This window comes from Chitiniphilus eburneus (assembly GCF_005048205.1).
Taxonomy (GTDB): domain Bacteria; phylum Pseudomonadota; class Gammaproteobacteria; order Burkholderiales; family Chitinibacteraceae; genus Chitiniphilus; species Chitiniphilus eburneus.
Genome location: NZ_SUMF01000002.1, coordinates 57672 through 170902, shown reverse-complemented (window position 1 = coordinate 170902; position 113231 = coordinate 57672). Strand labels below are relative to the sequence as shown.

108 protein-coding genes, 1 tRNA gene, 2 pseudogenes and 1 riboswitch (2 of these 112 cut by a window edge) are annotated in these 113231 nt (G+C 62.2%); of the genes and pseudogenes, 74 read left to right on the top strand and 37 right to left on the bottom strand.

Going from position 1 to position 113231, the window contains the following annotated elements; genetic code table 11:
- Both FAZ21_RS03380 and rlmH read right to left on the bottom strand, forming a co-directional pair.
- Positions 1–516: the 5' portion of a Maf family protein gene (locus FAZ21_RS03380; protein WP_136771869.1), read on the bottom strand. It extends 69 nt beyond the left edge of the window; the window shows 516 of its 585 coding nt (coding positions 1–516); it begins with the start codon at positions 514–516; the stop codon falls past the left edge of the window.
- Between the two features lie 239 nt (positions 517–755).
- The gene (gene rlmH, locus FAZ21_RS03375) at positions 756–1226 is read right to left on the bottom strand and encodes a 23S rRNA (pseudouridine(1915)-N(3))-methyltransferase RlmH (protein WP_136771868.1); all 471 of its coding nucleotides are present in this window, start codon (positions 1224–1226) and stop codon (positions 756–758) included.
- A gap of 36 nt (positions 1227–1262) precedes the next feature.
- Between rlmH and FAZ21_RS03370 the strand changes: the two genes are divergently transcribed.
- On the top strand, positions 1263–2000 hold the full coding sequence (locus FAZ21_RS03370) for a pseudouridine synthase (RefSeq protein ID WP_246038465.1): 738 nt from the start codon (positions 1263–1265) through the stop codon (positions 1998–2000).
- Between the two features lie 501 nt (positions 2001–2501).
- Entirely contained in the window at positions 2502–4490 is a 1989-nt protein-coding gene (locus FAZ21_RS03365; protein WP_373279521.1) for a glycoside hydrolase family 19 protein, read from the top strand.
- 99 nt (positions 4491–4589) lie between these two features.
- On the opposite strand, the gene FAZ21_RS03360 is transcribed toward FAZ21_RS03365, so the two are convergent.
- The gene (locus tag FAZ21_RS03360) at positions 4590–5729 is read right to left on the bottom strand and encodes an MFS transporter (protein ID WP_246038464.1); all 1140 of its coding nucleotides are present in this window, start codon (positions 5727–5729) and stop codon (positions 4590–4592) included.
- 143 nt (positions 5730–5872) lie between these two features.
- On the opposite strand from FAZ21_RS03360, the gene FAZ21_RS03355 reads away from it, so the two are divergent.
- Complete coding sequence (locus tag FAZ21_RS03355; protein WP_136771865.1) at positions 5873–6745, top strand: LysR family transcriptional regulator; 873 nt, start codon at positions 5873–5875, stop codon at positions 6743–6745.
- A 101-nt stretch (positions 6746–6846) separates the two neighbouring features.
- Positions 6847–7602: a copper homeostasis protein CutC gene (locus FAZ21_RS03350; RefSeq protein WP_136771864.1), complete on the top strand. Its 756-nt coding sequence runs from the start codon at positions 6847–6849 to the stop codon at positions 7600–7602.
- Between the two features lie 62 nt (positions 7603–7664).
- On the opposite strand, the gene ilvA is transcribed toward FAZ21_RS03350, so the two are convergent.
- The 3 genes from ilvA to yedA all read right to left on the bottom strand — a co-directional run bounded on the left by ilvA (position 7665) and on the right by yedA (position 12035).
- A complete protein-coding gene (ilvA, locus tag FAZ21_RS03345) occupies positions 7665–9185 on the bottom strand; it encodes a threonine ammonia-lyase, biosynthetic (protein WP_136771863.1) in 1521 nt (506 codons plus the stop codon).
- Between the two features lie 153 nt (positions 9186–9338).
- Positions 9339–10922, bottom strand: a complete 1584-nt coding sequence (locus FAZ21_RS03340) for a response regulator (protein WP_169307228.1) — start codon at positions 10920–10922, stop codon at positions 9339–9341.
- A gap of 240 nt (positions 10923–11162) precedes the next feature.
- A complete protein-coding gene (yedA, locus tag FAZ21_RS03335; RefSeq protein ID WP_136771861.1) occupies positions 11163–12035 on the bottom strand; it encodes a drug/metabolite exporter YedA in 873 nt (290 codons plus the stop codon).
- 111 nt (positions 12036–12146) lie between these two features.
- On the opposite strand from yedA, the gene hslU reads away from it, so the two are divergent.
- Together hslU and FAZ21_RS03325 are read left to right on the top strand one after the other, a co-directional pair.
- A complete protein-coding gene (gene hslU / locus FAZ21_RS03330) occupies positions 12147–13475 on the top strand; it encodes an ATP-dependent protease ATPase subunit HslU (protein ID WP_136771860.1) in 1329 nt (442 codons plus the stop codon).
- Positions 13472–13831: a hypothetical protein gene (locus FAZ21_RS03325; protein WP_211243352.1), complete on the top strand. Its 360-nt coding sequence runs from the start codon at positions 13472–13474 to the stop codon at positions 13829–13831. The genes hslU and FAZ21_RS03325 overlap by 4 nt, the downstream gene beginning before the upstream one ends.
- A 30-nt stretch (positions 13832–13861) precedes the next feature.
- Here the strand turns inward: FAZ21_RS03325 and egtB are convergent, their stop codons facing one another.
- On the bottom strand, positions 13862–15139 hold the full coding sequence (egtB, locus tag FAZ21_RS03320; protein ID WP_136771859.1) for an ergothioneine biosynthesis protein EgtB: 1278 nt from the start codon (positions 15137–15139) through the stop codon (positions 13862–13864).
- Positions 15136–16173, bottom strand: coding sequence for an L-histidine N(alpha)-methyltransferase (egtD, locus tag FAZ21_RS03315; RefSeq protein ID WP_211243351.1), 1038 nt, complete (start codon positions 16171–16173; stop codon positions 15136–15138). Before egtD ends, egtB begins: the two co-directional genes overlap by 4 nt.
- A 242-nt stretch (positions 16174–16415) precedes the next feature.
- Here egtD and FAZ21_RS03310 point away from each other — a divergent pair, with 242 nt between their 5' ends.
- Positions 16416–17201, top strand: coding sequence for an SDR family oxidoreductase (locus tag FAZ21_RS03310; protein ID WP_136771858.1), 786 nt, complete (start codon positions 16416–16418; stop codon positions 17199–17201).
- 71 nt (positions 17202–17272) lie between these two features.
- Here FAZ21_RS03310 and FAZ21_RS03305 read toward each other — a convergent pair whose 3' ends face one another.
- A complete protein-coding gene (locus FAZ21_RS03305; protein WP_136771857.1) occupies positions 17273–17905 on the bottom strand; it encodes a TetR/AcrR family transcriptional regulator in 633 nt (210 codons plus the stop codon).
- Positions 17906–17988: 83 nt separating this feature from the next.
- Between FAZ21_RS03305 and FAZ21_RS03300 the strand changes: the two genes are divergently transcribed.
- Together FAZ21_RS03300 and FAZ21_RS03295 are read left to right on the top strand one after the other, a co-directional pair.
- On the top strand, positions 17989–18660 hold the full coding sequence (locus FAZ21_RS03300; protein WP_136771856.1) for an O-methyltransferase: 672 nt from the start codon (positions 17989–17991) through the stop codon (positions 18658–18660).
- Positions 18661–18803: 143 nt separating this feature from the next.
- On the top strand, positions 18804–19982 hold the full coding sequence (locus FAZ21_RS03295) for an MFS transporter (protein WP_136771855.1): 1179 nt from the start codon (positions 18804–18806) through the stop codon (positions 19980–19982).
- 237 nt (positions 19983–20219) lie between these two features.
- Here the strand turns inward: FAZ21_RS03295 and FAZ21_RS03290 are convergent, their stop codons facing one another.
- Positions 20220–20768, bottom strand: a complete 549-nt coding sequence (locus tag FAZ21_RS03290; RefSeq protein ID WP_136771854.1) for a hypothetical protein — start codon at positions 20766–20768, stop codon at positions 20220–20222.
- Between the two features lie 260 nt (positions 20769–21028).
- Between FAZ21_RS03290 and FAZ21_RS03285 the strand changes: the two genes are divergently transcribed.
- Positions 21029–21568 (top strand): NADPH-dependent FMN reductase, encoded by a 540-nt coding sequence (locus tag FAZ21_RS03285; RefSeq protein ID WP_211243350.1) that lies wholly within the window; start codon positions 21029–21031, stop codon positions 21566–21568.
- Positions 21569–21793: 225 nt separating this feature from the next.
- On the opposite strand, the gene FAZ21_RS03280 is transcribed toward FAZ21_RS03285, so the two are convergent.
- The 3 genes from FAZ21_RS03280 to FAZ21_RS03270 all read right to left on the bottom strand — a co-directional run bounded on the left by FAZ21_RS03280 (position 21794) and on the right by FAZ21_RS03270 (position 25672).
- Positions 21794–21869: transfer RNA gene (locus FAZ21_RS03280), tRNA-Ala, on the bottom strand.
- Positions 21870–21920: 51 nt separating this feature from the next.
- Positions 21921–24662 carry a preprotein translocase subunit SecA gene (secA, locus tag FAZ21_RS03275; RefSeq protein WP_136771852.1) on the bottom strand — a complete coding sequence of 914 codons (2742 nt, stop codon included), beginning with the start codon at positions 24660–24662 and terminating at the stop codon, positions 21921–21923.
- Between the two features lie 122 nt (positions 24663–24784).
- Positions 24785–25672, bottom strand: a complete 888-nt coding sequence (locus tag FAZ21_RS03270) for a M23 family metallopeptidase (protein ID WP_136771851.1) — start codon at positions 25670–25672, stop codon at positions 24785–24787.
- Positions 25673–25770: 98 nt separating this feature from the next.
- Here FAZ21_RS03270 and FAZ21_RS03265 point away from each other — a divergent pair, with 98 nt between their 5' ends.
- Positions 25771–26139, top strand: coding sequence for a DciA family protein (locus FAZ21_RS03265; RefSeq protein WP_169307227.1), 369 nt, complete (start codon positions 25771–25773; stop codon positions 26137–26139).
- A 347-nt stretch (positions 26140–26486) separates the two neighbouring features.
- Complete coding sequence (locus FAZ21_RS03260; protein WP_136771849.1) at positions 26487–27311, top strand: undecaprenyl-diphosphate phosphatase; 825 nt, start codon at positions 26487–26489, stop codon at positions 27309–27311.
- 57 nt (positions 27312–27368) lie between these two features.
- On the opposite strand, the gene FAZ21_RS03255 is transcribed toward FAZ21_RS03260, so the two are convergent.
- Entirely contained in the window at positions 27369–28802 is a 1434-nt protein-coding gene (locus tag FAZ21_RS03255; RefSeq protein ID WP_136771848.1) for an NAD-dependent succinate-semialdehyde dehydrogenase, read from the bottom strand.
- Between the two features lie 226 nt (positions 28803–29028).
- On the opposite strand from FAZ21_RS03255, the gene FAZ21_RS03250 reads away from it, so the two are divergent.
- Positions 29029–29412, top strand: coding sequence for a YidB family protein (locus tag FAZ21_RS03250; protein WP_136771847.1), 384 nt, complete (start codon positions 29029–29031; stop codon positions 29410–29412).
- 57 nt (positions 29413–29469) lie between these two features.
- On the opposite strand, the gene FAZ21_RS03245 is transcribed toward FAZ21_RS03250, so the two are convergent.
- The 8 genes from FAZ21_RS03245 to FAZ21_RS03210 form a co-directional block, all read right to left on the bottom strand.
- Positions 29470–30723, bottom strand: coding sequence for a hypothetical protein (locus tag FAZ21_RS03245; protein ID WP_136771846.1), 1254 nt, complete (start codon positions 30721–30723; stop codon positions 29470–29472).
- Positions 30724–30802: 79 nt separating this feature from the next.
- Positions 30803–31864: a glycosyltransferase family 2 protein gene (locus FAZ21_RS03240; protein ID WP_136771845.1), complete on the bottom strand. Its 1062-nt coding sequence runs from the start codon at positions 31862–31864 to the stop codon at positions 30803–30805.
- 35 nt (positions 31865–31899) lie between these two features.
- Positions 31900–32298 (bottom strand): GtrA family protein, encoded by a 399-nt coding sequence (locus FAZ21_RS03235; protein ID WP_136771844.1) that lies wholly within the window; start codon positions 32296–32298, stop codon positions 31900–31902.
- Between the two features lies 1 nt (position 32299).
- On the bottom strand, positions 32300–33619 hold the full coding sequence (locus tag FAZ21_RS03230) for an NAD(P)/FAD-dependent oxidoreductase (RefSeq protein WP_136771843.1): 1320 nt from the start codon (positions 33617–33619) through the stop codon (positions 32300–32302).
- Positions 33616–34599 (bottom strand): lysylphosphatidylglycerol synthase transmembrane domain-containing protein, encoded by a 984-nt coding sequence (locus FAZ21_RS03225; RefSeq protein WP_136771842.1) that lies wholly within the window; start codon positions 34597–34599, stop codon positions 33616–33618. Before FAZ21_RS03225 ends, FAZ21_RS03230 begins: the two co-directional genes overlap by 4 nt.
- Positions 34596–35576 (bottom strand): glycosyltransferase family 2 protein, encoded by a 981-nt coding sequence (locus FAZ21_RS03220; RefSeq protein WP_136771841.1) that lies wholly within the window; start codon positions 35574–35576, stop codon positions 34596–34598. The genes FAZ21_RS03225 and FAZ21_RS03220 overlap by 4 nt, the downstream gene beginning before the upstream one ends.
- Positions 35573–37600 (bottom strand): DUF2298 domain-containing protein, encoded by a 2028-nt coding sequence (locus tag FAZ21_RS03215; RefSeq protein ID WP_136771840.1) that lies wholly within the window; start codon positions 37598–37600, stop codon positions 35573–35575. Before FAZ21_RS03215 ends, FAZ21_RS03220 begins: the two co-directional genes overlap by 4 nt.
- 21 nt (positions 37601–37621) lie before the next feature.
- Positions 37622–39652: a DUF2298 domain-containing protein gene (locus tag FAZ21_RS03210; RefSeq protein ID WP_136771839.1), complete on the bottom strand. Its 2031-nt coding sequence runs from the start codon at positions 39650–39652 to the stop codon at positions 37622–37624.
- A gap of 334 nt (positions 39653–39986) precedes the next feature.
- On the opposite strand from FAZ21_RS03210, the gene FAZ21_RS03205 reads away from it, so the two are divergent.
- From FAZ21_RS03205 to FAZ21_RS03145, 13 genes are all read left to right on the top strand, one after another.
- Positions 39987–40238 carry a YkgJ family cysteine cluster protein gene (locus FAZ21_RS03205; RefSeq protein WP_136771838.1) on the top strand — a complete coding sequence of 84 codons (252 nt, stop codon included), beginning with the start codon at positions 39987–39989 and terminating at the stop codon, positions 40236–40238.
- A gap of 100 nt (positions 40239–40338) precedes the next feature.
- Positions 40339–41502, top strand: coding sequence for an imelysin family protein (locus FAZ21_RS03200; RefSeq protein WP_136771837.1), 1164 nt, complete (start codon positions 40339–40341; stop codon positions 41500–41502).
- A gap of 96 nt (positions 41503–41598) precedes the next feature.
- Complete coding sequence (locus FAZ21_RS03195; protein ID WP_136771836.1) at positions 41599–43002, top strand: di-heme oxidoreductase family protein; 1404 nt, start codon at positions 41599–41601, stop codon at positions 43000–43002.
- Between the two features lie 190 nt (positions 43003–43192).
- Positions 43193–44197 (top strand): imelysin family protein, encoded by a 1005-nt coding sequence (locus FAZ21_RS03190; RefSeq protein ID WP_169307226.1) that lies wholly within the window; start codon positions 43193–43195, stop codon positions 44195–44197.
- Positions 44198–44224: 27 nt separating this feature from the next.
- Positions 44225–45358, top strand: coding sequence for a DUF1513 domain-containing protein (locus FAZ21_RS03185; protein ID WP_136771834.1), 1134 nt, complete (start codon positions 44225–44227; stop codon positions 45356–45358).
- Complete coding sequence (locus tag FAZ21_RS03180) at positions 45355–46266, top strand: alpha/beta hydrolase (RefSeq protein WP_136771833.1); 912 nt, start codon at positions 45355–45357, stop codon at positions 46264–46266. Before FAZ21_RS03185 ends, FAZ21_RS03180 begins: the two co-directional genes overlap by 4 nt.
- Positions 46267–46278: 12 nt before the next feature.
- Positions 46279–47106, top strand: coding sequence for a ChaN family lipoprotein (locus FAZ21_RS03175; protein ID WP_136771832.1), 828 nt, complete (start codon positions 46279–46281; stop codon positions 47104–47106).
- 231 nt (positions 47107–47337) lie between these two features.
- The gene (locus FAZ21_RS03170; protein ID WP_136771831.1) at positions 47338–48063 is read left to right on the top strand and encodes a MotA/TolQ/ExbB proton channel family protein; all 726 of its coding nucleotides are present in this window, start codon (positions 47338–47340) and stop codon (positions 48061–48063) included.
- Positions 48064–48480, top strand: a complete 417-nt coding sequence (locus FAZ21_RS03165; RefSeq protein WP_136771830.1) for an ExbD/TolR family protein — start codon at positions 48064–48066, stop codon at positions 48478–48480. It begins immediately after the preceding gene.
- A gap of 141 nt (positions 48481–48621) precedes the next feature.
- Positions 48622–49476 (top strand): fructosamine kinase family protein, encoded by an 855-nt coding sequence (locus FAZ21_RS03160; protein WP_136771829.1) that lies wholly within the window; start codon positions 48622–48624, stop codon positions 49474–49476.
- A 115-nt stretch (positions 49477–49591) separates the two neighbouring features.
- Entirely contained in the window at positions 49592–51667 is a 2076-nt protein-coding gene (locus FAZ21_RS03155; protein ID WP_136771828.1) for a site-specific recombinase, read from the top strand.
- A complete protein-coding gene (locus FAZ21_RS03150) occupies positions 51642–52235 on the top strand; it encodes a 2OG-Fe(II) oxygenase (protein ID WP_211243349.1) in 594 nt (197 codons plus the stop codon). The genes FAZ21_RS03155 and FAZ21_RS03150 overlap by 26 nt, the downstream gene beginning before the upstream one ends.
- Positions 52236–52302: 67 nt before the next feature.
- Positions 52303–52818 carry an outer membrane lipoprotein gene (locus FAZ21_RS03145; protein WP_246038463.1) on the top strand — a complete coding sequence of 172 codons (516 nt, stop codon included), beginning with the start codon at positions 52303–52305 and terminating at the stop codon, positions 52816–52818.
- Between the two features lie 73 nt (positions 52819–52891).
- Here the strand turns inward: FAZ21_RS03145 and FAZ21_RS03140 are convergent, their stop codons facing one another.
- Both FAZ21_RS03140 and FAZ21_RS03135 read right to left on the bottom strand, forming a co-directional pair.
- The gene (locus tag FAZ21_RS03140; protein WP_169307225.1) at positions 52892–53554 is read right to left on the bottom strand and encodes a thiol:disulfide interchange protein DsbA/DsbL; all 663 of its coding nucleotides are present in this window, start codon (positions 53552–53554) and stop codon (positions 52892–52894) included.
- An 87-nt stretch (positions 53555–53641) separates the two neighbouring features.
- A complete protein-coding gene (locus tag FAZ21_RS03135) occupies positions 53642–54259 on the bottom strand; it encodes an SPOR domain-containing protein (RefSeq protein WP_246038462.1) in 618 nt (205 codons plus the stop codon).
- A gap of 430 nt (positions 54260–54689) precedes the next feature.
- On the opposite strand from FAZ21_RS03135, the gene argH reads away from it, so the two are divergent.
- The 8 genes from argH to FAZ21_RS03095 all read left to right on the top strand — a co-directional run bounded on the left by argH (position 54690) and on the right by FAZ21_RS03095 (position 63172).
- Positions 54690–56078, top strand: coding sequence for an argininosuccinate lyase (gene argH / locus FAZ21_RS03130; protein WP_136771825.1), 1389 nt, complete (start codon positions 54690–54692; stop codon positions 56076–56078).
- A gap of 104 nt (positions 56079–56182) precedes the next feature.
- A complete protein-coding gene (locus FAZ21_RS03125; protein ID WP_136771824.1) occupies positions 56183–56647 on the top strand; it encodes a GNAT family N-acetyltransferase in 465 nt (154 codons plus the stop codon).
- A 201-nt stretch (positions 56648–56848) separates the two neighbouring features.
- Positions 56849–57307 (top strand): GNAT family N-acetyltransferase, encoded by a 459-nt coding sequence (locus tag FAZ21_RS03120; RefSeq protein ID WP_136771823.1) that lies wholly within the window; start codon positions 56849–56851, stop codon positions 57305–57307.
- Positions 57308–57585: 278 nt separating this feature from the next.
- A complete protein-coding gene (locus FAZ21_RS03115; protein WP_136771822.1) occupies positions 57586–59172 on the top strand; it encodes an ABC transporter substrate-binding protein in 1587 nt (528 codons plus the stop codon).
- A gap of 51 nt (positions 59173–59223) precedes the next feature.
- Complete coding sequence (locus tag FAZ21_RS03110) at positions 59224–60234, top strand: ABC transporter permease subunit (protein ID WP_136771821.1); 1011 nt, start codon at positions 59224–59226, stop codon at positions 60232–60234.
- A gap of 16 nt (positions 60235–60250) precedes the next feature.
- Positions 60251–61156, top strand: coding sequence for an ABC transporter permease subunit (locus FAZ21_RS03105; RefSeq protein ID WP_136771820.1), 906 nt, complete (start codon positions 60251–60253; stop codon positions 61154–61156).
- Positions 61149–62144, top strand: coding sequence for an ABC transporter ATP-binding protein (locus FAZ21_RS03100; protein ID WP_136771819.1), 996 nt, complete (start codon positions 61149–61151; stop codon positions 62142–62144). Before FAZ21_RS03105 ends, FAZ21_RS03100 begins: the two co-directional genes overlap by 8 nt.
- Complete coding sequence (locus FAZ21_RS03095) at positions 62141–63172, top strand: peptide ABC transporter ATP-binding protein (protein ID WP_136771818.1); 1032 nt, start codon at positions 62141–62143, stop codon at positions 63170–63172. Before FAZ21_RS03100 ends, FAZ21_RS03095 begins: the two co-directional genes overlap by 4 nt.
- A 1343-nt stretch (positions 63173–64515) precedes the next feature.
- Here FAZ21_RS03095 and FAZ21_RS20150 read toward each other — a convergent pair.
- Positions 64516–64671: a hypothetical protein gene (locus FAZ21_RS20150; RefSeq protein ID WP_169307224.1), complete on the bottom strand. Its 156-nt coding sequence runs from the start codon at positions 64669–64671 to the stop codon at positions 64516–64518.
- Positions 64672–65072: 401 nt separating this feature from the next.
- Between FAZ21_RS20150 and FAZ21_RS03090 the strand changes: the two genes are divergently transcribed.
- The 8 genes and pseudogenes from FAZ21_RS03090 (at position 65073) to FAZ21_RS03060 (ending at position 70728) form a co-directional block, all read left to right on the top strand.
- Positions 65073–66128, top strand: coding sequence for a hypothetical protein (locus FAZ21_RS03090; protein WP_136771817.1), 1056 nt, complete (start codon positions 65073–65075; stop codon positions 66126–66128).
- A 618-nt stretch (positions 66129–66746) separates the two neighbouring features.
- Complete coding sequence (locus FAZ21_RS03085) at positions 66747–67634, top strand: hypothetical protein (protein ID WP_136771816.1); 888 nt, start codon at positions 66747–66749, stop codon at positions 67632–67634.
- A gap of 124 nt (positions 67635–67758) precedes the next feature.
- Entirely contained in the window at positions 67759–68172 is a 414-nt protein-coding gene (locus FAZ21_RS03080) for a hypothetical protein (RefSeq protein WP_136771815.1), read from the top strand.
- 493 nt (positions 68173–68665) lie between these two features.
- Positions 68666–69016 (top strand): hypothetical protein, encoded by a 351-nt coding sequence (locus FAZ21_RS03075; RefSeq protein WP_136771814.1) that lies wholly within the window; start codon positions 68666–68668, stop codon positions 69014–69016.
- A 124-nt stretch (positions 69017–69140) separates the two neighbouring features.
- A complete protein-coding gene (locus tag FAZ21_RS03070; RefSeq protein WP_136771813.1) occupies positions 69141–69440 on the top strand; it encodes a hypothetical protein in 300 nt (99 codons plus the stop codon).
- 113 nt (positions 69441–69553) lie between these two features.
- The gene (locus FAZ21_RS21005) at positions 69554–69688 is read left to right on the top strand and encodes a hypothetical protein (RefSeq protein WP_281279728.1); all 135 of its coding nucleotides are present in this window, start codon (positions 69554–69556) and stop codon (positions 69686–69688) included.
- Positions 69689–69707: 19 nt separating this feature from the next.
- Positions 69708–69758 (top strand): annotated as a pseudogene (locus tag FAZ21_RS21200) (hypothetical protein); the annotation flags it as partial.
- 82 nt (positions 69759–69840) lie between these two features.
- Positions 69841–70728, top strand: a complete 888-nt coding sequence (locus tag FAZ21_RS03060; protein ID WP_246038461.1) for a hypothetical protein — start codon at positions 69841–69843, stop codon at positions 70726–70728.
- Between the two features lie 111 nt (positions 70729–70839).
- On the opposite strand, the gene FAZ21_RS03055 is transcribed toward FAZ21_RS03060, so the two are convergent.
- Positions 70840–71817, bottom strand: coding sequence for a D-2-hydroxyacid dehydrogenase (locus FAZ21_RS03055; RefSeq protein ID WP_169307222.1), 978 nt, complete (start codon positions 71815–71817; stop codon positions 70840–70842).
- A gap of 502 nt (positions 71818–72319) precedes the next feature.
- Here FAZ21_RS03055 and FAZ21_RS03050 point away from each other — a divergent pair.
- The 23 genes from FAZ21_RS03050 (at position 72320) to FAZ21_RS02940 (ending at position 93817) form a co-directional block, all read left to right on the top strand.
- Positions 72320–73750, top strand: a complete 1431-nt coding sequence (locus FAZ21_RS03050) for a DUF3138 domain-containing protein (protein ID WP_136771810.1) — start codon at positions 72320–72322, stop codon at positions 73748–73750.
- Positions 73751–74293: 543 nt separating this feature from the next.
- Entirely contained in the window at positions 74294–75361 is a 1068-nt protein-coding gene (locus FAZ21_RS03045; RefSeq protein WP_246038460.1) for an ABC transporter substrate-binding protein, read from the top strand.
- A gap of 10 nt (positions 75362–75371) precedes the next feature.
- On the top strand, positions 75372–76580 hold the full coding sequence (locus tag FAZ21_RS03040) for an MFS transporter (RefSeq protein ID WP_136771809.1): 1209 nt from the start codon (positions 75372–75374) through the stop codon (positions 76578–76580).
- A gap of 4 nt (positions 76581–76584) precedes the next feature.
- Positions 76585–77424: an ABC transporter permease gene (locus FAZ21_RS03035; protein ID WP_246038459.1), complete on the top strand. Its 840-nt coding sequence runs from the start codon at positions 76585–76587 to the stop codon at positions 77422–77424.
- Positions 77425–77434: 10 nt separating this feature from the next.
- Entirely contained in the window at positions 77435–78217 is a 783-nt protein-coding gene (locus FAZ21_RS03030; protein WP_136771808.1) for an ABC transporter permease, read from the top strand.
- Positions 78218–78227: 10 nt separating this feature from the next.
- A complete protein-coding gene (locus FAZ21_RS03025; protein WP_136771807.1) occupies positions 78228–79364 on the top strand; it encodes an ABC transporter substrate-binding protein in 1137 nt (378 codons plus the stop codon).
- A 25-nt stretch (positions 79365–79389) separates the two neighbouring features.
- The gene (locus FAZ21_RS03020; protein ID WP_136771806.1) at positions 79390–80487 is read left to right on the top strand and encodes an ABC transporter substrate-binding protein; all 1098 of its coding nucleotides are present in this window, start codon (positions 79390–79392) and stop codon (positions 80485–80487) included.
- 18 nt (positions 80488–80505) lie between these two features.
- The gene (locus FAZ21_RS03015; protein ID WP_136771805.1) at positions 80506–81354 is read left to right on the top strand and encodes an ABC transporter permease; all 849 of its coding nucleotides are present in this window, start codon (positions 80506–80508) and stop codon (positions 81352–81354) included.
- Positions 81355–81481: 127 nt separating this feature from the next.
- A complete protein-coding gene (locus tag FAZ21_RS03010) occupies positions 81482–82312 on the top strand; it encodes an ABC transporter permease (protein WP_211243347.1) in 831 nt (276 codons plus the stop codon).
- 221 nt (positions 82313–82533) lie between these two features.
- A complete protein-coding gene (locus FAZ21_RS03005) occupies positions 82534–83352 on the top strand; it encodes an ABC transporter ATP-binding protein (RefSeq protein ID WP_136771804.1) in 819 nt (272 codons plus the stop codon).
- Between the two features lie 194 nt (positions 83353–83546).
- Positions 83547–84860 carry an MFS transporter gene (locus FAZ21_RS03000; protein ID WP_136771803.1) on the top strand — a complete coding sequence of 438 codons (1314 nt, stop codon included), beginning with the start codon at positions 83547–83549 and terminating at the stop codon, positions 84858–84860.
- Between the two features lie 83 nt (positions 84861–84943).
- A complete protein-coding gene (locus tag FAZ21_RS02995) occupies positions 84944–86872 on the top strand; it encodes an ABC transporter ATP-binding protein (protein ID WP_136771802.1) in 1929 nt (642 codons plus the stop codon).
- A gap of 130 nt (positions 86873–87002) precedes the next feature.
- Positions 87003–87407 (top strand): hypothetical protein, encoded by a 405-nt coding sequence (locus tag FAZ21_RS02990; protein WP_136771801.1) that lies wholly within the window; start codon positions 87003–87005, stop codon positions 87405–87407.
- Positions 87380–87793: an RHS repeat domain-containing protein gene (locus FAZ21_RS02985; RefSeq protein ID WP_136771800.1), complete on the top strand. Its 414-nt coding sequence runs from the start codon at positions 87380–87382 to the stop codon at positions 87791–87793. Before FAZ21_RS02990 ends, FAZ21_RS02985 begins: the two co-directional genes overlap by 28 nt.
- 108 nt (positions 87794–87901) lie before the next feature.
- Positions 87902–88219: a hypothetical protein gene (locus FAZ21_RS02980; protein WP_136771799.1), complete on the top strand. Its 318-nt coding sequence runs from the start codon at positions 87902–87904 to the stop codon at positions 88217–88219.
- 336 nt (positions 88220–88555) lie between these two features.
- On the top strand, positions 88556–88963 hold the full coding sequence (locus tag FAZ21_RS02975) for a hypothetical protein (RefSeq protein WP_136771798.1): 408 nt from the start codon (positions 88556–88558) through the stop codon (positions 88961–88963).
- Positions 88964–89550: 587 nt separating this feature from the next.
- Positions 89551–89991 (top strand): RHS repeat-associated core domain-containing protein, encoded by a 441-nt coding sequence (locus FAZ21_RS02970; protein WP_169307221.1) that lies wholly within the window; start codon positions 89551–89553, stop codon positions 89989–89991.
- Between the two features lie 277 nt (positions 89992–90268).
- Positions 90269–90595, top strand: coding sequence for a hypothetical protein (locus FAZ21_RS02965; RefSeq protein WP_136771797.1), 327 nt, complete (start codon positions 90269–90271; stop codon positions 90593–90595).
- Between the two features lie 64 nt (positions 90596–90659).
- Positions 90660–91535 (top strand): RHS repeat-associated core domain-containing protein, encoded by an 876-nt coding sequence (locus FAZ21_RS21000; protein ID WP_281279727.1) that lies wholly within the window; start codon positions 90660–90662, stop codon positions 91533–91535.
- 414 nt (positions 91536–91949) lie between these two features.
- Positions 91950–92399: an RHS repeat-associated core domain-containing protein gene (locus tag FAZ21_RS20515; RefSeq protein WP_211243367.1), complete on the top strand. Its 450-nt coding sequence runs from the start codon at positions 91950–91952 to the stop codon at positions 92397–92399.
- Positions 92281–92586, top strand: coding sequence for a hypothetical protein (locus FAZ21_RS02950; RefSeq protein WP_136771795.1), 306 nt, complete (start codon positions 92281–92283; stop codon positions 92584–92586). Before FAZ21_RS20515 ends, FAZ21_RS02950 begins: the two co-directional genes overlap by 119 nt.
- Positions 92586–93044, top strand: coding sequence for an Imm42 family immunity protein (locus tag FAZ21_RS02945; RefSeq protein WP_136771794.1), 459 nt, complete (start codon positions 92586–92588; stop codon positions 93042–93044). The genes FAZ21_RS02950 and FAZ21_RS02945 overlap by 1 nt, the downstream gene beginning before the upstream one ends.
- A 479-nt stretch (positions 93045–93523) precedes the next feature.
- On the top strand, positions 93524–93817 hold the full coding sequence (locus FAZ21_RS02940) for a hypothetical protein (protein WP_136771793.1): 294 nt from the start codon (positions 93524–93526) through the stop codon (positions 93815–93817).
- Positions 93818–93869: 52 nt separating this feature from the next.
- On the opposite strand, the gene FAZ21_RS02935 is transcribed toward FAZ21_RS02940, so the two are convergent.
- From FAZ21_RS02935 to FAZ21_RS21310, 4 genes and pseudogenes are all read right to left on the bottom strand, one after another.
- Positions 93870–94919, bottom strand: a complete 1050-nt coding sequence (locus FAZ21_RS02935) for an aliphatic sulfonate ABC transporter substrate-binding protein (RefSeq protein ID WP_169307220.1) — start codon at positions 94917–94919, stop codon at positions 93870–93872.
- Between the two features lie 218 nt (positions 94920–95137).
- The gene (locus FAZ21_RS02930) at positions 95138–96508 is read right to left on the bottom strand and encodes an LLM class flavin-dependent oxidoreductase (RefSeq protein ID WP_136771791.1); all 1371 of its coding nucleotides are present in this window, start codon (positions 96506–96508) and stop codon (positions 95138–95140) included.
- Positions 96509–96678: 170 nt separating this feature from the next.
- Complete coding sequence (locus tag FAZ21_RS21315) at positions 96679–96873, bottom strand: DUF7079 family protein (protein ID WP_444542043.1); 195 nt, start codon at positions 96871–96873, stop codon at positions 96679–96681.
- 34 nt (positions 96874–96907) lie between these two features.
- Positions 96908–97039: pseudogene (locus FAZ21_RS21310) on the bottom strand (DUF7079 family protein); the annotation flags it as partial.
- A 191-nt stretch (positions 97040–97230) separates the two neighbouring features.
- Here FAZ21_RS21310 and FAZ21_RS02920 point away from each other — a divergent pair.
- Entirely contained in the window at positions 97231–99165 is a 1935-nt protein-coding gene (locus FAZ21_RS02920) for a B12-binding domain-containing radical SAM protein (RefSeq protein ID WP_211243346.1), read from the top strand.
- Positions 99166–99222: 57 nt separating this feature from the next.
- Here FAZ21_RS02920 and FAZ21_RS02915 read toward each other — a convergent pair whose 3' ends face one another.
- On the bottom strand, positions 99223–100224 hold the full coding sequence (locus tag FAZ21_RS02915; RefSeq protein WP_136771789.1) for a nucleoid-associated protein: 1002 nt from the start codon (positions 100222–100224) through the stop codon (positions 99223–99225).
- Between the two features lie 142 nt (positions 100225–100366).
- On the opposite strand from FAZ21_RS02915, the gene FAZ21_RS02910 reads away from it, so the two are divergent.
- The gene (locus FAZ21_RS02910; RefSeq protein WP_136771788.1) at positions 100367–101767 is read left to right on the top strand and encodes a DUF2252 domain-containing protein; all 1401 of its coding nucleotides are present in this window, start codon (positions 100367–100369) and stop codon (positions 101765–101767) included.
- A gap of 154 nt (positions 101768–101921) precedes the next feature.
- Here the strand turns inward: FAZ21_RS02910 and FAZ21_RS02905 are convergent, their stop codons facing one another.
- On the bottom strand, positions 101922–102818 hold the full coding sequence (locus FAZ21_RS02905; protein ID WP_136771787.1) for a 5'-nucleotidase: 897 nt from the start codon (positions 102816–102818) through the stop codon (positions 101922–101924).
- A 79-nt stretch (positions 102819–102897) separates the two neighbouring features.
- Here FAZ21_RS02905 and FAZ21_RS02900 point away from each other — a divergent pair, with 79 nt between their 5' ends.
- Positions 102898–103599 (top strand): glutathione binding-like protein, encoded by a 702-nt coding sequence (locus tag FAZ21_RS02900; protein WP_136771786.1) that lies wholly within the window; start codon positions 102898–102900, stop codon positions 103597–103599.
- Here FAZ21_RS02900 and FAZ21_RS02895 read toward each other — a convergent pair.
- Positions 103596–103883, bottom strand: a complete 288-nt coding sequence (locus FAZ21_RS02895; protein ID WP_136771785.1) for a transcriptional regulator — start codon at positions 103881–103883, stop codon at positions 103596–103598. The genes FAZ21_RS02900 and FAZ21_RS02895 overlap by 4 nt on opposite strands.
- Before the next feature lie 84 nt (positions 103884–103967).
- Between FAZ21_RS02895 and FAZ21_RS02890 the strand changes: the two genes are divergently transcribed.
- Both FAZ21_RS02890 and FAZ21_RS02885 read left to right on the top strand, forming a co-directional pair.
- Positions 103968–104654 (top strand): S24 family peptidase, encoded by a 687-nt coding sequence (locus FAZ21_RS02890; RefSeq protein WP_136771784.1) that lies wholly within the window; start codon positions 103968–103970, stop codon positions 104652–104654.
- Between the two features lie 451 nt (positions 104655–105105).
- Complete coding sequence (locus tag FAZ21_RS02885) at positions 105106–105417, top strand: hypothetical protein (protein ID WP_136771783.1); 312 nt, start codon at positions 105106–105108, stop codon at positions 105415–105417.
- Between the two features lie 148 nt (positions 105418–105565).
- Here FAZ21_RS02885 and FAZ21_RS02880 read toward each other — a convergent pair whose 3' ends face one another.
- From FAZ21_RS02880 to thiC, 4 genes are all read right to left on the bottom strand, one after another.
- Positions 105566–107539, bottom strand: a complete 1974-nt coding sequence (locus tag FAZ21_RS02880) for a peptidase U32 family protein (protein ID WP_136771782.1) — start codon at positions 107537–107539, stop codon at positions 105566–105568.
- Positions 107540–107802: 263 nt separating this feature from the next.
- Positions 107803–107988 carry a hypothetical protein gene (locus tag FAZ21_RS02875; protein WP_136771781.1) on the bottom strand — a complete coding sequence of 62 codons (186 nt, stop codon included), beginning with the start codon at positions 107986–107988 and terminating at the stop codon, positions 107803–107805.
- A gap of 32 nt (positions 107989–108020) precedes the next feature.
- On the bottom strand, positions 108021–108281 hold the full coding sequence (gene infA, locus FAZ21_RS02870) for a translation initiation factor IF-1 (RefSeq protein ID WP_136771780.1): 261 nt from the start codon (positions 108279–108281) through the stop codon (positions 108021–108023).
- A gap of 501 nt (positions 108282–108782) precedes the next feature.
- Entirely contained in the window at positions 108783–110696 is a 1914-nt protein-coding gene (gene thiC / locus FAZ21_RS02865) for a phosphomethylpyrimidine synthase ThiC (RefSeq protein WP_136771779.1), read from the bottom strand.
- A gap of 48 nt (positions 110697–110744) precedes the next feature.
- A riboswitch (TPP riboswitch) is annotated at positions 110745–110865 on the bottom strand.
- Between the two features lie 94 nt (positions 110866–110959).
- Here thiC and FAZ21_RS02860 point away from each other — a divergent pair.
- From FAZ21_RS02860 to FAZ21_RS02850, 4 genes are all read left to right on the top strand, one after another.
- Positions 110960–111613: a protein-L-isoaspartate O-methyltransferase family protein gene (locus tag FAZ21_RS02860; RefSeq protein WP_136771778.1), complete on the top strand. Its 654-nt coding sequence runs from the start codon at positions 110960–110962 to the stop codon at positions 111611–111613.
- A gap of 148 nt (positions 111614–111761) precedes the next feature.
- A complete protein-coding gene (locus FAZ21_RS20145; protein ID WP_169307218.1) occupies positions 111762–111929 on the top strand; it encodes a hypothetical protein in 168 nt (55 codons plus the stop codon).
- Positions 111926–113203 carry a Vi polysaccharide biosynthesis UDP-N-acetylglucosamine C-6 dehydrogenase TviB gene (gene tviB / locus FAZ21_RS02855; RefSeq protein ID WP_136771777.1) on the top strand — a complete coding sequence of 426 codons (1278 nt, stop codon included), beginning with the start codon at positions 111926–111928 and terminating at the stop codon, positions 113201–113203. The genes FAZ21_RS20145 and tviB overlap by 4 nt, the downstream gene beginning before the upstream one ends.
- Positions 113204–113222: 19 nt before the next feature.
- Positions 113223–113231, top strand: the beginning of a protein-coding gene (locus FAZ21_RS02850; protein ID WP_136771776.1) for an SDR family oxidoreductase. The gene runs 1026 nt beyond the window's last position; the window shows 9 of its 1035 coding nt (coding positions 1–9); its start codon is at positions 113223–113225; its stop codon lies beyond the right edge, outside the window.

Below are 113231 nucleotides of genomic sequence, written 5' to 3'. Positions count from 1 at the left end.
CCCGGTAAAGCTGCCTTCCAGATGGGCGACGAACAGGCCCGCGCGGCCCTGGATTCCGTAAGCGCCGGCCTTGTCCATGGGTTCGCCACTTGCCACGTAGGCGGCAATCTGGGCATCGCTCAGTGGCATGAAGGTGACGCGGCTTTCCGACAACACCGTTTCCACCTTGTCCTGTTCTGTTACGGCCAATGCGGTCAAAACCAGATGGGTGCCGCCGGACAGGCGACGCAACATCTGACTTGCGTGGTTCGCATCATCGGGCTTGCCGAGGAGTTCTCCATCCAGCACCACCGTGGTATCCGCGGCAAGAACCGGGTGCGGGGGCAGGCCTTGTGATTGAAGGGCCAGCCAGCCGGCCTGAGCCTTGGCGCGCGCCAGTCGCAAGACATAACCGTGCGGATCTTCATTCAGCAAGGGTGTTTCATCCACCGGCGCGGCAATACGTTCGAACGCCACGCCGATCTGGGCGAGCAGTTCGCGGCGTCGGGGGCTGGCGGAGGCGAGGTAAAGATCCATATCGGCTCGGATGAAATGAATGGCGCGATTGTAGCTGGGGAATACCGCTTATATATATATGGCGCCAGAGCGTCGCCAGGGCCGAATCTTCGAATGACCGGTGCTGGTGATATCCAGCCCGTATTGGCACATTCATTTATCCTATGACCACACCTTTTGCCGCGATCACTGCGCTCTTGGTGGAGGTGTCCACTACTTCGAGTAAACGAGCAAGTGGGCCATTCGCACGTACCGCCAGACTACTCGCGATGATAGGGATGGTTGTGCAGGATGCTGTACGCCCGATAAAGCTGCTCCGCCAGCAGCACGCGTACCATGCCGTGCGGCAGGGTCAGGGCGGATAGTTGCAGCAACTGGTCGGCTTTGTCCTTGACGCGTGGATCCAGTCCGTCGGTGCCGCCGATCACGAACACCACGTCACGCCCGTCGGTGTGCCATGTCTTCATGGCTTCGGCCAGCTTCATGGTGGTCCAGTTGGCGCCGCGCTCATCCAGCACGATCAGCCGGGCGCCTTGCGGAATGGCGGCCAGGATGCGGTCCGCCTCCTCGGCCATCACCTGTTGCGGCGTACGGCCGCCGGAGCGCTTGTCCGGTTTCAGCTCCACCAGCGAGAGCGCGAACTCGCGTGGCAGCCGTTTGCGGTATTCGCCGAAGGCCGCTTCGATCCAGCCCGGCATCTTGTGGCCGACGGCGACGATGATAAGCTTCATGCCCGCGCTCCCACGGCAAAGTCCGGACTTTAGCACGTGTCAGAACAACCCTTTCCGCCTGCCTCACCCCCTTTGCAACTGCTTGCTGTCGCCAATGCCTGGCGGGCGCAGGTCGTGATGACGCACGACGATTTTCTGGTGGCCTATAAACCGCCAGGCATGAGTTTTCATCGCGAGGGAAGCGATCCCGGCATGCTGGATGCATTGCGGGAGGAGGGCCACCAGACGCTCCACGCGGTACATCGCCTGGACCGGATCACCTCCGGCCTGGTGCTGGTGGCGCGTCATGGCGATGCCGCGCGTGAGCTGGGCCAACTATTCGAATCGCGGCGGATCTCGAAATGCTATCTGGCCATCTCCGACCGCAAACCCACCAAGAAGCAGGGATTGATCAGCGGCGGCATGGCGCCGGCCCGCAATGGAAGCTGGCGTTTGACGCGGGAGCCGACGCTGCGCGCGGTGACCCGGTTTCATAGCACCGCACTGGAGGGCGGAAAGCGGATGTTCGCGCTGTATCCCCACACAGGCCGCACCCATCAACTGCGCGTTGCGATGAAAAGTATCGGTGCGCCGATCCTGGGCGATGAGCGCTATGGCGGTAGCCCGGCGGATCGCGGCTATCTGCACGCCTATGCGCTGCGCCTGCCCTGGCAGGGTGGCGAGCTTTCGCTGGCATTGCCGCCAGCGGCGGGCGAGTTCTTCCTGCAACCGGCTTTCAATGAGCAGTTGGCCGTTCTGAATGAGGCGGGCCTGTGGGGGTCGAGCGGCACGTAACCGGTATGCCACGGCGGTAAGTTTGCTGAATTCAAACTGACAAAATTCGCCGATCTTCTCGCTGAAACTGGTGCTACACCATACCGCGGTCGAATAGCTAGGCGCCTGTCGCCCGGAACCCATACGCAAGGTCCATCCCGATAATGGTTGGCAGTCGGGGCCTGCTGAAAGTTATTGCTATCACAGCAAAACTGGTCTGTTCCTTCTCTCCATGTGGATACCAATTGTCGGAGATAAGCGTGAGGGACTGGGGTGCGCCATCACGCAAAAAACACCTGCGCGCCGGTTCGAGCCAACAGGGATGCGGCCTTCGGCGTCAGGGCACGACCCTCTGGATGCTGACACGCGGGATGGGGGCCAGGCGGGTAGGCGGAGGGGGCTCTTTGTTACTTACAACGCTGCGTTATGATGAGCGCCGGCGACGTTTGTAACAGTCGACAAGATCACTACAACTTTAACAAGGATGGAGCGATGAACATTCCGCGCATGCGCAAGCTATCGATGGCGTGCCTGATCGCATTGGGCACGTTCGGCCCCGTGCTGATGAACGCCTCTTCCGCCCACGCCTATGTGGCATGGGAAGAAGGGATCACCTATACCGCTGGCACCCTGGTGACCTACAACGGCGTCGATTACCAGGCCCTGGTCACCCATACCGCCTATACCGGCGCCAACTGGAACCCGGCGGGAACGCCGACCTTGTGGAAGAACGTTGGTACCAGCACATCGGTTCCAACCCCGACGCCCTCGCCGGTAGTCACTCCCACTCCCACACCCAAGCCGACACCGGTTGCCACGCCCGTGGTGACGCCGACCGCAACGCCGGTGGTCACGCCTAGCGCCACACCGGCCGCAACCCCCGCTGGCAACTGCGGCGCAGCCTGGGATGCCGGTACTGTCTACAACGGTGGCAATCGTGCCAGCTACAACGGCAACATCTATGAAGCCAAGTGGTGGACGAAGGGCGACAACCCCACGCAGTCCGGTGAATGGGGTGTGTGGAAGCTGATCGGCCCCTGCGGCGGTACGCCGACTCCGACACCGGTGGTGACTCCGACCCCGACGCCGGTCGTGACGCCCACGCCGACCCCGGTGGTCACCCCCACTCCGACGCCGGTCGTCACCCCGACTCCGACCCCGGTTGTGACCCCGACGCCAGTCGTTACGCCGACCCCGGTCGTCACCCCGACGCCTGCACCGGCTGGTTACAAGCCGCAGATCACCTACATTGCTGCACCGGCCGGTTATCCGACCGCCGCGCAGTTCACCGCCGCTGAAAACGCGCTGATGGCACAGGCTGGTACCGACGCCCAGGCCATCAACCGTATCCGCGCCGCGCTGCGCGTGCTGCCGGATGCCCAGGTGGAAGCCGTGGTGCCGGGCCGTGCTGCCAACCCGGACAACGTCAAGCGTGTCGAGCGCGTGATGGGTGAGGCTCGTTTCGACGAGATGTTCCCGATCCGCCACATCAACTACACCTACACCAACTTCCTGCGCGGCGTGGCCAAGTTCCCGGCCTACTGCGACAACTACACCGACGGCCGCGACGCCGATGCCATCTGCCGCAAGCTGCTGGCTACCTCGTTTGCACACTTCGTCCAGGAAACCGGTGCCAACTGGCCGTCGCTGACCGTCGCCACCGCGCGTACCTATCCGGAGCACAACAACCCGGTGCTGGCGACCATGTCGCAGAGCGAAGTCATCCCGACCTACCGGCAGGCACTGTGGTACCTGCGTGAATCGGGCTACAACGAAGGTTCGTCGGTCGGCGCATATCAGGATTGCTTCCGTGGTGCCGGCAGCTCGATCTTCTCGGTCTTCTACCCGTGCGCGCAGAACAGCCAGGGTAGCTTCATCGACTACTTCGGCCGTGGTTCCAAGCAACTGTCCTGGAACTACAACTACGGTCCGTTCAGCAAGTCGCTCTATGGTGATGTGAACGTGCTGCTGGACAACCCGGCTCGCGTTGCCGATACCTGGCTCAACTTCGCCTCGGCCATCTGGTTCGCTGTGTACCCGCAATCGCCCAAGCCGCCGATGACCTGGGTGGTGGACGGTACCTGGCAACCGAACGCGGTCGACCTCGCCAACAATATGAAGCCGGGCTTCGGCGCCACCGTGTTCATCATCAACGGCGGCATCGAGTGCGGTGGTGGTGGCGCCGAGAAGTCGCAGGTGCAGAACCGTATCGCGGCCTACCGGGACATCGCCAGCGTGCTGAATGTGCCGGTGCCGGCCGACGAGCCGCTGGGTTGCGCCAACATGAAGGGCTTCCAGTCCGGATCGGCCGCTGCGACCAAGACCTACCTCGACAAGAACTGGGGCTATAACGCCAACAACCCAGGTGGCGTGAGCTGGGCCTGCCAGTTGGTGGATTACCAGATGCCGTTCTCGCTGGCCAACCCGGGTGATTACCAGGCCTGCGTGGACTACATGTTCCGCGGCAAGGTGGTTCACAACGGGCAGGTAGTGATCGACAACACCAAGTAATCGTTGTGCTGTAAACAGAACGGCGGCCCACGGGCCGCCGTTTTGCATGGGTTGAATCAAGGAGAGGCAGGGCATGCCCCCTCCCCGATGCTGCGGTGATCAGGCGGTCACGGTACGGCGCATCAGGCTCAATCCCCAGGTCACCAGCGCGGCGAAACTGATGGCGCCACCCGCTACGCACACGCCATACCAGCCTGCCGCGTGATAGGCGGAAGCGGACAGCAGCGAACCGGCCGCGCCGCCAATGAAATAGCTGGTCATGTAGGCGGCGGTCATCCGGCTGCGGGCATCGGGCCGCAGCTTGTACAGCACGCTCTGGTTGCTCACATGCACCGCTTGTACCGCCAGATCCAGCACCAGGACGCCGACGACGAAGGCCGCCAGCGACTGTTGGGCAACGGCGATGGGCAGCCAGGACAGCAGCAGCAGTACCAGCCCCACCGTGGTCGTGCGATTGGCGCCACCACGATCCGCCATCCGGCCCGCCTGGGTGGCGGCCAGCGCCCCGGCTGCGCCCACCAGACCGAATAGCCCGATGGTCGCCTCCGAAAAATGGAAGGGCGCATTGGCCAGCAGAAAGGCCATGGACGTCCAGAGCACGCTGAAGATGGCGAAGGAAAACGCGCCCAATGCCGCTCGCAGGCGCAAGGCCGGTACCTCGGTGAACAAGCGCAGCACCGATGCCAGCAACTGTGGATAACTCAGCCCACTCGGTTCACGGTGTGTCGGCAAGGCGCGCCAGAGCGCCAATGCCGTCAGCACCAGCAACGGTGCCGCCACCCAGTACACGGTACGCCAGCCACCCACTTCGGCCAGCAAGCCGGCGGCGGTACGCGCCAGCAGGATACCCAGCAGCAGCCCGCTCATCAGTGTGCCGACCACCCGTCCACGCTGATCCGGCGCGGCCAGTGCGGCGCCGAACGGCACCAGCACCTGCGCCACCACCACGAACAAGCCCGTCAGCGCCGTGCCGATCAGGATCTGCGTCACGCTGTGCGCACTGGCGGTGATGGCCAGTCCGCATGCCGCCAGCAGCGTCATGCCGACGATCAGGCCGCGCCGCTCCATCACGTCGCCCAACGGAACGAGAAAGACCAGCCCCAGCGCATAGCCGAGCTGTGCCGTGGTGACGATAAAGCCGGCCATGGCTTCGGACATGCCGAAGGCACTGGCCAAGGTGCCCAGCAGCGGCTGCGCGTAATAGTTGCTGGCCACGGTCAGACCGGTGGCGAATGCCATCAGTGCCACCAGGCGCGGTGTCAGAACAGGGGGCGGGCTTGTCATTGCATGATGGCCAGATGGGAAAGGCTCTCAGTATCCACTCGCCACATTCATCTCGCCAATGTATTGTTTTCATGGTTTCAATCTAAAAATACGATGCCATGAATCTGCGGCAGATCGAATTGGCGCTGGCCGTGGCGGAGGAAGAAAACTTCACCCGCGCGGCCCAACGCTGCCATACCGTGCAGTCCGCGCTCAGCCACCAGATCGCCCGACTGGAGGAAACACTGGGCACCGCGCTGTTCGAACGCGGTGCACGCCGCACCCGGTTGACCCCCGCCGGGCAGGCATTCGTGATCGCGGCGCGCCGGTTGCTGCATGAAGCTGCGCGGTTGAAAGAAGAAGTGGCCGCCGTCGGCGGCCAGGTTCGCGGCACCTTGTCGGTGGGGATGATCTCCGCATTAACGGTTCTGGAACCGGTCGATCTGCTCGCCGATTTTCATCAACGGCATCCACAGGTGGATGTGCGCTTGCAAATGGGAATGAGCGAGACCATGCTGGTCGATATCCTGGAGCACCGGCTGGATGTCGCCTTCGTTGGCCTGTGGCCGGGCGAGCGCATCGAAGGCTTGCAGGCAAGGCTGCTGGAGGAAGAAGCGTTGGTGGCGGTGGTCTGGGAAGGGCATCCGCTGGCGACGCAGACTGAAGTGTGCCTGGCCCAGCTTGCCGCCGAACCGCTGGTCGATTACTACACCGGCAGTGGTGCGCGACGTCAGACTGACGAGGCCTTCCGCGCGGCGGGTTACGACCGGCACATCCATTTCGAAGTCGGACACGTGGATCTGCTGGCCCGCATCGTCCGGCGACAACTGGCCATCGGCCTGGTGCCGGCGCGCACCGCGCCCGGCCTGGGCGGATTGGTCATCCTGCCCGTACGCGACGCGCCGTCCCGCCGGGTGTACTGCACCTGGTCGCGCCACCCCACCCCGGCGGCAATGGTGTTCCTGGAACTGGCGCTGGCGCGGTTTCCCTGAGGCTGGCCTGGCTTGCCGAATCCGGCGCTTGGGTGAAGTGTGGCTTGCTCCGACGCGGGCGCTGCGCCAGCATGCAAGGGTCAATCTTCTGGAGTGGCGTGATGTCCGACGATATCCAGCTTGAAATCTGCGCCGGCTCGGTGGCTTCGGCGCTGGCGGCGCAGGAGGGCGGCGCGGTGCGGGTCGAATTCTGCGACAACCTGTTCGAAGGTGGCACCACACCGTCGCATGGCGCCATTGCCGCCGCACGCGACCGGCTGTGGATCACGCTCAATGTCATCATTCGGCCACGCGGCGGTGATTTCCTTTACGACGAAGTCGAATTCGAAGTGATGAAGCGCGATGTGCTGGCGTGCAAGAAGCTGGGCGCCGACGGCGTGGTGATCGGCCTGTTGACTGCCGACGGCGATGTGGATGTGGACCGCACTCGGCAACTGGTCGAACTGGCGGCACCGATGCAGGTCACCTTCCATCGTGCCTTCGACGTGGCGCGCGAGCCGCTGAAGGCACTGGAAGACGTCATTGGCGCCGGCTGCAATCGCCTGCTGACCAGCGGTCAGGCGCCCAGCGCGCTGGAAGGAGCGTTGTTGCTGGCGGAGCTGAATCGCATTGCCGCGGGACGGCTGGCGGTCATGCCGGGTGCGGGGGTTCGCGCCAACAACATCGGCGAGCTGGTCAAGGTCACTGGATGTCGCGAGTTCCATACCTCGGCGCGTGCTCCGCGTGTTTCCGGCATGCGCTGGCGTAATCCGACGGTGAAGATGGGCGCGCCCGGGCAGGACGAATACGAAATCCTGGATACCTTTGCACCGCTGGTGGCCGAAATCCTCGGTAATGCGCGCGCTGCACTGGAGTGAATACGGCATTCCCAACGAAAAGGCCACGGGGGGAACCGTGGCCTTTTTGCTGGCAAATCCACTCAGGACAGGAACAAGGTATAGGCCGGATTGTCGCTTTCCAGCCAGTACGGGTAGCCCAGCTTGTCGAGGAAGGCAGTGAACGCCGCGTCATCGCTATCGGGTACCTGGATGCCGATCAGCACCCGGCCATAGTCGGCGCCGTGATTGCGGTAGTGGAACAGGCTGATGTTCCAGTCGCCGCCCATCTGGTTCAGGAAGTTCATCAGCGCGCCCGGACGTTCCGGGAACTCGAAGCGCAGCAGCCGCTCGTTCCGGGCGTGCGGCGCCCGCCCGCCGACCAGGTGGCGGATATGCAGCTTGGCGGTTTCATTGTCGGTCAGATCGACCGCCGCCAGCCCGTGATCGGCCAGCCGCCCGATTAGCTCGGCCACTTCGGCGCGATTCTGGATCGAGAGCCCGACGAAGATATGCGCCACGTTATCGTTGGCGTAGCGATAGTTGAATTCGGTAACGTTGCGTGCGCCCAGCAGCGAACAGAAATCGCGGTATGCACCCGGCCGCTCGGGAATGGTCACGGCGATGATGGCCTCGCGCTCCTCGCCCATTTCCGCCTGTTCCGCCACGTAGCGCAGCCGGTCGAAATTCATGTTTGCGCCCGAGGCGATCGCCACCAACGTGCGGTCCTGCACATTCTCGCGGGCGGCCCACAGCTTGGCGCCGGCAATGGCCAGCGCGCCGGCCGGCTCCAGGATCGAGCGCGTGTCCTCGAACACGTCCTTGATCGCGGCGCACATCGCGTCGGTATCGACCAGGATCACGTCGTCCACCAACTCGCGGCACAGGCGGAAGGTTTCCTCGCCCACCTGCTTTACCGCCACACCGTCGGCAAAGATGCCGACCTGGGGCAGGTTCACGCGCTCGTTCAGTTTCAGGCTCAAGTACATGGCATTGGCGTCGGTCGGTTCCACGCCGATGATCTTCACCTCCGGGCGCAGACGCTTCACATACGCGGCTATGCCCGCGATCAGCCCCCCGCCGCCGACGGGAATGAAGATCGCATCCAGCGTATCCGGATGCTGGCGCAGGATTTCCATGCCGATGGTGCCCTGGCCGGCGATCACGTCGGGATCGTCGTACGGGTGGATGAAGGTGGCGCCGGTTTCCTCGGTGATCTTCATCGCGTGCAGATAGCAGTCCGAGAACGAATCGCCCACCAGCACCACTTCGGCACCCCGACGCGCCACGGCGTCCACCTTGATGTGCGGCGTGGTGGCCGGCATCACGATGGTGGCGCGGCATTGCAGCATCTGCGCCGACAGCGCCACGCCCTGGGCGTGGTTGCCGGCGGATGCACAGATCACGCCACGTTCCAGCTCGGCGCGGGTGAGCTTCACCATCCGGTTGTACGCGCCACGAATCTTGAAGCTGAACACCGGCTGCACGTCCTCGCGCTTGAGTAGCACCTTGTTGCCGATGCGGCGCGAGAGGTTGGGGGCGGGTTCCAGCGGCGTTTCCACGGCCACGTCGTACACGCGGGCGGCCAGGATACGTTCGAGATAGTCGGGGGTGGTTTCGGACATGGCGAAATGGCGGCAAATTGTCGGAAACCGTTGATTGTACAGGCTGTAAGCTTGGCCGTCTGTGCCATTCCGCGATCAGAATACCGGGGTGGATCAAGCACGCGCGCCGGCCACGTACCCGATCCCGGCTATCCGCCTGCGCGCCCCAGCGGTTCAGTGCAGGTAGGCCGCATCGGGCCATTGTGCCGCGATGGCCTCGACCCGGGGCAGCACTTTGAAGAAGGCGTCCACCACGGCGGGATCGAACTGGCTTGCGCGCCCCAGGCGAAGCGCTTCCAGTACGTCCTCGCGCGGCCAGGGTGGCCGGTGGACGCGGGCGTGGCCCAGCGCGTCGTAGACATCGAGCAACGCCACGATGCGCGCGGCCGGATCGATGGCTTCACCCGCCAGGCCCTGGGGGTAACCGGTGCCATCCCAGCGTTCGTGGTGCTGATGCGCGATGCGCGCGGCCAACTGCAAGGTGCGGTTACCGGCTTTTCCCATCAGGTCGCGGCCCAGCGCGGCGTGGGTCTCCATGATGTGCCTTTCCGCCTCGTCCAGCGTCGCCGGCTTGCGCAGGACAGCGTCGGCAATCGCGGCCTTGCCGATGTCGTACAACGGCACGGCAGCCTGCAACTGCGCGATCTCGTGCGCCTTCCAGCCCAACTCCTCGGCAAGCAGGCCGGCGAGCAGCGTCACCCGCCGTTTGTGCTGGCCGGGCGCCTGGCCGTGAGTTTCGACCACTTCGGCCAGGCGATGGATGATGTCGCGCTGGGTGAGGTCCGTCTCCTCGTGCTGGATCAGGTTGTCGAAGGCGATGGCGACATTGCGACAGAATAGCTCCACCAGCTCGCGGTCAGCGTTGGAGAGCGCCACCGGTCCATCGATGATCAGCAGGTTGGCCGCGCCATGCGGCGAGTGGAAAAAGCCGACGAAGTGGTCGTGGCCGAACACACTGCTGCCCTGGCGGATGGCCAGGTCGATGGCGGGACCGAAGCGTGACAGGTCGGCTTCGGCCAGGGGCTTGCCGCGCAAATCCGCATAGCCGCCGGTGGCATACAGCACGGTCATGCCCTGATCGCGCTCCACGGCTGATACCGCCCCGTTCACCACGACATACAGCGCCTCCTGTTCGAAAAACAACAGGGCCTGGAGCTGTTCCAGCACGCCTTGCGCGAATTGCTGCATCGATTGCAGGCGGAAAATGGTGGACGAGGCATCGACCACCTTGAGCAACCCCCGCCGGTTGGCCTCCAGCATCTGGCGTTGCTGCTCGATCAGCATGATGTCGCGGTAGGAGCGCAGCGTGCCCAGCACGGCGGTGTACAGCTTGTCGCGGGTGAGCTCGGTCTTGGCCTTGTAGTCGTTGATGTCGTAGCTCTCGATCACCTCGCGCTCCGGCGCCGCGCCAGGCTGGCCGGTGCGCAGGATGATGCGCACGCGGTGGTTGCCCAGTTGCTCGCGTACCAGGCGTGCGGTTCGCAGGCCTGCCTCCTCGGATTCCATCACCACATCGAGCAGGATCAACGCCACATCGTCGCGGCTGGCGAGAAATTCCACCGCCTCATGGCCGGAATAACAGGACAGCAGATTGAGGGGGCGCCCCAGGAACTGCACGCTGCCCAGTGCCAGTCGGGTCACCTGATGGATGTCCGGTTCGTCATCCACGATCAACACATTCCAGGGGTCGATCAGTGCCGCCTGTTCCAGCGTTTTGCTATCGTCGATCAGCCAGTCCTCGTCCGCAGTAATCTGCATGATCTTTTTCCTTCCAGGCATCTGAATGCCCAGTATAGAAAGGTGACCGTGGCTGGCGTGCGCAACGTCGGCAAAACTGTGTGGAGGGTTACCGCAAGGCACGCCACGTCTGGGCCGATGCGGCAAAAGGTGGTTGGGCGGAGGGCGTCAGACAGACGCATGGCATATGGCAAAAGAACATACAGGTTTGAAAGGGCTGTCAGAAACGGCGGCCTGGCCCCTGTGCCGTGCCGGTTGCGGCTAGCGGCGCTGGTTACCCAGTGCGATCAGCACTACGCCGCTCAGGATCACCGCCATGCCCAGGCCGATGGGCAGCGACATCGTTTCGTTCGCCAGCAGCGCGCCCAGTGCCACCGCGATGGCGGGGTTCACATAGGCGTAGCTCATCGCCAGTGCCGGACGCGCATGGCGCAGCACGTAGACGTAGGCGTTGTAGGCCACCAGCGAGCCGAACACAGTCAGGTAGGCCAGGGCGGCCCAGCCGTGCCAGTGCACTTCGGTCGGGATGCGCTCACCCGTTGCGGCGGATGCGAGCACCAGGCCGGCGCCACCGACCGCCATCTGGATCGCCGCCGACATCGGTCCGGCCGGCATGGCGATCCGTGCCTGCAACACCGAGGCGAATGCCCAGGTGGCGGCGGCGATCACGATCAGGATGAAGCCCTTGGGGCTGGCCGCCAGATGCGCATCGAAGTTGAGGATGGCCACGCCTGCCAGCCCCAGGCCGATTCCCACCCATTCGCCGGCGCGCGGCCGGCTGCCCCAGGCCCAGGCGATCAGGATCGCGAACAACGGGCCGCAGGCCACCAGCAACGCGGCCAGGCCGGACGGGACGGTTTCCTCGGCCACACAGACCGCGCCATTGCCCACGCCCAGCATCAATAGGCCCATGATGCCGGCGTTGCGTACCTCCACCCAGCGTGGCCACGGCACGCCGCGCCAGCGCAGGAAAGCCAGCATCAGGCCGCCGGCGGCGAGAAAGCGCATTGCCGCCAGCATCAGCGGCGGCAGTTCCGCCACCGCGATACGGATGGCCAGGTAGGTGGACCCCCAGACCACGTACATCAGCAGCAGGCAGGTCGGCAGCAGCAGGCGGGGGGTAAGGGTTTTCATCCGGGTGACGATAACAGGCCCGCGCCCGGCTGAAACGTCACAGCGGCGCTTTAAAATCGGCAAACAGCCCCAAGCTTGGGCTGTATTCGCAATCAGCCGCCGTTCGCCGCCATGAGCCAGATGACCCCGCAGGAAATCGTCCACGAACTCGACAAACATATCGTCGGCCAGCGCGATGCCAAGAAGGCGGTGGCCATCGCATTGCGCAACCGCTGGCGTCGCCAGCAGGTGGACGAGCCGTTGCGGCACGAGATCACGCCCAAGAACATCCTGATGATCGGCCCGACCGGCGTCGGCAAGACCGAGATTGCGCGGCGGCTGGCACGGCTGGCCGATGCGCCCTTCATCAAGGTGGAGGCGACCAAGTTCACCGAAGTCGGATATGTCGGCAAGGATGTGGACAGCATCATCCGCGATCTGGCGGAGATCGCCTTCAAACAGGTGCGGGATGCGGCGATCCGCCGCCAGCGCACCCGTGCCGAGGATGCCGCGGAAGATCGCCTGCTCGACATCCTGTTGCCGCCGCCACCGAAAAGCCCGTTTGCCAGCGTCGATGACGATGCCGAAACCGGCCGCGAAACGCGGCAGAAATTCCGCAAAATGCTGCGCGAGGGCAGGCTGGACGATAAGGAAGTGGAAGTCGAGGTCAGCGTCGCGCCTCCGGCGATGGATGTGATGGGTCCACCGGGCATGGAAGATTTCACCAGCCAGATCCAGGACATGTTCAAGGGCGCGTTCGCGGGCAAGAAAAAGTCGCAGAAGCTGAAGGTACCCGATGCGCTCAAGCTGCTGACCGACGAAGAGGCGGCCAAGCTGGTGAACGATGAAGACCTGCGCAGCGAGGCCGTGCACGCGGTCGAGCAAAGCGGCATCGTCTTCATCGACGAGATCGACAAGGTGACCAGCCGCGCGGAAGGCGCCGCTGGCGAAGTCAGCCGCCAGGGCGTGCAGCGCGACCTGCTGCCGCTGGTGGAAGGCACGACCGTGACCACCAAATACGGCATGATCAAGACCGATCACGTGCTGTTCATCGCCAGCGGCGCATTCCAGTTGGCCAAGCCATCCGACCTCATCCCGGAATTGCAGGGCCGGCTACCGATCCGCGTCGAACTGGCATCGCTCACCGTCGAGGATTTCGGCCGCATCCTCACCGGCACCGATGCCTGCCTGACCAAGCAATACCAGGCGCTGCTCGCCACCGAGGGTGTCGAGCTGGATTTCACCGACGACGGCATTCGCCGGCTGGCCGAGATTGCCTGGCAGGTGAACGAGAGCACCGAGAACATCGGCGCGCGCCGCCTGCACACCGTGATGGAAAAGCTGCTGGAAGAAGTATCGTTCGATGCCCGTACCGGTGCGATTCGGGTGGATGCCGCCTACGTGGAAGCACGACTGGGCGCGGTGGCCAAGGACGAGGACCTGGCGCGCTACGTCCTGTGATCGAAGCTGGGTTGGAGATTGACGATATCCACGTGCTGGCGCGCCTCGAAACCTACGTCGGTGTCATTCATGGCCGGCCCGGCCCCGTGACGGTGGTTGAACAGGTGACCACCGAACACGGTTGGGTGGATCAAGGGGTGACCGTGCAACAGATGCGAACCGTGTACCGCTTCAGCAACGGCGTGGCGATCCGGAAACAGGTGGAGCAGGATCTGGCGCCCAGCGAGCTGGCGTGTGCCGAATGCTGGATCACCTACGATGTCATGGCATCGCCGTTATTGCCTGTTCGCCCCGCGCGCAAGCGATTCGAAAATGCCTGCCGGGAGGCATTCTGGATGAAATATCACCTGGCATGAGGCGGCCCCGGCGGTCTCGCCGCATGATCTTCATTCGCGGAGATGTCGCGCCAGACGGATGCCGCTGAACTGCCAGCGCGCACCCGGTGGGAAGAAATTGCGATAGGCAGGGCGGATATGCTCGCGTGGTGTGGCGCAGGAGCCGCCGCGCAACACCATCTGGTTGATCATGAACTTGCCGTTGTATTCGCCCACCGCGCCACTCGCCGGCTGGAAGCCGGGATAGGGCAGGTAGGCACTGCCCGTCCATTCCCACACATCGCCGAAGCACTGGCTCAATCCCTGTTCCTGCGCGGCACGTGGGTGCAGGCGGCCACTTTCCAGGAAGTTGCCTTCGCCTGCGCGCAATGGCCACGCCGACGATGCCGCGTGTTCCCACTCCGCTTCCAGCGGCAATCGGGAGCCGGCCCAGCGGGCGTAGGCGTCGGCCTCGTAGTAACTGACGTGACAGACCGGCTCGCCCGGCGCCAGCGCGCGATCGCCGCCCAGCGTGTAGTGTCCGCGCAGATCGTCGTGCCAGTACAGCGGCGCCCGCCAGCCCTCGCGTTGCTGGGTATCCCAGCCCTCCGACAGCCAGAGTTCCGGGCGACGATAGCCGCCGTCCTCGACGAAGGCGAGGTACTCCGCATTGCTGACCGGGCGCGCCGCCAACTGGAACGGTTGCAGCCATACGCCATGGCGTGGCGACTCGTTGTCGAAGGCAAAGCCGGCACCGCGCCGGCCGGTTTCCACCAAGCCGCCGCTGAATGGCAGCCAACGGGTGGCGCTTTCTGCCACGGGCAGGGCTTCGCTCAACGGCCCATGCGCCGGATGGAGCGGGTTGCTCCAGAAATGGTGTTTGAGATCGGTGACGATCAGCTCCTGATGCTGCTGCTCGTGGTGCACGCCAAGCTCGATCAGGTCCAGCAGTTCGACGGCAAGCGGGTATTGCAATAGCGCATCCAGCGCCCGCTCCACGTGGGTGCGATAGGCGTGGATTTCCTCCAGACCGGGGCGCGACAGCACGCCACGCGCCGGGCGAGGGTGGCGCTGGCCGACACCGACGTAATACGAGTTGAACAACACGCGATAGGCGGGATCGAATGGCACGAAGTCCGGTTGCACCCGTTCGAGGATGAACGTCTCGAAGAACCACGTGGTATGGGCCAGATGCCATTTCACCGGACTGGCATCCGGCATCGATTGCACCATGCAATCCTCGGCGCTCAGCCCGGCCACCAGCCGCGCGGTATGGTTCCGCGTGGCGCGCAGGGCGGCATGCAGTTGCGCCTGCCGAGCCGCCAGGATGGGATCGCGCTCGTACCTCATTCCAGCGCCCCGGCCGGGGCGGCAAGGAACACATTGAACCAGCCGCGTTCGTCGGTGAAACGGTCGATCTGACCAAAGCCCGCCTGCGACAGCAGCTCGGCGAACCGCTCGGGCGTGTACTTGTAGGAATGCTCGGTGACGATGGTTTCGCCAGCCTCGAAACGGCGCTGCGCGACGCCCAGGCGCACGGTCTGCGCATGGAGCGCGACCAGATGCATTTCGATCCGGCTGCGTTCAGGGTCGAAGACCGCGCGGTGAGCGAAGGTGGCGGGCTCAAAACTGGCGCCGAGCGTGCGATTCACCGCGCGCAATGCATTGCGGTTGAACGCCGCGGTCACGCCGAGCGCGTCGTCATAGGCGGCTTCCAGTGTGGCGACCGCTTTCGGGGCATCGACACCGATCAGCAGCCGCCCATCGCGCCCCAGGTGCTGCCGCATGGCCTTGAGCAATGCCAATGCCTCATCGGGCTCGAAATTGCCGATGGATGAGCCGGGGTAGAACAGCACCGGCGTGTAGTCGTGCGCACTGTCGCGCACATGCGAGAGCGACAGTGGCCGGGTGAAGTCGGTGACGATGCCGACGAACTCGACATCGGGAAACCGCTTTGCGCCCCGTTCCAGCGTGTCACGCAGCCAGTCCTCGGCGATATCGACACCCACGTAGCGCGTGGCTGCCACGTGCTCCAGCCAGTCGAACGCCTTGGCACCGTCGCCACATCCCAGGTCCACCCACTGGCAGTTGCGCGGCAGCCTGGCGGCGATATCGCGCCGATGCCGGGCAAAGATCGCGGCCTCGGTACGGGTGGGGTAGTACTCATCCAGCGTACAGATGGCGCCATACAGCGCGCAGCCCTGGGCGTCGTAGAGGTGCTTGGGACAGATCCGCGCCTGCGGCTGCAACAGGCCGGCCAGCAGGCTGGCTGCGTTTGCGTCGGGGTCTTCCAGCGCTTCGATATGGACCTGCGGCGAAAAAGGGATATCCAGGAGCGGAACATCGTCGAACAAGCGCACATCGAGCGGGCTGGCTGGCTTCATGCGGCACCTCTGCGGGATTTTGAACTGGCGGTTCTATGCAGAAAACGTGCCGGAATATGGGTATCACGTCAGGCGGGAAATAACGACCGTTCGAACCTGTTTCATGTAGTTCCTACATGATGCGTTGCAAAAACTGCCTGGTTCGACCACCCGCTAGCGCATTACCCGCTTAAAGCAAGGGCAGCATTGCCCCTCACGCCGTTGCGCCCGCGCTTTCCAATCGAGGCAAGCGGGAGGTGTGCATGGAACTGCAAGGCAAGGTGGCGCTGGTGACCGGCGCCGGATCGGGGATCGGTCGCGCGATGGCGCTGGCGCTGGCGCGGGAAGGCGCTGCGGTGGGCGTACTGGCGCGCAGCATGGACAAGCTGAATGCCACGGTGGCGGATATCGCTCGCGCCGGTGGCCATGGGCTGCCCTTGATGGCCGATGTTGCCGACGATGCACAGATGGCCGCAGCGGTGGATCGGTTGCTGGGCGAATTCGGCCGGCTGGACATCGTTTTCGCCAATGCCGGGGTCAACGGTACCTGGGCCCCGATTGATCAGTTACGCCCGGAAGAATGGGACCGGACGCTGGCGACCAATCTGCGTGGTACCTATCTCACCCTGCACTACGCCGTGCCGCACCTGAAGCGCGCCGGGGGCGGCGTGATCGTGGTCACGGCGTCCGTCAACGGTACGCGCATGTTCAGCAATAGCGGCGCCACCGCGTATGCCTGCTCCAAGGCGGCGCAGGTGGCAATGGTGCAGATGCTGGCGCTGGAGCTGGCACCGGCCGGTATCCGTGTGAATGCAATCTGCCCTGGCAGTATCGATACCGATATTGCCGCCAGCAGCGAGCAGCGCGGCCTGGGCGCGATCCGCGCGGCGGTGGCGTATCCGCAGGGTCAGGTACCGCTGACCGCGGGCAAGCCGGGCAGCGCGGAGCAGGTGGCGGAACTGGCGCTGTTCCTGGCTTCGCCGCGCGCGGCGCACATTACCGGTACACCAGTGTGGATCGACGGCGCGCAATCGCTGTTGGTGGGGTAGCGGTCGCCGGCGGGTTGGGGCGAGGCTGGTTGCCGGGGGCGGAACACTGCCATTGCTGCCCGCAACCTGTTTCAACCCTGTGCCAGGCGTTGAAGATAAGCGCAGAACATGTCGGCCATGGCATCGGCGTAGGCGTTGATCTCGGCCGCGGCCCGGGGTGTTTCCGAAAACTGCTTTCCCACCGCGCCAAGCGTTGCGGTGATCAGACCACCAGCCAGCGCGCACGTGATCGCTGGGGCATCGGGCAGGACTTCCCGCATGAAATCCTGCATGGCGTGATCTCCGGCGGCCTTGGCCTCCCTGGCCTCGGGCGCATCCCGATAAAGCGGGGCTGCGTCATTGAGCGCCACGCGCATCCCGGCCTCGTCGCACTCCGATTGGATGAAGGCATGCACCAGCTCGCGCAGCCGGTCGAGCGGTGGTTTGCGCCGATCTTCGAGAATGGCGCGCAGCAGATCCGTGGTCTGGCGCCACTCGTCGCTTTGCAGCCGGAACAGGATCGCGGCCTTGTTGGGAAAGTACTGGTAGACCGAGCCGACGCTGACCCCAGCCTTCTCGGCTACCCGCGTGGTGGTGAAGCGCTGCGCACCTTCTTTGGCCAAAACCTGAACAGCGGCTTCCAGAATGGCCGCCACGAGGTCGGTGGAGCGCGTCTGCTTCGGCTTCTTGCGCGAGGTAATCTGCGGGCTGCGGCGTTCGGGCATGGATGAGGTGCTCAATGCGAATGGAAAAACATGAATGTTTATTCGTATTATGGCAGCACTTCCCACAGCACAAAAGCACACTCATGGCCACGCTGACTTCCAACCCCCTTGGTCCCTTGCTGGATCGCCTGTTCGCCGAGGCCGACGCCGCATCGCCGGCGACAGCGCGCGCGGTGGCCGATCTTCCCGACGCGGAGCAGGATCGCCTGATGCGCAGCAGGGTCGAGTACCGCGATCTCTACCATCGGCTGAAGGATTGCCCGCTCGCCGTCACGCGCGAAACCGGCAATCTGCTCTACATGCTGGCGCGCAGTAGTGGCGCGCGCACCATCGTGGAGTTCGGCACATCGTTTGGCCTCTCCACCCTGCATCTCGCTGCAGCACTCCGCGACAACTGCGGCGCCAATGGCCGCCTGATCACCAGTGAGTTCGAGCCTTCCAAGGTGGCTCGCGCGCGGGAAAACCTCGCGGCGGGCGACCTGCTCGATCTGGTGGAAATTCGCGAGGGCGACGCATTGCAGACGCTGAGTACCGACCTGCCGGCGTCCATCGACCTACTCGTGCTCGACGGCGCCAAAGCGCTCTACGGCGATATCCTCGATCTGGTCGAACCCCGACTGAAGCCAGGTGCATTCGTTGTCGCGGACAACGCCGACTACAGCCCGGACTATCTGGCCCGGGTGCGTTTGCCGGCGGGTGGTTACCTCTCTACACCGTTTGCCGAGGACGTCGAGCTTTCGATGTGGCTCGGTTGAGCGCTGGATGCGATCGCCGGCGGCGCGCCGGCACCCGGTCGGACCACGTCGGTGTTGACCTCGATCGCCGCCCCCCGCGACTTCTGTCGATCAGCGTGCCGGACTGCGCGCGCCCGCGCCGATGGTGAAGCCTGGAGATCGCCATGCCTTTCCTATTGAGCCGTGATGCGACGCAGTGGCGCCTGCTGCTGCTGATTGCCATTCTCTTCATTTCCTATCTCTGCATCGGCATGTCCCTGCCGGTGGTGCCGGTCTACATCACCGGCCAGCTCGGCCTTGGCAACGTCTGGGCCGGGCTGGGTGTCGGCATCGTCTTTTTCGCCACCATCGTCAGCCGGGGGCATGCCGGCAGCCTGTCGGATCGTCTTGGGGCGAAGGTGGCGACAGGACGTGGCCTCGCCTGCTACGTGGCGGGTGCGTTGGTTGCGCTGGTCGCGGGCCTGCCATTCGCATCGCCCTGGGTCGCTTTCCTCATCCTGCTGGCCGGGCGGCTGTTGCTTGGGCTGGGCGAGAGCCTGGTCGTCATCGGCGTGATTGCCTGGGGTATCGGCCTGGTCGGCCCCGCCCGTTCGGGCAGTGCGCTGGCCCTGATCGGCGCCGCTGTCTATGGCGCGCTCGCCGTGGGCGGTCCCATCGGCCTTGCCTTGTTCGAGTGGCTGGGTTTCGCCGGCACGATGGCGGTCAGTGCGCTGCTACCCGGCATCGGGCTGGTGGCGATCCGCCGCCTGCCGGGCGTGGCCGCCCACCCTGGCGCCGAACGCCCGCCGTTCCGTATCGTGCTGGGCCGCATCTGGGCGTACGGGAGCATCATCTGCCTGCAAGGCATCGGCTTTGCGGCAATCAGCGCGTTCTTTGTCCTGCATTTCCGGGCTCAGGGCTGGCCCCATGCCGGCTTGGGCCTGACGGCCTTCGGTGGTGGATTCGTGTTGGTTCGCGCGCTTTGCGGCCGATTGCCGGACCGTATCGGTGGCTTGCCTGTGGCCATCGGGTCGCTGGCGGTCGAGATCGTGGGGCAGGCGCTGATCTGGGGGGCGACCAGCCCGGCCCTGGCCCTTGCCGGCGCGTTCCTCACCGGTGTCGGCTGCTCGATGATCTTCCCCGCGATAGGTCGCGAGGTAGTCCACCGTGTTGCACCCCATTTGCGCGGCACGGCACTGGGTGGATTCTCGGCTTTCCAGGATATCGCCTACGGTCTGACCGGGCCATTGGCGGGTTTTCTGGCCGACCGTACCGGTTACGCCGACGTGTTCCTGGTGGGCTCCCTTGCCGCTGCGGCGGGGTTGGCGATGGCGATCGTCCTGCACCGGGCCACCACGCCGTGATGGCCTAAGTGGCACAAGCTGGAAGCAGGGCATGCCCGGCTGGGCATGGTGAAGCGAGCCCATTCGGGCTGCACGGGTGAGGCCAAGGGAAAAGGGTCACCGACAGGCCCAGCCTGGCCTATCGGCAGGGTAACCGGGGAGCGCTTGGTATCGCCTTCAAGTGTTCCCTGGGCCGGCATTGACGAACTACGCCGACTTGCCGGTACGAGTTGGCTCAATGGCGCTTAGGGCTCGGCGTCATTGAGTATCTTCGGGGCGCAGTGTCGAGTATGACCAGACGAAGCTTTCCAGCAGCGCGCTGGCGTCCGCATCGAACTCCTGTCGATAGTGGTGTTGATGCGGGAACGGGATGTCCGCGTCACCTGAAGTAAATCCGAGCGTATTGAGTTCCGCAGAGAATTTGGCGAGCGGACCGTACGCGAAAAGCTGATTGTGCCTATCCCAGACAATGGTGGCTTGCTCGGCCGGGGAATGCGCCCAAATGTCAAACCGCGCATCGGAGGACAAATAGCCGCCGAACCGCTGCATGAATTCCTGAAACTGCCCCAAGGAAATTGCCGGGCTCTGATAGCGGCCGGCATCGCCCTCGCCCCGAGGCGTGTGAAGTACGTAGAGCAGGAAATACGGCGGTTCCAGGCAACTGACGAGGTGTGTGAAAGGGGTGGGATTCCCGTCCGGTACACCGGCCAGGATTCGGGAGCCTCCATCCAGGGAAGAAATACTGTAGACCGCCTCGTGTGAGTACGGTGCCCAGCTATCCGCGACGGCATGAGATAACTTGTGCATTGAGCGTTGGCGTTGCGGAGTCGATAGTGGGTTGCAGCGAGAAGCCCCACATGGCGATGCAAGGGGATGAGGGGGACCGGGCGAGCCTAGCGCACCCGGAGTACGGCGGGCAAGACGCGCCAAATCGCGACGCCATGATTGGTGGCGAACCCCCCGTTTCCACGGCAGCGTCCAGCTCATTCAGACGAAGCGTCTGTCGCATGGCGGCAATTCGATACATCATGCGGCCATAACCGTACATGGAGTTCCAACGCAGGTTCATGAAAATACTCGCGCTCTCAGGCAGCCTTCGGGCGGCATCTCACAACTCCGCGTTGCTACGTGCCATGGCGCGCTTGGCGCCACGCGGTGTCGAGGTCAGTGTTTACCCGGGGCTCGGTGAGTTACCGCTCTTTAATCCGGATCTGGAAGCCAGTGATCCATTGCCGGTGGCAACGCTGCGTTCGCATATCGTTGCTTCGGATGCATTACTCATTGCCAGTCCGGAATATGCCCATGGGGTCACCGGGGTCATGAAGAACGCACTCGACTGGATGGTGGGATGCGAAGCCTTTGTTCATAAGCCCGTTGCACTTCTGAATGCATCTCCTCGCGCGACTCATGCGCAGGCGGCGCTACGCGAGACAATCTCGGTGATGTCTGCCCACATCGTCGAAGGGGCATCCATTACCGTGCCAATTCTGGGCTCAAAGCTCACTGAGGACGGCATTGCCGATCACACGGAGATTTCTGCTTCTTTGCGCATGGCACTTGCAGCGCTATGTGATGCAGTCTCGCGTGGAACGTACCAGGGCGAGTAAACCCAGGTGGGGCGGTATTGCTCGATAGGATGTGGCGCAGCAAAAACGGGACCTTGAAGGTCCCGTTTTGATGGGTATTGCCTGATTTCCAGGCAAACCAATGGGCCTGCACCGTGGCGGTCGATCAACCCGGCATGTGATCAGAGGCGCAATAAAGCAACAAGCGGCCGTCTGGCCGCTTGTTGCTTTATTGCATACCGACTGCATGCAGTCGGCTTTTGTGTCTGGTGGACCGAAGGAGGATCGAACTCCCGACCTCCGCATTGCGAACGCGGCGCTCTCCCAGCTGAGCTATCGGCCCAAGAACCGCAACGATAATGAAGCGCCCGGCGAACGTCAACCGGGCGCGGGGTCAGCCGAGCTGACCGTGGCAGTGCTTGAACTTCTTGCCGGAACCGCAGGGGCACGGATCGTTGCGGCCCACGCCGGCGTATTGCACGTCCGGGCCGCCCTGTGCGTGCATCGCGGCCAGGATGGCGGCCTTGATCTTTTCTTCGTCGCCGGAGGCCAACAGTGCTTCCATGTCGGCGTGCTGGAACTGCATTGCCGATTCCGGAACCGCGAGCGGCGCCACGGCGTCCACATCGGCCTGCGAGCGGACCTCGACGTTCATCACGATGCGTACCACGTCGCGCTTCACGGTATCGAGCAGGCCCTGGAACAGTTCGAAAGCTTCGCGCTTGTATTCCTGCTTGGGGTTCTTCTGCGCGTAACCACGCAGGTGAATGCCCTGGCGCAGGTGATCCAGGCCCGACAGGTGTTCGCGCCAGCTATGGTCCAGATGCTGCAACAACACCGCGCGTTCGAACTGGCGGAAGGTGCCTTCGCCGGCTTCAGCCACCTTGGCATCGTAGAAATCGCTGGCCAGTTTCTGGATGCGGCCCTTGATGGTTTCGTCCGACAGCTCGGGTTCGTCCTTCAGCCATTGCGCCACCGGGGCATCCAGGCCGTATTCGGACAGTGCCTTTTCCAGGCCCGGCAGATCCCATTGTTCTTCCATCGCGTCCGGCGGGACGTGCTGTTCGAACAGATCGTCGAAGAACGCATTGCGCATCGCGGCGATGGTGTCCGCCACGTTGTCCGATTCCAGCAGTTCGTTGCGCTGGGTGTAGATGGCCTTGCGCTGGTCGTTGGCGACATCGTCGTATTCCAGCAATTGCTTGCGGATGTCGTAGTTGCGGCCTTCCACCTTGCGCTGTGCGGATTCGATGGCGCGGCTGACGATGCCGGCTTCGATGGGCTCGCCTTCCGGCATCTTCAGCTTGTCCATCACGAAGGCGACGCGTTCGCCGGCGAAGATGCGCAGCAGCGGGTCTTCCAGGCTGAGGTAGAAGCGGCTGGAACCCGGGTCGCCCTGGCGGCCGGAACGGCCACGCAACTGGTTGTCGATCCGGCGCGATTCGTGGCGTTCGGAGCCGATGATGTGCAGGCCGCCGGCCGCCACCACCTTTTCGTGTTCGATCTTCCAGTCGCCGCGCAGCGCGTCGATGCGGCTGCGGCGGCTGACTTCGTCCAGCGCCTCGTCCTGCTCGATCACACGGATGTCGCGCTCGATGTTGCCGCCCAGCACGATGTCGGTACCGCGACCGGCCATGTTGGTGGCGATGGTGACCTGGCCGGGACGGCCGGCCTGGGCGACGATCTCGGCTTCCTTGGCGTGGTGCTTGGCGTTGAGCACGTTATGCGGCACGTTGCCTTTTTTCAGCAGTTCCGACAATTGCTCGGACTGCTCGATGGAGGTGGTGCCCACCAGCACCGGCTGGCCGCGTTCGACGCAGCCCTTGATGTCGACGATGATGGCGTTGTTTTTTTCGGCGGTGGTCTTGAACACCTGATCCTGGCGATCGTCGCGGATCATCGGGCGGTTGGTGGGGATGATCACCGTTTCCAGGCCGTAGATCTGCTGGAACTCGTAGGCTTCGGTATCGGCCGTGCCGGTCATGCCGGCCAGCTTGCCGTACATGCGGAAGTAGTTTTGCAGCGTGATGGTGGCGAGCGTCTGGTTTTCCTGCTTGATCTCGACGCCTTCCTTGGCTTCCACGGCCTGGTGCAGACCTTCGGACCAGCGACGGCCGGACATCAGGCGGCCGGTGAATTCATCGACGATCACCACTTCGCCATCCAGCACCACGTATTGCTGGTCGCGCTGGTACAGCGCGTGGGCACGCAACGCGGCATACAGGTGGTGCATCAGGCTGATGTGCTGCGCGCCGTACAGGCTGTCGCCCTCGGGCAGCATGCCCATTTCGGTCAGGATGGTTTCGACCTTCTCGTGGCCGGCTTCGGACAACAGGACCGAGTTGGCTTTTTCGTCCACCCAGTAGTCGCCGTCGCCTTCCTCGGTTTCCTGCTTGGCCAGTTGCGGCGGGATGGTATTCATCCGCACGTACAGGTCGGTGCTGTCCTCGGCCGGGCCGGAGATGATCAGCGGGGTACGCGCTTCGTCGATCAGGATCGAGTCCACTTCGTCGACGATGGCGTACGACAGTTCGCGCTGAACGCGTTCGCCGGGCGAGAACACCATGTTGTCGCGCAGGTAGTCGAAGCCGAATTCGTTGTTGGTGCCGTAGGTGATGTCGCAGCCATAGGCGGCCTGCTTGTCGTCGTGGGGCATCTGGCCCAGGTTCACGCCGCAGCTCAGGCCCAGGAAGTTGTACAGCCGGCCCATGGTGCCGGCGTCGCGTTGCGCCAGGTAGTCGTTGACGGTGATGACATGCACACCCTTGCCGGCGAGGGCGTTCAGGTAGGCCGGCAACGTGGCGACCAGCGTCTTGCCTTCGCCGGTGCGCATTTCGGAAATCTTGCCCTGATGCAGGGCGATGCCACCGATCAACTGTACGTCGAAGTGGCGCATGCCCAGGCTGCGCTTGGCGCCTTCCCGGCAGACGGCGAACGCTTCGGGGAGCAGGGCGTCGAGCGATTCGCCCTTGGCGATCCGCTCGCGAAACTCGTCGGTCTTGGCTTTCAGCGCTTCGTCCGACAACGGTTCGATCTGCGCTTCCAGCGCGTTGATTTTGGCGACGATGCTGCCGTATTGCTTGAGCAGGCGATCATTGCGGCTACCGAAAACTTTCTTGAGCAGAGTCGAAATCATGTCCGTTGCCAGCTTCCCGCTATTGGGCGGTGTTTTTAGTTAGAACAACGGCGGTAGGGATAACCCTCCGCCGCCTGTGCACGTTGTCTCCAGATGGGGTGTCCCGTCTGGATTTCCATCCCTCAATCGCTGACCGCCACCGCAGTCTGCGCCGTAATCGCTTCCGGCTTCATGAACCGCAACGGATTCTGGGCCACGCCCTTGTAACGGATCTCGAAGTGCAGATGCGGCCCGGTGGAGCGGCCGGTACTGCCCACCTCGGCGATCTTCTGCCCGGCGGCGACCTTGTCCCCAACCGCCACCAGCAAACGGCTGGCATGGGCGTAACGGCTGGTCAAACCATTCTCGTGGCTGAGGTCGATCATATTACCATACTGGGGGTGGCGGGCCGCGTAGACCACAGTGCCCGCGGCGGCGGCGTGGATCGGGGTGCCGGTCGGTCCGACGAAGTCGATGCCTTCGTGGAAGTTCTGCCGCGCGGTGAAGGGGTCTATGCGCCAGCCGAAGCTGGAGGACTGCAAGCCCGTGGCCAGTGGCGCGCGCGTGGGCAATTGCCAGCCTTGCGGGCGCAACAGCACGGTTTCGGCCAGCGTCATGTGGTCCAGATAGGCGTCAGCCTGGTCGGTGGATTGGCTCAGCAAATGTGAGACATCGCCAAAACTGAGCGAACGGTCGGGCTTTTCCAAGCCGCCCGTCGGCGCCGGCTGGTTGGAAAGGAAGGGTTTGACGTCGATACCGGTTTTCAGGCCAACCTGGCGAGCAAGGCCGTCCAGGCGTATCAGCTTGGCCTGCAACTCGCCCAGCTTGGTGGCCAGAACGTCGAGATCGGCGCTTTTCGGCGGCTGGCTCAGTCTGAACAGGCGTGGTGCTTCGCCCTGGCGCAGCAACATGCCCATGCCGACACCGACGGTACCCGCGCCGATGGCGATCAGCAGGCCGACGGTCGCCAGCGAATACGGTCCCAGGTGCAAGGCGCTGGAGAACCGGTTTGAAACCAGAATAATATTCATCGAACTCCCCCTCTCATGCCTTCTTCTTGATGCCAGCCCGTTCTTCGAAACCAAGGTTTGTCGGCCAGAACCGGCAGTTGTCGCGACTGGTGGCGCAAGTGGACGAACTCAATCGTCTGCTTGCCACAGTGCGCGGCACCTTGCCGCCCGCGCTGGCCGCCACCTGCATTGCCGTGGCGCTGGAAAACGGGGTGCTTCAAGTGGGCGTGACCTCCTCGGCGGCGGCCGCGAGGTTGAAGCTCTCGGGGGAAGCCATCGTGCAGGCCGTGTGTCAGGCTGGCTGGCACGCTACCGCAATCCGTCCGCGCGTGCAAGTTGAGTTACGGCAACAAAAAGCGATTCGCACCAAGGACTTAAGTATTCCCGCCGCCGCCGTCGAAGCCTTTGGGCAGCTTGCTGAAAGGCTGGATGCCGGACCGTTGCGGGAGGCGGTGCTGCGACTGGCGAAACGCCACGGTGGTCGCTAGAGCACGCCTTACAGTCGTGGGCTCATCAGGTGTTGTGCCGATTTTCGGATTCCAGTGATCGACCGCTGCGCGGAAGGTTCTTCGGCACTCGCATGACACAAAAAAATGCCGGGCTCTGCGGGAGCCCGGCAATCAGGGAGGAGATGAGCAAAATGCGGCGTCGCTCGGGGGAAGCGACGCTGAATCGCACACGGGATAAGAGTGGGGTCGATCCGGCGAGTTCCCAGCCGCGTCGTGAAAATTTACTGTGTCACTGCCGTGCTTTTCTGGGCCGGCGCCGCGCATTGGCGGGTCTTGTTTGGCCGCTATAATGCGCCCTCCTGACGACTCCCCCTGGCGTTCTCCGTATGGATATCTTGCTGCTGTTGAAATCACTGATCATGGGCCTGGTGGAAGGGGTGACGGAGTTCCTGCCCATTTCCAGTACCGGCCACCTGATTCTGGCCGGCGATCTGCTGAACTTCCTTTCCAAGGAAAAGCGCGACGTCTACGAGATTTTCATCCAGTTGGGTGCCATGCTGGCGGTGGTCTGGGAATACCGCGCCAAGATCGGCCATACGCTGGCGCGCGCTGGGCAGCCGGGGTCCGAGCGCAATCTGCTGCTGGCGGTGCTGATCGCCTTCGTGCCCGCCGCCATCCTGGGCAAGCTGTTCAACGAACAGATCAAGGCCGTGCTGTTCAACCCGGTGCCGGTGGCGATTGCCTTCATCGTCGGCGGTCTGGTGATCCTGTGGGCGGAAAAGCGCCAGCACACGGTCACGGTGGAAACCGTGGATGACCTATCGTTGAAAGACGCGTTGAAAGTGGGTCTGTGCCAGTGCCTGGCCTTGATTCCGGGTACCAGTCGCTCCGGTGCGACGATCATCGGTGGTTTGTTTTTCGGCCTGTCGCGCAAGGCGGCGACCGAGTTCTCGTTCTTTCTCGGCATTCCCACGCTGGGGGCCGCATCGCTGTACAGCCTGTACAAGCACCGCGACGCGCTCGACGTCGGCGATGCCGGTGTGTTCGCAGTCGGCTTCATCGCCTCGTTCGTATTTGCCTTCATCGCGATTCGCGCGTTGATCCGCTACGTATCCAGCCACACCTTCATTCCGTTCGCGTGGTATCGCATTGCGTTCGGCGTGATCGTATTGCTGACCGCCTGGACGGGCATCGTCGACTGGTCGATCTGAGCTACGGATCAAGACAAGGGCTGCCTCGGCAGCCCTTTTTTGTCGGTGGATCGCGCTTCAGATGGCCAGGCACAGGTATTTCAGTTCCAGATATTCCGTCAGCCCATAACGCGATCCTTCGCGGCCGAATCCACTTTGTTTCACGCCGCCGAACGGCCCTACCTCGTTGCTGAACAGTCCCGTATTGATCCCGACCATGCCGTACTCCAGCGCTTCGGCAACGCGGAACACGCGCGAGATGTCCCGGCCGTAGAAATAGGCCGCCAGCCCGAATTCGCTGGCATTGGCCAGGGCGATGGCTTCTTCCTCGGTATCGAATTTCACCAGGGCCGATACCGGCCCGAAGGTTTCTTCGCGGGTGATCAGCGCATCCGGTGGCACATCGGAAAGCACCGTCGGTGCATACCACGTTCCGCCCAGGTGTTCCCCGCCGGTCAGCAGGCGTGCGCCTCGCGCCGTGGCGTCGGCCACGTGCCGCGTCACCTTGGCGAGTGCGGCTTCATCGATCAGCGGCCCCTGTTCCACGCCGTCTTCCAGGCCGTTGCCCACCTTCAGTTGCGCTGCGCGTTCGGCCAGTCGGGCGGCAAAGCGGTCATGGATCGTCGCCTGGACGTAAAACCGATTGGCGCAGACACAGGTCTGGCCGCTGTTGCGGTACTTGGCCGCGATGGCGCCTTCCACCGCTTCGTCCAGATCGGCATCGTCGAACACGATGAAGGGCGCGTTGCCGCCCAGCTCCAGCGACAGTTTCTTCAATGTTGGCGCGCACTGCGCCATCAGGATTCGCCCGACTTCGGTGGAGCCGGTGAATGAGAGCTTGCGCACGGTCGGGTTTTCCGCGAGTTCCGTGCCCACTTCGCCAGCGGGGCCGGGTACCACATTGAACACGCCGGCCGGCAGCCCCGCGTCGATGGCCAGCGCGGCCATCGCCAGCGCGGTCAGCGGTGTCTGGCTGGCGGGCTTGACCACCATGGTGCAGCCCGCGGCCAGCGCCGCGCCGGCCTTGCGCGCAATCATCGCCGCCGGGAAGTTCCACGGTGTGATCGCCGCACAGACGCCGATCGGCTGCTTCAGCACCAGGATGCGACGGTCGGCTTGCGGATGTTCCAGCACGTCGCCGGCGATACGGCGGGCCTCTTCGGCGAACCACTCGATGAAGCTGGCCGCGTAGGCCACCTCGCCCTGGCTTTCGGCCAGCGGCTTGCCTTGCTCGCGGGTCAGCAGCGTGGCGATGTCGGCGCGACGCGCCATCAGCAGTTCGTACCAGCGGCGCAGGATGGCCGCGCGCGACTTCGCGGGCGTGGCGCGCCAGCCGGGCAAGGCGGCTTCGGCCGCGTCGATGGCGGCGCGGGTTTCGGCGCGACCGCAGCGTGCCACGTTGGCCAACACCTCGCCCGTGGCGGGGTCGGTCACGGCAAAGCGTGCCGTGGTGGCATGCCAGCGTCCGTCGATCAGGGCGTCCTGGCGTAGCAGGTCTGAGGCAAAGGTCATCGTCGTGCAATCCTTGGCAGTTTGTCCGGGTGCCTGGCCGCGCGTCGGCGCGTTTTCCGCTGGTGCGGATATTGTCGGGGTTGCGCCAGCGGTGCCGCGACCAGGTTTTATAGTGGGTCGTCCCTCCACGGCACGTTCGTCTTCGTCACGGACGAAGATCGCGTGCCGCGAGGATTGGAACGATGTTACGCCCCGGTATGGCGGGGCCAAAATCAGGAGAACTCACATGCTGGAGCAACTGGGTGGTTTGCTGGGGGGGGGATCGGGCGTCACGAGCCTGGTCTCCGATCTGTTGCAGCGCGAAGGCGGCGTGGCAGGGCTGGTCGAGCGCTTCCAGGCCGGTGGCCTGGGTGATGTGGTGCAGTCGTGGGTCGGCAGCGGCGGCAATCTGCCGGTTTCGCCCGAGCAGATTCAATCCGTGCTGGGCAGCGATGTGGTGCATCAACTGGCCGAAAAAGTGGGGCTGGACCCGCAGGCCGTGGCCGGGCAACTGGCGGGTGCGTTGCCGCAACTGGTCGATAGCCTCACGCCGGACGGCAAATTGCCGGCCGCGGGCGGTGGCGATGCCCTGAGCCTGGGGCTGGGCGCCCTGGGCAAGCTGTTCAGCTAGGCGACCGATGCGCCGCCGGCACGGCGCATCGGTGTCGGTTGGGCTGGCCGCGCCGGATCAGCCTTTGCCCGCGGCAAGATCCGTGTCGCCGTCGAGATCGATCTCGGCGGCTTTTTCTTTCAGCCATTCCTGCCACAGGATATTGCCGGCCAGCAGCAGTGTCGCCACCGGCTTTTGCGCCACGAAGCAGTAATAGAGGAAAGGCGAGGTCGCCAGCATGGTTTCGCCGCTGACTTCGGCGGTGAAGCCCAGCACGGTGCGGAACAGCGCATAGCTGGTCGGCAGCGCATACATCGCGGTGATCAGCAGCATGAGCGGTGTACGGTACAGATGGGGACGCTGACACCACAGGTAGGCCAGCACCGGGATCAGCAGCGTGGCGTGGTAATCGTGGCCGCGTGCGTACACCAGGAAGAACCACAGCGTGACCAGCGATACCGCCAGTTCCAGCGGTTTACGGCGCAGTGCGATGGCGCCGGCCAGCGTGACGATCGCGCCGAGCGCATAGCGCAGATAAAGCTGCGTGCCCGGTTGCATCATCTCGCTGAGGAACGATGCCATCGACTGTTCCTGGTTCCAGCGCGGGACGTTGTACTTGAGGAACTGGCTGCCGATCTCGAAGAACGGGGCCAGCGTTGCGTTGTGCCCAAGCTGGATGCCCTGGTCCAGCGAGTAACTGAGGAAGAACCACGGCACATAACCCAGCAGCAACGCCACTCCGATCACGGCGACGGTCTTCCACATGCCGCGCACCAGCAGCACCAGCCCGGCCGGGCCGAGCAGCGGTTTGCCGAAGGCGCTGACGATGAAACCCACCGCCGGATTGCGCGGGCAGAGAAACACCAGCATCAGCGCCAGTACCGCCAGGCTGTGGTATTGCCCCTGGTAGTAGAGCACGTACATGGGGAAGAAAAAGCCCAACAACGCGAACAGGATGTGATCACGCCATTGGCCGCCGCGGAAGGTATCGGGGTCGCCTGCCGCGCGGCGCGCGAAATGCACCAGGATGAACAGGTGCAGCGCGAGGTTGAACAGGTTGAACAGCCAGTAGCCCACGAACGGGGACAGATAGGACAGCGGCAGGCCGGGGAAGACGCACAGGTTGGGATGCGTGACCCACTGCGTGGCCCAGGGGCCGTAGTAGGAATAGGTTTCGGCGCTGGTGAAGACGTTGGTGCCGTGGCGGATGGCAAGGCCGCAGCGTGGCAGGGTGAAATAGTCGTAGCCCCGGAACACGCTGTCCGAGTTCGGGCTCAGGCGGTGCAGTAGCCAGAATGCCTGGCTGAAGAACAGCGCCAGCGCGCAGGTCAACCCGGTCCATAGTGGACGAAAAACGAGGGTTTGCCGGAGCGTGGCGGGCCGGTGGGGCCAGGTTTCGGTATCAGACCCGTTAGGTAGGGTCCTCCACCAGGTGGCGAGGTTGGTCATCTTCCATTTCCCTTCGAGAGAGCGAACCCGCTTCTGACGAGCGGTGTCCGTGGTTGCGCGCGGGCTTCCAGCCCTGCGCGAAATACAGTGGACGGCCCTTCGTCTCATCGAAGATGCGTCCCAGGTATTCGCCGATTACGCCGATGAAGAACAACTGCACCCCGCCGAGGAACAGCATGGTGACCATCAGTGTGGGATAGCCGCGCACCGCTTCGCCCATGAACAGCGTCTTACCGATGATCCAGAGCCCGTCCAGGAAGGCGAATGCGGCGGTGAGCAGGCCCATGTAGGTGGCGATTTTCAGCGGCCCGATGGTGAAGGACGTGATGCCCTCCAGCGCGAAGTTCCACAGCTTCCAGTAGTTGAACTTGGTGTCGCCGGCCGCGCGCGGGTCGCGGCGGTAATCCAGTGCGACCGACGGAAAACCGACCCAGGCGAACAGGCCCTTCATGAAGCGGTGCTGCTCGCGCAGCTTGAGCAGCGCATCGACCGCGCGCCGGCTCATCAGGCGGAAGTCGCCGGTATCGCGCGGGATCTTCACCTTGCCGGACAACTGGTCCATCACCCGGTAGAACGCGGCGGCGGTGGCTTTTTTCAACGCGCTTTCACCATCGCGATGCGTGCGACGCGCAAACACGGTGTCGAAACCCTCGGCGGCCTTGGCCAGCATGTCGGGGATCAGCTCCGGCGGATCTTGCAGATCGGCATCGATCATCACGATCCAGTCGCCGGTGGCATGGTCCAGCCCGGCGGTCATGGCGATTTCCTTGCCGAAATTGCGTGACAGATCCACCGATGCCGCGCGGCCGTCGCGCGCGCACAGATCGTCGATGATGCGCTGGGTGCCGTCGCGACTGCCGTCGTTCACATAGATGACCTCGCAGCGGTAGTCGGACAGCGTGTCGAACACGGCGGCCAGCCGCGCATGGAAGGTGGCGAGAACGGCCTCTTCGTTGTAGGCGGGTACCACTACCGACAGCAGTGGCGATGCGGCGGGGCCGATAGGCAGGCAGGCGTTTTCCATGGAAGCCTCTTGCGAAAGGAAGGAGGCCGGCGGGTTCATCCCCGGCTGTCCTTCAAAGCCGGCTCGCGATGGGCGCGGAACACCCAGGCGCGGCTGCCGAGGTAATGGGCGATGAAGCAGACCACCGTGGATATGGCTTGTGCCAGCAGGTAGTGCCAGTGCCCGTGGTCGACCATCAGTGCCATCAGCAAGGCATTCAGCCCCCACAGGCCGAGTACCAGCGCGTAATAGCGCGGTGCGGTAACGCGGTGCGCCTGCCGGCTCTGGAAGGTGTAGGCCCGGTTCAGCACATAATTGACCAGCGCGCCGGCGATCATGCCGAGGGTGGACGCGAGCACCACTGGCATCGCCAGCCGCACCAGCAGCCACAGCACGGCGAAGTGCGCGGCGGTGCCGGTGGCGCCGACCAGGGTGAAGCGGACCAGTTGACGCATCTCAGCCCAGCCGCGCGGCGAGTTCGCGGCCGATCTTGCGGCCTTCGCGCACCGCGTAATTGGTACCACGATCCTCGGGATAGATCTGCGCCATCGACGCCAGGTGGAAGCCCGGCAACGGCCCGGCTGTCGGCGGGATCAGCGTGCTGTAGTGCTTCTCCACCACCGGCTGCGACCAGCGCGCGCGCCAGACGTGATGGCGCTGGATCCAGCCGCGCTCCAGCTTGGGGAACATCTTTTGCAGGAACGGCAGCGCGTAGTCGAGGAATTCATCCGCATTCATGCGATACAGTGCGTCGGTGTGCGGCAGGTACTTGGACAGATAAACGATGCGCCGGCCGCCATAGGTTTCGGCCGATTCGAAGTTGGTGTGTTCGATCACGCCCACGAACGGGAAGCTGGGATCGTTCACGTTGAGCCAGTAGGTCTCGGACAGCGGGCGATCCAGTTCCAGCACCAGGCAGACGTTGGCGAGGTAATGGATGCGTTCCAGCCGGGCCACGTAGTCGGCCGGCGCCCAGTCGCGCACCATGTCGGCCACCAGCGGCAGGGCGGTGGTGGCGATCACGTGGTCGGCGCTGATGCCGCCGTTCGGGGTGTCGAGGTGCCAGACGTTGCCTTCAGGCCGGATCGCGGTCACCGGGGTGCCGGTCTCGATGCGACCGCCCAGCTCACGGATGCGCGTGGCCAGTGCTTCGGCCAGCGCGACGAAGCCTCCCTTGAAGTAGGCGAGGCGTTCCTCGCCGCCTTTGCCACGGCTACCGCCGCGCAGCTTGAGCTTGTTCCAGAACCACACCGCCGATACCTGCTCGGCCACCGGGCCGAACTTGCCCTTGAGCAACGGCTCCCACATCACCTGATACACGCGCTCGCCGCCCAGCTCCTTCAGCCATTCGGCGGCGGTCTTGTCCTCCAGCGCCATCCAGTTGTCCACCCCGCGCGCGCGCAGTGTCAGCAGGCCGAGGCGGATACGGTCGATGAACGACAGCGGCGTGAACTTCAGCAGGTCCAGCGGCGTGGACAGCTTGAAGAAGTTGTTGGCGTAGTAGACGCCGGTATTGGTCGGATTGATCGCCACACGATCGTTCAGGCCCAGCTCGTCGATCAGCTTCATCACCTCCACATCGTTGGTGAACCAGTGGTGGTAGAAGCGATCCAGTTTTTCGCCGCCGACCTCGAATGCCGCCGCCAGCCCGCCGAGGTCCGCTTCGGCTTCCAGTACCGTGACGGCAATGCCTTGCCTGGCCAGCTCATAGGCGGCCGAGAGGCCGGTGAATCCGCCGCCGACGATGGCGACACGGGTAGCGTGGGGAGTACTCATGACAGCTTTTCTCTTGGAAGACGGGTGCGGGAGGCGAGGAAATACAGGCCGCCGACCACGGTGGGCGGCAGCCACAGCAGGGCATGAACCAGGAAGGCGTAGGCCGTCGCTGCGGCCTGACCATTGCCGAGCGCGGTCATGGCGCGCACGGTGAAGTAATCGAAGGTGCCCACATAGCCGGGGGTGCTGGGGATCAGCGTCGCCAGCGTGCCTACCGGCAGCGCCAGCCAGCCCGCGGCGGCGGTGGTCAGTTCCGGCAGGGCCAGCGCGGCCATCCAGAACACCGTGCCTTCGGCGATCCAGGCCGCGAGCGACCAGCCGACCAGTCGCGCCATCGTGCTGCCGGCGGCCAGGTGGCCCAGTGTCGCCAGGCCGCGCTCGATCTCGGTGGAGAGCTTCTCGCCCAGCGTGGGCGACACGCGGCCGGCCAGCTTGCCCGCCAGCCGGGCCAGCGGCGCAAACAACTGCGGAAACAGCAGCAGTACCAGGATCGCCAGCGCGACCGTGATCAGCGCCGCGCTGCCCAGCCCGGCAAAGCGGCTGGCCTCCAGGCCGAAGGCGGCCAGCGCCGCACCCAGCATCACCAGTACCATCAGCAGGTCGAGCAGGCGCTCGACGAACAGCGTTGCCAGCACCGTGCCGGCACTGGTGCCCAGCCGGGCGTTGAAGGCGAAGGCGCGTAATACGTCGCCCGCGCGAAACGGCAGCACGTTGTTGGCGGCAAAGCTGGCCAGCAGCGGCCCGGCGCAATTGCTCCAGCGCAGGGCCGGGTTGTCACGCGCCAGCATGGCGCGCCAGCGCGCGATACGACAGGCATAGCCGACACAGAACATCGCCAGCGCCAGCGCCACCCAGCCGCCCCGCGTGCCGGCGAAGGCCTGCACCAGCGCGGCGGGGTCGATCTGCCGGGCGATCAGCCACAGGAAGAACACGGCCAGCAGGATGCCCAGGCCCAGGCGGGCCGCTTGCTTGGGTTTCACTTGCGGTCCACCACCGGGCTGCGCGACAGCGCGGGCGCGTGTTCGCCATAGCCAAGGTATTCCTGCACCACGTACAGCGGGCGGTGTTTGACCTCGTTGTAGATGCGGCCGATGTACTCGCCGAGAATGCCGACGCAGATCAGTTGCACGCCACCCAGGAACAGCACCGCGATCATCAGCGCGGTCCAGCCTTCCACCCATTCGTTGGTGAAGACGCGCATCACGAGCGCATAGAAGATGCCGGACAGCGCCAGCGTGGCGGCCGACAGGCCCAGCCCGATCGACATCTGCAACGGCTTGGTCGAGAACGACAGGATGCCGTCGGTGGCGAAGCGCAACATCTTGCGCAGCGGGTATTTGCTCTCGCCGGCGAAACGCTCCGCGCGCTTGTAGGGCAGGGCGGTCTGGCGGAAGCCGGCCCAGCTCACCATGCCGCGCACGAAGCGGTCGCGCTCGGGCATGGCGCGCAGCGTATCGACCACGTGGCGACTCATCAGGCGGAAGTCGCCGGTATCGAGCGGGATCGGCACGTCGGACAGCTTGTTCAGCAGGCGGTAGAAGCTGCGCGCGGTCGCCAGCTTGAACGCCGATTCGCCGGGGCGCTCGGTGCGCGTGCCGTAGACCACGTCGTAGCCTTCGCGCCACTTGGCAACCATCTGGTGCACCACTTCGGGTGGATCCTGCAGGTCGGCGTCGATCAGCACCACGGCATCGCCGCGCGCGGCATCAATGCCGGCGGTGACGGCGATCTGATGGCCGAAGTTGCGGGCGAAGCCGATCACGCGGATGCGCTCATCTTCGGCGGCGAAGCTGCGCAGCAACTGGCGGGTGTGGTCGCGGCTGCCGTCGTCGATGAAGATCAGTTCGATGTCCAGGTCGGTGATTTCATCGCAGAAGGCATGCAGGCGCTTCATCGTCTCGCCGATGACTTCCTCTTCGTTGTAACAAGGCACCACCAACGAAAGCAGCTGGCTCATGGCTTCATCTCCCGCTTGATCCACAGCCCGGCGGGCGGGTTGTCGCCGAAAGGTTTCCAGTAGTAGTAACCGCCGATGGCCGCGTTGATGGTGGCCCAGGCCTGCGGCGCGGCATTGCTGTCGGCCGGCAGCCAGGTGATGTAGTCCACCCGGTGCCGCATCAGCCAGTTGGCGCTATCCGGCAACTCGCCGCGATAGAACGTCTTGATCAGGTTGGATTCGTTCCACACCTGTTGCGGCGCGCCGTGCCACAGGCTGACGTGGTTGGTCCAGCCCTGCATCGAAATCTGCTGCGAGAACATCGCGATCAGTGTCTGGTTGGTGTAGGCGTAGGCGTCGCCCTGCCAGGTTTCCAGCACGATGCCGCGCGGCGCGTTGGAAAGGTAGCCGATCAGGTCGCGGTTGACCTTGTCCTGGACAAACCATGCCTTGCCGTCCAGCTTGCCCGCGTCGGTCTTGGGTACGTACCACCAGTAACGTGCCACATCGAAGGCATAGAACGAGGTCAGGATCAGCGTCACCGCCGCCGCGGCGCGTACCCAGCGTTGCGCGCTGGCCAGCGCGATGGCGCCGCAGGCCAGCAAGCCGCCGCTGTACAGCCAGCCCCACCATTTCATCGTGGTGTTGGTACGGTCGTACTTGCCGCCGCTGGGGTCGTCCACATACACCATTTCGGACACCACCAGCATCGCGGTGAAGGCGATGACGAAGCACACCGCCAGCGGTCGGCTGCGCTTGTCCACCAGCGACAGGCCCATCAGCGCCAGCAACGGCCACCAGAAGATCACGTAGCGCAGCGCCGGGGTGTGATCCACCCAGGGCACCAGCTTGATCGGCGTGTTGATCGCCTGTGCCGCCAGCCCCGACAGGTAGGGGTAGACCAGCAAAGCACCCAGCAGACCCCCGCTGATCACCGCCTGCCAGTCGGGCGGCTCCCTGCGCCATTCGCGCCAGCAGGCCCAGGTGAGCAGCATCATCAGCGCCAGCGGGAAAATCCAGGTGTTGGTGATCAGCATCACCGGAATGGTCAGCGCGAACAGCCCCTGCGCCAGCCGGCGGCGTACCGGGAAATTGTCGGAGGCGGGGGTTTCCACCCAGGCCAGCAGCGACAGGCCCAGGAACAGCAGGAAGAAGCTACCCAGCGGCGGATGGTAGTCGCCGAGGAAGAACTGGTAGCCGAAGTTCTCCATCGGCAGGTCGTTGGGCTCGAAGTCCGGGCGCGGTTTGTCCTCGGGCTTCAGCTTGGGGAACAGCGCCCGGCCGAAGTCGGTGTTGACCTTGGTTTCGAAATTGCCGATGAAGCGCGCGCTGCCCCACATGTACTCGGTGGCGGCCCATTCCACCGGCTGATCGGCCGGCTGGCCGACGACGAAATGGATCAGCGGGGTGATGCCGGTGCCGCCCAGGCCGATGGCGATCACCAGCAGCCAGCGCGCCCAGCGCTGGGCCAGGAAGCGGCCGCTGAAATACCACATCAGCGTCAGCGACAGGCCCATCAGCAGGCCGAAGGCGATGTTGTAGGCGAAGCCCGGGTTCCAGCCGAACAGCCGGCCCATCAATGCCGCGCCATAGTGCTGGAAGGCGTAGTAGAAATCGAAGCGATACGGCGGGTACCAGGTATCCAGCGGCGGCAGTTGCTCGCCGGGATAGTAGTTCAGCATGAAGTAGAAGTCGGCCGCCCGTTCGCCCATGTTGGGCAGGATGTTGGGCAGCGCGAACTTCCAGGCGAACGCCAGGGCGAAACAGACGATCAACACCTTCTCGGCGCTACGGAACGCCTCGGTGCGCGCCTCGGCGCGGAACAGGTACAGCACGAACAGCATGGCGGCGGTGGTGAACGGCCACAACCAGGACAGGCGACCGAGGCCGAAAGCATGCTCGACCGCGCAGAGCACCAGCGTGACCAGCAATACGCCGGTGGCGCGGGCGATGGGGTAGGGCAGCCAGCGCCCGATGACCAGCGTGGTCCCGGCAAGGTGCAGCCAGAGCAGCAGCAGGCTGCCGAGGAGGAATATCGATTGCATAGGTGTTCTCTTCCCTGTCCGTTACCGGCGTTCCCACACGCCATAGACCACGCCGTCGGCGTCGCCCAGCGGGCGCCACAGGTAGCTGGGCGCCAGTTGCTGTTGCAGTTGGCCGAAGGCGGCCGGATTGCGGTTCTGCTCGAAGCGGCTCCACACCACGTAGCGCACATTGCGCGCGGTCAGCCACTCGGCGGCGTTGGGCATGGCGCCTTGATAGATCTGGCGCACGGTATCGGCGTCGCGCAGGATATGCATCGGCTCGCCGTGCCACTGGGCCACATGCGATGGCCAGCCGTTCACCGCCGGTTGCCCCGCGTGCAGCGCAAAGGCGGAGGTCGGCATGTAGGCACCGCCGTCGATGCCTTCCAGCACCAGCCCCTTCGGCGCGACGCGCAGGTATTCCAGGACACGGCGATTGGCCGGATCGCTGGTGAGCCAGGCATCGCCGGCCAGCTTGCCCGCGTGCGGTCTGGGCTGTTGCGCCAGGTAGTGCAGTTGCGGCAGCAGATAGCACAGCACCGCCACCAGTGGCACCGCGGCCAGCCAGCGCCACGCACGGCGCGGCGCGGCGATCAGCAGCGTGGAAAGCAGCGCGAGCGCGCCGGGGAACAACCACGACCACCACTTGAGCACGGTATTGAAGCGGTTGTAGCGATCGGCGCCGTTGTCGTCGGCGTAGATGGTCTCGCTGATCACCAGCATCAGCATCACCCCGAGCGCCACCCAGGCACCGAAGCGCGCGGAGGGGCTGTCCTCACCGAAGCGGCGGATCCAGCACAGCACCATCAGCCACAGGATCGGCCACCAGATCGCCAGCCACTGCACCAGCGGGGTGTGGTCTATGCCCGGAACCGGCCGGATCGCCAGCGCCAGCGAATTGAGCGAAAAGCGGGACAGGAAGGGATAGAGCAGCGCCAGCCCGATCAGGCCGCCGCCGATCAGCCAGCCGAACGAGGCCGACTTGCCCTGGGTAAGCCGCCAGCCGGCCCAGCCCAGCACCAGCAGCGCCTGGAGCGGGAATACCCAGCTATTGGTGGCAATGGCGGCTGGCACCGTGGCGCCCAGCAACAGCAGCAGCTTGCCGCAGGCGCTGTCCTCGCAGTGCGCATCCTCGCGGGTCCGCGGTGGCGTGCCGGTTTCCAGTCGCGCGATGATGGCCAGCGCCAGGAACAGCAGCAGGAAGCCGGCCAGCGGCGGATGGTAGTCGCCCAGGTAGATGAAGTAGCCGATGTTTTCCAGCGGCAGGTCGCGCGGCCCCCAGGGTTGTTGCAACAGATCGGGCGAGACGCTGCCGAACAGGCGGCGGCCCCATTCCACACTGATGCTCTGGTCGAACACGCCGGTGAAACGGGTATTCGCCCACAGCCGGGTGATGGCGGTGCCTACTTCCAGCGGGCCTTTGAACAGCAGTGGCAGCAGCGGTGCCAGACCATTGCCGCCGGCGACGGTGGCCGCGACGATCAGCGCGCGCCAGCCGGTGCTGGCCACCCAGCGCGATGCCATCGACCACACCAGGCTGCCCAGCAGGCCGATCAGCACGCAGAAGCCCAGATTCATGCTCCAGCCCGCGCTCAGGTGGAACAGACGGCCGATCAGCGCGGCGGCGTAGTGCATCAGCGCGTAATACACATCGAAGCGATAACCCGGCAGCCACTGATCCGGTGGCGGCAACGTCGCGCCATCCATGTAGTTGCGCACGAAGTACAGATCCGTCAGGTGCTCGGCGGTGACATCGATATTGGGATAGAGGAAGCGCCAGGCGAAAGCCCAGGCGAAGGGCAACAGGAATGGCAGTTCGTCGCGCCAGAAAGCTGTGTCGGCGATCTGGCGTCGCAGTACGAACAGCGAGCCCGCCAGCGTGAACGGCCAGAGCCAGCGCAGCGAACCCAGGCCGAACAGGTGTTCGACGAAAAAGCAGCACAGCACCACTGTGAACACGAGGGCGCCGCGTACCAGGTGACGATCCGACCAGCGCGCGCCGCCCAACTGGCCGAGTGCGGCCAGATGCACGAGCAACAGCAGCACCGTCAGGACGGTGAAGATCAAGCTCATTGGAACTCCTCCGAAGCGGGGCGTATGTTACCCCGCCTTTTATCGGCGTATCGCTTTGCGATGCGCGCGTGGTAGCTGACACTGCCGCGCCCGCCATTGCGCATAGCACAATGACAAACGAAAGCCGACAGGACGCTCCGTGTTGTAACCGGGGAGCTTACTACAAGGTGCGGCGGCTGCGTACCACGAGCGCCGCTCGTACGACCGACGCAAGGTGCCGTGCGGCGGCTGGCATGGATTTCGGGTGTTTCCGGCATGCGCCGGGCGAGGGCGTCCGCCATCGGTGCCTGACTGTGGGACAATCGTGATCCCGTTCACAAGGAATCCATCGGTCATGCAATGCAGGCCGGAATGCGGTGCCTGTTGCACCGCACCATCGATTGCCACCATGCCCGGCATGCCGGGCGGCAAACCTGCCGGGGTGCCCTGCATCCATCTGATGGCGGACTATCGTTGCGCCTTGTTCGGCCGGCCGGAGCGCCCGGCCTGTTGCGGTGGGCTTCAGCCCAGCCTGGAAATGTGCGGTAGCGACCGTGACGGCGCGCTGGCCTGGCTGGCCGAACTGGAGCGCCTGACAGCTCCTTGAAGCATGCGCCACGTGGCGCTGGCGACACCTATTGAAATAAGAACCTTTATCAATTAAGGTGCGAGCCATTCCCCGTGCATGCTTGCAGGAGCATCCCTGAATGTCCTTCTCCCTTTTATCCCGTCCCCTGGCCGCGGTTGCCGTCGCCGCCGTGGTGATCGTCGCACCGGCGCAGGCCGCCGAAGTCAACCAGCGCGCGGTACTCGAGCACTATGCGGCCATCGTCCAGACCAACTACCAGGACACCGTTGCGGGGGCGAAGGCATTGCAGGCCGCCGTCAATGAATTCATCGCTGCGCCGTCCGACGCGGGCTTGCAGAAGGCCCGCAAGGAATGGCTGGCCGCGCGCGAGTGGTACGGTCAGACCGAGGCTTTCCGCTTTTATGGTGGCCCGATCGACGACGACAAGGGGCCGGAAGGGCTGATCAATGCCTGGCCGCTGGACGAAGCCTATATCGACTATGTGGAAGGCAAGGCCAAGGCCGGTATCGTCAACAACCCCAAGGCCGCGCTGACTGCCAAGAACCTGCGCGCACTGAACGAGCGTGGCGGCGAGGAGAACATCGCCACCGGCTGGCACGCGATCGAGTTCCTGCTGTGGGGCCAGGATCTGAACCAGGACGGCCCGGGTGATCGCAAGTTCACCGATTTCGTCGATGGCAAGGCCGCCAACGCCGAGCGCCGCCGCACGTATCTGAAGATCGTCACCGACATGCTGGTGTCCGATCTGGAAAGTGTCGCCAAGCAGTGGGCGCCGGGCGCCAAGAACTATCGCGCGCGTTTCGTGGCCGGTGGCACCGAAAGCGTGAAGAGGATCCTGACTGGCATCGGTACGCTGTCGCGTGGCGAACTGGCCGGCGAGCGCATGGAAGTGGCCATGGACACCCAGGCGCAGGAGGACGAGCACTCGTGCTTCTCCGACAATACCCATCGCGACATCGTGACCAATGCCCAGGGTATCCAGAATGTGTGGGAAGGCCGCTACAAGGGCCGTGACGGCAAGGTGCTGGAAGGTGCCAGCCTGAAGGCGCTGGTCGCGCAGAAGAATGCCAAGCTGGCCGATGCCACCAGTGCCGACATCGCGCGCACCGTGCAACTGACGCAAGAGATCAAGCCGCCGTTCGACCGCGAGATCGTGGGCGACGAGAAGGCTCAGGGCCGCAAGCGTGTGCAGGCGGTGATCGACGCGCTGAAGAAGCAGGCCAGCGGCCTGGTGGAATCGGCGCAGGTGCTGGGCATCAAGCGCTTGAACACGTCTGTCTGATTATCGCGATACCGCGAAACGGGGCTGGCGCCTGCGCGTCGGTCCCGGGTTCAGAGCCCCCATCAGGGGGCTTCAGCCTTTGTAGAAGCAATGCGTATGTATAAGTGGTTGATTCCCGCATTCTGTGTCGCCGGCGTGGTCGTGGCCGGCGGCAGTGCCGTGCTGGCTGGATTCGATCCGGCCGAAGCGTTGCCGGGCGGCGAAACCGCAACCATCGACGACCATGGCAAGAACGCGTTTTCCCTGCCGGCGCCCGGCCTGACCGACAAACAGAAAACCGATTTTGTCATCGGCAACTCCTTCTTCAAGAAGGCCTGGGTCGAAGCGCCATCCTCCACCGCCGCGCGCGATGGGCTGGGGCCGCATTTCATCGCGCGCTCCTGCGGCGCCTGCCATGCGCTGGACGGGCGCGGCGCGCCGCCCGATTTCGAGAACGGCATCCAGGCCGAGCAACCGATGGCGTTGCTGATCAGGTTATCGATCCCTGGTCAGGACGCCCATGGCGGCCCGCTACCCGAGCCGGTATACGGCGGGCAGTTCAACAATGACGCCATTCCCGGCGTTGCACCGGAAGGGCAGGTGCGAATCCGCTACCGTGAAGTCGCCGGCCGGTTCGCCGACGGCACCCGCTATTCGCTGCGCCAGCCCAGCTACAGCCTGACCGACCTGGGCTATGGCCCGATGGATCGGCGGGTGATGCTGTCGCCACGCATCGCGCCGCACATGGTCGGCCTGGGCCTGCTGGAAGCGATCCGCAACGAAGATATCCTCGCCAATGCCACGCGGCAGGCTGCCGAGGGGCGTGGCATCCACGGCGAGCCGAACTGGGTGTGGGATGCGCCGTCCGGCAAGACCGTGCTCGGCCGCTTCGGCTGGAAGGGCAACGTCGGCACCATTGCCCATCAGAGCGCCGGCGCTTTCCGCGACGACATTGGCATCACCTCGCATGCCTTCCCGGAGCAGACCTGCACCGCCAGGCAGAAAGACTGCCAAGCCGCCCCCAACGGCGGCCAGCCCGAGATCGACGTGCGCAAGATGGATCAGGTGATCCTGTACAGCCAGTCGCTGGCGGTGCCCAGCCGGCGCGATCCGCAGAGCCCGGCTGTGTTGCGCGGCAAGAAAGTGTTCGCCGACGCCAACTGCGTCAGTTGTCACGTGCCGAGCTACACCACCGGCAAGCATCCGACGCTGTCGGCGTTTTCCAACCAGAAAATCTGGCCGTATACCGACATGCTGCTGCACGACATGGGCGACGGCCTGGCGGATGGCCGCCCCGACTTCAAAGCCAACGGCCGCCAATGGAAAACCCCGCCCCTATGGGGCCTGGGCTTGATCCCGGCGGTGAATGGCCATAGCAATTACCTGCACGACGGCCGTGCCCGCAACCTGATGGAAGCGGTGTTGTGGCACGGCGGCGAAGGCGAGGCAAGCAAGCAGTATGTCCTCAAACTCAACCGCCAGGATCGCGAAAACCTGGTGCGTTTTCTGGAATCGCTTTGATGGTTGATTGAAACCCCGAATCTTGAAACACAGAGAGTCACAGTAGGAAGGGCAAAACAGGGTTGAGCCGCACGTTCGTATGGATCGGCTGACGGTTTCCGCTGTGAAACCCCGTGTTCTCACTGTTCTTCCGTGGTTCAAGACTTTGGGGTTTTCCTCCAACCAGCCCGAAAAGACAAAGGATCGTTTCATGTTCAGACCGTTGCTGACCCTGATGGCGCTGGCGAGTGCCGCGCTGGTGCATGCCGAGGCGCCGGTGCCCGATGCCGCGTTTGCGGCGCGCTGGATCGAGCAGGCCTATCTGCCGCGCCACCAGGCGCTGGTGGCTGGCAGCGAACGTTTTGCCGAGGCGGCGAAGGCGTTCTGCGCCCGGCCGGATCAGGCGGGGTTGGAGGCAACGCGTGGTGCGTGGCGCGAGGCGATGCTGGCGTGGCGAGCCATGGATGGCGCCAGCGGCGGGCCCATCGTGCTGGAGCGGACCGGCCGCATGATCGACTTCCGCCCCACGCGTACCAAGGACATCGAAAAACGCATCGCCAGCGGTGCTGGGGTCGATCCGCACAATGTCTCGGTACGCGGGCTGTCGGCGGCCGAATACCTGCTGTACGGCGATGCCCAGCCACAGGCCCAACTGACGCGGCTGAAGGACAAGGCGCGGTGCGCCTATTTACAGGGTAGTGCCAGCCGCGCGCTGGAAGACGTGCACCAGCTCGATGCCGGCTGGGCGCTTTACGTCGAGCAATTGCAGGGTGAAGCCGATTTTTTCCGCAAGAACCTGTTTTCCGAAACCATCGGCCTGATGCTGAGCGGTATCGAGGGTGCGATCCGCCGCCTGCCGCGTGTCGAGGAAGCCCAGCCCGATGCCTGGCCCGACTGGCGCTCCGACCTGACGCGCGAAGCTATCGGCGTCCAGCTCGACGGCTTTGCCGTCGCCTATTTTGGTACGGGCGGCGGCGCCGGTCTCGCCACCTTCGTCGCCGCGCAGGGCCACGATGCCGTCAACGCCAAGGTCAAGGCCGCTTACGACGCCGCGCGCAAAGCGCTGGCCGCTCTGCCGGCCGACCGCGCGCGCAGCACCGAAGCGCAACGCGCTGCTTTGCGTACCGCCTTGTCGGGCCTGAAGCAGGTCGTGGCTGGCGACGTGGCGGTGGCGCTGGATGTGGTGTTGGGCTTCAACGACAGCGATGGGGACTGAAAGGCAGTGAGGGGTAAGGAGGAAGGGGTGAGGAGTAACGTCGGAAACCACGGCAACGGCGCGGCGATGGAGGCACGTCACACCTCACGCCTCACACCTCACGCCTCACCACCCGGATTTTCCCGTCGCCATTTTCTTGCCGCCTTGGGCGTGCTTGCGTTGCCGCTACCGGCTGTGGCCGGGCTGCCGCGCCGCACGCTGCTGGCGGCGGCCGCGGATGATGACGGGCCGTTCTTCGAGGCGGTGAATGGCGGTGTGCCGTTGCGGCTGCCGACGCGTGGCCACGGAATGTTGCCGATCCCGGGTAGCGACGAGCTGATCCTGGTGGCGCGGCGCGCGGGCTTCTGGCTGTCGCGCGTCAACTGGCGCACCGGCGCGGAGATCAAGCGCATCGCGCCTGCGCCGGGGCGTCATTTCTATGGGCATGCCATCCTCAGCCCCGATGGTGCCACGCTCTACACCACCGAGAACGATATCGAACGCGGCGCCGGCATGGTCGGCGTCTACGATGCGGCGTCGCTGGCGCGGCGTGGCGAATTCCCCAGCCATGGCATCGGCCCGCACGAACTGTACTGGCTGGTACCGGGCAAGACGCTGGCGGTCGCCAATGGCGGCATCCTCACCCTGCCGCAGTCGGGGCGCGACAAGCTCAACCTCGCCACCATGGAACCATCGGTGGCGATCCTGGACATGCCATCCGGCGCATTGTTGGCGCGGTATGCGCTGTCGGACCACACCCTCAGCCTGCGCCATCTGGCGCGCACCACCGACGGCACGCTAGGGGTCGCGGTGCAGGCCGAATCGCCGGATGGCCGCGATGTCACGGATACACCGCTGCTGGCCATTCTGCGTGACGGCGCACTGACGCTGGCGGAGCATCTGCCGGGTTGGGGTGGCTACGCCGCCAGCGTGGCCGCCGCCGGCAATGTCTTCATCGCCACCGCGCTGCAAGGCGATGCGATCCTGCTGTGGCGCAGCGACGGTGCCTTCCTTGGCGAAGTCGGCCTGCAACGGCCCGCGGGCATCGCCGTCGATGGCGAGCGGGTCTATGTCTCCAACGAACTGGGCCTGATCGCCGAGCTGGATATCGCACGCCGCCGCCTTGCTCCGCTGGCCACGCGCGCCGGGGTGAAGTGGGACAACCATCTGGTGGTGGTATGACGCGCCTGTACCGTGCCCTGGCCGCCTGCATGTTGCTGATCCTGGCCGGTTGCGCCGCGCCGCAGCGCGATGGCTGGCAGCCGGTGACCTTGCCCGGCGCGGTGCAACGCACACTGCATTCCAATCAGACCGGGCGTGACTATCGCCTCTTCGTTGCGGTGCCCGACGCGCCGCCACCACCGGGCGGTTATCCGGTGCTGTACCTGCTCGATGGCAATGCCACCTTCGCGCTGGCGGCGCAGGTGGCGCGCACCCAGCGCGGCCTCGATCCCGCTGTGGTGGTGGGCATCGGCTACCCCATCGATGGCGCGTTCGACGTGGTGGCGCGCGCCGAGGACTACACGCCGCCGCTGCCCGATGCCCTGCCGGCGGACGCGCCCCGGACCAAGTACCGCGAAGGTGGCGCCGCGCGCTTTCTCGACTTCATCGAACACACGCTCAAGCCCGACCTCGCCGCGCGCTGGCCGCTGAACCCGTCGCGACAGGCGCTGTACGGACATTCGTATGGCGGTCTGTTCACGCTGTACGTGTTGTTCAGCCGCCCTGATGCGTTCCAGTCCTATATCGCCGTCAGCCCTTCCGTGTGGTGGGGCGAACGCTGGTTGCTGCGCGATCACCCACTGCCAGCCGTCGATCACGTGCCACAGGTGTGGATCGGTGTCGGCGGGCTGGAGCAAGGCGGTGCGGATACGCCTGCCATGGACCGTGCCAAGCTGGCCGAGCGCGCGATGATCGACGGTGCGCGCACCCTCGCTGGCACGCTGCGGGCGCAGGGCATCGACGCCCGGTTCACCGTGCTGGAAGGGCAGAACCACCTGGGGGCGCTCTATGCCAGCGTGCCACGGGCGGTGTTGCGGGTGCTGGGCGGGCCTGCGGCCACTGACGGCCCGCCGAAACGAACACCCTGACCAGGAATTCCCATGCGTAGCCTTGCCTTGCCGTTTCTCTTGCTGCCGTTGCTGATCGCGTGCGCCGGCACGCCGCAGCCCTCCACGCAGGCGCTGGCGGCGCGCATCGCCGACAAACCGGTGTGGCTGCTCGGCGAGGTGCACGACAATGCCGAAGGCCATCGCCAGCGCGCCTATCTGCTGGCACAGCGCGTGCAGGCGGGCTGGCGCCCGGCCATCGCCATGGAGCAGTTCGACCGCGAGCGTCAGCCGGATCTGGACGCTGCGCTGCGCGACTGCGCCGACGCCGATTGCGTGGTACAGCGGGCCGGAGGCGCCAAGGCTGCGTGGCAATGGCCGTACTACACGCCGGTGATCGCGCTGGCGCTGCAATACCGCTTGCCGCTGCTGGCGGCGAACGTATCGCGGGCCGATGCCGCACGCGTGGTGCGCGAAGGATATGCGGCGGCGCTGGATACGGCGACGCTGCAAGCGTTCGGCCTGGACCAGCCATTGCCGGTGGATCTGGATGCCGGCCAGCAACGCGAGGTGGACGTCGGCCATTGCGGCCAGTTGCCCGCCAGCCTGCTGCCGGGCATGGCGCGGGCGCAGGTGGCGCGCGATGTCTGGATGGCCAGGGTGGTGCGCGAGCATGCGGACGGCGTGGTACTGCTGGCCGGCAACGGCCATGTGCGACGCGACCTGGGCGTGCCGCGCTGGCTGGCCGGCGTGCCGAGCGAGCAGGTTGTCAGTGTCGGCTTCGTCGAGGCCGCCGCGCCGGCAGGGCGCTTCGATGCCGTGGTCACGATCCCGGCTGCTGCGCGTGCCGATGCCTGCGCCACGTTGAAGGCGCCGAAGTAAGACGGGCAACCACCAGCCAGGACGCCGGTTTCTCCGGTGGATCAGTGTCTTGTGCGTGTACCCGGCGTATCGTTCCAGACCTGCCGTTCGGGCAGGTCATGCGGATCGGACATGGGCTTTTACTTTCAGTTGAGAATTATTCGCGTTATGATGCGTCCTTTCCGCGTGGCGATCATCGCGACGCGGCGGACTCTTGTCCGCGTTCATGCTTGTTGAGGAGTCGCTTTACCCATGGAAAACAACCCCTATGGCATCGCCGCCCTGTGGGCGCAGGGTGATGCGGTCACGCGTGGCGTGGCCATCCTGCTGCTGCTGATGTCGGTCGCCTCCTGGTGCGTGATCGTGATGAAGACCTGGCGCCTGGTGCACCTGCGTCGTCAGGCGCGTTCCGCCACCCACGATTTCTGGCATCAGCGCGATTTCGCAGCCGGGCTGGCCGTGTTGGGCGAGACCAAGGCCGAGAATCCATTCCGCAATCTGGCCGAGGAAGGCGCCGAGGCGGTGGCGCACCATGCGCACAACAAGTCGGACCTGCACGGCGCGCTGAATGTCAGCGACTGGGTGACCAGCAACCTGCGGCGCGGCATCGACGACGCGGCCCAGGCGATGCAGTCCGGCCTGTCGATCCTGGCCTCGGTGGGCTCCACTGCGCCCTTCGTCGGCCTGTTCGGCACGGTATGGGGTATCTATCACGCCCTGGTCAGCATCGGCGTCACCGGCCAGGCTTCGATCGACAAGGTGGCCGGCCCGGTGGGCGAGGCGCTGATCATGACGGCCTTCGGCCTGGCCGTGGCGATTCCGGCGGTGCTGGGCTACAACGCGCTGGCGCGCGGCAACAAGTCGGTACTGGCGCAGTTGAACCGTTTCGCGCACGATCTGCATGCCTACTTCATCACCGGCGCGCGTGTCGGCACCGCTTCGCCGGCGCCGACACTGAACGTGGTCGGGGGGCGCTAAATGGCCTTCGGTACCCTGAGCGACGACAGCGATGAGGTGATGAGTGAAATCAACATGACGCCGCTGGTCGACGTCATGCTGGTGTTGCTGATCATCTTCATGATCACCGTGCCGGTGATTAGTCATCAGGTGAAGCTGGATCTGCCGCGTGCGGTGAACCAGCCGCAGGAGCTGAAGCCGGCGCACATTTCCCTGTCGATCGATGCCAGTGGCCAGCGCTTCTGGGATGGCAAGCCAGTGGACGACGCGACGCTGGACGCCAATCTGGCCGAGGCGGCCAAAAAGGACCCGCAGCCCGAGCTGCACCTGGCCGCTGACCGCGAAGTGCGCTACGAATCGGTGGCGCAGACCATGGCTGCCGCGCAACGCGCCGGCTTGGCCAAGATCGGCTTCGTCACCGATCCCAAGCAGCAGTAACCGGACGGGCGGCGCCGCCGCCCGGCTGCCGGCACGGCGAGCGGCGCCCGCTATCGTCTTGAGTCTTTTGGGTTTCCCTCTTCCCCCTGCCGCACATCCCCCAGTAATCTTTCGCCATTACCTTCCTGTCATGGCCGGATCATGTGGAACCAGATTGCCCTCGCCCTTTCGACCGCACTTGGCCAGCCGGTAACGTTGGGGTCGCCGCGTGCGGTGGGAGGCGGCAGCATCAACAACGCCTGCCGGGTGGAAAGCAGCGCCGGGCCATTCTTCGTCAAGCTGAATCGCGCCGGGCGGCTGGGCATGTTCGAAGCCGAGGCCGACGGCCTGGATGCGCTGGGGCGGGTGATCCGCGCGCCACGCGCGATCTGTCACGGCGTGGCGGGCGAGCACGCATTCCTGGTGCTGGAGTGGCTGGACCTGGTGCGCCAGGGCGACGATGCCGCGCTGGGCGAGGCGCTGGCGGCCATGCACCGCAGTACCGCGTCGCGTTATGGCTGGGAGCGCGACAACACCATCGGCAGTACCGCGCAACACAACGAATGGATGGACGACTGGATCGCGTTCTGGCGTGAGCGCCGGCTGGGCGAGCAGTTCCGGCTGGCGCGGCAGAACGGCCAGCGCTTTGCGCAGGCGGACCGGCTGCTGGGGATGTTACCGTCGTTTTTCAACGGTTATCTGCCAGCGCCATCGCTCTTGCACGGCGATTTGTGGTCGGGTAACGTCGGTTTCCTCGCCTCGGGCGCGCCGGTGCTGTTCGATCCGGCCTGCTACTACGGCGACCGGGAAGCGGATCTGGCCATGACCGAACTCTTCGGTGGCTTCGGCCGTCGCTTCTACGATGCCTACCGCGCGGCGTGGCCCCTGGATTCGGGCTATGCCTTACGGCGCGATCTGTACAACCTCTACCACGTACTCAACCATTTCAACCTCTTCGGCGGCGGTTATGCCGACGAGGCCGAGCGCCTGACGGAACGGCTGCTCGCTGCCGTGTAGCGCCCGCAAGGCAGGGAGCGTTACCGGTGGATGAGTGACCGGGGATGACGCGTGGCAGACGTTCCGGTCGACCGTGGCCGGACAGGCAACCGGATAACGAGACAGAAGGATCGCGATGCAGGTTACCTTGCTGAAGATGACGACCACGGCGGATACCGCCCTGGTGCCTTTGCTGGTCGAACTGGTGGACGGCCTGCGCCCGCGCCGCGCCAGCGACGAGCGCGCCGCCATCCATAACGTGCAGGCGCTGTGCTACCTGCTCGAAACGCACCCCGACTACCGCGCCGCGTTGCGCCGCGCGTTGCTGTATCTGCTGTCCACCTGCTGGCAGGTGCCGCTCTATACCGAGACCGGCATCCTTTCCAACGAAACCTTCTTTGCCACGTTGCGCCGCCGCATCGGCCTGCGCCTGCTGCCGCCGGTGAGCGATCCGCACTCGCTCAAGGATCGCTTCGCCCAGGTGTTCCATCGTGGCGACGATTACGAGTGGCTGGCCAATGTGCCGCGCGAAAACTGGTTCGAACTGGGCCGCGCGCTGCATTTCGAGGAAGAGCAGGACCACGACAGCATCGCCCGTACCCGGGTGCAGATGCTGGAATCGATCCAGACCCTGTCATGCCGGCTGGCCGCCATCGGGCTGGAACCGGAGATCGTGCGCAACTACCCGGAAGTGCAGCGCTTCGAATCGCCGTTCGTGCATCAGAACATCGAAGCGCTGGCGTATATCGAGCGCTATCGCGCGGCAATGATCGACGAGGGGCTGCCCAAGGATGACGATGCGCAGATTCTGGTGCTGCTCGACCAGTGCGAGGCGCAGATCGCCAAGGTGCGCAGGAGCGCGGCACGTCAGGGCGTATCGGTCAGCCTGACCTACCACCTGATCCGCATCCGCCAGCACATCGAGCGCATGCGCCTGCTGCTCGACCTGGTCGATCCGGACAGCGACCGCGACAGCCGCGCCGAACGCCTGCTCTCGGTGATGATCGGGCTGGTACGGGCCGAGAACCGCAAGCACAGTATTCGCGACGTGTTCTCCGAGAACACCGAACTGCTGGCGCTTCAGGTGACTGAAAACGCCAGCCGCACCGGCGAGCATTACATCGCCGAAAACCGCCGAGAATGGATGAGCATGTTCAAATCGGCGGCTGGTGCCGGTTTCATCGTCGGCTTCATGTCGCTGGTAAAACTGCTGACCGCCAAGGCGCACCTGCCGCTGTTGCTGGAGGCGGTGGCATTTGGCCTGAACTACGCGCTCGGCTTCATGCTGATCCACATGCTGCACTTCACTATCGCCACCAAGCAGCCGGCGATGACGGCGGCCAAGATCGCGGCGTCGATTCATCAGCAGACCAACAAGAGCGGCAAGAAGCAGCTCGATCTGGATGAACTGGCACAGTTGATCGTCAAGGTGCTGCGTACGCAGTTCATTGCCATCTTCGGCAACGTCGCGCTGTCGATGCCGGTGGCGCTGGCGCTGGCGCTGGGCTGGAAATACGCCTTCGGCGCGCCGGTGGTCGATGCCGCCAAGGCCCAGCACCTGCTGCACGACCTCTCGCCCATCGCCAGCCTGGCGTTGTTCCATGCCGGCATTGCTGGCTGCTGCCTGTTCCTGGCCGGGCTGATCTCGGGTTACTACGACAACAAATCGATCTACAACAAGATCCCCGAGCGCATCGCCGCGCTGCCCTGGCTGAACAAGCTGATCGGCGAGTGGCGTACGCGGCGGTTGTCCGGCTATATCGAGCACAACCTGGGCGCGCTGGCGGGTAACTTCTACTTTGGCATGATGCTGGGCACCATCGGCACCATCGGCGTCCTGATCGGCCTGCCGGTGGATATCCGCCACATCACCTTCTCGTCGGCCTATCTGTCGTATGCGGCGGTGACGCTGGATTTCAACATCGGCCTGAATGTGTTGCTGATCTCGTTGGCTGGCATCCTGCTGATCGGCCTGACCAACCTGGCGGTCAGCTTTGGCCTGGCACTGTGGGTGGCGCTGCGTTCGCGCAAGCTGAATTTCCGCGCCACGCGGCCGCTGCTGGGCAAGATACTGCGGCATTTCTTCACCTATCCCGGCGACTTCCTGCTGCCGCCGCCCAGTCCCAAACCTGCGCCTGACGGCGTGCCGCGCCTGGAAGCGCCCATCGATAACGCGGAGACCGCGCGTGAGTGGATTCGATTACGTCGTTGAGGGGCTGGCCGATCACGGCTGGGCACTCTGTCATGGTTTCCTGGATGGTGCCGAAATCGAGGCACTGGCCGCGCTGAGCCGCGAGCGGCGCGCAACCTTCCAGCATGCGGGCATCGGCCGCGCCGCCGGTCGCGCGCTGGATACCGCCATCCGTGGCGACGATGTGCTCTGGCTGGACGAGGGCGATCCCGATGCCCAGGCGCTGCTGGAACGGCTGGCCGATCTCCAGGCCACGCTGAACCGCAGCCTCTACCTGGGGCTGGCAACGCTGGAATGCCACTTTGCCGCCTACCCGGCCGGCGCGTTCTACAAGCGCCATCTGGATCAGCACCGGGGCCAGGATACGCGCGCGGTGACCGTTGTCCTCTATCTGAACCGGGACTGGTTGCCGGAACACGGTGGCCAGTTGCGGCTCTATACCGAGGCGGGGCCGGTTGATGTCCAGCCGCAGGGCGGCACGCTGGTGGTGTTCCTGTCGGATCGCTTCGAGCACGAGGTGATGCCGGCCAATCGCGAACGCCTGTCGGTCAGCGGCTGGTTCCGCCGTCGCGAGGCGGCGGTACTGTGAGCCTGGACACCTTGTTAAGCCCGGCGCGGACTTACAATGGGGCTGTGGCTCAACGGGAGTAAAAATCATGGAAATCAAACGGTTGTGTGTCGTTGTCATGGCAGGCGCCATGGTGGCGCTGGCCGGCTGCGCCACCAGTGATTCGGCTAATGTCTACAAGCGCAACCAGATGCGCACGGCGGCCACGGTGCAGAGCGGCGTGGTGGAGCAGGTGCGCGAGGTGCGCATGGAGGATTCGACCGGTGTCGGCGCCGTGGCCGGCGGAGTGATCGGTGGCATCGCGGCCGGCCGCAACATCGGCGGCGGTACCGGGCAGATCGTCAGTGGCGTGATCGGCTCCATCGTCGGTGGCCTGCTGGGCAACAAGATCGAGGAAAACGTCATGGCCAAGCAGGCGCTGGAAGTGACTGTGCTGCTGGATAACGGCCAGCGCATGGTGGTGGTGCAGGAGGCCGACCAGCCCATCATCGCGCGGCAGCGGGTGAACCTGATCTCGGATGGTCAGACCACGCGCGTGGTGCCGTCGAACGAGCCGTTCCCGGCCCCGGCGCCGGAGGTCTCCACGGCGCCCATGTCGATGTAGCGATGACCGGCGCAAACAAGAAAAGGCAGCCTTGGGCTGCCTTTTCTTGTTGCTGGCCGCGTGCGGCCGCGGCTTACTTCTTCTTTGGTGCCGCGGCGGGCTTGGCCGCGCCGCGTTCCACGGCCAGCAACTGGTCGATCACGGTGAAGATCGTGCCGTCTTCCTTGCCCACCATGCCTGGCGAGGTGAAGTACTTGCCATTGACCACGAAGGTAGGCACGCCGTCGACGTTGTAGTCACGGGTGGCCTGGGCCGCCTTGTTCAGCGCCACGCCCATGCTGAAGCCGTTGTAGATGCCTTTGAACTTGGCGACATCGATACCCTGTTTCTTCACCCAGTCGAACAGTACGTCCTCACGGCGCAGTTCGATACGGTCGGCCTGCACTGCCTTGAACACGGCTTTGTTGTATTTCTCGGCGATGCCCATCTGGCTCAGCGTCACGAAGATCTTGGCATGGCCTTCCAGATCCCCCCGGCCCGGCCACATCACGTGTACGCGGCGGAACACGACATCCTTGGGCAACTTCTTGGCCCAGGCTTCGGTATAGGGCTCGATGGCAAAGCAGTGCGGGCAGCCGTACCAGAAGAACTCGACCACTTCCAGCTTGCCGGCGGGCACCGGTTGCGGCGTGGCGAGGCGCTTGAACTCGCGGCCTTCCTGCGGGGCGGCCAGCGCCACGCTGCCGGCCAGGAGGCCCACGGCGACGATGGCAGTCTTGAGGATGCGGGTAAACATCGGGTCTTCTCCTTGTTGGAACCGGGCACTGTGTGCCATCCAGCCGTGTGCCTGTGGCCATGCCGGCGCGGTTTGGGTCGTTTTTGGTTAGTTGCCGCGTACCACGGTGCTTTCCACACCATTGTTCTTGAGCTGGTCGCGAGTGCGTTCCAGATCGCCCAGGCTGTTGAACGGGCCGATCCGCACCCGGTGCCACACACCCTTGCCCGGCACATCGGCGGTGTAGATCGATGCTTCCACCCCCACCAGCGCCAGCTTGGCCTTCAGGTTGTCGGCATCCTGCTCGTTCTGGAAAGCGCCGATCTGCAGGTAGGTGCCCTTGGGCGCCTCGACCTTGGCAGGCGGGCTGGCCTCCGGCGCGGCAGCCGGGGCAGGGGTGGCGGCCGGCTTTTTGGCCTCGCTGTCGTCGGAAAGCCCCGGCAGCACTTTGTAGAAATCGAAATCCTGTTCCTGTTCCTTGGGCGCATCGCCGGTGGAACCGCCGGGATGCAGCGTCTCCGGCCCCTTTCCGGTGGTCGCGGCCGGTGCGGACGATACGGCGTCCGGTGGCGGTGATTTCTTATCGGTGAACGGGTTGCTGCCCCGGTTGAGGTAAATCGCCAGCACCACGGCGGCGGCCACGCCCCCCAGCAGCCCGATCAACAGACCGGTCAACAGTGACGATCCACCGCCGCCACCGCTCCTGGTTCCACGGGAGCGTTTCATATCCTTGCTCATTGCCTTGGTTGTCTCCATGCGTGGCCCATCCGGGCCGTACTGCTGTAAGAGCGCCAGCAAAATCCTTCTGGCTGTCTCGCCGTACGCTTTGTGCGATCTGCGATCGATCACCTGTCAGGGCGTTTCGTCCTGCCTGCCAGCCTCGCGACGCCAGGTTTTGTCAGCCGCTCTTGTCATTCCGTAACCGGAACATCCCGCCCGCCGCGTCCGCGTCGAGTGGAACCCCCGTAGCGGACCGCCTGTGGCGCACTAAAGTTCAGCACGCCCCTGCGGGCAAGCGGGTGATTATACGGTGGAAAGGCGCGGGCGCCAGGGTGGTCGACATGCTGCCATGCCACATCCCTCCGGGTTGTTGCTGCGGCGCACCCGGTCGCCCCGTATAATTCGCGTCTCGCCAATGCCGTACAGGATTCCCACCATGCAGGACGCCGCCAACAAGGCCTGGTCCGGTCGCTTCAACGAGCCCGTTTCCGAGCTGGTCAAACGCTACACCGCTTCGGTGACCTTCGATTGCCGCATGGCCGAGGTCGATATCCAGGGCTCGCTTGCCCACGCCACCATGCTCAACCGCGTCGGCGTGCTGTCGGACGACGATTTCCGCGCCATCCAGTCGGGCATGGCCGATATCCTCGACGATATCCGCAACGGCGTCTTCGACTGGTCGGTGGACCTGGAAGATGTGCACATGAATATCGAGCGCCGCCTGACCGAGAAGATCGGCGATGCCGGCAAGCGCCTGCATACCGGCCGCAGCCGCAACGATCAGGTTGCCACCGATATCCGCCTGTACCTGCGTGGCGGTATCGATGCCACGTTGCGCCAGATCGCCGAGGTGCAGACATCGCTGGTGCTGCTGGCCGAGCAGCACGCCGATACCGTGATGCCGGGCTTCACCCACTTGCAGGTGGCGCAGCCGGTGACGTTCGGCCACCACATGCTGGCCTACGTGGAAATGCTGGGCCGCGATAGCGAGCGCTTCGCCGATGCGCGCCGGCGCGTCAACCGCCTGCCGCTGGGCGCTGCCGCGCTGGCCGGCACCACCTATCCCATCGACCGCCGTATGACGGCGGAACTGCTGGGCTTCGACGGGGTGTGCGAAAACTCGCTGGACGCGGTGTCCGATCGCGACTTCGCCATCGAGTTCACCGCCGCCGCCGCGCTGACGATGACGCACCTGTCGCGCCTGTCCGAGGAACTGATCATCTGGATGAGCCCGCGATTTGGTTTCATCGATATCGCCGATCGCTTCTGTACCGGTAGCTCGATCATGCCGCAGAAGAAGAACCCGGACGTGCCCGAGCTGGTACGGGGCAAGACCGGCCGCGTCAATGGCCACCTGGTTGCGTTGCTGACGCTGATGAAGGGTCAGCCGCTGGCGTACAACAAGGACAATCAGGAAGACAAAGAGCCGTTGTTCGATACGCTCGACACACTGTCCGACACGCTGCGCATCTACGCGGACATGATGCGCGGCATCACCGTGAAGCCCGAAGCCATGGAGCGTGCGGTGCGCCAGGGCTTTGCCACCGCCACCGACCTGGCCGACTACCTGGTCAAGCGCGGCCTGCCGTTCCGCGATGCGCACGAGGCCGTGGCGCTGGCGGTGCGTTATGCCGAGGACAAGAAGAAGGATCTGGCCGATCTGTCGCTGATCGAGCTGCAAAGCTTCTCGCCGTTGATCGAGAACAGTGTGTTCGACGTGCTCACTCCCGACGGTAGCCTGGCTGCGCGCGACCACGTGGGCGGCACCGCGCCGGCGCAGGTGCGGGCGCAAGTGGCACGCTGGAAGGAAAAGCTCGCACTGTGAGCGGCTGAAAAGCCGCGATCCGGTGCCGGGAGTACCCGGCAGGCGATCCCCGCCGGCCCACCTTGCGTGGCTGCCGGCGTTTCTTTTTGAACAGGCCCATCCGCATGCCCATCACCTGGACCTGGCGCGCGCTCGCCGAGTTCGACGCCCTGTCATTGTTCGACTACCTGCGGTTGCGCCAGCAGGTATTCATCGTCGAACAGACCTGCGCCTATCCCGACCTGGACGACTACGATGTGCACTCGGCGCACCTGACCGGCCACGATGCCGAGGGCCGGTTGCTGGCCTGCCTGCGGCTGGTGCCACCGGGGCTGAAGTACGCCGAGCCGTCGATCGGGCGGGTGGTGGTGGCGCCGATCGCGCGCGGCACCGGTGCGGGGCATCTGCTGGTGGCGGAAGGCCTGGCCCATGCCGCGCGCTGCTACCCGGGCGCCGGGCACCGTATTGGCGCGCAGGCGCATCTCGCTGGCTTCTATGGCAGGCATGGGTTTGTGCCGGTGGGCGAGCGCTACGACGAAGACGGCATCGATCACGTGGACATGCTGTTGCCGCCGGGTTTTGCCGGCTAGTTGATCCATGCCCGACGTGCGCTTTGCAGCCCCTCGCCCCGTCACGTAGTCACCAAGTTTGACACTACGCAATTTCATCATCGGCCGGGCGGATTAGGGTTTCGCCACCCCTGGCCCGCGTGTGCCCACTGTCCCACCGTTGCATCCACCGTCACACGCCCTGCGTGCCCGTGCGTGGCACGATCCAACAAGGAGCCGTTGATGAAAGTGGAATTCCATCCCATGACCGAGGCCGATATCCCCGCCTTGATTTCCCCGATGACCCGGGCGTTCGACGACGACGCGCGACGCTTTCTGGGCCAGCAGCGGGGCGGCCCCGACGGCTATGACGACGGTTCGTTCCTGCGCCGCTATGGCTTGCGGGATCATGCGTCGTCGCCTTACACCATCATGGTCAACGGCAGCCCGGTGGGGGCCTTCATCGTTTACTGGCGACGCCATGGTGAAAGCGTGCTGGGCAACCTGTTCCTCGACCCGTCGGTGCAGGATCGCGGCATCGGCCTGGAAACCTGGCGCTACATCGAAAGCCAGTTCCCTTCCCGCGCCTGGCGCCTGGAAACCCCCTCCTGGGCGGTTCGCAATCACTACTTCTACGAAAAGTGCGGCTTCCGGCGCATCGGTCAGGATGATCGTCAGGTCATCTACGGCAAGAGCCAGTAGCCGCCGCCGGTCGCGACCAGCCTTCCGTTGCCGTCGTGGCCGCGCTGTCTATGATTAGGGCGGTGCACGACAGGGGTTATCGCGATCCGGCATGTCGGTAAAGCGACAGGAAGCCCATACGCATCGTTGGCGAAAACCCGTATAAATCATTGCGCTAACGCAAGCTATGTACCGCATGGTGGGGAATCACCTGATTCCGCAAAGCTGACGGCTTATCAAGATGGCGGACTGTCCGGGATCTCCGGCCCACCTCGTTTCGTCCGGCAAAGGAGCTTTACATGAATAAATACAGTCTGGCGCTCGGCGCCCTGCTTACCCTGTCGGCCGGCGGCGCCATGGCGGCCGGCACGCTGGTGTTCTGCTCGGAAGGCAGCCCGGCTGGTTTCGACCCGGCGCGTTATACCACCGGCACGGATTTCGATGCCTCCGCCGAGACCGTCTTCAACCGCCTGACCGAATTCGTGCGCGGCGAAACCGGTATCCGCCCGGCGCTGGCTGAAAAGTGGGCCGTCACCCCGGATGGCCTGACCTATACCTTCACGCTGCGCAAGGGCGTGAAGTTCCACACCACCCCCTATTTCAAGCCCACGCGCGACTTCAATGCCGACGATGTGGTGTTCACCTTCCAGCGCCTGATCGACAAGAACCACCCGTTCAACAAGGCTGCGCCGGCCCAGTATCCGTACGTGACCGACATGGGCATGGATACCAACATCGCCGCCGTCGAGAAGGTTGATCCGTACACCGTGCGCTTCAAGCTCAAAGCCGTGGATGCGGCCTTCCTGCAAAACCTGGCGATGTCGTTCTCATCGGTGCAGTCCGCCGAGTACGCCAGCCAGCTGCTCAAGACCAACAAGGCGGGCCTGATCAATACCCAGCCGATCGGCACCGGCCCTTTCGTGTTCAAGAGCTACCAGAAGGATGCGGTGATCCGCTTCGACGCCAACCCCAGTTACTGGCGCAAGGATGAACTGAAGCTCGATAAGCTGATCTTCGCCATCACTCCGGATGCCTCGGTGCGCTACCAGAAGCTGCAAAAGGGTGAATGCCACGTGATGGCGTACCCGCGCCCGGCAGACTTGAAGGGCATGCAGTCCAACCCGCAATTGCAGGTGCCCCAGCAGGCCGGCTTCAACCTGGGCTGGGTGTCGTACAACACCAAGCGCAAGCCGTTCGACAAGCTGGAAGTGCGCCAGGCGCTGGACATGGCCATCAACAAGAAGGCCATCATCCAGGCGGTCTATGCGGGTGCAGGCCAGTTGGCCACCAACCCGATGCCGCCCACCCAGTGGTCGTACAACAAGTCGCTGAAGGATGCGCCGTACGACGTGAACAAGGCCAAGGCGCTGCTGAAGAAGGCCGGCGCCGAGAAGCTCACCCTCTCGCTGTGGGCAATGCCGGTGCAACGGCCGTACAACCCCAACGCCAAGCTGATGGCCGAGATGATCCAGGCCGACTGGGCCAAGATCGGCGTCAACGCCAAGATCGTCACCTACGAATGGGGCGAGTACATCAAGCGCGCCAAGGCCGGCGAGGACGACACCATGCTGATCGGGTGGAGCGGCGACAATGGCGATCCGGACAACTGGCTGGGCGTGAACCTGGGTTGCTCGGCCGTTGGCGGCAACAATTACGCGCAGTGGTGCAACAAGGAGTTCGACGACCTGATCGTCAAGGCCCGCACCCTGACCAGCCAGGCCGAACGCACCAAGCTGTACGAGCAGGCCCAGGTGATCTTCAAGCGCGAAATACCGTTTACCCCGGTTGCGCACTCCACCGTCTACATGCCGATGAGCAAGAAGGTGGAAGGCTACAAGATCAGCCCGCTGGCACTGCATTCGTTCTACGGCGTGAGCCTCAAGTAACCGGAACGGGCGCCGGCCTCGTGCCGGCGCCACCCGCGAGAAACGCCACCCATGATCCAATTCCTGCTTAAGCGCATCGGCGTGGTGATCCCCACCTTCCTGGGCATCACCGTGCTGGCCTTCGCACTGATCCACATGATTCCGGGCGACCCGGTGCTGGTGATGCTGGGCGAGCGCAACATCGACCCTGTGTACTACCGCGAGGCCATGCACCGCATGGGCCTGGACCTGCCGTTATGGCAGCAGTACGTCAATTACCTGGGCCGCCTGCTGCACGGTGACCTGGGTACCTCGCTGATTTCGCAGACGCCGGTACTGGAAGAATTCCGCGCGCTGTTCCCCGCCACGCTGGAACTGTCTCTGGCGGCGATGGTGTTCGCCGTGGTGTTCGGCCTGGCCGCCGGCATCATGGCCGCCGTGAAGCGTGGCACCGTGGTGGACCACACCGTCATGGGCGCCGCGCTCACCGGTTATTCCATGCCGATCTTCTGGTGGGGGCTGATCCTCATCATGCTGGTGTCGGTGCACCTGGGCTGGACGCCGGTATCGGGCCGCCTCGACATCGAGTACGACATTGCCCCGGTCACCGGGCTGATGCTGATCGATACGCTGATTTCCGGCGAGCCGGGCGCGTTTGCCTCGGCGCTGGAGCACCTGATCCTGCCCGCCATCGTGCTCGGCACCATTCCGCTGGCGGTGATCGCGCGCATGACGCGCTCGGCAATGCTGGAAGTGCTGCGCGAGGACTACATCCGCACCGCGCGCGCCAAGGGTCTGTCGCGCAGCCGCGTCATCCTCAAGCATGCCTTGCGCAACGCGCTGATGCCGGTGGTCACCGTAATCGGCCTTCAGGTGGGCACCATGCTGGCCGGCGCGGTGCTGACCGAAACCATCTTTTCCTGGCCCGGCATCGGCAAATGGCTGATCGACGCCATCGGCCGCCGCGACTACCCGGTGGTGCAGGGCGGCATCCTGCTGGTGGCCAGCATGATCATCCTCGTCAACCTGCTGGTCGATCTGCTGTACGGCGTGATCAACCCGCGCATCCGGCATGCAAGATAGGGAGCCCGCTCCAGGTATGAGCAATACGACTTCCGCCGCGCTGACCGCGCCTGATTTCCCATCCCCGTTCGCCGAATTCTGGCGTGGTTTTTCGCGCAATCGCGGCGCCACCGCTGCGCTGGCCTTCATGGCGCTGCTGGTGCTGGCCGCGCTGTTCGCACCCTGGCTTGCCCCGCATAGCCCCATCGAACAATACCGCGACGCGCTGCTTACCCCACCGGCCTGGGCCGAGGGCGGGAGCTGGCGCTTCATCCTTGGCAGCGACGAACTGGGTCGCGACATCCTGTCCCGCCTGATCCACGGCGCACGCATTTCGCTCTGGATCGGCGTGGTCTCTGTGCTGTGCTCGATGATCCCCGGCGTGGTGCTGGGCCTGCTGGCCGCGTTCTACCCGACGCGCCTGGGCACCGTGATCATGCGGCTGATGGATATCATGATGGCGCTGCCGTCGCTGCTGCTGGCCGTGGCCATCGTTGCCGTGCTCGGGCCGGGCCTGGCCAACACCATGCTGGCCATTGCCATCGTGTCGTTGCCGTCCTACGTGCGGCTGACCCGTGCCTCGGCCATGACCGAACTGACGCGCGACTACGTGGTCGCCTCCCGGCTGGCCGGCGCGGGTACGCTGCGGCTGATGTTCAGCACCGTGCTGCCCAACTGCATGGCGCCGATCATCGTCCAGGCCACGCTGGGGTTCTCCTCCGCCATTCTCGACGCGGCCGCGCTGGGCTTCCTCGGCCTGGGCGCGCAACCGCCACTGCCCGAATGGGGCACCATGCTGGCCGCCGCGCGCGATTACATCGAGCGCGCCTGGTGGGTGGTCACTATGCCCGGGCTGACCATCCTGCTCACGGTGCTGGCGCTCAACCTGATGGGCGACGGCCTGCGCGACGCGCTCGACCCGCGCCTGAAACAACATGATTAGCGGAACCTCCATGCTGCTGGACATCAAGAACCTGGCCGTCACTTTCGGCAGCGGCCATGACCCGTTCCGGGCCGTTTCCGGAGTGGATCTGCAAGTAGCCCCTGGCGAGATCGTCGGCATCGTTGGCGAATCCGGCTCAGGCAAAAGCGTGACCATGCTGGCCGCCATGGGCCTGATCGACGCGCCCGGGCGCGTCACCGCCGACCAGCTCACCTTTGCCGGCCGCGATCTGCTGAGCATGAAGTCGCGCGAAAAGCGCGCTATCATCGGCGCCGAAATCTCGATGATCTTCCAGGACGCACAATCCAGCCTGAACCCGGCCTACACCGTTGGCGACCAGTTGCTGGAAACACTGGCCGAACACCAGAACCTGAAAGGCGCCGCCGCCCGCGCCCGCGCCCTGGAACTGCTGGAGCAGGTGGAAATCCCTGGCGCCAGATCGCGCCTGTCGGCCTATCCGCACCAGCTTTCCGGCGGCATGAGCCAGCGCGTGATGATCGCCATGGCCATCGCCTGCAATCCCAAGCTATTGATCGCCGACGAACCCACCACCGCGCTCGACGTCACGGTGCAGGCGCAGATCATGGAACTGCTGGTCAGCCTGCAACGTAGTCGCGATATGGCGCTGATCCTGATCACCCATGACCTGGCCGTGGTGGCCGAAGTGGCGCACCGCGTTGCCGTGATGTACGCCGGCGAAATCGTCGAAACCGCCCCGGTGCCACAGGTATTTGCCACCCCACGTCACCCGTACACCCAGGCGCTGCTGGCATCGATTCCCGAACACAGCAAAGGTGCCAGCCGCCTGAACACCCTGCCCGGCGTGGTGCCCGGGCGTTATGACCGCCCCAGCGGCTGCCTGCTGGTACCGCGTTGCCCCTATGCCGAGGACGCCTGTAGCCGCGCCCATCCCGAACTGGTGCTGGTGGGCGACGCGCAGGCGCGCTGCATCAAACCGCTCGACGACGAAGGAAAGCCACGGGCATGAGCGAACCGATGATGAACGACGCCCCGATCCTGGTCGTCGAAGACCTTTCCCGCCACTACACCGTGCGCCGTGGCCTGTTCCGTGGCACTGCCACTGTCAAGGCGCTCAACCGCGTATCGTTCTCGCTGTTGCCGGGCCGTACGCTGGCCGTCGTGGGCGAATCGGGCTGCGGCAAATCCACGCTGGCACGCCAGCTCACGCTGGTGGAAACGCCCAGCGGCGGCCACCTGAAGATCGCCGGGGTGGACGTGGCGTTGGCTGACCACGCAGCCCTCAAGACACTGCGTCCGCAGGTGCAGATGGTGTTCCAGAACCCCTACGCCTCGCTCAACCCGCGCAAGACCGTGGGCGCCACACTGGAAGAACCGCTCAAGCTCAACACCACGCTCAGCCAGGCCGAACGCCGCGAACGCGTGGCGCGCATGATCGACATCGTCGGCCTGCGCCCCGAGCACGTGCGGCGCTACCCGCACATGTTTTCCGGCGGCCAGCGCCAGCGCGTCGCCATCGCCCGCGCCATGATCCTGCAACCGCGCATCGTGGTGGCCGACGAACCGACCTCGGCGCTGGACGTCTCGATCCAGGCGCAGATCCTCAACCTGTTCATGGACCTGCAACAGCAACTGGGCACCAGCTACGTGTTCATCAGCCACAACCTGGCCGTGGTCGAACATGTGGCCGACGACGTGATGGTGATGTACTTCGGCAGCACCGTGGAATACGGCGACAGACAGACGATCTATAGCCTGCCGCTGCACCCCTACACCCGGGCGCTGCTGTCGGCCACGCCGACCATCCGCCTCGAAGACCGCCGCGCCAAGATCAAACTGCAAGGCGAACTGCCATCCCCCCTCAGCCCACCCACCGGCTGCGCCTTCCACACCCGCTGTCCCTACGCCATCGACCGCTGCCGCGCCGAAGTCCCACCGCTGCGCCCGGTATTGGGCCGGCTGGTGGCATGCCATCGGGCGGAGGATGTAGCGGCGGAGGAGGAAGTCAGTGCGCTGCAGGAAGGTATCAAAGCGTAAGTCACTGCTTCTTTCTACTGAGCGCACCGAGCAAGCCATGGCCCAAGATTGATTTGCGTCATGGCTTGTTTGCTTTTATCTTGCTCAACCGAAACCCCTTCCAGGGGAAGAGATGAAGAAAAAAAAACAAAGAATTTATCGCAGGAGGCGGTGTCATATTGACAACGATTTCAGTGGCAATCGCCTTGAATTTTGTTGTCCAGGTTTTGGAATTGGACAGTATTTCCAAGAGGGGGATATTTACGCATTTTAAGGTAATTGGGGCTTGCGTTCTTGCGATTCTACTTGGTTCTTGTACTTATTTTTTTTGGATCTATTTTTTGGAGAGAATTTCCAAAATTATTGGAATAAATCCTTATAAGGACCCAACCATCTAGATACTGGCGTTATCTAGGTTGGATGAAATGCAGGATGGAGTTACGACGACGGAGCTAGTGCTACCTTGCAGCTATACCACGGGCCTGCGGATCCTTGGGCACAAGCGCCAGATCAATGTGCTTGCCGTCGTCCTCATCGGGCAGCATGCTATCGGTGATAGACACCGATCTGCTTAAGGGTGTCGGCTACTAGTTGCCGTGCTTGCAGGCGGGTGTTGTGTTCAAGAGTTTCGGCACCTTCCATCAATTATTCTGCCCACAACAACGCAAGGTGGGGATGGTCGTCGGGTTTGCGCTGACCAGTTGATATTCCAGACAATGAAATTCGCTGCGCTGATTACCCAAGGGTCTGGGCATAGTCCTTCAGGAAGGGAAGAATCTCTCCTGGATCGAATTATTGCATCGGCTGCTCGACTTGAAAGATGATGAGTTGTTAGGGTTTGATGTTTTTGTAGAGCAATGTAAATATGGCACCTGCTCGCGCGCCACGCGCTTCCTAACAACAAAAAACCTCCTCATGGCCTCTTTTACTGCTTTCCTACGCGCCGCCCTCAGCGCGGCTGTACTCGGGCCCGCCATTCTGCAAGCCGCACCTGTTGATACCGGGGGTGGCGGTTCCTGTCACCACCATCGACTGCTTCAGCGAAGACCACAGCGCGGCGCGGCGTGGTAGCGAGCAGCGTCTGGTCGAAAACGTTGATCTCCTCACCGACGGTTTGGTATCAACATCCTGTTGTTCAGCCTGCGGGGGTGGGCGGAAGAATGAAATGCAACTTGAGGAAAAGATGGTGGGACAAGGGGGGCGAAATTGATTGACTTCTCAATGAGGAAATTTGGTGGTGTGAAGCCAATAATATCTATTGCCCTATTTCTGAATGGCTTGCTTTATTATCTGTACTTCTTTTCAGGATTTTCTCGGTTGGCGGCAAAATTTGACGTCTATTTTTTGTCTTTTCCTGCTGACATCTATTTTTTCATGCCCCACCGAGAGTGGAAGCTACCTTGCATATTCATTTCCTTTTTTATTTCATCTTTGTTTTGGAGTGCGGCTTTCATTTTGCTTCGTAGGTTGTCCGGATTTTCAAGATGGGCTGTTTTTGTTGGAATGGTTTTGTTTTTCATTGTTTCTGCGAAAATAATGGAACACTACATTTTTTCTGAATTTGAAGCTTTTTCAATATTTTTAAAAGGAACTCTCTAAATACACATCTTGAACTCTGTTGGTGTTGATGGCTTAGCGGCGGGTACGCCTAATAAGCGTGTCTCAGGTCAATGCTTGATCTCCAGTGCCCATCCTTATCCACCACATTCACCAGCGGTTGCCCATGCCGCCGCCGTTTCAGATTTCCCAACGCCACCGCTAAGGCACAGCGGGGAGGTGGTCGTGGTTCGGGACCAGTCACGGCTTGGCCCGCGCTGATCAGCCGACCCTGGGATGGGGCGGAAGCGAGTACGGCGTGATTCACCAACTGAAAAATGTGGCGTATTCCTATTTTGGCCCGAGGTAAGTTGGTAAGATTAAATTGATTGGCATAGCGGCGCATCAACGTGCTCTTACGGGAATCGTGCTGGCCGACCCGATGGTCGGCAAAGCAAGGGGCGGGGTGCCTATTGTGGAATGGAGTGGAGCAACGAGCCTCCGCTGTATTCAAAAAGCAAACAAATATCGGCTTATATATAAGAATGTAGCGAATGAAGAAATTTTTTTCTATCTGGTTTTGATACTCATATACCTGGTCGATATCTGGATGGTCACCTCAACTGGCATGACCTATTCAGATTACGTCGAAAAACAAAATAGGCTGTTCATGAAAACAGGCCATGATTATGAAATATTGATGTTCCAGGCCATGTCGAGTCGAAATTATGTGGTTGCTTCCAATGTGTTTCTGGAGGCTGAAAAAAAACAACAACATGGCTTGGAACTGATCTATTTGGCGGCGATATATTCCGGGCTTTATATTTTCTCCGACGTTCCGGAATCGGAACGAATTGCGTTGATTGACAAAGAAAAGGCATTGAAATATCTGCAGTTGGCGGATAAGTATTACCCAGACAATATCTCGGTCAGGTTTATTGATTTTTATTGGAATGGCTCAAAGCAAGAACAGATTGATAAATTGCTATCGGTTGATTATCAGCCTACTGGGAAACTAATCGCAAGATTGCTTGAAGGGGCTGCCAGTGAGGAGCTGGATTTTAGATACTATTCTGCTCAAACGGCAAATTGGCCGTCACTTGATTTTAGTGTGTTGTCGGTGGCTGCTCCTTTTTTTAGCAAAACAGCTCAATGTGGCAATGTGGAGAAAATAAAGTTATTTTCTCCCGGAAGGCCAATTAATTATCTTCCTTCTTTGGTTGATGTGGATGAAATAAATTATTCTGTTATTGATTTTAGGTTTCAAAGATTTTTGAAAAAATGCAATAAGAATTTTGTTAACTATAACTATAGAAAGAAAATTCTTGATGATGCTAAAAAATTTAAATTTATTGGAAACGAGCAGGGCGGCTTCTTGAATTCTGGTCAAGAAAATGCAGTGGTTGAAAGAGACGCCCAGTACTTGCGCGAAGTTAATTAGTTTTAGGCCATTTATAGTGAATTATTCATAAAGATTGCCTTTGTTTTGATGTAATTGTCTGGACACAATTCGGCATCGCGTGTAATTCCTGCATGGAGTTCACCTTTTTCTTTTGATTCGCCAGCGGCCACCTTGCAAACAAAGTGGCCGCTGGCTTCCTTGCCATCCGTTGCGGTTTCTCAGCTATTTCGCACTCTTGCGCAAAACTTCCCTCAATACCCTGCTCGCTTATCCACCACATTCACTAGCGGTTGCCCATGCCCCAGCCGTTTCAGATTTCCCAACGCCACCGCTAAGGCACAGCGGGGAGGTGGTAGTGGTTCGGGACCAGTCACGGCTTGGCCCGCGCTGATCAGGCGACCTTGGGACGGAAGCGAGTACGGCGTGATTCACCAACTGAAAAATGTGGCGTGTTCCTATTTTGGCCTTGGGTAAGTTGGTAAGATAAATTGATTGGCATAGCGGTGCATCAAGCTGCTCTTACGGGAATCGTGCTGGCCGCCCCGATGGACGGCAAAGCAAGGGGCGGAGTGCCTATTGTGGAATGGGTGGGAACAACGAGCCTCCGCTGTATTCAAGAGAAAAGCAAACGAATATCGGCTTATAAGAATGTAGCGAATGAAGAAATTTTCTTTCTATCTGGTTTTGATACTCATATACCTGGTCGATATCTGGATGGTCACCTCAACTGGCATGACCTATTCAGATTACGTCGAAAAACAAAATAGGCTGTTCATGAAAACAGGCCATGATTATGAAATATTGATGTTTCAGGCCATGTCGAGTCGAAATTATGTGGTTGCTTCCAATTTGTTTCTGGAGGCTGAAAAAAAACAACAACATGGCTTGGAACTGGTCTATTTGGCGGCGATATATTCCGGGCTTTATATTTTCGCCGACGTTCCGGAATCGGAACGAGTTGCGTTGATTGACAAAGAAAAGGCATTAAAATATTTGCAGTTGGCGGATAAGTATTACCCAGACAATATCTCGGTCAGGTTTATTGATTTTTATTGGAATGGCTCAAAGCAAGAACAGATTGATAAATTGCTATCGGTTGATTATCAGCCTACTGGGAAATTGATCGCAAGATTGCTTGAAGGGGCTGCCAGTGAGGAGCTGGATTTTAGATACTATTCTGCTCAAACGGCAAATTGGTCTTCCCTTGATCTTAGCGTTTTGTCTGTTTCGGCCCCGCTTTTTAGTAAAACAGCCCAATGCCGTAGTATAGAAAAAATCCGCTTGGTTTCTCCTGGAAGACCAAAGGATTATCTTCCGTCTATGGTGGATGCAGACGAAGTTAACTACTCCATACTTGATGCACGATTTCAAAGGTTTTTAAGAAAATGTGGGAAGAATTTTGTTGATTTCGACTACAGAAAGAAAATACTTGATGACGCCGAAAAATTTAAATCCATTACAAATGAGCAGGTTAACTTCTTGAATTCAGGCAGAAAAAATGCTGTGGTTGACAGAGATGCGGGCTATTTGCGAAAGCTTGATTAGTGCAGAGCCCTTTTAATTCCATTTTGTAAATTGCACCGTTGCTGTAGATCGCCTTCTGTCGAATCAATAAATTCAGATTGTGTTGCTATTTATTGGAATTTTCTAAATATGAAAAGGGAGCTTAATGGAAGGGGCTTTATTGATTTCGATACGGCTTATGCACAAGAATAGTAGCGTTGAGGCTATAAGCCGTGGCATGAGGGAACAACCTACTGGTAGCCACGAAGCAGGTAAACCACGCTTCACTCCTAAAGGAAAAAGGTTAAATGGATTTTATACTGAAACACATTGGTTTTATAGACTTGAAGGGAGAGATGATTCTAATGTTGATCTGGCGGTCGAGGCGGCTAATTTATGGCTCGAGGAAAGAGGCGATTTTGTGAAGGAATTTGTTTGTTCTGGTGGAACTGTTGACTATTACATCACTTTGGGCGCGGGGCGGTTTTGTGCTTTTGAATTGCCATTAAATTTGATAAATAAGTGCGCTGAGTTAGGCGTTAGTCTGGGGGTTGAGGTATTTCTGGAGGAAGAAGCATAGAGGCTTCCACGGTGTACGTTGGATAAAATGGGTTGTTCAGTTTCCATTTTCTTGTTCTTTTTAAGGTTATAAAAATGGCAAAAGGAAAAAATAGAAGCATACGATCATATTTTATATATGGTGTGTCCGCCATTTTCGTGATTTTCCCTCTGCTTGTTTACATAGCATGGCCGATGGTGGGGTGGATATATAATGTTTTTATGATATTTTTCCCTTTTCAAGCATTATTTTTGTTTCAGCTTTTGCTGGGTTTTGTGGATGTTGAGAATTTCTACGCTTTATACTTTTTCTATTTGATTTTTTTGCGGTTTGTTTTGCCTTGTTTTATAGAATTGAATCGAATTTGAAATTAATTGTAATTTACATTTTATGCTGTTTTTTTGTCCTATTTTTCGGCTGATTATATTTGGAAATATCAGTTGACCAAGGTCTTTAAAAAAATAACCGTGCAAATGGCAGCTCTGGAATAGGGGTTGAATGGATGATTTTCGGGGTGGGTCGTAAAACGTATTTTTTGATGGTTTCAATGATTTTCGCCATGTTCTTGCTGGGGTGTGGCGAAGGAAAAATTGAGAAGAATTATAAAATCCATGTGAGTCAGAGTTCATTCATGGAAGCCGCTTCTATATATTTGGAAGGTAGAGGGTTTTCTGTAATGGCAATGAATCTTGATGAGGGTATTTTGTGGATGCAAGATACGCATCTTGGTTCCGGGAGAGGGGATGTATACATATTTTCAAGAAGTATGGATATAGGCTCGATTAAAATAGTGGCGGGGCCGAATTTTCATGGTGGTGAGAAAAGATATGAGGAGTTGGTGCGTGAGCTTTTTAAAAATAAGTAAGAAAACATTTTAGCTCTTCTTGAACGCCAAGTGCTGAGGCTTTTGGTTTCCACAGGTGTGGCGGTAGAGTTGAACCAAATGATCGTTGATCAAATGGGGCGGATTATGTTGAATGACTATTTAAATGTGGGATGGATTTTCAAACTGCAATTGTGATTCTTGTGATGAAGGTTATCGTAGCGGCGAATTTCGTTGTGGCTACTATTTATTCTGGGTGTTGTTTGTATTTTATTTACAAATACAAACAGCTTCGCACTGCATCGCCACTGGCGCAGATTTTTTGGGTGCTAAGGAAAAAGAGGTTGGAGGGGAATGCGGGGGAAAAGATAGAAGCGCCTCTTTGGTTGAAACGGATGCTAATAACGGGCGGGTTCTATTTTTTGTCATGTGGGTGAGTTTTGCCGTGGGAATGATGACCACCTGATTGGTGTGGAGTTGCGCATGACTCCTGAAGCCTGCTTTTGTGATTGACCAGCATCGTTGTACAGACAAGGTGGCCGCTGGTTTTCTGCGGCTTCTCAGGTATTCCACGATATATTGTTTTGGCATACCAACGATCGCCTGTATGGCGAGAAGATGGTGGGCGCCAAGGATAAGAACATGCAGTGGTTTACCGGCAAACCGTTTGAGGACAAGCTCGGACTGAGCTACTACGGCGCGCGGGTGGTATGACCCGACCCCGGGGCGGTTCATGGCCATGGATCCGGTGGATTGGAAGGTTGCCAACCCGGTGTATAGCTTCAATCGATATGGGTACGCGAACTCCAATCTGTTGAATTTTGTTGATCCTGATGGGAGAGTGAGTGAAGGTGATAAGACGGGCTATGGCGTTACTTGTTTCAATGCTGATTGTTGTGTTTGCGCTTGTCTTTTCATTAAAAAAAGATGTGCCATATGCGCCATACAAAAGTTACCTGGAGAAGCAAGAAAAAGTATTTCTCGATGACAAGTACAGTTATGAAGCCACCATGTTGGGAGCGCTGGCGGCGCGAGATAGTCGAAAGGCATTGCGCTCCTTTTTGATTGCGGCTGGCTTCAAGCGGCATGGCCCTGAGTTGGTTTATTTGGCAGCTATTTATTCAGGTTTGTATATTATTCCAAGTGAGCCTGATGAGGTTCGAGCCAGCTTGGTAGATGGAGATCTAGCCAAGAAATATTACAATCTTGGGCGTCTTTATTACCCCAATAATATTTCGATTATGTTTATTGGCAATTATCTGGATTTTGAAGCCGGAAGATATCCAGAAGGGCCGGCCGTCAATAGACTTGATCCCACTTTTCTGGAAGTTTCGCGCTTGCTTGAAGCTGGGTTTGATCAAAAGTTAAGCTTTGATTTTTACGCGGCCCAGACTGCTAGTTGGATTTCATTGGATCTGGCGGTAATGTCGAAGGTGCTACCGCTGGCTCAAGGAAAGCTCAGTTGCAAGGCTTTTGCAAGCACTCCCGCTTATTCTCAAAAAAGGCCTAACAACTATCTTCCTTCATTTGTCAAAATGGACGAGGTTTTATATCTTCTTTTGGATATGAAGGTGAATAAGTTAAAAGAGCAATGTAATGAGGCTGCTGTGGTTGAAGTCGATCTTCACGACATCCATCAAGCTCAGGCCGATGGGGATGCTGTTGCCGACATGAAATTTGAGTATCTGGAAGGTGGGAAAATGAATTCGGTAGTGAGAATGGATGTTGAATATTTGATGTCGAAAAATAAATAAAGAACCACTATTTGTTTTTCAATGTGGCTGGTGTTTGCTTGTGCTGTTGGCGATTGGCTCTGATTTTTGAGGCCAATTATTCCAAAAGGATTTTTTCATTTTATTACCATCTTAATACCCCGCCCGCTTATCCACCACATTCACCAGCGGCCGCCCCTGGCGCAGCCGTTTCAAGTTGTCCAGCGCCACCGCCAGGGCGCGGTCGAAGTAGCGGGGGGATGCGCCGGCGGTGTGGACGGTGAGGATCACCTTCTCCGAGCGGCGCAGCGGGTGGTGGGGCGGCAGCGGTTCGGGGTCGGTCACGTCCAGGCCGGCGCCGGCCAGGCGGCCGTGGGTCAGGGCACCCAGCAGGGCGGCGTGATCCACCGAGCCGCCACGGCCCACGTTGTAGAAGTACGCGCCGCGCTTGAATTGGGCGAAGCGGCGCTCGTCGAAGAAGTGGCGGGTATTGGCGGTCAGCGGCAGCGCGGCGACCACATGGTCGGCCAGCGCCAGTGCGCGGTCGACGTCTTCGCTGCCGACAATGGCGGTTACGCCCTCGGGCGGCGGTGCGTTGTGGCGCTTCACGCCGATCACCGTCAGGCCCAGCGCGGCGGCGCGTAGCGCCAGTGCCTGGCCGATACGGCCGAATCCCACGATCACTAGCGTTTGCCCAGCCAGCTCGAACTGATCCAGGCGCGGATGATGCAGTGCCTGGTGGCGCTGGCTCTGCACCAGCCGGGGCAGGCCTCGGGCGAAGGCCAGCATCAACGCCAGCACGTGTTCGGCGATCTGGATGCCGTGGATGCCGCTGGTGTTGGTCAGTACTACGTCGCTTTCGACAAAACGCGGGGTAAGCCAGCGTTCCACCCCAGCGCCAAAGGTCTGCAACCAGCGCAGGCCGGGTGCGATCTCCAGCAGTTGCTCGCCATCCACTTCCCCCTGGCCGAACCACACTGCATCGGCGCTGGCCAGATCTGGGTCCGGGCGCAGGCGGTCGGTGCGGACCACGTGGGTATCGGGCGCCAGCAAGCGGATGCGCTCGATGGCGTCCTGGCCCAATTGCGGGCCGATCACCAGTTTGCGGGGCGGGGCGGCGAGGGCGGTCATGGCGGTCTCCACGGTGGCGGTCGATGGCCCCGCAGCAGAAAACATGCCACGCCGCTTGCCCGCGTTACCCGGCGTCTGCACCGCTGGCGGGCTGTTGCGCAGCCAGCACATTGTGGCGCGGGCTGCTGCAAAAGCGGCGTACGTAGCCTGCTTATTTCTGATTTTTCTATCGAAAACTCGTGGCACGCATTCTGCTTATAAGGTTCCACACCGATGCCGACGCCCGATTGGGCGGCGCGACCGATCCCCGTGGAGCCTGTATGCGCAAAGACCGTTTCTTCCTGTCCCGCCCGATGGCTGCCGGATTCTGTCCGCCTTGGAGCGACTGACCAAAGCCGGCGAAGCAGTCCTGGCAAGAAGCGCGAAACGCGGCCGTGCGCGAGTACAGCCGGTTCGCGCGGTACCGCCAGGAGGTTTTGCTGGTCGCTCCTAGTCGTCGGCAATGCGATGCCCGACCCATAGCAGGTCGGCATCGACAAGAACAAACCAGGGAGATACACCAATGCCACACCCCGCCAACTGGCTGGGCGCCGGGCTGGTCGCGCTTGCGAGCGCGGCGCAGGCGGCCCCCAGTACCGATGAATTGCAGAAGCAGATCGACGCCCTCCGCAGCACGGTAGAGGCGCTGCAACGTCAACTGGACGACGCACGTCGCGTGGAAACTGTCGCCGCACCATCGCCCGGTGCCATCGTGGCTGTCGAAACCGGCGCCGATCCGGCCTCGGTTGCCACCAAGGAAGACCTGGATGGCCTGCGCGCCGATCTGGAGAACTACAAGTACGAGCAGCAGCGCAATCGCGAGACCAAAACTGCCGTCACCAGCCGGGGCACCACCATCGGCGGCACCGTAGTGGCTCGCGCGTCGTATCAGGATGCGCCGACGCGCGCTGGTTCCACCGCCGTGACCGACGATCGTCGTTCCAGCTTCGATATTCCGACCGCAACGCTCAATTTCAGCGGCAGCTTGTATCGCGACTATGCCGAGGGCCGCAATCTGGATTACCGGCTGGCGTTCCAGTACGCCAAGAACAGCCCGGCCAACAACAACAGCAACTTCAACGTCACCGATGCCTACCTGCGCTACAGCCCGTTCCCCACGCTCACCGGGCTGGAGGAACCCAAGCTGACCATCACGCTGGGCCAGCAGCAGATTCCGTTCGGCCTGGAAGCGCAGGTGGGCGAGGAACTGCGGCCGGTGATCAACTCGGCGCAATTTCTCTCGGGGCTGGGCGTGGGCAATCGCCAGATCGGCCTGATCGTACGCGGCGACTACGACCCCTATGTGGACTACGGCTTCAACTACCGCGCGCCGTTGCTGGAATACGCCATCGGCGTGGTCAACGGCAACGGGCCGAACAAGTCGGACGACAACAGCGACAAGGATTGGCTGGCCCGGGCGGCGGTCACGCTGCCGGTGGATTACAACAGCCTGCTGCGTGAGCTGAAGATCGGCGCGTCCTGGTACAAGGGCAAGAAGAACCTGGCCGACAAGAACGGCGTGGTCACGCACGGCCGCAGCGATCGCTATGGCTTCGACGTCTATTACAACCACGATCCGTTCGGCATCACCTACGAGTTTGCCGAGGGCCGTGACGACTACCTGGGCAACAACGCCGTTGGCGGCACCACCAAGAGCCGGGGCCAGTACCTCACGCTGTTCTACACCTGGGGCGAGCAATGGGTGAAGAGCTTCCGTGGCCAGGCCAAGTACGACGACTGGTGGCCCAAGTCGTACCAGGCCTTCCTGCGCTGGGACCAATTCGATCCCGACCGCAGCAAGGCTGGCGACCGCACCACCATCAGCACCGGCGGCCTCAACGTGTTCTTTGCCGAGACCACCAAGTTTCAGCTCAACGTGAACCACTACGCCTACGACGATGCGGCGCGGGAGAGCGTGAATGAGTACTTGGCTCAATTCCAGTTCGGGTTTTGAGGGGCTGGGATGAGATTGGTCACGTTTATTGAAAAGTACACGGTATCGGGCACCCGGCAGAGCCGGGCGCTTCGCGGTGGGTGGATTGCGAGCATCGCCCCTCAAAACCCGAACCCTTATTCATTCCACTCCCCCCGCCCTCGCCGCCGCGAGGGAGCCTCGCTGCGCTCGTGGCTGGGTCTGTTCGCGTTGGCTGTGGGCCAGGCAACGGGCGTGATTGGGCGGAGCCGAGCGCTTCGCCGTGGGTGGAGTGCGGGTATCGCCCCGCAAAACCCCAGCCCTGATTCGCTCCACTCCTTCCATCCTCGCCGCCGCGAGGGGGCCTCGCTGCGCTCGCGGCTGGGTCTGTTCGGGTTCGTGGTGGATCAGGGTCTGGCTGCGATTGGGCGGCGCTGGGCACGGCACGCCGGTTGGCGTGCGAGTGCCGCCCCTCGAAGCCCCAACCCCGATTCACGCGATCCGTCATTGCGTGGCGAGCAGGCTGAAATCCCCTTTGCCCGAACGATTACATCTTTGCCATCCCCCATCACATTGAGAGAACCAATGACTGTTACCGCAATCCTGGGCCGCCTGCTGGGGCTGGCCGCTTTGACGCTTTTCCTGGTGGTGCCCGTGCACGCCGAAGACAAACCGGCGGTGATCCGCATTGCGTTTTCCGGTGCCGGCACCGGTGGGCGGCCATTGGGCAGCGGGACCACGCTGGCGGTGGCGCATCAGTTGGGTGCAATCGAAAAGGAGCTGAAGGCCGACAACATCAAGGTGGTGTGGAACTTCCTGCCCGGCGCCGGCCCGGCTACCAATGAGGCACTGGCCAGCGGGCTGGTCGATTTTGCGTACCACGGCGATCTGCCGCTGATCGTGGGGCGTTCCACTGGGCTGAAGCACAAGATCATCTTTGGCCTGGGCCGCTTTGGGGCCACGTATCTGGTGGTGCCATCCGATTCACCGGCCACTACGCTGGCCGATCTCAAGGGCAAGCGCATCGGTGTGTTCAAGGGCACGGCCAACCAGCTCACGCTGAACCGTGTGCTGGAGAAATACGGCCTGACCGAGAAGGACTTCAAGGTCATCAGCATGAACACCGACACCGCCAAGGCGGCGCTGGCCACCAAGGATATCGACGGCTACATCACCACGCCGTTCGATTTGCAGGCGCGCGGCATCGCCAGGACGCTGCTGGAGATCAAGCGCGATCCCAAGATCACCAGCATCGGCACCTTCTGGGTCACCGACGAGTTCGAGCAGAAATACCCGCAGATCACGCAGAAGGTGGTCACCGCGCTCACCCGTGCCACGTTCTGGGCCTCCGAAGAAAAGAATCGCGATCAGGTGTTCAAGTACTGGGCGGCGGCGGGCAGCACGCCGTATGGCGATTTCGTAAAGGGCTGGGCTGGTTACACACTGAAAGAGCGCAACAACCCGCTGCTGGACGATTACTACGTCGCCAGCCTGAACAAGGCCATCGACGAAGCGCAGCGCTACCGGCTGATCCGGCGGCCGGTAGCGGTGGATGGCTGGATCGAACCCAAGTACCTGAACGCTGCGCTCAAGGAGTTGAAGCTGGAAGGCTACTGGGATCAGTACGATGCCAACGGCAACATCAAGAAATGACGGACGCGCCGTGAACGCCTTCTACCAGCGACATCGCTTCCTGCTGGCCTTCGTGCTGCTGTCCTCCGTGGCCGGGCTGTCGGTGGGCGTGGCCAAGGTGGCCACCTCGCTGTACGCGCTCGATCTGGCGGCCAGCGAGCTGGAGCTGGCGCTGATCGCCGGCGCGCAGAGCGTGGGCATCCTGCTGATGAGCATGCCCATCGGCGTGCTGGTCGACCAGCTCGGCCCGCTGCGGCTGTTCGTGTTCGGCTCCATCACCGCCGGGTTGCTCTACCTGGCGACGCCGCTGGTGGCGGCCCCGGCCTTTCTCGCCGCCACCGCAGTGGCGATCAGTCTGTGCATGCCGTGCCGCTTCGTCTCGCTGAACGCGGTGTTCATGCAGCAACTGGAGCGCGTGGGCGTGGCCAAGGCTGGCTGGTTTCGCGGCACCCACATGATCGGCATGTTCTTGCTGGGGCCGTCGCTGGCGGTGGCGGTGATCGCGGCGGTGCATTACGCCGGCACCTACACCCTGATCGGCGTGGCGTTCTTCGGTACCGCGTTGCTGGCGCCGCTGGTGATGCGTCACTACGCCCCCGGTCCGGCGCGCACGCTGTCGTGGCGCGAGCTGCGGGCGCAGTTCGGCCTGCTGTGGCGCGACCGCGAGTTGCGCCGTGTCGGCCTGGTGGAGTTCGCCGGGCAGGCAGTCAACCAGTACTACGGCTTCTTCATCGTGATCATCGCCTTGCAGCACTACCGCTTCGCCTCGGCCGGCGCCGCCGCGCTGCTCACGGTACAGGGCGCAGCCTTCGTACTGGCGCTGTTCACCCTGGGCGTGCTGCTGCATCGCATCGGCGAGCGGCGCTTCCTGCTGGCCGGCTTCGCCCTGGTGACGCTGGCGCTGCTGGGTCTGGGGCTGACCGACCGCGCCGCGTGGCTATGGCCGGGCGCGGCGGCGCTGGGCCTGGGATTGGGCATGGTGCAGACCGCCAACCTGTCGCGCTTCGCCCGCATCGGTGGCCGGCTGGGGCGCGGCCGCGTTGCCGGCATCAATGCCTTCGTCGGCCCGGCCGGCGGGCTGGTTGGCAGCGTGGTGGGCGGCTGGGTCGGGCATCTGTTCGGCCTGCAATTCACCTTTGTGCTGTTCGCCCCGCTGTTCCTCGCTTTTGGCTGTCGGGCGTGGCTGCGCCGCTGTAGCGGTCCCGCACGTCCGCAGTTCGAACAAGCTCTTCAGGAGTAACCGCATGACATCACTCACCAATACGCTAGGCCCGTTGCCATTGGCGACGTCCGCATCCTGGCCGGCGCGGCTGGCGGCGCCGTTGCGTCGCGCCGGGCACTGGGCTGCCGGTCTGCTGCTGCCGCTGGCGCTGTTCGCGCTGTGGCAATACGCGGTGGACCGCCAATGGCTGGCTGAGCAGATCCTGCCGCCGCCGTCGCTGGTCTGGCAGTCGCTGGGCGAGCTGTGGCACAGCGGTGAATTGCGCGACCACCTGGCGATCAGCCTTACCCGCGTCGGCTGGAGTGTGCTGCTCGGCGGCGGCGCCGGGCTGGCGTTGGGGGCCGCGCTGGGCCTGTCGCGCAGCGCGCGCGCCTATCTGCTGCCCAGCTTTGAGCTGGTGGCGCAGTTTCCAGTGGTGGGCTGGGTGCCGCTGCTGATCGTGTTCCTCGGTATCGACGAGGCGCTGAAGGTGGCCGCGATCTCGCTGGCGGTGCTGGTGCCGGTCACCGTCAACACCCATCGCGGTATCGCCGGGATTCCGCGCCCGCTGCTGGATGTGGGCCGCGTCTACCGCTTCACCGTGCCCCAGACGCTGTGGCGCGTAGTGCTGCCGGCCGCCGCGCCCAGCCTGTTCAACGGCTTGCGCCAGGGCGTGATGCAGGCATGGTTGACGCTGGTATTCGTCGAGCTGCTCGCTTCCAGCGAGGGCATCGGCTACCTGATGGTGTGGGGGCGGCAACTGCTGCAACTGGATCTGGTGGTGGTCGCCATGCTGGCCATCGGCGCGGTGGGGCTGGCGCTGGATCTGGCATTGCGCTGGGCGGAATCTCGCCTGGCGTCATGGCGCCGTGGCGCGTTCTGAGGAGGCCACGATGACCACTGCCTCCCGCGCTTTCCGCCGCGACTATCGCGGCCTGGTGCCGCCCGCGCTGCTGCTGTTGTTCTGGTTCGTCGCCGGCCGCCTGGGCTGGACCAACCCGACGCTGATTCCGCCGCCCGAACAGGTGCTGGCGGTGGCGTGGCAATACCTGGGCAGCGGCGAGCTGTTCCGCGCACTGGCGGCCAGCCTGGCGCGCGACCTGGGCGGCTTCGCGCTTGGCGCGCTGGCCGGCATCGGCCTGGGCGTGCTGCTCGGTGTGTCGCGCTGGGCCGAACGCCTGCTCGGTCCCACCTTCCACACACTCAAGCAGATTTCGCTGTTCGCGTGGATTCCGCTGCTGTCGATCTGGCTCGGCTACAACGATGTCTCGCGCGTGGTGTTCATCGCCGTGTCCGCCTTCTACCCGGTGGCGCTGGCCACTTTCGAGGGCGTGCGCGGCGTGACCCGCGCCCAGTTCGAGGTGGCGCGTGTCCATGGCTTCACCGCACGCCAGCGCCTCACTCGCCTGATCCTGCCGGCCGCCGCGCCGCAGATACTCACCGGCCTCAACCTGGGGCTGGTCTACGCCTGGCTCGCCACCATCGGCGCCGAATTCCTGCTGCCCGCCTACGGCGACATCGGCCTGGGCGATAGCGTGATCCGTGGTCGCGCCGCTTTCAATGTGGCGCTGGTGATCTTTGGCATGCTCGCCATCGGCGGCGTCGGCGTCGCGCTCAACCGTGTCTTCCGCCGCCTGGAGCGCCACCTGCTGCGCTGGCGCGGCGATCATCGATGAGGACTTCCCCATGATCCGTCATGTCTTTGCTGTGCTGCTCGCCGTGCTGGCGGGCGTCATCTCCGCCGCCGAGGCTCCGCCTCAGCCGGCCACACCTGGGGCGGCCCCACCTCAGCTGGCCGCACCCAAGGTGGTGCGCATCGGCGTTGCCTCGCCAGCGGTGGGTAACCCACCGGTCTATACCACCGGCTCGCTCGGCCTGGCCCGCTACAAGGGCTGGATCGAGGAGGAACTGAAGGGCAGCGGCACCCAGGTGCAGTGGTTCTTCTTCAAGGGCGCCGGCCCGGCGGTGAACGAAGCGCTGACCAACAAACAGCTCGACCTGGTGTTCCAGGGCGACCTGCCGGCCATCATGGCGCGCGCCGCAGGGCTCAAGACCCGGCTGGTGCTGCCGGTATCGATCCGCAGCAACGTCTACCTGCTGGTGCCGCCCGATTCGCCGATCCGGGGCATCGCCGACCTCAAGGGCAAGCGGGTATCGATCTTCCGCGGCACCAACGCCCACCTGCCGGTGAACCGCATCCTGTCCGCGCACGGCCTGTCGGAACGTGACCTGCGTGCCATCAATTTCGACAATGCCTCGGCCCAGGCTGCGCTCACCACCCGCGATATCGACGCTGCCTTCCTCGGTGTGGAGTCGCTCAAGCTGGTGGAGCAGGGTGTGGCGCGCATCGCCTACAGCACCCAGGGCGGCCCGGCGGTGCTCACCCGCCAGAGCGCACTGCTGGCCAGCGACGACTTTGCCGCGCGCCATCCCGACACCGTCCGCCGCGTGGTGCGCGGCGTGGTGCGTGCCGCCTACTGGGCATCGGATGACACCCACCGCGCCGAGGTGTTCAAGGTGTGGAGTCTGATGGGCTATCCGCTGTCCAGCTTCGAAACCGACTACCGCGGCCAGTCGGTGAAGGCGCGCGTCTCGCCGCTGTTCGATCCGTTTCTGGTTGGCCGCTACCAGGACGCGGTGAGCGGCGCGCAGCAGTTCCGCCTGGCGCGCGGCAAGGTGGATGTGGCGGCGTGGATCGACCGCCGCTTCGTCGACGCCGTGCTCAAGGAACTGAAGCTGGAGCACTACTGGACCCCGCTCGATGCCCAGGGCCGGCCCATAGGGCGAATCGGCCTAACCACTCGCAGCGCCAGCGCTCGCTGATCCCTCACGGAACGGAGACACCCCCATGACCCTGTCCAGACTGTTGTTCGCCACCGTCGCTGCCTTGTGGCTGGCGCTCGGCCAGGCCGCGCCCGCGCCGCAGACCATCCGCATCGGCGTGGCATCACCCACCGTTGGCAGCCCGCCGATCTTCACTGCTGGGCCGTTTGGCATCGCCTATAGCAAGGGCTGGCTGGAGCAGGAATTCAAGCGCGACGGCATCAAGGTCGAGTGGTTCTTCTTCAAGGGCGCCGGCCCGGCGGTGAACGAGGCGCTGACCAACCGCCAGCTTGACTTCGCGTTGCAGGGCGACCTGCCCTCCACGGTGGGACGCTCGGTCGGGCTCAAGACCCGCATCCTCGCCATGCAGGGCGTGCGCACCAATCTCTATCTGGCGGTGCCGCCCGATTCGCCGATCAAATCGGTGGCGGATCTGAAGGGCCGCAAGGTGGGCATTTTCCTGGGCACCAACCTGCAACTACCGAGTGACCGCGTACTGGCCGACCATCAGTTGAGCGAGCGCGACCTGCGCGTGGTCAACCTGGACCTGGCCGGTATCGACAACGCCCTCATCACTCGCAACATCGACGCCGGCTTCACCGACCAGCGCGTGCTCAAGCTGCGCGACAAGGGTCTGGCGCGCATCGTCTACACCACGCGCGGTACCGCGCCGCGCTATACCCGGCAAAACGCGTTGCTGGTGGCCGACGACTTCGCCAACCGCTACCCGGATGCCACCACCCGTGTGGTGCGTGCGCTGGTGCGAGCCTCCCGCTGGGTGTCCGATCCGGCCAACGAGGCCGAGACCTACCGATTGTGGGCGCAGATGGGCGTACCCGAATCGGTGATCCGCGAAGACCTTTCCGGCGAGCCGCTGCGTAGCCAGTTCAGCCCGCTGCTCGACGATTTCGCCGTCGCCCGCTACCGCGACGTGGCCGACGGCCTGCTGGCGCTCAAGCTGGTACGCCGCCCGGTGGCGGTACCCGACTGGTTCGACCACCGCTTTCTCGACGCCGCGCTCCAGGCCGAGGGCCTGACCGGCTACTGGCTGCCGGTGAATGCGGCCGGCAGCAATGTCGCCCGGGCCGCGCCTGCCCCCAAGGCCGGCCAGGCCAAATCCTGATCCGACGGAGCACCGCCCATGTCCGCCTATTCTTCCGTGCTTACCCTCGACCCGGTGCTACCGACGCAAGCCGCCACGCCGACCCCGCGCCCTCGCCGTCGGCTGTGGTCCGCGCTGGGCCGCGCGTTGCTGGCCTGGCCGTTCCCACTGGCGGTGCTGCTGCTGTGGCAACTGGCCGCCACCTACGAATGGGTGCCGTCGCAGATCCTGCCATCGCCCGCCACTGTCGCTGGCACCTTCGCCGACCTGTGGCGCAGCGGCGAGTTGCAGGACAACACCGCCATCAGCCTGTGGCGCGTGCTGTGGGGGTTCTCCGCTGGCGCCACCCTCGGCTTCGTACTGGGCGTGGCGATGGGCCTGTCGCCGCTGACCAAGGATTACCTCTACCCCACCTTCAAGACCTTCGCCCAGGTGCCCGCGCTGGGCTGGCTGCCGCTGCTGATGATGCTGGTCGGCATCGATGAGGCACTGAAGATCATCCTGATCGCCAAGGCCTCGCTGGTGCCGATCGCGCTCAACACCTACAAGGGTCTGCAAAACGTGCCCACCACCCAGATCGAGCTGGCTAGGGTGTACCGCTTCAGCCGCTGGCAATTGCTGCGCCACGTGGTGCTGCCGTCGGCCTTCCCGCCGATCTGGAACGGCGTGCGCTATGGCCTGACGCATGCGTGGCTGGCGCTGGTGGGGGTGGAGTTGCTGGCGTCCAGCGAGGGCCTGGGGTTCCTGATCGTGTATGGCCGGCAGTTGTATCAGCTGGATGTGGTGCTGGCGGCGGTGGTGGTGGTGGGCGCCATCGGCTGGGCGCTGGATCGGGTGCTGGCGGTGATCGAGAAGCGGTTGTTGCGGTGGCGAGTGGAGGGGTTTTGATGGCTTTGACTGCAACCGCAAGGGCTTCAATCCGCCGCGCCCCCAAGGCGCTCAGCATTTCAGGCGTTGAAGGTGCCATCGAAAGCGCCATCGCATCGCGTCCCCAACTCATGAACAAGGACCAGCCATGACCCGCTCCACCCAACCCATATCCTCCCCTGGCCGTTGGCCACACTGGCTGCACCCCGCCGCAGTGCCCAAGCCCCTGCGCGGCTGGGTGATCCCCGTGATGCTGCTCACGCTGTGGTGGGCGGCGTTCCGTTTTGGCTGGACCACCTCGCAACTGTTCGTGCCGTTGTCCAAGGTGGTCGATACCGGGCTGCGCATGGCGGGCAGCGGGGAACTGGCGCATGCGCTGGGCGCCAGCCTGTATCGCATGGTGCTGGGCTTCGTCATCGGCACAGCAATCGGGCTGGCGGTGGGGACGGCGCTAGGGGTGTCGCGGCTACTGGAAAACCTGATCGGGCCCACGTTCCACACGCTGAAGCAGGTATCGCTATTCGCCTGGATTCCACTGATCTCGCTGTGGTTCGGCCTGGGCGATCTGGCCAAGATCGCATTCCTGTCGCTGGCCGCGTTCTTCCCGGTGGTGCTCAACACCTTCGAGGGCATCCGTAGCGTGCCGCGCGCACACCTGGAGGTGGCGCGGGTGTTTGCCTTCGGGCCGTGGCAGGTGTTCGCGCGGGTGGTATGGCCGGCAGCCCTGCCATCGATCTTCACCGGTATCTACCTGGCGCTGATCTACGCCTGGCTGGCTACGCTGGGCGCGGAGTACCTGCTCACCTCGGGCTCGGGCATCGGCAATCTGCTGGTCGATGGCCGCGAGCATTTCTGGATGGATCAGGTACTGCTCGGCGTGCTGGTGGTTGGCGCGGTCGGCTTCGCCCTCAACTGGAGCGCCAGCCAGCTGGAGCGCCGGCTACTGGCGTGGCGCGGTCGCTCGACCGCGCAGTTTTGATGCACCTGCCTGGATGGTTTTGCACGCTTCGGTGGTGGATCACTACACCGCAGCCCCGCCAAGCCGGTAGCGCTACCAGGCTGGGAATGTCGGCAATGGCACTCCCAGGTTGATTCCACTCCTCCCTCCTTCGCCGCCGCGAGGGAGCCTCGCCGCGCTCGGGAGTGATTTCGTTTGTTTTCATCTGACGCAGTAACCCACTTTTAATCAAGGAGCACCCCATGCCCCATGCCGCCACCCTCGAAATCCGTGGGCTTTCCAAGCAATACCAGGTCAAGGGCGACACGTTGCCCGTACTGGACAACGTGTCGCTGTCGATCAAGCCGGGCGAGTTCGTCAGCATCGTTGGCGCCAGCGGTTGCGGCAAATCCACGCTGCTGCGGCTGGTGATCGGCCTGGAGGACGATTATCAGGGCGATATCCTGCTCGACGGGCATCGCATTGTCGGCACCAGCCTGGAGCGCGGCATCATGTTTCAGGAACATCGGTTGTTTCCGTGGCTGACGGTGGAGCAGAACGTCGGCCTGGGGCTGCTCAACGCTGACCTTGGCGAGGCGCGCAAGCGTGACGCGGTGCGCGAGCACATCGCGCTGGTGGGGCTGGAAGGCTTCGAGCGCGCCTATCCCTATCAGTTGTCCGGTGGCATGAGCCAGCGCGTGGCCATCGCCCGCGCACTGGTCAACCGGCCCGAAGTGCTGCTGCTGGATGAGCCGTTCGGCGCGCTCGACGCGCTGACCCGCGCCTATCTGCAACAGGAGCTGCAACGCATCTGGGCGCAGGAGGGCATCACCATGATCCTGGTGACGCACGACGTGGAAGAAGCGGTGTACCTGGGGGATCGCGTGGTAGTGATGCAACCCCGCCCCGGGCGGATCAAGCGTATCGTCGATGTGCCGCTGCCACGCCCGCGCGACCGGGGCGATTACGCCTTCGCCGCGATCAAGGAGGACGTGCTGTCCGAGTTCTCCGACCGCCCGCGCGACGAACTGATCGCCGAGCCGCGCGAACGCAACGCGGTGGAGTGGCAGTTCAGTTGGTAGGTCTTGGGGGGAAGGGGCAAGGCCGGGAAGGGCGAAAAGGGAAGGGGGAAGGGTGACGTCAACACCGGTTACTGCTCCCGCTGGCGCTGCGGATTTCACCCTTCACCCTTCTCCCTTCCCTTCTCCCCCGCCATTTCCAGAAAAGCGCCGCAGCCGGCCCAACAACTCTCTTTGCCATCCACACAGAAAACCCCATGTCCGTCTCCGTCCTGCGTCATCGTGACTTCTTGCTTTATCTGGCGGCCCGTGTCTTTTCCACCCTGGCGGCGCAGATGATGAATGTCGCGGTCGGCTGGCAGGTGTACGCGCTGACCGGTAGCGTCACCGACCTGGGGCTGATCGGGCTGGCGCAGTTCGCGCCATTCCTGTTGTTGGTGCTACCGGCGGGGCAGGTGGCCGACCGGTATGACCGGCGCGTGGTGATCAATCTCTGTTTTGGCTTGCAGACTGCGGTGGCGCTGCTGTTGCTGGGGTTCACCCACAGCGGGCTGACGGCAGTGTGGCCGGTGTTCGCTGCGCTGGCGCTGGCCGGTTGCGCGCGGGCGTTCATGATGCCGGCCAGCCAGGCCATCGTGATGAACCTGGTGCCGACCGAACGCTTCGCTCAGGCCACGGCGCTGTCGTCGTCCAGCTTTCATGTGGCGGTGATCGCCGGCCCGGTGCTGGGTGGGTTGCTCTACCTGGCCGGGCCGCAGGTGGTGTACGCGCTGGTTGCCGCCTTGTTCGCGGCGGCGGGGTTGCTGATGCTGCCGGTACGCACGCGCCAGACCACGCAGCGGGCGCCGGCCGGCGGGCGCTCCATCCTGGAGGGCTTTCGCTTCGTGCGATCGCGGCCGGTGGTGCTGGGGGCGATCTCGCTCGACCTGTTCGCGGTGCTGTTCGGCGGCGCGGTGGCGTTGCTGCCGGTGTATGCGCGCGACGTGCTGCACGTGGGGCCCACCGGGCTGGGGCTGTTGCGTACCGCGCCGGCGCTGGGGGCGGCGTGTACCTCGATCGTGCTGGCTTTCCGCCCGATTACCCGTCATGTGGGGCGCTGGATGTTCGGCGGTGTGGCGCTGTTCGGTGTGGCCACGGTGGTGTTCGGGCTGTCCACGCACCTGGCGTTGTCGGTGGCGGCGCTGGCACTGACCGGCGTGGGCGATATGGTCAGCGTGTACATCCGCCACTTGCTGGTGCAACTGGAAACGCCGGATGCGATCCGTGGCCGGGTCTCGTCGGTGAACGCGGTGTTCATCGGCGCCTCCAACGAGTTGGGCGAGTTCGAGTCAGGTCTGACCGCCGGCTGGTTCGGCCTGGTGCCGTCGGTGGTGCTGGGTGGGCTGGCGACGCTGGGGGTGGCCGTTGCCTGGATGGCGCTGTTCCCGGTGCTGCGCCGCATGAACGGCTTTCCCACAGCCGCCGATGCGCCGCCCGCGCCGACGCCGGCCACCGCGCCGGATGCCTTGCCTGGGGCGAATCGACCTTCAAACGTGGGTGCAAAAGTCGATTCATCCTGTGCCGCCAAGTAGCGCGGCCTATCGTATCCACAGCGGGCGCGCTTTGTGCGCCCGGCGGGCCACGGCGGCGGACGCCGGCCCATCGAGGACTCCCCATGACCGATCTGGCTTCCCAACGCGCGCCGGGTACCCCTGCGCTGCCGAGCACACCGTTTCGCTTCATCTGGTATTTCGTGGCGCGCTACCGCTGGTGGTACCTGGCGATGCTGCTGTTCGAAACCGCCAACGCCACCTGCGGCATCCTGATTCCGTACGCGGTGTCGAAGATCATCAAGGCGGTGACGCTGGCGCAGAGCCAGTCGATGGCGCTGGTGGGCACGCTGCACGGCCCGCTATTGCTGTTCTTTGCCCTCAGCGTCGGCGAGGTGCTGTTCGGCCGTGCAGCCGGGGCGATCCAGATTCGCCTTGGGCCGCGTCAGCGGCAGAACGTGACGCGGCAGGTCTATCACTACTTGCAGTACCACTCGCACCGTTACTTCAGCAACAACTTCGCCGGCGCGCTGGCGCACCGCATCAGCGAAACCGCGATGGGTGTGACTCAGACGCTATGGTCATTGATTACCGAGTTCTGGCCCATCGTGATCGTATTCGGTGTATCGATCGGGCTGCTCTACCGCGCGCATCCGCCGCTGGCGGCATTCGTCGCGCTGTGGGCGGTGGCCTTCGTCGGTATCTCCTACGCACTGGCGCGACGCGCCCAGCCGCACGCCTACCAGGCCGCCAACGCCCGCAGCGATACCACCGGCAAGGTGGTCGATTCGGTGACCAACCTGGCTAGCGCGCGGCTATTCGCCCGACTGGACTACGAACGTGAATTGCTCGACGGCGCGCTGCGCACCGAGCTGAAGGCGGTGCGGCGCTCCAACAGCTATTCGGAGCGGGTGCGCTGGTTCCAGTTTTCCGCCGCCGCGGTGCTCAAGGTGGGCACGCTGTACTACGCGCTGACGCTGTGGGGCCAGGGCCAGATCGGCGTGGCCGAGTTCGTGCTGGCGGTCAGCCTGTCGCTGCTGATCATCAACGAGGCGCGCAACCTCAGCCGGCGCTTCCTGGAATTTTTCGAATACATCGGCAACGTGGCCAATGGCGTGCATACCCTTATCGGCCCGCACGAACTGCTGGACCGCCCCGACGCGCCCGCGCCGGTCATCGCGCGTGGCGAGATCGAGTTCCGCAATGTCGTCTTCCGCTATACCCCGGAGCGTGCGGTGTTCGAGCGGCTGAATCTGCGCATTCCGGCCGGGCAACGCGTGGGTTTGGTGGGATTTTCCGGCTCGGGCAAATCCACCTTCGTCAGCCTGATCCTGCGGCTGTACGACATACAGGATGGGCATATCCTGATCGATGGCATCGACGTGCGCGACATGACGCAGGATGCGCTGCACGCGCAACTGAGCCTGATCCCGCAAGACCCCAGCCTGTTTCACCGCACATTGCGCGAGAACATTCGCTATGGGCGGCTGGATGCCAGCGACGACGAGGTAATCGATGCCGCACGCAAAGCGCATGCCCATGACTTCATCGCTCAGATGAAGGAAGGCTACGACGCCATGGTTGGCGAACGCGGCGTGAAGTTGTCCGGCGGCCAGCGCCAGCGCATTGCCATCGCCCGGGTGATCCTGAAGGACGCACCAATCCTGATCCTGGACGAAGCCACCTCCAGCCTGGATTCGATCACCGAAAAAGCGATCCAGGACACGCTGGACGATGTGATGCAAGGCAAGACGGTGCTAGTGGTGGCACACCGGCTATCCACCATTGCCCACCTCGACCGCATCCTGGTGTTCGATGATGGCCGCATTGTCGAAGACGGCAGCCATGCCGAGTTGCTGGCGCAACACGGCGCCTACCACCGGCTGTGGAGCAGGCAGTCGGATGGATTCTTGCCGGAAACCCCCGCCGGCGACCCTGCCACTCGCCCCGGTATACCGCCCGACGCCACGCTCACCGAAACGGTGGAACGGCCTGAAGCCGATGACGATGCGCCGAACGGGAAACCACTGGATCCGGATGTATCGCGGGTATGAACCCAGAAGAATTGAGTCCTTTCGTTGCTGAGGGTACGGCCCGATCCAGCGAGAAACTCATGCAAAATTACTTGATGCTTGTAAAGAGACACCATATTCAGTTACTCCATAATTTTCAGACGAGATGGTGATGAAAAAGAGAATGCTAATTTTTGGTTTGCTTTTTTTCTTGTTTATTTTTGCCATGTTTTACATCAAAAATACGAAGAGTAGGAAAGTGCCTTCTGAAGTAAAGATATATGAAATGATAAAAACGGCTGATGAAGATTCAGTTATGGAGGAAATGGTTGTTTCTTTGGCAAAGGAAGGCGGGAATAAAATAAATTTGTACGAAGCGCTCTCGGGATATTTATCCCAAGATTGTCGAGCAAATTATTTTCCTATTTTCTTGCTTAAGTTGGCGGCAAAGGAGGCTCGAAATGCTGGAAAAATGGAACGGGCTGTTGGGCTGGAAAATGAAATAGAATTATTTATGAAAAAGAACCCTTCTTTGAAAAGAAGCGGGATATGTGGAGACACGGCGGGTCTAAGTTAAAACACAACCTACTTCTGACCAGTTGCCTGTGCTATCGCCTCCAATACCAGGACGACGTCGCCGACAACGTCGTCAACGCCGGCCGCATCCAGCGCAGCAAAAGCGGCGCCGTGTGGTGGGACTACCGCTACAACGCCCTCGGCCAACGGGTCAAAAAGACCGACAACGCCAGCAACACCACCCTGTTCATCTACGACCAACAAGGCCAACTGCAGGGCGAATACGACAGCACCGGCCAAGCCCGGCTCGACACCATCTGGCTCGAGAACATCCCCGTCGCCGTCGTCCAGGCCGCCACCCCCGCCCCCAAGCTCTACTACGCCTGGAGCGACCACCTGGGCACTTCACGCCAACTGAGCAACATCGGCATGTATTTGTGGACCTAGTATCTTTACCGGTACTACTGCCATAGGAGCAGTGACAGACGGTACTTTGGGTAGAGTAGTTTCCGGTGTAGATATTGCGACCACAATCTATGACAGCTTGAAGCCATAATGATGAAACCAAGATCTGAGTATGAAAGAATAATATTTCCTCTAGTAGTTTTAACAATCATCTGCTGGGCGGGGTACATTCTTTCAAGAGATTGGGGATGGCAGAGATGGGAGCCTGGCTTTGCCATGGCTACTTGTATTTCTGCCATACTATTATCCATTATTGATGTGGTAGCTTCCTTAAAAACGAAAATCACCACCATGCAAATTTTATATGTATATGCTGATAAAAATCCTATTATCTTTTGGATAAGGATTTTTGCTTCGGTAGCCCTTGGGATTGCGGCAGCAGTGTTCTTGATTTTGAAATTGATTTAAGTTTTGGAGAAAACCCCGCATCCGTGGGGGTTTATTTTGGCTCATGACTAGAATAGTGGATTCTGTCTGATCAATTTTAGGACGAACAGGTAGAGGTTCTGTCCGCAATAGTTGTAGCGCTGGTCTACAACCTACGCTTCCCCGGACGATACTTCGATGTCGAAATCGGGCGGTACATTCAGAGCGACCCGATCTGGCGAAACGTGGGCTAGATTGCTGGGGGATTTGGACGAGAGGTGGGGGGGCGGGCGGCATAAAAATGATATCTTGAACAGATAAAAGCTTATCGTATAAAAATGAAAAAATATCAACAATGCAAGAAGGAGCGCAAATGAAGTGATCGATTTTTCTTATTTGCCGATTCCATCTCAAGAAGAATGGGGTGACATTTTTTATGATTTTGATGTCCAGGATGTGCATAAATCTTTTTTTGGAAAGAATCATGGCCAAGCAATTGCATTGTTCAAAAAGGACGTGCTTTCCCGATCCCAGGATGTTCGCTTTATGCCAGAAAAAGTATTCCCCTATTACATGATGTCTTTCGGGGGATTTGTACAAGGCGGTGAGTATGGGGAAAACAGTTCTTGTGATGTGGCGAATTGTTATATTGATGTAATTGAGAGCAAATTAAATCAGGTGAAGAGGGTAAGCCCGTTGGTTGAGAATGTGTCACTCGTGCTTAGATTCATCCGTGATGACATTGGCAAGTTTATTGATGGTTTTGGTGTGCGAGGCTCTAAGTGAGCTACTTATGAAGAAAGGTTAGCTCTATTGTGGTTTTAGCTTTGCCCAGACTTGGAAAATTAGAACAATAAAAAAGCCACCCGTGAGTGGCTTTTTTATTTAGTTGATTTGGGAGGGCTCAATGCTGTGAAAGGAGTGAAGGCTTGTGTGGTTGGCCTAAAAGGTTGCGTGGTGATATAAATAGGCGGCTACTAGGGCGCAGTATCGGCAGGTATAGCGAACTCTGTATTGAAAAAGAAGTGGAGTTGCTTTACCCATGCAAAGAATAAATAAAAAGCTCCTCAACATGTTAGGATTTTCTCTCTGGGGTCATTATGTGGGGGGGCTTATGCCGTGGGCAACTCCCACTATCCGTTTTCTGCTAAACCGGATTCGTTTGTAACTGCTGTGTTGTTAGCTTCTTTATTGTTTTTTTTCAATATGACCGAAGAGGGGAAAAAGCTTTTGGTGTGATTTACGCAACGCTGGCCGCATTTTCTGGAGTGGTAGATCTTCCTTCTTGGCTGGGAGGTATGTGGGTGTCTCTCGCTTTGCTTTTGATCGCTCTGGGTATGTGTTATTTATGTTGGCGCAGAGAAGCGGTGTAGATGCGCATCGATGCGGGGGCAATTTGTGCAAAGGTGAATTGGTTCCCCGCAGATCCGAATGACCATTTTCACTTGTGTGTGCCACCCCCGCGCCAGCTGAGCAACCCGGCCGACAACAAAATAGTGTGGGAATGGGCCATCTCCGAACCGTTCGGCCACAGCACCGCCAACGCCGATCCGGATGGCGACGGGCAGCAACTGGTCTACAACCTACGCTTCCCCGGACAATACTTCGACGCCGAAACCGGGCGGTACTACAACTACTTCCGGGACTACGCCCCACGGATCGGGCGCTACATCCAAAGCGACCCGATCGGGCTGGCAGGGGGGATTAATACTTATGGGTATGTGGGGGGCCACTTAGAAATATTGATCCTACTGGTGAGGCCTTTGTTCTTCCTGCTCCCCCACACCCTCCTGTACAGGGTGGTGGAACAGTAGTTATTGATCCAGTGACTGGAGAAATTACTTACCCTTGGCCCCGTCCTCTCGATCCTTGGTGAGACGAATACAGAGGCTCAGGTGATTTCTCCAGAGGGTAAAGATCCAAGAAATTGTAATAAACAATTATCAGAGGATCTTACGAAATGTGGTTTGATGACGGAAACCAATTGTTATTTTGCAATAAATTTTGATCAACTTTTTTGCCGGGCCAAGGCCTATCTTCGATATAGGGCGTGCCAGAAGATCAACAACCCTGCTGGGAAGGATTGGACCGATGAGTAATGGTGTGTTTATTCTTAATGCTGTGGAGAAATTTAAAAATGGTGAAAGTGTTGATTTGCTCTTAACGCCGCACGAAGCTTCACATTTTGTGAAGTTAATAGGGAAGATGGATTTGGCGCAGGTGGTTTTTATTGAAAACAAGCCACCCAAAGGATTTTTGAATGGGCTATTTTTGATAATCTTTCTTTCCATTGGAAAAGAAAGTTTAATAGACCTGGCTACTGCTATATACGAGAGAAGAGAGAGCACAGTGGCGGTGCTCCGAAAGTCCCAGGGTAGTTATTGCCTGGAAGTCACCCATACGAATAAATTCAAATAGAAGCACTGGGAGTCGTCGCTGCTGCATCCGTGTCGCCTACTAGTACAAGGTGCCGGGCCAACGGGTGAGGAAAACTTCCGCCACTAGTACCACCTTCTTCATCTACGACGAACAAGACCAACTGCTAGCCGAATACGAAAGCACCGGCCAAGCCCGGCTCGACACCATCTGGCTGGATAACATCCCTGTTGCTGTCGTCCAGGCTGCCACCCCCGCCCCCAAGCTCTACTACGCCTGGAGCGACCACCTGGGCACCCCGCGCCAACTGAGCAACCCGGCCGACAACAAAATAGTGTGGGAATGGGCCATCTCCGAACCGTTCGGCCACAGTACCGCCAACGCCGATCCGGATGGCGACGGACAACAACTGGTCTACAACCTACGCTTCCCCGGACAGTACTTCGACGCCGAAACTGGGCGGTACTACAACTACTTCCGGGACTATGATCCGCGGATCGGGCGGTACATCCAAAGCGATCCGATCGGGCTGGCGGGGGGGATTAATACTTATGGGTATGTTGAAAACGATCCACTCGGTGACAAGGATGCATTAGGGCTGAGTGGGGCGAGTCCCACACTATGCGAAGCAGCGCCTAATCACCCAGTCTGCAAAACAAAACCCGGTAACATTTGCAGATTGCGTCCCGATGCATGCAGAGAGCAACCATCGGTGGCAGAAAACGCGTATTGCTACATCGGTGCTCCTACAATTGGCATCTCCGCTGACTTTGTGTCGATCGCAGCAAGCCCAACTGGGTTCGGAGCGATAATTATGCAGGGGGTTTCTGGAGCGAACGCGGCGGCATCGGCTTGTATTTGCGAGCCTGGTACCTCCACGTATACCTCTGCAGCAGGGGCTCTGGCAAAAGGCAACTTGGGGAAGTTTATTTCCGGGGCTGATATTATCACTACCATTTATGACAGCTTAAAACCACAATGAAAAAATCAAGAGAGAGGTATGAGCGGTTGATTTTCCCTTTGCTGATTTTAACAATTGTCTGCTGGGTGGGGTATGTTCTTTCACGGGATTGGGGGTGGAAGGAGTGGGAACCGGCTTTTGCCATTTCCGGCTGCATTTTTGCCATACCAATGGCGATTGTTGACGTTATAGCTTCTTTAAGAACCAAGATCACAACAATGCGGGTGGTATATATATATTATGATGAATACTCAGTTGTTTTTTTGACAAGGGTTCTTGCTTCAGCAGTCCTTGGGATTACGGCTGCAGTGTTCTTGATTTTGAAATTGATTTAAGTTTTGGAGCAAAAACCCCGCATCCGCGGAGTTTTATTTTGGTTCATGACTAGAATAGCGGATTCTGTCTGATCAATTTTAGGACGAACAGGTAGAGGTTCTGTTCGCAATAGTTGTAGCGCTGGTCTACAACCTACGCTTCCCCGGACAATACTTCGACGCCGAAACCGGGCGGTACTACAACTACTTCCGGGACTATGACCCGCGGATCGGGCGGTACATCCAGAGCGACCCGATCGGGCTGGCGGGGGGGATTAATACTTATGGGTATGTGGGGGGGACTCCGCTTAGTTTTACCGATCCATTTGGGTTGGCTGCCTGCCCAGGACCATCATTTGCATTGTGCCAAAATAAATGTAGCGCCGATGGTTTAACAGTAAAGTCTTGTTCGTCAATTGGTCTGGGGCTTATGAGTACAGAGGTGTGTGTCTGTGACTCTAGTTGCCGCATTGATAGTTATGAAAACCCTGGCCATCATGATCTGTCAAATAAAGGGCAAAATCCTTACAATAGCACTAAAAGCACTCTTCCTAAAAACCATGAAGAATAGTAAGGCGGGCTCGGATGGAAATAGATGGACAAAAGTAGGAGATGGAAAGAAAGCCGAATATCATCGTTTTCAAAATGATGGTAATGGAAATTGGCACTGGAATGGATCGACAAATGGACGGACTGCCAATGGAAGTCCCCGTAATATTCGCCCCGATAATATTCCTAAAGATGTTAAGGCATGGTAATGAGCTTATTTATCGGTGACAAAGAAAAATTTGCGATAGAGCTTGCCTCTAATGAAGAGCTTGGCCATAAAGTGGGGCGGCTTCGGATTTGGCTTGGAGATAAATACATCGGGACTTTTGATGATGCAAGTATTTATTCGCTTGTTTTGATGCAGTTGAAAAATGTTCTTGCCAAGAATTTGGATGTTGAGTGCCTGGATTTTGATGATATGGTCCGGGTGTATGATTTGATAAAATCAGAAAAATTTGATGGGGCTGCGCGATATTTTTTATCGCTTGGTGATTCTTTTGACGATTTTTCAATTGTTGCCTTTTGCAAGGACGGTGAAGTGTTTTTTATTTGGACTCTGATGGATGAGCATTTCTTCGAATATGAGGATTATCCTACAGGGCTCCAATATTCAATTGTCCCTGTGGCCTATTTTTCTAAAGTTTTATCTGGATTTAGTCGGGGCTAAGGAGGGTCTGAATAAGTCCCCCTGAGCCAGTAAAATGCCATCGCATCCACGCCATCCAATTTCCCCCATAAAACAACTCAGCCTGGCCGATCAAGGCTTCATCAAGCAGCCTAAAGTCACCCGCGGACAGCAGTTCCTGTCCGACATGGAACTTGCATTGTCGAATCTGTTTCAGAGTCGTCGACAGTTGCTGGCGGGGGGAATCCGTCTGTAGGGTGGGAAATACGTTGAATTCCGGGGGTCGGCCCGCCGGTCAGGCCGCTGTTGGGGCCGATTGCGCGGGCTGGTCGGCTTTTGCTGGCTTATTCAGACCTTCCTTAGATATAAAAAAGCACAATTGGACTAAAAAAGCACAATTGGACTGTGCAAGAGAGTGCCGGCAGGGGCTGATTCAAAAAAAAAGAAGAAATATTGAAGTTTATGGATAAATAAAAACTGGTGAATTAACAAACGAAGCCGTCATGTTTTGAGTCAATAAAATGCGTGGAAAAATTGATTGGGTTGTTATTTTGTTTGGGACGCTATTTGTTATTCTTGGAGTGCTTAGCGTAATACTGAAAAATGGCAATCAAAGCTTAGCCAGTGCCTTAGAGGCTTACGCAGTTGCCATGGCGGTTCCTGCGGTAATTCTTGATATATTCGTATCATTTTCGACGGGAAAAGCTGCCGTGCGTGGGGTGACTATTGATCGTTTCTCTCAACCTGTTCTATTTTTTATAAGGGTGGGGATGTCTTTTGTGGCTGGAATAGTTATTCTGTTATATTTTTTATAATTATTAGGGATCGCCTATGGCCGGGTTATTTGCATTGTCCTGCCTGCTCAGTTCAACTGACCCGCTCATCCCAATACCCCACCAACCCCAGCTCCCCCAATGCCGCATCCAGATAACGTCGGTCGAACCAGCTTTCGACATCGATCGGCTTGCGGATCAGCCGGTTTTGCAGCGCCAGCGCGGCGGCTTGGCGGGTGCGGCTGGCCAGGGCTGGATCGAGTAGCGGCGAGAAGCGATCGGCGAGGGCGATGCCCTTGTATTCGCGGCGGTAGGTGCTTTCGGGCACGGCGCCGGCCGATGCCCACAGTTTGAATATCTCTTCGCGGTGCGCCGGATCGCTGGACCATTGCGCGGCGCGCACCAGCGCTTTGACCACGCGAGTGGTGGTTTGCGGGTGACGCTGGGCGAATTTCTGGTTCACCAGCACGAAGCCCTGGCCGGTGGCGCCGGGGCCGGTGTCGTTGCGCGAGCTGTAGACCAGCACCGCGCGGCCGGTATCGCGGAAGTGGACCAGGTCCAGCGTACCGAAGGTGGCGTCAATGTCGCCTGACAACAACGCCGCCTTGGCGGTGCCGGGTTCCATGTTGATGATGCGCACGTCCTTTTCGCTCAGACCGTGCGCGGCGAAAAGGCGCGCCGCGCTGAGCTGGGTGGCGGTGCCTTTGTGGAAGGCCACGCGCTTGCCGCGCAGGTCGGCGATGCTGCGGATGCCTGCGCCGGGGCGGGCCACCACGTAGATGTCGGCACGGGCGCTACCCAGCACCGCGCGGGTATCGACGCCGACCGAGCGGCTGACGATGGCGGGCAGGTCGCCCAGCGTGGTGAAGTCGAGCTGGTTGTTGGAGATCGCTTCGTTCACCGCAGGGCCCTGGCCCTTGAAGAAGATCCACTCGATTTTCACGCCGTCCCTGGCGAATTCGTTTTCCAGGTAGCGATGCAACTGTGCCACGGAAATCCACCCGCTATTCACGCGCGGCGGCTTGCCGACCCCGGCGCTGGAAACACCGAACCGGATCACCTCGGGCAGCTTCTCGGCGGCATGCAGGGGCGCGGCCAGCGTGATGAGCAGCGTCAGCGCGAAGGGGGCGAGCGATTTGAGCATATCGGTCCTCGAAAAGCGGCTGTTGCTGCGAGTCGGTCGCGCAGTTGCCGTAGCGCCAAGGGGGCAAGTCGGGCAGACGGCGTAAACGCTCGAACGCGGCAACGCGTCGAATGACGGCGGATTCGACCGGGTGTGTGGTTGCCGGCATGACCTGCTTCCGCGGCCCCGGTGGCTGCCGGGGGCCGCATGGCACCGGATCATCGCAGCGGCAACGTCCTTCAGATTGTCGCCAGCGCCGGCTCGCGTGGCGCGGTTGCTGTGACAAAGCGGTTGCCTGGCCGCGCCAGGCCCAGGTTGTCGCGCAGCGTGTGGCCGTCGTAGCGGGTGCGGAACAGGCCGCGTCGTTGCAGTTCGGGCACTACCAGATCGACGAAATCATCCAGCCCGCCCGGCAGCCATGGCGGCATCACATTGAAGCCGTCGGCCGCGCCCTGTTCGAACCACGCCTGCAACTGGTCGGCGATCTGTTCCACGGTGCCGACGATGGTCCAGTGACCGCGTGCGCCGGCTACCCACAGGTAGAGCTGGCGGATGGTGAAATCGTGCTTGCGTGCGATATCCAGCATCAGCGCCTGGCGGCTTTTCATGTTCTCGGTCTCGGGCAGTTCGGGCACAGGGCCATCCAGGTCGTAGCCGGAGAGGTCCACCCCGCCGGACAGGCCGGACAGCAATGCCAGCCCCACTTCGGGCAGGATCAGCGCTTGCAGTGCTTCGTACTTGCGCTGGGCTTCCTCTTCGGTGCGGCCGACCACGGCGAATACGCCGGGCATGATCAGCAGTTGGTCGGGCGTGCGGCCGTGGCGCGCCAGCCGGCCTTTCACATCGGCATAGAAGGCCCGGGCTTCTTCCAGTGTCTGCTGCGCGGTGAAGATCACTTCGGCGGTTTCGGCGGCGAACTCCTTGCCAGCTTCGCTGCTGCCAGCCTGTACCACCACCGGATGGCCCTGCGGTGGGCGTGGCACGTTCAGCGGGCCGCGCACCGCAAAATGGCGGCCAGCGTGGTTCAGCTCATGGCGCTTGTGCGGGGCGTAGAACTGGCCGCTGGCCTTGTCACGCACGAAGGCGTCGTCTTCCCAGCTATCCCACAGCCCTTTCACCACGTCGACGAATTCGCGCGCGCGGTCGTAGCGGTCGGCGTGGGCGGGATGTTTCTCCAGGCCGAAATTGCCCGCCGCCGCCGAGGAGCCGGTGGTGACCACATTCCAGCCGGCGCGCCCCGCGGACAGGTGATCGAGCGAGGCGAACTTACGCGCCAGGATGAATGGGTCTTCGTAGGTGGTGGACGCGGTGGCGACGAAGCCGATATGCGCGGTGACCACCGACAGCGCCGAGAACAGCGTCACCGGCTCGAAGCTGCCGCCCCACGCCTGTTTGCCTTCGGCGGCAGCCGAGACATTGCCTTGCCCCGCCGCCAGCCCATCGGCCAGGAACAGCGTGTCGAACAGCCCGCGTTCGGCGGTTTGCGCCAGACGTACGTAGTGGGCCAGGTTGATGCCGCCGTCGGCCTGCGCTTCTGGATGACGCCAGGCGGCAACATGGTGGCCCGCGCCGGGAATGAAGGCGCCGAGGCGAATCTTGCGTTGACTCATGAGGGTTCCTGCGGGGTGAATGGCCCCGGAAAGCGGAGCCTTTCACTACCTTGAGCAAGGGGCATGCCACACCGCGAAACCTGCGGAATCAAGTGATTGCGTCCGAGCCATGCTGAAAACCCAGCATTGCGGGCAACGCGCTGTTGGAGGCGCAACAGGGACGGTTCAATCTAGCTGCGCGGGGGAGGCAGGGCCGCTTTCAGCGCCCGCCATTCACCCCTGAAATACCAGCGTAGCCAGATCACGTAACCGCGATGGCGCCACCTTGCCGTGCGGGAGCGCCCGAGCCGGACCTGATAGCGAGCAATCCCTTCGACCAGTGCTTCGGTGGCGAATCCCGACCAGACGGGAGGGATGGGTGTCATCAGGTTGGGGCCGCACCAGGGGGGCGACTTCTTCAAAGAACGCATGCTCCAGCGTGGCGAGCGGCACGTCGGCCACTTGCCGGGCGATCCAGCCGAAATCGACCTCGTTGTCGATGAATATGTCGGATAAGGCCGCCCAGATGCGGGCCTGGCGATCTGCATCCATGGTGTTTCCTCGACGGTGTGACGGGCGTCGCGCCCGATCGATGCGGCGATGCCGCCAGGGCCAGTGGGCATGGTGCCCCACGCGCGCCGCGCTGGCGAGCGCGCCGCCCGGCATCGTTCGGCCCGGCGCCGGGCCCCGTCTGGCAAAATGACGCCCCTGCCGTCGCTGTTTGCCCGATCCAAGGCCCTGTCATGTCAATGCCCCCGCCCATCCGCGTGTTGTCGCTCATTCCGCCGATGACGCAGCTCAATACCCCGTATCCGTCCACGGCTTATCTCACCGGTTTCCTGCGCTCGCGCGGCGTGACGGCGATGCAGGAGGACCTGGCGCTAGCGTTGGTGCTCCGGCTGTTCTCGGCCGATGGGCTGGCCGCGTTGCACGAGCGGGTGCTGGGTGTGCCGCCGCGCCGGCGTTCGCCGGCGACACAGGCGTTCGTGGCGCAGTTCGAGCGTTATCGCGCGGTGATCGGGCCGACGCTGGGTTTTCTGCAGGGGCGCGATACCACGCTGGGGCATCGCATCTGTGGCCGCAATTTCCTGCCCGAGGGGCCGCGTTTCGCGTCGCTGGAGGTCTATGTCGATCCGGACGATCCGGACGGCGGCGATCCGCTGGCGTGGGCATTCGGCGCGCTGGGCATGCAGGATCGCGCGCGCCATCTGGCGACGCTGTTCCTCAACGATATCGCCGATGTGTTTCGCGAAGTGGTCGATCCGCGCTTCGAGTTCGTACGCTATGCCGAATCGCTGGCGCAAAGCCAGCCGACGTTCGAGCCGCTGGCGCAGGCGCTGGCCGCGCCGCGCAATCTGGTGGACGACACGCTGCATGCGCTGACGCTGGATGCGCTTGCGCGCCATACGCCCAGCGTGGTGTTGCTGTCGGTGCCGTTTCCCGGCGCGGTCTATGCCGCGTTCCGCATCGCGCAGACGATCAAGGCGCGCGATCCGCGTATCGTCACCGTGTTGGGGGGCGGCTTCGTCAATACCGAGCTGCGCGAGCTGGCCGAGCCACGCGTGTTCGATTATTTCGATTTCGTCACACTGGATGCCGGCGAGCGCCCCCTGCTGGCGCTGCTCGACCATCTTGCCGGCCAGCGTTCGCGGCAGCGGCTGGTGCGCACTTTCGCGCGCGATGCCGATGGCGTGGTGCGCTACGTGAACTTCCCCGAGCCGGACGTGCCATTCGCCGAGGTCGGCACACCGACCTGGGACGGCCTGCCGCTGGATCGTTACTTGTCGCTGCTGGACATGCTCAACCCCATGCACCGGCTGTGGTCGGACGGGCGCTGGAACAAGCTGACCGTGGCGCATGGCTGCTACTGGAAGAAATGCAGTTTCTGCGATGTGACGCTGGATTACATCTCGCGCTACGAAACGGCGTCCGCCAACGAGCTGGTGGACCGCATCGAGCGCATTGTCGCCGAAACCGGGCAGACGGGTTTTCACTTCGTCGATGAGGCGGCGCCGCCCAAGATGCTGCGCGCGCTGGCCGAGGAACTGCTGCGGCGCGGCGTGGCGATCTCGTGGTGGGGCAATATCCGCTTCGAGAAATCGTTCACGCCGGAGTTGTGCCAGTTGCTGGCCGACAGCGGCTGCATCGCGATTTCCGGCGGGCTGGAGGTCGCGTCCGACCGCTTGCTCAAGCTGATGAAGAAGGGCGTGTCGGTGGAACAGGTGGCGCGTGTGACGCAGGGCTTCACCGAGGCTGGCATCCTGGTGCACGCGTATCTGATGTATGGCTTTCCCACGCAGACGGTGCAGGATACGGTGGACGCGCTGGAATACGTACGCCAGTTGTTCGAGGCCGGCTGTATCCAGTCCGGCTTTTTCCACCGTTTCGCCTGTACCGTGCATTCACCGGTGGGCCAGCACCCGGAGGAGTACGGCGTCACGCTGCTGCCGCTGCCCGATGGCGGCTTCGCCCGCAACGACGTGGGCTTCGTCGATCCGGCGGGGGTCGATCACGATGCGCTGGGCACCGCGCTGAACAAGGCGCTGTACAACTATATGCACGGTATCGGTCTGGACGAGGACGTGCGCGCCTGGTTCGATACCCGCGTTCCGCGCAGCCGCGTCCCGCGCCATTTCATCGGCAGAGCGCTACTGAGTTCCGGAAGGAGCGATGGGTAAGCGGCCCCATCCGGACCGTGTCCATGGCGCCGGGGAGTCAGTATTCCCCCTCACCCCTCACCCGATCAGCGCCTGCCGCAGTGCCTCCGGGATCTCGGTCAGCACCAGCGCACCACGTTCGCGGTCATAGATCACCTGGCCGGCGCGCAGGCTGCTGCGATCGAACTCGATCTTCCAGTGCTCGCCGGATGCCTTGAAGCGCATCAGCGGCTTGATCGCGCGGCGGTCGGGCACAAAGCCGCCGGCTAGCGCCAGTTCGTCTTCGGCCAGCGCGCTTTGCAGGCGCTCTGGCGCTTCGGGCCAAGCGCGGCGCACCAGTACGTCCAGGGCGACGGGCTCGCCTTCGTCGCCGGCTTCGTCCAGGTAGCCGTGGGCGCGTTCGAACAGCGCGTCGCGCGTGGCGGGCGGTAGCTGCTGGCGTTCGGCGAACTGATTCAGGCCCTGCACCAGCTTCTGGGTTTCCTTCAGTGCCAATACCACGTCATTACAGCCGAGGAACAGCTTGAAGTAGTGCGCCACGTCGGCGCGGCCCTTGAGAAAGCTGATGTAGCGCTCGGCGCCGCCCTGCCACGCGGTCAGGTCGATGCGGCCGGCGACGCGCAGGTTGGAAAGATCGAGCTGCGGGCTGTCGACGATCTCGAAATCGCCGGTGATCGCCATGCCGACCACTTCGGTGACCAGTACCACCAACAGGCAGTCGGCGCCGGCATCGTCCACGCGCGCGATCAGCACGTAGCCGCCGCTGGCCAGTTGTTCCTCACCGGCGCGCATTTGCAGGTGCTGCATCATCAGGTGCGACAGCGCGAGGAAATCAATATCGCCGGCCACGTACTGGCGCATGAAGCGCGGCATCGGAAAGTTGTCCTCGTCGTCCTCGAAGCGGCCATAGCCCTTGCCCTTGCGCTCGCCGTAGCGCTGGCCCAGATGGTCGATCAGGCGTTGCGCGGCGGCATTCACCGACATTTCGGCGGGGCGCAGCGCGATGGCGGCGGGGCCGTGGGGATCTTTGATCAGCTTGTGGACCACCAGGTGGCGGACCAGGGGTTGCGGTGCGGTCATGCGGTGCGGGCGCCGGAAAAACGGAAGGGCATCATTGTCCCACTATCGTGGCGATGCAGGCGGTTGGTGCAGTGTGAAAACCGGACGGTATCGCTTCTATAGTGAGGCAGGTACATGCCCCATCCACCCTTCCGAGAAGCCCATGGCCGACTCCGCTCACTCCCTCAACCTGCGCGTGGCGGCGGGCCGCGCGCTCCGGCAGGATTGCCCGCGCCGCACCCACGCGCTGTGGCGCCCGTCGGCGCATCGCGACCCCATCGCCATGCTCAAACAGTCGAGCGAGGACCGGGTGCAGCACCTGGTGCCGATCCGCTATGGCCGCATGCTGCAATCGCCATTCGCCTACTACCGCGCCACCGCGTTGCTGCATGCGTTCGATCTGGCCGATACGCCGCATACCGGCATCCGCACGCAGGTATGCGGCGATTGTCATCTGATGAATTTCGGTGGCTTTGCCACGCCGGAACGCAACCTGCTGTTCGGTATCAACGATTTCGACGAGACGCTGCCGGGCTTCTGGGAATGGGACCTGAAGCGGTTGGCGACCAGCTTTGTGCTGGCGGCGCGTTATCGCAGTTTTTCCGACATCAAGGCACGCGAGATCGTGCAGCGGCTGTCCGCCAGCTACCGTCGCCACATGGATCAGTATGCGGCAATGAAGACGCTGGACCTGTGGCACGCCAGCATCAGCTTCGACGACGTGCGCCGCACGCTGCCGGCTGGCGGGATGCGCGATTACGTCGGCACGCTGGCCGAGCGTGCGCGCAAGCGGACTTCGCGCCACGCTTTCGACAAGATGACCGCCACCCGGGATGGCGTGCGCCACATCCTGGACAACCCGCCGTATATCTTCCACGCCGACGCCTCGCCCGATTTCGCGCAGTACAAGGAAAACTACCGCGACGTGGCGTTCAAGATGTTCAGCGCCTACGGCCGCACACTGCACCAGTACCGGCGCCACCTGATCGAACGCTTCGAGCTGGTGGACGTGGCCTTCAAGGTGGTAGGCGTAGGCAGTGTCGGAACGCGCTGCTTCGTACTGCTGTTGCTGGCGGATGACGACGATCCGTTATTCCTGCAAGCCAAGGAAGCCAAGCCCTCGGTGCTGTCCGCCTACGTGGGCCGCAGCGAGTTCCGCCACCAGGGCGAGCGCGTGGTGGCGGGGCAGCGGCTGATGCAGGCCGCCAGCGACCAGTTTCTTGGCTGGACCACCGGCCCGGAAGGACGCCACTACTACATGCGGCAGCTACGCGACATGAAGGTGGCGGTGGAAGTGGAACTGATGGATGCCGAGATGCTGGCGCAGTACGCCGAGCTATGCGCCTGGAACCTGGCGCGTGCCCATGCCAAGGGCGGCGGTACCGGGCCGGAGATCGCCGGCTACGTGGGCGATCGTCCCAACCTGGACCTGGCGCTGGCCGATTACGCAGTGCTGTATGCCGACCAGACCGAGCGCGACTACGAAACCTTCGTCAAAGCTGTGCGCAGGGGGGAACTGCCGGCCGATACCGGCGACGACCGGGCGCTGGCGCAGACACCGTGAGGAGTGAGGAGTAAAGGCAGCGTCAAAACCTTGCGCCGTGGCTGTTGTTTTTGACGTTACCCCTCACACCTCACACCTCACACCTCACACCTCACACCTCACACCTCACACCTCACACCTCACACCTCACACCTCACACCGCCCTTTTCCCGCCTCAACCCTGGTTGACGATGCCCCCCAGAACCTGGCCGGTGGGGCCGACGCGGGCGCCAGATAGGCAGTGGCCGGTCTGGTCGTCGAAGAAGAAGTCCGGCTCGAACTCGGCCAGGAACGGGCCTTTTTCCAGGCCGCCGAGGAATAGTGCTTCGTCTACGTGGATGTTCCAGCTCATCAGCGTGCGGATGGCGCGTTCGTGCGCGGGGGCGCTGCGCGCGGTGACGAGGGCGGTGCGGATATGCATCGGTGCGTCGGCCTGTTGCAGACGGTGCAGTGCTTCGAGGAACGATTTGAACGGCCCGGCGCTGAGCGGCTCGCGCGAGTGGCTGGCTTCGTGCGCGTGGAACGTTTCCAGCCCGTCGCGCTGGAACACGCGCTCGGCCTCATCGGAGAACAGCACGGCGTCGCCGTCGAAGGCGATGCGTACTTCGTTGGGGTGCTCGGTGGCGGCATGTATCGAATCGGGATAGACATGCGCGGCCGGAAAACCGTTGTCCAGCGCGGTACGCACGTCGGCATCGTTGGCGGAGAGGAACAGGTTGGCGTTGAGCGGGCGCAGGTAACGGTACGGCTCGCGGCCCTGGGTGAACACGCCGCGCTCCAGCTTCAGCCCGCTGGCCTTGGCGGAATTGAACACCCGCAGCCCGCTGACCGGATCGTTGCGCGAAACGATCACCACTTCCACCCGGTGCGCATCGGCGGTGTTGAAGGCCAGCAGCTTCTGCACCAGCGGCAATGCCACGCCGGGTTGCGCGATCTGCTCCAGCCGTTCCAGTTGCACCGACATGTAACGCTGTGCATCGCCGGCTTCGAAAATGCGGTTCTCCTCTTCGAAGTCGAATAGCGCGCGCGAGGAAATTGCCACCACCAGCTTGTTATCGAGAGAGAACGGCATTATCTGAATCCGGTTGCAAACTGTTCGCAGTGTACGACAAAGCCAATTCCGGCCTGCCGCCATCCTTTCGGAGCAAATCATGATCGACCTTCATTACTGGACCACCCCCAACGGCCACAAGATCACCTTGTTCCTGGAAGAAACGGGCCTGGAATACCGCATTCATCCGGTGAATATCGGCAAGGGCGAGCAGTTCGATCCTGCCTTTCTCCAGATTGCCCCGAACAACCGTATTCCCGCCATCGTCGATCAGGCGCCGGCCGATGGCGGTGCGCCGATCCCGCTGTTCGAGTCGGGCGCCATCCTGCTGTACCTGGCGGACAAGACCGGCAAGCTGATCCCGTCCGACCTGCGCGGGCACAACGAGGCCATCCAGTGGCTGTTCTGGCAGATGGGCGGGCTGGGGCCGATGGCTGGGCAGAATCACCATTTCAGCCAGTACGCGCCCGAAAAGCTGCCCTACGCCATCGAGCGCTACGTGAAGGAAACCTCGCGGCTGTACGCGGTGATGGACAAGCGCCTGGCCGACCGCGAGTTCCTGGCCGGCGATTATTCCATCGCCGACATCGCCAGCTATCCCTGGGTGGTGCCGTACCAGAACCAGGGCCAGAAGCTGGAGGATTATCCCAACCTGAAGCGCTGGTTCGACGCCATCGCCGCCCGCCCCGCCACCCAGCGCGCCTACGCGCTGGCGGCGCAGATCAACCCGCCCAAGCCGATGGATGAGGCGGAAAAGAAGGTTCTGTTCGGGCAGGACGCCGGCACCGTCAAGCGCGGTTAGTCTTCGTCCAGCGGCGCCTCCTGTTGGCGGCGCCGCAGCGGCGTGGTGCGCATCACTTGTGATCTGCCACCATTGCGTAGGTAATCCCAATCGACGGTGGGGCGTAGTTCCTCGCAGCGCACCTGCCCGCCGGACGCGCGCTCGATGGCAATGCACAGCGTGACATCGGGGCATTTCTTGCGGCCGCTGGCCAGGTGCCACAGGTATTCGGGCGAGGTGCCTATCCGTTCGGCCAAGGCCTTGGCCGCCCCCCGGTAATGCCTCAGATATTCCCCTAACAGCATGATGATCGACCCCTAGTCGAAGGGCGTGACTGATACCCACAGGCAGACTTACCCTGCGGTAATGGATTGGTGTGTAATTCGCGGATGAACCTCTATGACATCCGCCGGGAACGGCTACAGGAACTGCTCGATACCGATCCACGCTTTGGCGGGAAATCCGCCCGGCTGGCCGCGGCACTGGGGCGGCAGTCGAGTTATCTTTACCGGTTGCTGAAGGCGAAAGGTAAAGAGCGCAAGAACCTGGGAGAAGGCCTGGCGCGGGAGTTCGAAGCCAAGCTCAGCCTGCCTTATGGCTGGTTCGATCAGGGCAATGCCACGCAGCATGTGCGTGAGGTTCCCGCTGGCTATTCGGCGGACCTGTCCACCGAGCTGGCGCAACGCTGGGTACCCTTGCTGACCTGGGACGCGGTGACCCAGATCGACCAGGATGCCTTGCCCAAAGCCACGCAGGAGCAGGTGGAGTGGCTGGCGTGTCCGGCCGAATGCAGTGTGCACGCGTTCTCGTTGCGGCACGTGGGCGACGCCATGATGCCGGATTACCGCGATGCCGAACTGCTGTTCGTCGATCCCGCTGTCGTCAGCCGCCATGGCGACGATGTGGTGGTGACGGTTGGCGATCTCACGATGTTCAAGCGTTTGCATATCACTCCCGAGGGCAAGTTCCTGCTTACTCTGAATCCCGCTTTCCCCGATCGGGTGATGCGGTTGCCAGAAGACGCGGTGTTGCACGGCACCGTGGTCGGTAGCTGGACGCCACGCCGCCAGCGGTGAACCAAAACCCCCCATACAAAGGCATGGCCCGCTTCGAGGAACCCAGGCTGACGCAGGGCTGGATGACTACCTACAGGTAAAATCCGCGAAATACGGGGGGAAAATATACCTTCAGGGCAAAGTATTACGCAACGCTTTCGTTGTATTTTTTATCCCTGCGGGTATACTTTCGCTGAATCAAGCCTTGAAGACAAAGTGAGAGCGGTGAAGCAAAATCGCCGCTAGCGCCCGGGTTTTATGGGTTTGACGTCGGCTTCCTGCATTGCTGATTGCCAGGGGCCATCCGCCATGGCCACCTCGCATCCGTGAAATACTTTCACCTTTAGGGTTAAATTTATACCGGACAGGTTGGCGTCGGCTTTACGTTGCATGCTGAGGAGAACTGCCTGTGGATAGCGGTCGCGCGAGTATTTGGGTGCATTTCAACGCATTTTTTGGATTGTGCGGCGGGATGAAGGCGACATTGCACGCCGTGGTGTTCTCGCTGGCGGTGTTGCAGGTGGTGGGATGCGCGATACTGCTGGGCCTGGCGGGGTGCACGTTGGACTCGGGCTGGTTGCCGCTGTTGGCCGCGACGGAGCTGGGAGTATTGGCGACGGTGCAGGTGATCGGCTGGTTCTTTCCGCCACGCCCACGCTGGGTGCTGTCCGCGGGAGGCGACATCGCGAATGATCCACCTGTGGCGGCGCAGCCGTACTGGCTATGCCACGACGCGCGGAGGCGGGCGTGCATCGCCCGGGGGCGGCTCCAGACGCCGTCGTGAAGGCCGAAGCCCGGGTGATCCATGATCGGCACGGGGGGCTTCTCGTGGTTTTGAGGCCGCAAGTTGCCGTGCTTCGCGCTATCCGATTACCGGGCCGGTGCGCACCGCGCTGGAAGGCCCGGCATCGCGGGCAGGGCGTTATGCCCGTTCAGGTGGGCCGGGTCTTGTGGAACGTGATGGGATGCGCGGGGATGATCGACGGCGGCGCGGCGTGAAAGATGTGTGGCTTGATCTTGCCGATCACGTGCATCTCGCACGGTTTGCAGTCGAACTTGAGGGTGTAGCTGTCGTTGCCGCTCTTGAGCGTCATCGGTTCGGCGCGTACCTGGCCTTTCACGCCGATCACGCCCTTGGCCTGCTTGGGGCAAAGATTGTAGGAGAAGCGCAGGCAGTGCTTGGTGATCATCAGGCTGACTTCGCCCGGCTCCTGGTGTGCTTCGTAGGCGGCGGCGATCAGTTGTACGCCGTGGCGGGTGTAGAAAGCGCGCGCGGCGTCGTTGTAGACGTTGGCGAGGAAGGACAGCGAGGTTTCGGGGTAGGGAACCGGTGGTTGTACTTCGGCCTTGCGCGGCGGGCGCATCCAGGCGGCAACGCGCGCGGCCTCCAGTTGCTCCACCGTATCGCGCCGCAATGCGTTGAGCGCACCGGCCGGCACAAACCACGGTTGGCTGAGCGCCAGCGTCACGTCGTGCGCGGTGAATGCGGTATTGCCCAGTTTGCCGAGCTGTTCGCGCAATGTGGTTTCGGCCCGCTGCGGGTCCTTGGCGGGTTCCAGGGTCAATGCGGCCTGCACGGTGACGGCGATGCCATCTTCGTCGGTCATGGTCAGCGCCAGACCGTTGTCGGTTTCGCTTAGCGCAAGCCATGCACCGATACGGCGCTCGGACGATTTCTGCGTCAGTGCCTTTTCCCACGCGTGATCGCGATTGCGGTTGATGGCGAGGCCGACTTTCAGCCCTTCCAGTTGCGTCATCGCTTCGTTGGGGAAGATGCGCCAGAGGGTGCCGGTTTCACCCGCACCGACCCGCTCGACGACGTTGGCCTGCACGCCGACCACTTCACGTTTCTTCATGTAGTTGAGGCCATCGCCGTTGGCCAGTGGTTCGGCGCTATCCAGTTCGAACCACTTGGGGCCGAGCCGGGTGACGTGACCGAGGGTGACGCCAACGTACTTGGGCGAATCGAAGGCGCCGATGTTTTCCTTGCGCCCGGTGACGAAGTAGTCGGTATGGCCGCGATGGAAGTTTTTGTCCACATCGGGCGTGAACAGGATGTCGGTGCGCCCGCTGGAAGCGCGTGCCAGCTCAGGCCGCCGCGCCAGGATCTGGTCGAGTAGCAGGCGGTAATGGGCGGTGATGTTCTTGACGTAGCCCATGTCCTTGTAGCGACCTTCGATCTTGAACGAACGGACGCCGGCATCGATCAGGGCTTCGAGGTTGGTGCTCTGGTCGTTGTCCTTCATCGACAAGAGATGCTTGTCGTAGGCGACCACGCGGCCCTGGCCGTCGGTCAGCGTGTACGGCAGCCGACAGGCCTGCGAGCAGTCACCGCGATTGGCACTGCGCCCGGTATCGGCATGGCTGATGTTGCACTGGCCGGAAAACGCAACGCACAGCGCACCGTGGATGAAGAACTCGATGGTGGTATCGGCCGGTAGCGCGTTGCGCACGTCGCGGATCTGGTTCAGCGTCAGTTCGCGTGCCAGTACCACTTGCGAGAAGCCCGAGTCGGCCAGGAAGCGCGCTTTGTCCACGCTGCGGATGTCGCATTGCGTGGAGGCGTGCAGCTGAATGGGCGGGATGTCGAGTTCGAGCAGGCCCATGTCCTGCACGATCAGTGCATCGACGCCGGCGTCGTAGAGCTGGTGTACCAGCTTGCGCGCGGGTGCCAGTTCGCTGTCGTGCAGGATGGTGTTGAGCGTGACGAAGATGCGCGCATGGTAGCGGTGGGCAAAGCGCACCAGTTCGGCGATTTCGCTCACCTCGTTACAGGCGTTGTGCCGCGCGCCGAAGCTGGGGCCGCCGATATACACCGCGTCGGCGCCGTGCAGGATGGCTTCGCGGCCGATCTCGACGGTCTTGGCGGGAGAAAGCAGTTCCAGATGATGGACGGGCAGGCTCATGCGACTTCCGGGCGGCTAAGGGTGTAACCCTGGGGCGCGGAAGTATAGCGGAATCAACGGATTAGCGGGCATGCTGCCCGATGGGGTGCGCTGTTGCCGAGTGGCGGCCATTGCAAGTGCTGGAATCACTTCGCGCCGGGTGAGAGGGGGCGTCAACCAGGGGACGCCGATTCTGGCATGTCGTTACCGCGACGCGCCCGGCATTGCCGGGGCCTGATTCCGCGCATTGTTCGCGGCGTGCGGCAGTCGTTTCGATCAGGTGCTCAGCGCTGCGCCGCCATGCAGGCGGTGGCCAGATAGTTGGCGCGGCTCAGGCCGAGGGGCGAACGGAAGGTGACTTCCACCTGGCGCCCCTGCGGCACGATGGCGATGATGTCCAGGCGCATGGCCCGGCCATCGATCTGCTCGGTGACGTAGTCGCCGGGCTGGAGTTGGTGTACTGCGATCAAATGATTTCCTAAAATTTCAAAGCCGTGGCCACTCAGCGGCGGCGCATCGGCGGGGGTGAGAATCCGGTCGGCGCGGTGGCGTAACGGAAGGTGATACGGCCCTTGGTCAGATCGTAGGGCGACATTTCGACCGTGACACGGTCGCCGGCCAGCACGCGGATGTGGTGCTTTTTCATTTTGCCGGAGCCATAAGCGAGCACGACGACGCCGTTTTCCAGCGTGACGCGAAAGCGCGATTCGGGCAGGACTTCGGTGACGGTACCGTCGAACTGGATAGTGCCTTCTTTTGCCATGTGGTTCTCCGTGTCTTGCGGCGCGAGCGCGCGCCGGGACAATCAACGAGTTGGAAAAGCCGCAACCGGGCAGCCGGATGCGACGTACAAGCCTTGGTTGACAGGGCTTGGCCTTGCCGAAAAGGGCTTGGCGCTACAAGCGCGGGGGCATCAAGGGAAGCGCGGCTCGAGGGGGTGAGCGGCGCAGGCCAGAGTGGCGGAAGGGCTTGTGGACTGCGGGTCAAGGCTGGGCAGGGTCTGGATGTGACCCGATGCCAACCGCGTAGCATACATGTTTTTAGCGAACAGAGGGAAAATGCTTGACCGACGGGGCGATGTCGGGTTGGGTGGGCAGGTGGTTGATCGGTATTGAACTGAGCTGTCCTGGCTGAAGGGTGATCGGGCCGAGTGCGGGCGAGGGTTATTGATAATAGATAGATGTTGGCGGCGCGATTTCAATCCCCGCGCCGCCATCTGGTATTACATCCGCGCAGCGGGCGGTGGTCCGCCCGCCGTAACGGATCATTCCTTGTGGTACACCTGCGCACCCTTGCGCACGAATTCGATGGATTTGCTCTCCATGCCTTGCTGCAAGGCTTCGTTCTCGCTGATGCCCTGCTTTTCGGCGTAGTCGCGCACGTCCTGCGTGATTTTCATCGAGCAGAAGTGCGGGCCGCACATCGAGCAGAAGTGCGCCACCTTGGCGCCTTGCTGCGGCAGTGTTTCGTCGTGGAATTCGCGCGCGCGATCCGGGTCCAGGCCGAGGTTGAACTGGTCTTCCCAGCGGAACTCGAAACGGGCCTTGGACAAGGCGTTGTCGCGGATCTGCGCGCCCGGATGACCCTTGGCCAGATCGGCGGCATGCGCGGCCAGTTTGTAGGTGATGATGCCTTCCTTGACGTCATCCTTGTTGGGCAGGCCCAGGTGCTCCTTGGGCGTCACATAACAGAGCATGGCGCAGCCGTACCAGCCGATCTGTGCGGCGCCAATGGCGCTGGTGATGTGGTCGTAGCCGGGGGCGATGTCAGTGGTCAACGGGCCCAGGGTGTAGAACGGGGCTTCGTCGCACCAGTCGAGCTGGAGATCCATGTTCTCCTTGATCAATTGCATCGGCACATGGCCCGGGCCTTCGATCATGGTCTGCACGTCGTGCTTCCAGGCAATCTGCGTCAGTTCGCCCAGTGTCTTCAGTTCGCCCAGTTGCGCGTCATCGTTGGCATCCCAGACGCTGCCGGGGCGCAGGCCGTCGCCCAGGCTGAAGCTGACGTCGTACGCCTTCATGATTTCGCAGATTTCCTCGAAGTGCGTGTAGAGGAAGCTTTCCTTGTGATGCGCCAGGCACCACTTGGCCATGATGGAGCCACCACGCGAGACAATGCCGGTCATGCGGTTGGCGGTGAGCGGTACATAGCGCAGCAGTACGCCGGCGTGGATGGTGAAGTAGTCGACGCCTTGTTCGGCCTGCTCGATGAGTGTGTCGCGGAACAGCTCCCACGTCAGCTCCTCGGCCTTGCCGTCCACCTTTTCCAGTGCCTGGTAGATCGGTACGGTGCCGATCGGCACCGGTGAGTTGCGCAGGATCCACTCGCGGGTTTCATGGATATTCTTGCCGGTGGACAGATCCATGATGGTGTCGGCACCCCAGCGGATGCCCCAGGTCATCTTGTCCACTTCCTCGTTGATCGACGAGGTGACGGCGCTGTTGCCGATGTTGCCGTTGATCTTCACCAGGAAGTTGCGGCCGATGATCATCGGTTCGCATTCGGGGTGGTTGATGTTGGCGGGGATGATGGCACGGCCGCGTGCCACTTCTTCGCGCACGAACTCAGGCGTGATGATCTTGGGGATATTGGCGCCGAAGTCGTGGCCCGGATGCTGGCGCAACATCATCGCTGCCATCTTTTCGCCCTTGGCGCCCAGCGCCTTCAGGCTTTCCATGTACTGTTCGCGTTGCAGGTTCTCGCGGATGGCGATGTATTCCATTTCCGGCGTGACGATGCCCCGCCGCGCGTAGTGCATCTGGCTGACGTTGGCTCCGGCCTTGGCCTTGCGCGGCTGACGCGTCAGCTCGAAGCGCAGCGGGTCGAGCGAGGCGTCGGCCTCGCGCATGCGGCCGTATTCGCTGGTCAGGCCGGATAGCAGTTCGGTGTCGCCGCGCTCGTCGATCCAGGCGGCGCGGATCGGCGCCAGGCCCTTGCGGACATCGATGCGCGCCTGCGGGTCGGTGTAGGGGCCGGAACAGTCGTAGACGTAGATGGGCGGGTTCTGCTCGCCGCCAAAGGCCGTCGGGGTGTCGGTCTGGCTGATTTCGCGCATCGGTACGCGGATGTCGGGGCGGCTGCCGGTGACGTAAATCTTGCGGGAGTTCGGCAACGGCTGGATCGCGGCCTCGTCCACATGGGCGGTATCGGCGCGGAATTCGGCGGGCTTGTTCATGGCGTCTCCAAAGGCGGCACAGGGTGCGATGGAAACGCCCAAAAGGTGAGGAGGGCGGTTTCGCTTCCCTACGCCGGTGTGAACCGGATCAGGTGCTGAGGGACTCTCTCATCCGGGCCTGCTCGCGGCCTTGGGCGCGAGGCGGGGCGCGGAACCCCTAGCGAAATAACAGTGCTGCCCACGGTATAGAACATATGGGATAATCACAAGTTAATTTCGACCCGCACCAAGCCAAATCCGGCACGTCTTGAGGTGAAGCAAACATGGATTGGGAACACGCCCGCTACCTTCTCGTTGAACAGCAGATCCGCCCGTGGGAGGTGCTGGATCAGCAGGTCCTGCAACGCGTGCTGGACGTGAAGCGCGAGGATTTCGTACCGACCGACAAACGCAATCTGGCCTTTGTCGATACCGAACTGCCGCTGGGCCATGGCGCCTGTATGCTTTCGCCGAAAATGGAAGCGCGGCTGTTGCAGGATGTCGAGCTGCAATCGACCGACAAGGTGCTGGTGGTCGGCGCCGGCACCGGGTACCTGGTGGCCCTCGCCGCTGGCCTGGCCGCGCAGGTATATGGCGTCGAGATCGAGCCGGAACTGAAGCGCGCGGCCGAGGAAAACCTGGTGCGTGCCGGCATCCGCAATGCGCGGGTGGAACTGGGCGACGGTGTGCAGGGCCTGAATGCCCAGGCGCCGTTCAATGCCATCATCGTTACCGGCTCGGTGGCCGAGGTGCCGCAGGCACTGAAGGACCAACTGGCGGTCGGCGGCCGCCTGATCGCGGTGGTTGGCGAGTTGCCCATCATGAGCGCCACGTTGTTCCTGCGCGTGGATCAGGATGCCTGGCGCACCGAGAAGCTGTTCGAATACAACCTGCCGCGCCTGAAGAACGCGCCTGCCGCACCGGCATTTTCGTTCTAGCAAATCCGGCAGCCAATAAAAAACGCGCCAAATGGCGCGTTTTTTATTGGCTGCAATAGCGTGTGAATTTGGCAGATTTCTTGCCTGTTCCATCGCGGGGGCGAATCCTTATCGATGGCGGCGGGGCTACGAATTTTAACCGTTTTGCTTGAATCCAGCCGCCAGTGGGTGGTCGCAATACGGGCTTTTTATTGCACGTATTTTTGCTAAAAAGAACGCGCCAGAAGCGGCTTTTTTTTGTATGGTGTCCGGCATTCTCAATGCCGTTGATTTGATGGGTATCCAGGCATTGCTGGTTGAAGGAAGCGCGAAATGAGATCAATTGAAGACGTCACGCTCGGCATCATTGGCCTGGGCTATGTCGGCCTGCCCCTGGCGGTCGAGTTCGGCAGGAAGCATGACACCATCGGCTTCGATATCAATGCCGCGCGCGTGGCCGAGCTGGCACAAGGCCGGGACCATACGCTCGAAGTGGATGAAGCCGAGCTGAAATCGGCCATCCGCCTGGAATTCACCGCCGACCTGGAGCAGTTGCGCCGCGCCGATGTCTACATCGTGACGGTGCCGACGCCCATCGATCAATACAAGCGCCCCGACCTGACGCCGCTGATTCGCGCCAGCGAAACCATCGGTCGCGTGCTCAAGCGCGGCGACGTGGTGATTTATGAATCCACGGTTTATCCGGGCGCGACCGAGGAAGACTGCGTGCCGGTGCTCGAACGCGTCTCTGGCCTCAAGTTCAACGTCGATTTCTTTGCCGGCTATAGTCCGGAGCGGATCAATCCAGGTGATAAGGAACATCGTCTGAGCACGATCCGCAAGGTGACGTCCGGTTCGACCCCCGAGGTGGCGGAATTCGTCGATGCGCTGTATCGCGGCATCATCACCGTTGGCACGCACAAGGCGCCGAGCATCCGGGTTGCGGAGGCGGCGAAGGTGATCGAGAACACCCAGCGTGACGTCAACATTGCGCTGATCAATGAACTGGCGCTGATCTTCAATCGCATGGACATCGATACCGAGGCGGTGCTGCAAGCGGCCGGCACCAAATGGAATTTTCTGCCATTCCGTCCCGGCCTGGTCGGTGGCCACTGCATCGGTGTCGATCCGTACTACCTGACCCACAAGGCGCAGTCGATCGGCTACCACCCGGAAGTCATCCTGGCGGGGCGCCGCATCAATGACGGCATGGGCGCGCATGTGGCCGCGCAGCTGGTGCGGGCCATGGTCCGGCGCGATATCCCTGCCGTTGGCGCACGCATCCTGGTGATGGGGCTGACCTTCAAGGAAAACTGCCCGGACATCCGCAACACCCGCGTGGTCGATATCGTGCAGGAGCTGAAAGGCTACAACATCGCGGTCGATGTCTACGATCCGTGGGTCGATGCCGCCGAAGCGCGACACGAATACGGCATCGTGCCAGTGGCGGCGCCCACCCCCAACGGCTATGACGCCATTGTGGTCGCTGTCGCGCATCGCCAGTTCAAGGAGCTGGGCGTTGCCGGCATTCGCGCATTCGGCAAACCCTTGCACGTGTTGTATGACCTGAAGTATCTCTTCACCGTGGAAGAAAGCGATTTGCGGCTCTAAGCCGCTGGAACGATTATCGATGACCCGA

Bases quoted from the DNA above. Each gene is read 5' to 3' on its own strand.
- FAZ21_RS03195 (WP_136771836.1), top strand. From the start codon at position 41,599: ATGTATAAGTGGTTGATTCCCGCATTCTGTGTCGCCGGCGTGGTCGTG.
- FAZ21_RS03070 (WP_136771813.1), top strand. From the start codon at position 69,141: ATGTGGGATGGATTTTCAAACTGCAATTGTGATTCTTGTGATGAAGGT.
- FAZ21_RS02890 (WP_136771784.1), top strand. From the start codon at position 103,968: ATGAACCTCTATGACATCCGCCGGGAACGGCTACAGGAACTGCTCGAT.
- FAZ21_RS03160 (WP_136771829.1), top strand. From the start codon at position 48,622: ATGTGGAACCAGATTGCCCTCGCCCTTTCGACCGCACTTGGCCAGCCG.
- FAZ21_RS03080 (WP_136771815.1), top strand. From the start codon at position 67,759: ATGGAAGGGGCTTTATTGATTTCGATACGGCTTATGCACAAGAATAGT.
- FAZ21_RS02920 (WP_211243346.1), top strand. From the start codon at position 97,231: ATGTCAATGCCCCCGCCCATCCGCGTGTTGTCGCTCATTCCGCCGATG.
- FAZ21_RS03030 (WP_136771808.1), top strand. From the start codon at position 77,435: ATGACCACTGCCTCCCGCGCTTTCCGCCGCGACTATCGCGGCCTGGTG.
- FAZ21_RS03010 (WP_211243347.1), top strand. From the start codon at position 81,482: ATGACCCGCTCCACCCAACCCATATCCTCCCCTGGCCGTTGGCCACAC.
- FAZ21_RS03295 (WP_136771855.1), top strand. From the start codon at position 18,804: ATGCCTTTCCTATTGAGCCGTGATGCGACGCAGTGGCGCCTGCTGCTG.
- yedA (WP_136771861.1), bottom strand. From the start codon at position 12,035: ATGAAAACCCTTACCCCCCGCCTGCTGCTGCCGACCTGCCTGCTGCTG.
- FAZ21_RS03205 (WP_136771838.1), top strand. From the start codon at position 39,987: ATGCAATGCAGGCCGGAATGCGGTGCCTGTTGCACCGCACCATCGATT.
- FAZ21_RS03060 (WP_246038461.1), top strand. From the start codon at position 69,841: ATGGCGTTACTTGTTTCAATGCTGATTGTTGTGTTTGCGCTTGTCTTT.
- hslU (WP_136771860.1), top strand. From the start codon at position 12,147: ATGAGCCAGATGACCCCGCAGGAAATCGTCCACGAACTCGACAAACAT.
- FAZ21_RS03220 (WP_136771841.1), bottom strand. From the start codon at position 35,576: ATGAGCCAGCTGCTTTCGTTGGTGGTGCCTTGTTACAACGAAGAGGAA.
- FAZ21_RS03005 (WP_136771804.1), top strand. From the start codon at position 82,534: ATGCCCCATGCCGCCACCCTCGAAATCCGTGGGCTTTCCAAGCAATAC.
- FAZ21_RS02935 (WP_169307220.1), bottom strand. From the start codon at position 94,919: ATGCTCAAATCGCTCGCCCCCTTCGCGCTGACGCTGCTCATCACGCTG.
- FAZ21_RS03100 (WP_136771819.1), top strand. From the start codon at position 61,149: ATGATTAGCGGAACCTCCATGCTGCTGGACATCAAGAACCTGGCCGTC.
- infA (WP_136771780.1), bottom strand. From the start codon at position 108,281: ATGGCAAAAGAAGGCACTATCCAGTTCGACGGTACCGTCACCGAAGTC.
- FAZ21_RS03050 (WP_136771810.1), top strand. From the start codon at position 72,320: ATGCCACACCCCGCCAACTGGCTGGGCGCCGGGCTGGTCGCGCTTGCG.
- FAZ21_RS03135 (WP_246038462.1), bottom strand. From the start codon at position 54,259: ATGAAACGCTCCCGTGGAACCAGGAGCGGTGGCGGCGGTGGATCGTCA.
- FAZ21_RS03095 (WP_136771818.1), top strand. From the start codon at position 62,141: ATGAGCGAACCGATGATGAACGACGCCCCGATCCTGGTCGTCGAAGAC.
- FAZ21_RS03105 (WP_136771820.1), top strand. From the start codon at position 60,251: ATGAGCAATACGACTTCCGCCGCGCTGACCGCGCCTGATTTCCCATCC.
- FAZ21_RS02900 (WP_136771786.1), top strand. From the start codon at position 102,898: ATGATCGACCTTCATTACTGGACCACCCCCAACGGCCACAAGATCACC.
- FAZ21_RS03230 (WP_136771843.1), bottom strand. From the start codon at position 33,619: ATGAGTACTCCCCACGCTACCCGTGTCGCCATCGTCGGCGGCGGATTC.
- FAZ21_RS03310 (WP_136771858.1), top strand. From the start codon at position 16,416: ATGGAACTGCAAGGCAAGGTGGCGCTGGTGACCGGCGCCGGATCGGGG.
- FAZ21_RS03200 (WP_136771837.1), top strand. From the start codon at position 40,339: ATGTCCTTCTCCCTTTTATCCCGTCCCCTGGCCGCGGTTGCCGTCGCC.
- FAZ21_RS03115 (WP_136771822.1), top strand. From the start codon at position 57,586: ATGAATAAATACAGTCTGGCGCTCGGCGCCCTGCTTACCCTGTCGGCC.
- FAZ21_RS03055 (WP_169307222.1), bottom strand. From the start codon at position 71,817: ATGACCGCCCTCGCCGCCCCGCCCCGCAAACTGGTGATCGGCCCGCAA.
- FAZ21_RS03340 (WP_169307228.1), bottom strand. From the start codon at position 10,922: ATGCAGATTACTGCGGACGAGGACTGGCTGATCGACGATAGCAAAACG.
- FAZ21_RS02965 (WP_136771797.1), top strand. From the start codon at position 90,269: ATGAGTAATGGTGTGTTTATTCTTAATGCTGTGGAGAAATTTAAAAAT.
- FAZ21_RS02995 (WP_136771802.1), top strand. From the start codon at position 84,944: ATGACCGATCTGGCTTCCCAACGCGCGCCGGGTACCCCTGCGCTGCCG.
- FAZ21_RS03360 (WP_246038464.1), bottom strand. From the start codon at position 5,729: ATGGCATTCGCCACCGGTCTGACCGTGGCCAGCAACTATTACGCGCAG.
- FAZ21_RS03210 (WP_136771839.1), bottom strand. From the start codon at position 39,652: ATGAGCTTGATCTTCACCGTCCTGACGGTGCTGCTGTTGCTCGTGCAT.
- FAZ21_RS03165 (WP_136771830.1), top strand. From the start codon at position 48,064: ATGGCCTTCGGTACCCTGAGCGACGACAGCGATGAGGTGATGAGTGAA.
- FAZ21_RS03365 (WP_373279521.1), top strand. From the start codon at position 2,502: ATGGCGTGCCTGATCGCATTGGGCACGTTCGGCCCCGTGCTGATGAAC.
- secA (WP_136771852.1), bottom strand. From the start codon at position 24,662: ATGATTTCGACTCTGCTCAAGAAAGTTTTCGGTAGCCGCAATGATCGC.
- FAZ21_RS02885 (WP_136771783.1), top strand. From the start codon at position 105,106: ATGAAGGCGACATTGCACGCCGTGGTGTTCTCGCTGGCGGTGTTGCAG.
- FAZ21_RS20150 (WP_169307224.1), bottom strand. From the start codon at position 64,671: ATGAAAAACAAAACCATTCCAACAAAAACAGCCCATCTTGAAAATCCG.
- rlmH (WP_136771868.1), bottom strand. From the start codon at position 1,226: ATGAAGCTTATCATCGTCGCCGTCGGCCACAAGATGCCGGGCTGGATC.
- thiC (WP_136771779.1), bottom strand. From the start codon at position 110,696: ATGAACAAGCCCGCCGAATTCCGCGCCGATACCGCCCATGTGGACGAG.
- argH (WP_136771825.1), top strand. From the start codon at position 54,690: ATGCAGGACGCCGCCAACAAGGCCTGGTCCGGTCGCTTCAACGAGCCC.
- egtB (WP_136771859.1), bottom strand. From the start codon at position 15,139: ATGAGGTACGAGCGCGATCCCATCCTGGCGGCTCGGCAGGCGCAACTG.
- FAZ21_RS02980 (WP_136771799.1), top strand. From the start codon at position 87,902: ATGATGAAACCAAGATCTGAGTATGAAAGAATAATATTTCCTCTAGTA.
- FAZ21_RS03180 (WP_136771833.1), top strand. From the start codon at position 45,355: ATGACGCGCCTGTACCGTGCCCTGGCCGCCTGCATGTTGCTGATCCTG.
- FAZ21_RS02910 (WP_136771788.1), top strand. From the start codon at position 100,367: ATGGCCGACTCCGCTCACTCCCTCAACCTGCGCGTGGCGGCGGGCCGC.
- FAZ21_RS02940 (WP_136771793.1), top strand. From the start codon at position 93,524: ATGCGTGGAAAAATTGATTGGGTTGTTATTTTGTTTGGGACGCTATTT.
- FAZ21_RS03015 (WP_136771805.1), top strand. From the start codon at position 80,506: ATGTCCGCCTATTCTTCCGTGCTTACCCTCGACCCGGTGCTACCGACG.
- FAZ21_RS21315 (WP_444542043.1), bottom strand. From the start codon at position 96,873: ATGACACCCATCCCTCCCGTCTGGTCGGGATTCGCCACCGAAGCACTG.
- FAZ21_RS03235 (WP_136771844.1), bottom strand. From the start codon at position 32,298: ATGCGTCAACTGGTCCGCTTCACCCTGGTCGGCGCCACCGGCACCGCC.
- FAZ21_RS03045 (WP_246038460.1), top strand. From the start codon at position 74,294: ATGACTGTTACCGCAATCCTGGGCCGCCTGCTGGGGCTGGCCGCTTTG.
- FAZ21_RS02970 (WP_169307221.1), top strand. From the start codon at position 89,551: ATGCGCATCGATGCGGGGGCAATTTGTGCAAAGGTGAATTGGTTCCCC.
- tviB (WP_136771777.1), top strand. From the start codon at position 111,926: ATGAGATCAATTGAAGACGTCACGCTCGGCATCATTGGCCTGGGCTAT.
- FAZ21_RS02880 (WP_136771782.1), bottom strand. From the start codon at position 107,539: ATGAGCCTGCCCGTCCATCATCTGGAACTGCTTTCTCCCGCCAAGACC.
- FAZ21_RS03140 (WP_169307225.1), bottom strand. From the start codon at position 53,554: ATGTTTACCCGCATCCTCAAGACTGCCATCGTCGCCGTGGGCCTCCTG.
- ilvA (WP_136771863.1), bottom strand. From the start codon at position 9,185: ATGTCCGAAACCACCCCCGACTATCTCGAACGTATCCTGGCCGCCCGC.
- FAZ21_RS02915 (WP_136771789.1), bottom strand. From the start codon at position 100,224: ATGACCGCACCGCAACCCCTGGTCCGCCACCTGGTGGTCCACAAGCTG.
- FAZ21_RS03155 (WP_136771828.1), top strand. From the start codon at position 49,592: ATGCAGGTTACCTTGCTGAAGATGACGACCACGGCGGATACCGCCCTG.
- FAZ21_RS03250 (WP_136771847.1), top strand. From the start codon at position 29,029: ATGCTGGAGCAACTGGGTGGTTTGCTGGGGGGGGGATCGGGCGTCACG.
- FAZ21_RS03170 (WP_136771831.1), top strand. From the start codon at position 47,338: ATGGAAAACAACCCCTATGGCATCGCCGCCCTGTGGGCGCAGGGTGAT.
- FAZ21_RS03110 (WP_136771821.1), top strand. From the start codon at position 59,224: ATGATCCAATTCCTGCTTAAGCGCATCGGCGTGGTGATCCCCACCTTC.
- FAZ21_RS03255 (WP_136771848.1), bottom strand. From the start codon at position 28,802: ATGACCTTTGCCTCAGACCTGCTACGCCAGGACGCCCTGATCGACGGA.
- FAZ21_RS03025 (WP_136771807.1), top strand. From the start codon at position 78,228: ATGATCCGTCATGTCTTTGCTGTGCTGCTCGCCGTGCTGGCGGGCGTC.
- FAZ21_RS03305 (WP_136771857.1), bottom strand. From the start codon at position 17,905: ATGCCCGAACGCCGCAGCCCGCAGATTACCTCGCGCAAGAAGCCGAAG.
- FAZ21_RS02905 (WP_136771787.1), bottom strand. From the start codon at position 102,818: ATGCCGTTCTCTCTCGATAACAAGCTGGTGGTGGCAATTTCCTCGCGC.
- FAZ21_RS03190 (WP_169307226.1), top strand. From the start codon at position 43,193: ATGTTCAGACCGTTGCTGACCCTGATGGCGCTGGCGAGTGCCGCGCTG.
- FAZ21_RS03020 (WP_136771806.1), top strand. From the start codon at position 79,390: ATGACCCTGTCCAGACTGTTGTTCGCCACCGTCGCTGCCTTGTGGCTG.
- FAZ21_RS03285 (WP_211243350.1), top strand. From the start codon at position 21,029: ATGAAAATACTCGCGCTCTCAGGCAGCCTTCGGGCGGCATCTCACAAC.
- FAZ21_RS02930 (WP_136771791.1), bottom strand. From the start codon at position 96,508: ATGAGTCAACGCAAGATTCGCCTCGGCGCCTTCATTCCCGGCGCGGGC.
- FAZ21_RS03000 (WP_136771803.1), top strand. From the start codon at position 83,547: ATGTCCGTCTCCGTCCTGCGTCATCGTGACTTCTTGCTTTATCTGGCG.
- FAZ21_RS03270 (WP_136771851.1), bottom strand. From the start codon at position 25,672: ATGAATATTATTCTGGTTTCAAACCGGTTCTCCAGCGCCTTGCACCTG.
- FAZ21_RS02860 (WP_136771778.1), top strand. From the start codon at position 110,960: ATGGATTGGGAACACGCCCGCTACCTTCTCGTTGAACAGCAGATCCGC.
- FAZ21_RS03290 (WP_136771854.1), bottom strand. From the start codon at position 20,768: ATGCACAAGTTATCTCATGCCGTCGCGGATAGCTGGGCACCGTACTCA.
- FAZ21_RS03120 (WP_136771823.1), top strand. From the start codon at position 56,849: ATGAAAGTGGAATTCCATCCCATGACCGAGGCCGATATCCCCGCCTTG.
- FAZ21_RS02945 (WP_136771794.1), top strand. From the start codon at position 92,586: ATGAGCTTATTTATCGGTGACAAAGAAAAATTTGCGATAGAGCTTGCC.
- FAZ21_RS03260 (WP_136771849.1), top strand. From the start codon at position 26,487: ATGGATATCTTGCTGCTGTTGAAATCACTGATCATGGGCCTGGTGGAA.
- FAZ21_RS03240 (WP_136771845.1), bottom strand. From the start codon at position 31,864: ATGGAAAACGCCTGCCTGCCTATCGGCCCCGCCGCATCGCCACTGCTG.
- FAZ21_RS03125 (WP_136771824.1), top strand. From the start codon at position 56,183: ATGCCCATCACCTGGACCTGGCGCGCGCTCGCCGAGTTCGACGCCCTG.
- FAZ21_RS02895 (WP_136771785.1), bottom strand. From the start codon at position 103,883: ATGCTGTTAGGGGAATATCTGAGGCATTACCGGGGGGCGGCCAAGGCC.
- FAZ21_RS03035 (WP_246038459.1), top strand. From the start codon at position 76,585: ATGACATCACTCACCAATACGCTAGGCCCGTTGCCATTGGCGACGTCC.
- FAZ21_RS03085 (WP_136771816.1), top strand. From the start codon at position 66,747: ATGAAGAAATTTTCTTTCTATCTGGTTTTGATACTCATATACCTGGTC.
- egtD (WP_211243351.1), bottom strand. From the start codon at position 16,173: ATGAAGCCAGCCAGCCCGCTCGATGTGCGCTTGTTCGACGATGTTCCG.
- FAZ21_RS03215 (WP_136771840.1), bottom strand. From the start codon at position 37,600: ATGCAATCGATATTCCTCCTCGGCAGCCTGCTGCTGCTCTGGCTGCAC.
- FAZ21_RS03350 (WP_136771864.1), top strand. From the start codon at position 6,847: ATGTCCGACGATATCCAGCTTGAAATCTGCGCCGGCTCGGTGGCTTCG.
- FAZ21_RS03175 (WP_136771832.1), top strand. From the start codon at position 46,279: ATGCGTAGCCTTGCCTTGCCGTTTCTCTTGCTGCCGTTGCTGATCGCG.
- FAZ21_RS03300 (WP_136771856.1), top strand. From the start codon at position 17,989: ATGGCCACGCTGACTTCCAACCCCCTTGGTCCCTTGCTGGATCGCCTG.
- FAZ21_RS03145 (WP_246038463.1), top strand. From the start codon at position 52,303: ATGGAAATCAAACGGTTGTGTGTCGTTGTCATGGCAGGCGCCATGGTG.
- FAZ21_RS02985 (WP_136771800.1), top strand. From the start codon at position 87,380: ATGTGGAGACACGGCGGGTCTAAGTTAAAACACAACCTACTTCTGACC.
- FAZ21_RS02990 (WP_136771801.1), top strand. From the start codon at position 87,003: ATGAAAAAGAGAATGCTAATTTTTGGTTTGCTTTTTTTCTTGTTTATT.
- FAZ21_RS03355 (WP_136771865.1), top strand. From the start codon at position 5,873: ATGAATCTGCGGCAGATCGAATTGGCGCTGGCCGTGGCGGAGGAAGAA.